105 protein-coding genes, 1 tRNA gene, 1 rRNA gene and 1 riboswitch (1 of these 108 running past the window's edge) are annotated in these 115,343 nt (G+C 64.6%); of the genes, 46 read left to right on the top strand and 61 right to left on the bottom strand.

Annotated features, from left to right (window positions below; all coding sequences use genetic code 11):
- The 5 genes from CH249_RS21485 to CH249_RS21465 form a co-directional block, all read left to right on the top strand.
- Window positions 1–2,211, top strand: the 3' portion of a protein-coding gene (locus tag CH249_RS21485) for an excinuclease ABC subunit UvrA (RefSeq protein WP_094682761.1). Its footprint begins 174 nt before the window's first position; the window shows 2,211 of its 2,385 coding nt (coding positions 175–2,385); its start codon lies beyond the left edge, outside the window; its stop codon occupies window positions 2,209–2,211.
- A 4-nt stretch (window positions 2,212–2,215) separates the two neighbouring features.
- The gene (locus CH249_RS21480; RefSeq protein ID WP_094682760.1) at window positions 2,216–2,782 is read left to right on the top strand and encodes an isochorismatase family protein; all 567 of its coding nucleotides are present in this window, start codon (window positions 2,216–2,218) and stop codon (window positions 2,780–2,782) included.
- Between the two features lie 7 nt (window positions 2,783–2,789).
- The gene (locus CH249_RS21475) at window positions 2,790–3,467 is read left to right on the top strand and encodes a GAP family protein (protein ID WP_094682759.1); all 678 of its coding nucleotides are present in this window, start codon (window positions 2,790–2,792) and stop codon (window positions 3,465–3,467) included.
- A 23-nt stretch (window positions 3,468–3,490) separates the two neighbouring features.
- Window positions 3,491–4,291: a HugZ family protein gene (locus CH249_RS21470; protein ID WP_094682758.1), complete on the top strand. Its 801-nt coding sequence runs from the start codon at window positions 3,491–3,493 to the stop codon at window positions 4,289–4,291.
- Between the two features lie 97 nt (window positions 4,292–4,388).
- Entirely contained in the window at window positions 4,389–5,792 is a 1,404-nt protein-coding gene (locus tag CH249_RS21465) for an NAD(P)/FAD-dependent oxidoreductase (protein WP_094647886.1), read from the top strand.
- Window positions 5,793–5,894: 102 nt separating this feature from the next.
- Here CH249_RS21465 and CH249_RS21460 read toward each other — a convergent pair whose 3' ends face one another.
- From CH249_RS21460 to CH249_RS21425, 8 genes are all read right to left on the bottom strand, one after another.
- Complete coding sequence (locus CH249_RS21460) at window positions 5,895–6,563, bottom strand: urease accessory protein UreD (RefSeq protein ID WP_094682757.1); 669 nt, start codon at window positions 6,561–6,563, stop codon at window positions 5,895–5,897.
- A 6-nt stretch (window positions 6,564–6,569) separates the two neighbouring features.
- Window positions 6,570–7,274 (bottom strand): urease accessory protein UreG, encoded by a 705-nt coding sequence (gene ureG / locus CH249_RS21455; RefSeq protein WP_032398114.1) that lies wholly within the window; start codon window positions 7,272–7,274, stop codon window positions 6,570–6,572.
- A 39-nt stretch (window positions 7,275–7,313) separates the two neighbouring features.
- A complete protein-coding gene (locus CH249_RS21450; RefSeq protein ID WP_094629446.1) occupies window positions 7,314–7,970 on the bottom strand; it encodes an urease accessory protein UreF in 657 nt (218 codons plus the stop codon).
- Entirely contained in the window at window positions 7,970–9,691 is a 1,722-nt protein-coding gene (locus CH249_RS21445; RefSeq protein WP_045195133.1) for an urease subunit alpha, read from the bottom strand. The genes CH249_RS21450 and CH249_RS21445 overlap by 1 nt, the downstream gene beginning before the upstream one ends.
- Window positions 9,691–10,323: an urease subunit gamma gene (locus CH249_RS21440; protein ID WP_045195131.1), complete on the bottom strand. Its 633-nt coding sequence runs from the start codon at window positions 10,321–10,323 to the stop codon at window positions 9,691–9,693. The genes CH249_RS21445 and CH249_RS21440 overlap by 1 nt, the downstream gene beginning before the upstream one ends.
- 85 nt (window positions 10,324–10,408) lie before the next feature.
- Window positions 10,409–11,689 (bottom strand): aldolase/citrate lyase family protein, encoded by a 1,281-nt coding sequence (locus tag CH249_RS21435; RefSeq protein WP_143544572.1) that lies wholly within the window; start codon window positions 11,687–11,689, stop codon window positions 10,409–10,411.
- 5 nt (window positions 11,690–11,694) lie between these two features.
- On the bottom strand, window positions 11,695–12,111 hold the full coding sequence (locus CH249_RS21430) for a PaaI family thioesterase (protein WP_037189975.1): 417 nt from the start codon (window positions 12,109–12,111) through the stop codon (window positions 11,695–11,697).
- Window positions 12,112–12,379: 268 nt separating this feature from the next.
- Window positions 12,380–13,117 (bottom strand): hypothetical protein, encoded by a 738-nt coding sequence (locus tag CH249_RS21425; protein ID WP_373453530.1) that lies wholly within the window; start codon window positions 13,115–13,117, stop codon window positions 12,380–12,382.
- A 207-nt stretch (window positions 13,118–13,324) separates the two neighbouring features.
- Between CH249_RS21425 and CH249_RS21420 the strand changes: the two genes are divergently transcribed.
- The 3 genes from CH249_RS21420 to CH249_RS21410 all read left to right on the top strand — a co-directional run bounded on the left by CH249_RS21420 (window position 13,325) and on the right by CH249_RS21410 (window position 16,760).
- Window positions 13,325–14,800, top strand: a complete 1,476-nt coding sequence (locus CH249_RS21420) for an iron ABC transporter permease (protein ID WP_082323575.1) — start codon at window positions 13,325–13,327, stop codon at window positions 14,798–14,800.
- Between the two features lie 83 nt (window positions 14,801–14,883).
- On the top strand, window positions 14,884–15,894 hold the full coding sequence (locus CH249_RS21415) for an iron chelate uptake ABC transporter family permease subunit (RefSeq protein WP_256988460.1): 1,011 nt from the start codon (window positions 14,884–14,886) through the stop codon (window positions 15,892–15,894).
- Window positions 15,891–16,760, top strand: coding sequence for an ABC transporter ATP-binding protein (locus CH249_RS21410; RefSeq protein WP_037189260.1), 870 nt, complete (start codon window positions 15,891–15,893; stop codon window positions 16,758–16,760). Before CH249_RS21415 ends, CH249_RS21410 begins: the two co-directional genes overlap by 4 nt.
- A 9-nt stretch (window positions 16,761–16,769) precedes the next feature.
- Here CH249_RS21410 and CH249_RS21405 read toward each other — a convergent pair whose 3' ends face one another.
- Together CH249_RS21405 and CH249_RS21400 are read right to left on the bottom strand one after the other, a co-directional pair.
- Window positions 16,770–19,337, bottom strand: a complete 2,568-nt coding sequence (locus CH249_RS21405; protein WP_094682915.1) for a bifunctional lysylphosphatidylglycerol flippase/synthetase MprF — start codon at window positions 19,335–19,337, stop codon at window positions 16,770–16,772.
- Between the two features lie 92 nt (window positions 19,338–19,429).
- The gene (locus CH249_RS21400; protein ID WP_094629464.1) at window positions 19,430–20,731 is read right to left on the bottom strand and encodes an esterase family protein; all 1,302 of its coding nucleotides are present in this window, start codon (window positions 20,729–20,731) and stop codon (window positions 19,430–19,432) included.
- Window positions 20,732–20,931: 200 nt separating this feature from the next.
- On the opposite strand from CH249_RS21400, the gene CH249_RS21395 reads away from it, so the two are divergent.
- From CH249_RS21395 to gndA, 4 genes are all read left to right on the top strand, one after another.
- Entirely contained in the window at window positions 20,932–21,348 is a 417-nt protein-coding gene (locus tag CH249_RS21395; RefSeq protein ID WP_032398122.1) for a BlaI/MecI/CopY family transcriptional regulator, read from the top strand.
- 23 nt (window positions 21,349–21,371) lie between these two features.
- Complete coding sequence (locus tag CH249_RS21390; protein ID WP_045195121.1) at window positions 21,372–22,328, top strand: M56 family metallopeptidase; 957 nt, start codon at window positions 21,372–21,374, stop codon at window positions 22,326–22,328.
- A 278-nt stretch (window positions 22,329–22,606) separates the two neighbouring features.
- Window positions 22,607–24,295: a DEAD/DEAH box helicase gene (locus tag CH249_RS21385; protein WP_094682755.1), complete on the top strand. Its 1,689-nt coding sequence runs from the start codon at window positions 22,607–22,609 to the stop codon at window positions 24,293–24,295.
- Between the two features lie 159 nt (window positions 24,296–24,454).
- On the top strand, window positions 24,455–25,906 hold the full coding sequence (gene gndA, locus CH249_RS21380) for an NADP-dependent phosphogluconate dehydrogenase (RefSeq protein ID WP_094629442.1): 1,452 nt from the start codon (window positions 24,455–24,457) through the stop codon (window positions 25,904–25,906).
- A 66-nt stretch (window positions 25,907–25,972) separates the two neighbouring features.
- Here the strand turns inward: gndA and CH249_RS21375 are convergent, their stop codons facing one another.
- Window positions 25,973–26,443, bottom strand: coding sequence for a DUF4262 domain-containing protein (locus tag CH249_RS21375; protein WP_094682754.1), 471 nt, complete (start codon window positions 26,441–26,443; stop codon window positions 25,973–25,975).
- A 145-nt stretch (window positions 26,444–26,588) separates the two neighbouring features.
- Here CH249_RS21375 and CH249_RS21370 point away from each other — a divergent pair, with 145 nt between their 5' ends.
- The 9 genes from CH249_RS21370 to CH249_RS21325 all read left to right on the top strand — a co-directional run bounded on the left by CH249_RS21370 (window position 26,589) and on the right by CH249_RS21325 (window position 39,112).
- Entirely contained in the window at window positions 26,589–27,893 is a 1,305-nt protein-coding gene (locus CH249_RS21370) for a DEAD/DEAH box helicase (RefSeq protein WP_256988403.1), read from the top strand.
- On the top strand, window positions 27,890–28,786 hold the full coding sequence (locus CH249_RS21365; protein WP_094682753.1) for a DMT family transporter: 897 nt from the start codon (window positions 27,890–27,892) through the stop codon (window positions 28,784–28,786). Before CH249_RS21370 ends, CH249_RS21365 begins: the two co-directional genes overlap by 4 nt.
- An 11-nt stretch (window positions 28,787–28,797) precedes the next feature.
- Complete coding sequence (locus tag CH249_RS21360; RefSeq protein ID WP_094682752.1) at window positions 28,798–30,234, top strand: GuaB1 family IMP dehydrogenase-related protein; 1,437 nt, start codon at window positions 28,798–28,800, stop codon at window positions 30,232–30,234.
- 345 nt (window positions 30,235–30,579) lie between these two features.
- Window positions 30,580–31,959, top strand: a complete 1,380-nt coding sequence (locus CH249_RS21350) for a hemolysin family protein (protein WP_032398130.1) — start codon at window positions 30,580–30,582, stop codon at window positions 31,957–31,959.
- Complete coding sequence (locus CH249_RS21345) at window positions 31,952–33,088, top strand: hemolysin family protein (protein WP_094682751.1); 1,137 nt, start codon at window positions 31,952–31,954, stop codon at window positions 33,086–33,088. Before CH249_RS21350 ends, CH249_RS21345 begins: the two co-directional genes overlap by 8 nt.
- Window positions 33,089–34,000 (top strand): 3-methyladenine DNA glycosylase, encoded by a 912-nt coding sequence (locus CH249_RS21340; RefSeq protein WP_094682750.1) that lies wholly within the window; start codon window positions 33,089–33,091, stop codon window positions 33,998–34,000.
- Between the two features lie 65 nt (window positions 34,001–34,065).
- Window positions 34,066–36,240: a malate synthase G gene (locus CH249_RS21335; protein ID WP_094647995.1), complete on the top strand. Its 2,175-nt coding sequence runs from the start codon at window positions 34,066–34,068 to the stop codon at window positions 36,238–36,240.
- A gap of 67 nt (window positions 36,241–36,307) precedes the next feature.
- Complete coding sequence (locus tag CH249_RS21330; protein WP_256988401.1) at window positions 36,308–37,969, top strand: substrate-binding and VWA domain-containing protein; 1,662 nt, start codon at window positions 36,308–36,310, stop codon at window positions 37,967–37,969.
- A gap of 3 nt (window positions 37,970–37,972) precedes the next feature.
- The gene (locus tag CH249_RS21325; protein WP_094682749.1) at window positions 37,973–39,112 is read left to right on the top strand and encodes a metallophosphoesterase; all 1,140 of its coding nucleotides are present in this window, start codon (window positions 37,973–37,975) and stop codon (window positions 39,110–39,112) included.
- 60 nt (window positions 39,113–39,172) lie between these two features.
- On the opposite strand, the gene gcvP is transcribed toward CH249_RS21325, so the two are convergent.
- The 12 genes from gcvP to idi all read right to left on the bottom strand — a co-directional run bounded on the left by gcvP (window position 39,173) and on the right by idi (window position 49,730).
- Window positions 39,173–42,025: an aminomethyl-transferring glycine dehydrogenase gene (gene gcvP, locus CH249_RS21320; protein ID WP_094647876.1), complete on the bottom strand. Its 2,853-nt coding sequence runs from the start codon at window positions 42,023–42,025 to the stop codon at window positions 39,173–39,175.
- Between the two features lie 193 nt (window positions 42,026–42,218).
- A riboswitch (glycine riboswitch) is annotated at window positions 42,219–42,316 on the bottom strand.
- A gap of 11 nt (window positions 42,317–42,327) precedes the next feature.
- Window positions 42,328–42,885 carry a MerR family transcriptional regulator gene (locus tag CH249_RS21315; protein ID WP_052050517.1) on the bottom strand — a complete coding sequence of 186 codons (558 nt, stop codon included), beginning with the start codon at window positions 42,883–42,885 and terminating at the stop codon, window positions 42,328–42,330.
- 397 nt (window positions 42,886–43,282) lie between these two features.
- Entirely contained in the window at window positions 43,283–43,756 is a 474-nt protein-coding gene (locus CH249_RS21310) for a bifunctional nuclease family protein (RefSeq protein WP_045195099.1), read from the bottom strand.
- An 89-nt stretch (window positions 43,757–43,845) separates the two neighbouring features.
- Window positions 43,846–44,583, bottom strand: coding sequence for a MerR family transcriptional regulator (locus tag CH249_RS21305; protein WP_032398137.1), 738 nt, complete (start codon window positions 44,581–44,583; stop codon window positions 43,846–43,848).
- The gene (locus CH249_RS21300) at window positions 44,580–45,077 is read right to left on the bottom strand and encodes an FHA domain-containing protein (protein ID WP_032398138.1); all 498 of its coding nucleotides are present in this window, start codon (window positions 45,075–45,077) and stop codon (window positions 44,580–44,582) included. The genes CH249_RS21305 and CH249_RS21300 overlap by 4 nt, the downstream gene beginning before the upstream one ends.
- A 213-nt stretch (window positions 45,078–45,290) precedes the next feature.
- Complete coding sequence (gene gcvH, locus CH249_RS21295) at window positions 45,291–45,695, bottom strand: glycine cleavage system protein GcvH (RefSeq protein WP_045195096.1); 405 nt, start codon at window positions 45,693–45,695, stop codon at window positions 45,291–45,293.
- A 41-nt stretch (window positions 45,696–45,736) separates the two neighbouring features.
- Window positions 45,737–46,486, bottom strand: a complete 750-nt coding sequence (locus tag CH249_RS21290) for a DUF881 domain-containing protein (protein WP_094682748.1) — start codon at window positions 46,484–46,486, stop codon at window positions 45,737–45,739.
- Window positions 46,487–46,489: 3 nt separating this feature from the next.
- Window positions 46,490–46,918 carry a small basic family protein gene (locus CH249_RS21285; RefSeq protein WP_094629434.1) on the bottom strand — a complete coding sequence of 143 codons (429 nt, stop codon included), beginning with the start codon at window positions 46,916–46,918 and terminating at the stop codon, window positions 46,490–46,492.
- Window positions 46,915–47,730 (bottom strand): DUF881 domain-containing protein, encoded by an 816-nt coding sequence (locus tag CH249_RS21280; RefSeq protein WP_256981226.1) that lies wholly within the window; start codon window positions 47,728–47,730, stop codon window positions 46,915–46,917. Before CH249_RS21280 ends, CH249_RS21285 begins: the two co-directional genes overlap by 4 nt.
- A gap of 65 nt (window positions 47,731–47,795) precedes the next feature.
- Window positions 47,796–48,398 (bottom strand): CDP-alcohol phosphatidyltransferase family protein, encoded by a 603-nt coding sequence (locus tag CH249_RS21275; protein WP_094629433.1) that lies wholly within the window; start codon window positions 48,396–48,398, stop codon window positions 47,796–47,798.
- Between the two features lie 60 nt (window positions 48,399–48,458).
- Entirely contained in the window at window positions 48,459–49,094 is a 636-nt protein-coding gene (locus CH249_RS21270) for a CoA pyrophosphatase (protein ID WP_094682747.1), read from the bottom strand.
- Between the two features lie 27 nt (window positions 49,095–49,121).
- Window positions 49,122–49,730, bottom strand: a complete 609-nt coding sequence (gene idi, locus CH249_RS21265) for an isopentenyl-diphosphate Delta-isomerase (protein WP_032398143.1) — start codon at window positions 49,728–49,730, stop codon at window positions 49,122–49,124.
- 44 nt (window positions 49,731–49,774) lie between these two features.
- Between idi and CH249_RS28065 the strand changes: the two genes are divergently transcribed.
- The 3 genes from CH249_RS28065 (at window position 49,775) to CH249_RS21255 (ending at window position 51,553) form a co-directional block, all read left to right on the top strand.
- Entirely contained in the window at window positions 49,775–49,933 is a 159-nt protein-coding gene (locus CH249_RS28065; RefSeq protein ID WP_176459400.1) for a hypothetical protein, read from the top strand.
- A 103-nt stretch (window positions 49,934–50,036) separates the two neighbouring features.
- A complete protein-coding gene (locus CH249_RS21260; RefSeq protein WP_032398144.1) occupies window positions 50,037–50,294 on the top strand; it encodes a hypothetical protein in 258 nt (85 codons plus the stop codon).
- Window positions 50,291–51,553, top strand: a complete 1,263-nt coding sequence (locus CH249_RS21255) for a cupin domain-containing protein (RefSeq protein WP_094682746.1) — start codon at window positions 50,291–50,293, stop codon at window positions 51,551–51,553. The genes CH249_RS21260 and CH249_RS21255 overlap by 4 nt, the downstream gene beginning before the upstream one ends.
- A 6-nt stretch (window positions 51,554–51,559) precedes the next feature.
- Here CH249_RS21255 and CH249_RS21250 read toward each other — a convergent pair whose 3' ends face one another.
- Window positions 51,560–52,321, bottom strand: coding sequence for an SDR family NAD(P)-dependent oxidoreductase (locus tag CH249_RS21250; protein WP_032398146.1), 762 nt, complete (start codon window positions 52,319–52,321; stop codon window positions 51,560–51,562).
- Window positions 52,322–52,348: 27 nt separating this feature from the next.
- A complete protein-coding gene (locus CH249_RS21245) occupies window positions 52,349–54,145 on the bottom strand; it encodes an acyl-CoA dehydrogenase (protein ID WP_094682745.1) in 1,797 nt (598 codons plus the stop codon).
- Between the two features lie 341 nt (window positions 54,146–54,486).
- Between CH249_RS21245 and car the strand changes: the two genes are divergently transcribed.
- Window positions 54,487–58,014: a carboxylic acid reductase gene (car, locus tag CH249_RS21240; RefSeq protein ID WP_094682912.1), complete on the top strand. Its 3,528-nt coding sequence runs from the start codon at window positions 54,487–54,489 to the stop codon at window positions 58,012–58,014.
- A 42-nt stretch (window positions 58,015–58,056) separates the two neighbouring features.
- Here the strand turns inward: car and CH249_RS21235 are convergent, their stop codons facing one another.
- Genes CH249_RS21235 through CH249_RS21220 form a run of 4 tightly spaced genes read right to left on the bottom strand, consistent with a single transcriptional unit; the run spans window position 58,057 to window position 62,923 of the window.
- On the bottom strand, window positions 58,057–59,637 hold the full coding sequence (locus tag CH249_RS21235; RefSeq protein ID WP_094699022.1) for a regulator: 1,581 nt from the start codon (window positions 59,635–59,637) through the stop codon (window positions 58,057–58,059).
- A gap of 8 nt (window positions 59,638–59,645) precedes the next feature.
- Window positions 59,646–60,359: a cysteine hydrolase family protein gene (locus CH249_RS21230; protein ID WP_094682743.1), complete on the bottom strand. Its 714-nt coding sequence runs from the start codon at window positions 60,357–60,359 to the stop codon at window positions 59,646–59,648.
- A complete protein-coding gene (gene atzF, locus CH249_RS21225; protein WP_094647868.1) occupies window positions 60,356–62,191 on the bottom strand; it encodes an allophanate hydrolase in 1,836 nt (611 codons plus the stop codon). The genes CH249_RS21230 and atzF overlap by 4 nt, the downstream gene beginning before the upstream one ends.
- 57 nt (window positions 62,192–62,248) lie before the next feature.
- Complete coding sequence (locus CH249_RS21220) at window positions 62,249–62,923, bottom strand: GntR family transcriptional regulator (protein WP_045195076.1); 675 nt, start codon at window positions 62,921–62,923, stop codon at window positions 62,249–62,251.
- 102 nt (window positions 62,924–63,025) lie between these two features.
- Here CH249_RS21220 and CH249_RS21215 point away from each other — a divergent pair, with 102 nt between their 5' ends.
- Window positions 63,026–63,322 carry a DUF503 domain-containing protein gene (locus CH249_RS21215; protein WP_032398151.1) on the top strand — a complete coding sequence of 99 codons (297 nt, stop codon included), beginning with the start codon at window positions 63,026–63,028 and terminating at the stop codon, window positions 63,320–63,322.
- A gap of 17 nt (window positions 63,323–63,339) precedes the next feature.
- Here CH249_RS21215 and CH249_RS21210 read toward each other — a convergent pair whose 3' ends face one another.
- Window positions 63,340–63,903, bottom strand: a complete 564-nt coding sequence (locus tag CH249_RS21210) for a dihydrofolate reductase family protein (RefSeq protein WP_032398152.1) — start codon at window positions 63,901–63,903, stop codon at window positions 63,340–63,342.
- Window positions 63,904–63,982: 79 nt separating this feature from the next.
- Between CH249_RS21210 and CH249_RS21205 the strand changes: the two genes are divergently transcribed.
- The 5 genes from CH249_RS21205 (at window position 63,983) to CH249_RS21185 (ending at window position 66,723) form a co-directional block, all read left to right on the top strand.
- Complete coding sequence (locus CH249_RS21205; protein ID WP_094647865.1) at window positions 63,983–65,134, top strand: FAD-binding oxidoreductase; 1,152 nt, start codon at window positions 63,983–63,985, stop codon at window positions 65,132–65,134.
- Between the two features lie 19 nt (window positions 65,135–65,153).
- Complete coding sequence (locus CH249_RS21200) at window positions 65,154–65,444, top strand: hypothetical protein (protein ID WP_032398153.1); 291 nt, start codon at window positions 65,154–65,156, stop codon at window positions 65,442–65,444.
- Window positions 65,445–65,494: 50 nt separating this feature from the next.
- Window positions 65,495–65,914, top strand: a complete 420-nt coding sequence (locus CH249_RS21195; protein ID WP_094629423.1) for a hypothetical protein — start codon at window positions 65,495–65,497, stop codon at window positions 65,912–65,914.
- Window positions 65,911–66,204 (top strand): transcriptional regulator, encoded by a 294-nt coding sequence (locus CH249_RS21190; RefSeq protein WP_094629422.1) that lies wholly within the window; start codon window positions 65,911–65,913, stop codon window positions 66,202–66,204. Before CH249_RS21195 ends, CH249_RS21190 begins: the two co-directional genes overlap by 4 nt.
- 96 nt (window positions 66,205–66,300) lie before the next feature.
- A complete protein-coding gene (locus CH249_RS21185; protein WP_032398156.1) occupies window positions 66,301–66,723 on the top strand; it encodes a VOC family protein in 423 nt (140 codons plus the stop codon).
- 15 nt (window positions 66,724–66,738) lie between these two features.
- Here the strand turns inward: CH249_RS21185 and CH249_RS21180 are convergent, their stop codons facing one another.
- From CH249_RS21180 to CH249_RS21165, 4 genes are all read right to left on the bottom strand, one after another.
- A complete protein-coding gene (locus CH249_RS21180; protein ID WP_094682911.1) occupies window positions 66,739–68,010 on the bottom strand; it encodes an MFS transporter in 1,272 nt (423 codons plus the stop codon).
- A 13-nt stretch (window positions 68,011–68,023) separates the two neighbouring features.
- A complete protein-coding gene (locus tag CH249_RS21175) occupies window positions 68,024–68,659 on the bottom strand; it encodes a GyrI-like domain-containing protein (RefSeq protein ID WP_094682742.1) in 636 nt (211 codons plus the stop codon).
- Between the two features lie 120 nt (window positions 68,660–68,779).
- On the bottom strand, window positions 68,780–70,324 hold the full coding sequence (locus tag CH249_RS21170) for a sodium:alanine symporter family protein (RefSeq protein ID WP_094647862.1): 1,545 nt from the start codon (window positions 70,322–70,324) through the stop codon (window positions 68,780–68,782).
- A 92-nt stretch (window positions 70,325–70,416) separates the two neighbouring features.
- Entirely contained in the window at window positions 70,417–71,634 is a 1,218-nt protein-coding gene (locus CH249_RS21165) for an EAL domain-containing protein (protein ID WP_256988399.1), read from the bottom strand.
- 186 nt (window positions 71,635–71,820) lie between these two features.
- Here CH249_RS21165 and CH249_RS21160 point away from each other — a divergent pair, with 186 nt between their 5' ends.
- The 9 genes from CH249_RS21160 (at window position 71,821) to CH249_RS21120 (ending at window position 83,670) form a co-directional block, all read left to right on the top strand.
- On the top strand, window positions 71,821–73,185 hold the full coding sequence (locus tag CH249_RS21160) for a serine/threonine-protein kinase (protein ID WP_094682740.1): 1,365 nt from the start codon (window positions 71,821–71,823) through the stop codon (window positions 73,183–73,185).
- 30 nt (window positions 73,186–73,215) lie between these two features.
- Window positions 73,216–74,550, top strand: coding sequence for an NAD(P)/FAD-dependent oxidoreductase (locus CH249_RS21155; protein WP_094682910.1), 1,335 nt, complete (start codon window positions 73,216–73,218; stop codon window positions 74,548–74,550).
- 232 nt (window positions 74,551–74,782) lie between these two features.
- Window positions 74,783–75,136: an alanine:cation symporter family protein gene (locus CH249_RS28640; protein ID WP_306436632.1), complete on the top strand. Its 354-nt coding sequence runs from the start codon at window positions 74,783–74,785 to the stop codon at window positions 75,134–75,136.
- Between the two features lie 84 nt (window positions 75,137–75,220).
- The gene (locus CH249_RS21145) at window positions 75,221–76,825 is read left to right on the top strand and encodes a DASS family sodium-coupled anion symporter (RefSeq protein ID WP_094682739.1); all 1,605 of its coding nucleotides are present in this window, start codon (window positions 75,221–75,223) and stop codon (window positions 76,823–76,825) included.
- 186 nt (window positions 76,826–77,011) lie between these two features.
- On the top strand, window positions 77,012–79,075 hold the full coding sequence (locus tag CH249_RS21140) for an AMP-binding protein (protein WP_032398500.1): 2,064 nt from the start codon (window positions 77,012–77,014) through the stop codon (window positions 79,073–79,075).
- A 709-nt stretch (window positions 79,076–79,784) separates the two neighbouring features.
- Window positions 79,785–80,234 carry a carboxymuconolactone decarboxylase family protein gene (locus tag CH249_RS21135; protein WP_094682738.1) on the top strand — a complete coding sequence of 150 codons (450 nt, stop codon included), beginning with the start codon at window positions 79,785–79,787 and terminating at the stop codon, window positions 80,232–80,234.
- A 43-nt stretch (window positions 80,235–80,277) separates the two neighbouring features.
- Window positions 80,278–81,096, top strand: coding sequence for an Fpg/Nei family DNA glycosylase (locus tag CH249_RS21130; protein ID WP_094682737.1), 819 nt, complete (start codon window positions 80,278–80,280; stop codon window positions 81,094–81,096).
- Between the two features lie 310 nt (window positions 81,097–81,406).
- On the top strand, window positions 81,407–83,098 hold the full coding sequence (locus CH249_RS21125; protein WP_218828398.1) for a DEAD/DEAH box helicase: 1,692 nt from the start codon (window positions 81,407–81,409) through the stop codon (window positions 83,096–83,098).
- Window positions 83,098–83,670, top strand: coding sequence for a hypothetical protein (locus CH249_RS21120; protein ID WP_094682735.1), 573 nt, complete (start codon window positions 83,098–83,100; stop codon window positions 83,668–83,670). The genes CH249_RS21125 and CH249_RS21120 overlap by 1 nt, the downstream gene beginning before the upstream one ends.
- A gap of 21 nt (window positions 83,671–83,691) precedes the next feature.
- On the opposite strand, the gene CH249_RS21115 is transcribed toward CH249_RS21120, so the two are convergent.
- Together CH249_RS21115 and CH249_RS21110 are read right to left on the bottom strand one after the other, a co-directional pair.
- Window positions 83,692–84,156 (bottom strand): SRPBCC family protein, encoded by a 465-nt coding sequence (locus CH249_RS21115; protein WP_032398164.1) that lies wholly within the window; start codon window positions 84,154–84,156, stop codon window positions 83,692–83,694.
- A gap of 92 nt (window positions 84,157–84,248) precedes the next feature.
- Window positions 84,249–84,617: a helix-turn-helix domain-containing protein gene (locus CH249_RS21110; RefSeq protein ID WP_094629413.1), complete on the bottom strand. Its 369-nt coding sequence runs from the start codon at window positions 84,615–84,617 to the stop codon at window positions 84,249–84,251.
- Between the two features lie 79 nt (window positions 84,618–84,696).
- Here CH249_RS21110 and CH249_RS21105 point away from each other — a divergent pair, with 79 nt between their 5' ends.
- Window positions 84,697–85,107, top strand: a complete 411-nt coding sequence (locus CH249_RS21105) for a RidA family protein (RefSeq protein ID WP_094682734.1) — start codon at window positions 84,697–84,699, stop codon at window positions 85,105–85,107.
- Between the two features lie 57 nt (window positions 85,108–85,164).
- Here the strand turns inward: CH249_RS21105 and CH249_RS21100 are convergent, their stop codons facing one another.
- The 5 genes from CH249_RS21100 to CH249_RS21080 form a co-directional block, all read right to left on the bottom strand.
- Window positions 85,165–87,156, bottom strand: coding sequence for a TerD family protein (locus tag CH249_RS21100; protein WP_094682733.1), 1,992 nt, complete (start codon window positions 87,154–87,156; stop codon window positions 85,165–85,167).
- Between the two features lie 132 nt (window positions 87,157–87,288).
- Window positions 87,289–88,038, bottom strand: a complete 750-nt coding sequence (locus CH249_RS21095; RefSeq protein ID WP_143544570.1) for an amino acid ABC transporter ATP-binding protein — start codon at window positions 88,036–88,038, stop codon at window positions 87,289–87,291.
- A gap of 35 nt (window positions 88,039–88,073) precedes the next feature.
- On the bottom strand, window positions 88,074–88,814 hold the full coding sequence (locus tag CH249_RS21090; RefSeq protein ID WP_094629410.1) for an amino acid ABC transporter permease: 741 nt from the start codon (window positions 88,812–88,814) through the stop codon (window positions 88,074–88,076).
- A 30-nt stretch (window positions 88,815–88,844) separates the two neighbouring features.
- Window positions 88,845–89,705, bottom strand: coding sequence for an ABC transporter substrate-binding protein (locus tag CH249_RS21085; RefSeq protein ID WP_032398169.1), 861 nt, complete (start codon window positions 89,703–89,705; stop codon window positions 88,845–88,847).
- Between the two features lie 206 nt (window positions 89,706–89,911).
- Complete coding sequence (locus tag CH249_RS21080) at window positions 89,912–90,916, bottom strand: LacI family DNA-binding transcriptional regulator (RefSeq protein ID WP_094629456.1); 1,005 nt, start codon at window positions 90,914–90,916, stop codon at window positions 89,912–89,914.
- 172 nt (window positions 90,917–91,088) lie between these two features.
- Here CH249_RS21080 and CH249_RS21075 point away from each other — a divergent pair, with 172 nt between their 5' ends.
- The 4 genes from CH249_RS21075 to hydA are packed head-to-tail and all read left to right on the top strand — an operon-like array spanning window position 91,089 to window position 94,974.
- Window positions 91,089–92,051: a dihydrodipicolinate synthase family protein gene (locus CH249_RS21075; protein WP_094682731.1), complete on the top strand. Its 963-nt coding sequence runs from the start codon at window positions 91,089–91,091 to the stop codon at window positions 92,049–92,051.
- Entirely contained in the window at window positions 92,041–93,189 is a 1,149-nt protein-coding gene (locus tag CH249_RS21070) for an FAD-binding oxidoreductase (RefSeq protein ID WP_094682730.1), read from the top strand. The genes CH249_RS21075 and CH249_RS21070 overlap by 11 nt, the downstream gene beginning before the upstream one ends.
- Before the next feature lie 13 nt (window positions 93,190–93,202).
- Entirely contained in the window at window positions 93,203–93,589 is a 387-nt protein-coding gene (locus tag CH249_RS21065) for a gamma-glutamylcyclotransferase (protein ID WP_094647854.1), read from the top strand.
- Window positions 93,586–94,974, top strand: coding sequence for a dihydropyrimidinase (hydA, locus tag CH249_RS21060; protein ID WP_094647990.1), 1,389 nt, complete (start codon window positions 93,586–93,588; stop codon window positions 94,972–94,974). The genes CH249_RS21065 and hydA overlap by 4 nt, the downstream gene beginning before the upstream one ends.
- 50 nt (window positions 94,975–95,024) lie before the next feature.
- On the opposite strand, the gene CH249_RS21055 is transcribed toward hydA, so the two are convergent.
- Window positions 95,025–95,447: a phosphate acetyltransferase gene (locus CH249_RS21055; RefSeq protein WP_094682729.1), complete on the bottom strand. Its 423-nt coding sequence runs from the start codon at window positions 95,445–95,447 to the stop codon at window positions 95,025–95,027.
- A gap of 642 nt (window positions 95,448–96,089) precedes the next feature.
- Here CH249_RS21055 and CH249_RS21050 point away from each other — a divergent pair.
- On the top strand, window positions 96,090–97,364 hold the full coding sequence (locus CH249_RS21050; protein ID WP_094682728.1) for a diguanylate cyclase: 1,275 nt from the start codon (window positions 96,090–96,092) through the stop codon (window positions 97,362–97,364).
- A gap of 340 nt (window positions 97,365–97,704) precedes the next feature.
- On the opposite strand, the gene CH249_RS21045 is transcribed toward CH249_RS21050, so the two are convergent.
- The 19 genes from CH249_RS21045 to rrf all read right to left on the bottom strand — a co-directional run.
- Window positions 97,705–97,778, bottom strand: a tRNA-Pro gene (locus CH249_RS21045).
- Window positions 97,779–97,863: 85 nt separating this feature from the next.
- The gene (gene der / locus CH249_RS21040; RefSeq protein ID WP_032398188.1) at window positions 97,864–99,312 is read right to left on the bottom strand and encodes a ribosome biogenesis GTPase Der; all 1,449 of its coding nucleotides are present in this window, start codon (window positions 99,310–99,312) and stop codon (window positions 97,864–97,866) included.
- The gene (cmk, locus tag CH249_RS21035) at window positions 99,309–99,992 is read right to left on the bottom strand and encodes a (d)CMP kinase (protein ID WP_094682727.1); all 684 of its coding nucleotides are present in this window, start codon (window positions 99,990–99,992) and stop codon (window positions 99,309–99,311) included. The genes der and cmk overlap by 4 nt, the downstream gene beginning before the upstream one ends.
- Entirely contained in the window at window positions 99,992–101,185 is a 1,194-nt protein-coding gene (locus tag CH249_RS21030) for a pseudouridine synthase (protein ID WP_082073686.1), read from the bottom strand. The genes cmk and CH249_RS21030 overlap by 1 nt, the downstream gene beginning before the upstream one ends.
- 12 nt (window positions 101,186–101,197) lie before the next feature.
- Window positions 101,198–101,881 carry an SMC-Scp complex subunit ScpB gene (gene scpB, locus CH249_RS21025; RefSeq protein ID WP_094682726.1) on the bottom strand — a complete coding sequence of 228 codons (684 nt, stop codon included), beginning with the start codon at window positions 101,879–101,881 and terminating at the stop codon, window positions 101,198–101,200.
- Window positions 101,878–102,714 carry a ScpA family protein gene (locus CH249_RS21020; protein WP_032398191.1) on the bottom strand — a complete coding sequence of 279 codons (837 nt, stop codon included), beginning with the start codon at window positions 102,712–102,714 and terminating at the stop codon, window positions 101,878–101,880. Before CH249_RS21020 ends, scpB begins: the two co-directional genes overlap by 4 nt.
- Window positions 102,711–103,637, bottom strand: coding sequence for a ParA family protein (locus CH249_RS21015; protein ID WP_371828399.1), 927 nt, complete (start codon window positions 103,635–103,637; stop codon window positions 102,711–102,713). Before CH249_RS21015 ends, CH249_RS21020 begins: the two co-directional genes overlap by 4 nt.
- A gap of 146 nt (window positions 103,638–103,783) precedes the next feature.
- On the bottom strand, window positions 103,784–104,698 hold the full coding sequence (xerD, locus tag CH249_RS21010; protein ID WP_094682725.1) for a site-specific tyrosine recombinase XerD: 915 nt from the start codon (window positions 104,696–104,698) through the stop codon (window positions 103,784–103,786).
- A 5-nt stretch (window positions 104,699–104,703) separates the two neighbouring features.
- A complete protein-coding gene (locus CH249_RS21005; protein WP_045195022.1) occupies window positions 104,704–105,336 on the bottom strand; it encodes an NUDIX hydrolase in 633 nt (210 codons plus the stop codon).
- Window positions 105,333–107,066 (bottom strand): CTP synthase, encoded by a 1,734-nt coding sequence (locus CH249_RS21000; RefSeq protein ID WP_032398195.1) that lies wholly within the window; start codon window positions 107,064–107,066, stop codon window positions 105,333–105,335. Before CH249_RS21000 ends, CH249_RS21005 begins: the two co-directional genes overlap by 4 nt.
- A gap of 150 nt (window positions 107,067–107,216) precedes the next feature.
- Window positions 107,217–108,164, bottom strand: coding sequence for a copper transporter (locus tag CH249_RS20995; protein ID WP_032398509.1), 948 nt, complete (start codon window positions 108,162–108,164; stop codon window positions 107,217–107,219).
- Window positions 108,161–109,345 (bottom strand): putative cytokinetic ring protein SteA, encoded by a 1,185-nt coding sequence (gene steA / locus CH249_RS20990; protein WP_094682909.1) that lies wholly within the window; start codon window positions 109,343–109,345, stop codon window positions 108,161–108,163. Before steA ends, CH249_RS20995 begins: the two co-directional genes overlap by 4 nt.
- Before the next feature lie 84 nt (window positions 109,346–109,429).
- Window positions 109,430–111,199, bottom strand: coding sequence for a DNA repair protein RecN (gene recN, locus CH249_RS20985; RefSeq protein ID WP_179274310.1), 1,770 nt, complete (start codon window positions 111,197–111,199; stop codon window positions 109,430–109,432).
- Between the two features lie 2 nt (window positions 111,200–111,201).
- Window positions 111,202–112,167 carry an NAD kinase gene (locus CH249_RS20980; protein ID WP_032398196.1) on the bottom strand — a complete coding sequence of 322 codons (966 nt, stop codon included), beginning with the start codon at window positions 112,165–112,167 and terminating at the stop codon, window positions 111,202–111,204.
- On the bottom strand, window positions 112,164–112,985 hold the full coding sequence (locus CH249_RS20975; RefSeq protein ID WP_032398197.1) for a TlyA family RNA methyltransferase: 822 nt from the start codon (window positions 112,983–112,985) through the stop codon (window positions 112,164–112,166). Before CH249_RS20975 ends, CH249_RS20980 begins: the two co-directional genes overlap by 4 nt.
- Before the next feature lies 1 nt (window position 112,986).
- Window positions 112,987–113,229 carry a hypothetical protein gene (locus tag CH249_RS20970; RefSeq protein ID WP_032398198.1) on the bottom strand — a complete coding sequence of 81 codons (243 nt, stop codon included), beginning with the start codon at window positions 113,227–113,229 and terminating at the stop codon, window positions 112,987–112,989.
- Between the two features lie 77 nt (window positions 113,230–113,306).
- Window positions 113,307–114,296: an HAD-IIA family hydrolase gene (locus CH249_RS28240; RefSeq protein WP_094682724.1), complete on the bottom strand. Its 990-nt coding sequence runs from the start codon at window positions 114,294–114,296 to the stop codon at window positions 113,307–113,309.
- Complete coding sequence (locus tag CH249_RS28235; RefSeq protein ID WP_082322671.1) at window positions 114,293–115,174, bottom strand: hypothetical protein; 882 nt, start codon at window positions 115,172–115,174, stop codon at window positions 114,293–114,295. The genes CH249_RS28240 and CH249_RS28235 overlap by 4 nt, the downstream gene beginning before the upstream one ends.
- A gap of 72 nt (window positions 115,175–115,246) precedes the next feature.
- Window positions 115,247–115,343: ribosomal RNA gene (gene rrf / locus CH249_RS20955) — 5S ribosomal RNA — on the bottom strand; the annotation flags it as partial.

Below are 115,343 nucleotides of genomic sequence, written 5' to 3'. Positions count from 1 at the left end.
TTCAGTACGATTGCGGCCGAATCACAGCGCATGATCAACGAGACCTACAGTGCCTTCGTTCAAGGATTCATGCCCACGCTGGGCCGACCGGATGTCGACGTCATGGACGGACTCACCACGGCCATCATCGTCGATCAACAGCGCATGGGCGCCAATCCCCATTCCACCGTCGGCACTGCGACCGACGCCAACGCCATGCTCCGGATCCTGTTCAGCCGAATCGGAAAGCCGTACATCGGCTCCGCACAGGCTTTTTCGTTCAACGTCGCATCGGTGTCCGGTGCAGGCGCGTACAAAGTGGACAAGGGCGGCAGACAGACCACCGAGAAGAAGTCCTTTTCCGTGACCGGTGGCATGTGCCCGCGCTGCGAGGGCAGAGGCGCCGTCAGCGACTTCGACCTCACCGCGCTCTACGACGCGAACAAGTCATTGAACGAGAGTGCGATCACGATCCCCGGTTACAGCATGGAAGGCTGGTACGGGCGCATTTTCCGCGGCTGTGGGTATTTCGACCCGGACAAGCCCATCTCGAAATACACGAAGAAGGAACTCGACGATCTGCTCTATCGCGAGCCGACGAAGATCAAGGTCGAGGGCATCAATCTGACCTACTCGGGTCTCGTGCCTCAGATCCAGAAATCGTTCCTGTCCAAGGACGTCGACGCAATGCAGCCGCATATCCGCGCATTCGTCGAACGCGCGATCACCTTCACGACATGTCCCGACTGCAACGGCACCCGACTCAACGAGGGCGCTCGGTCGTCGAAGATCGAGGGCATCAACATCGCCGACGCATGTTCCATGCAGATCAGCGACCTGGCGAAGTGGGTCGGCGGCCTGAAGGAGCCGTCGGTGGCACCACTGCTGACCACACTCGGTGAGACCCTCGACTCGTTCGTCGAGATCGGGCTCGGTTACCTGAGCCTCGATCGTCCCTCGGGAACACTGTCCGGTGGAGAGGCTCAGCGCACCAAGATGATTCGTCACCTGGGATCGTCGTTGACCGACGTGACGTACGTGTTCGACGAGCCCACCACCGGCCTGCATCCCCACGACATCGAGCGAATGAACAATCTGCTGCTTCAGCTGCGGGACAAGGGAAACACCGTGCTGGTAGTGGAGCACAAGCCCGAGACGATCTCCATCGCAGACCACGTCGTCGATCTGGGTCCCGGTGCGGGAAGCGCAGGCGGGCACGTCTGTTTCGAGGGCACCGTCGACGGTTTACGGCGGAGCGACACCGTCACCGGTCGGCATTTCGACGATCGGGCAGCGCTGAAGAAATCCGTACGCGAATTCTCCGAGGTGCTCGAAATTCGCGGCGCGGACTCCCACAATCTCCGCGAAGTGGACGTCGACGTTCCACTCGGTGTGCTGGTCGTCGTCACCGGCGTCGCAGGCTCGGGCAAGAGTTCGCTCATTCACGGATCGCTCTCGGGGACAGACGATGTGGTCTCGGTCGATCAGGGGGCGATACGTGGATCGCGGCGAAGCAACCCCGCGACGTACACGGGCTTGCTCGAACCGATCCGCAAGGCGTTCGCCAAGGAGAACGCCGTCAAACCCGCGCTGTTCAGCTCGAACTCCGAAGGCGCGTGCCCGACGTGCAACGGCGCGGGCGTCATTTACAGCGACCTCGCGATGATGGCCGGCGTCGCCACGGTGTGCGAGGAGTGCGAGGGCAAGCGATTCCAAGCATCGGTACTCGAGTACCACTTCGGCGGACGCAACATCGACGAGGTGCTGTCGATGTCGGTCGCCGAGGCCGAGGAGTTCTTCGCCGACGGCGCGGCCAAACTGCTCCCGGCGCACAAGATTCTGCAGCGCTTGAACGACGTCGGGCTCGGATACCTCAAGATCGGCCAGCCGTTGACCACACTGTCGGGTGGCGAACGCCAACGCCTCAAGCTGGCGACGCACATGGCCGACAAGGGCGGGATCTACGTGCTCGACGAGCCCACCACCGGGCTGCATCTCGCCGATGTCGACAAGCTGCTCGGGTTGCTCGACCGGCTGGTCGACTCCGGCAAGTCGGTGATCGTGATCGAGCATCATCAGGCCGTCATGGCCCACGCCGACTGGATCATCGATCTCGGACCGGGTGCCGGCCACGACGGAGGCCTCGTCGTGTTCGAGGGAACACCGTCCGAGCTGGTGGCAGACGGTTCGACCCTGACCGGCCGGCACCTGGCCGCATACGTAGGGAGCTGAGTTCTTGACCACCCTGGCCCACCGGAACGCCACCGCACTTGTGATCGTCGACGTGCAGAACGACGTGATGGTCGCCGTCCACGACCGGCAGCCCGTCGTCGACAACATCGTGACCCTGGTATCGCGAGCCCGAGAGACGAGCACCCCGGTGATCTGGGTGCAGCACTCCTCCGAGAAGGAGCTGGCCTACGGAACGGAGGGGTGGAAACTCCTCGACGAGTTGCCTGTCGATCCAGGCGATCCGATCGTCCACAAGAAGCACGGCGATGCCTTCGAGGACACCGGTCTCGAAGCCGACCTCGCCTCGTTCGGCGTGGGGCACGTCGTCATCGCCGGCGCGCACACGGATTTTTGCATCAGGTCCACGCTGCACGGAGCCTTGGTCCGCGGATACGACGTGACGCTGGTGAGCGATGCCCACACCGCCGAGGATCTGACCGAGTGGGGCGCACCGCCACCGGCGCAGGTCATCGCGCACACGAACTTGTACTGGGACAACCAGACCGCTCCCGGCCGGACCGCCGAGGCCGTCGTCACCGAGAAGGTCGATTTCACCCGACCGATACCCTGAACCCTCCATGGTGACCTTGCTGCTCGCGCTCGTCGGATTCGCGATACTCGATTCGCTCGACGTGTTGCTGATCGGCGTGACCGCAGCCATCGCAGTGCACGCGAGAACCACCCGCCGGTCCCCGTTCCGAGCCGGGCTGGCCTTCGTCGGCGGCGTGTTCACGGCGACGACCACATTCGGCATCCTCACCGTTCTCGGCATCGACTTCTTCACCGATCTGTTCGACATCACCATCACTCCTACGGTCCGGTATCGCACAGAACTCGCGGTCGGGCTGGTACTGATCACACTCGGTGCTCTGCGCACCACCGAGCGCCGCCCACCGGAGTGGGCGGCTCGAGCCGGCTCCAGCATCCCCGTCGTCGCCTTGACCGGACTGACGATCGGTCTGGTGCAGGGCCCGACGGCAGTGCCGTACCTCGCGGGGCTGACGATGCTCTCGACCTACGATCCGCGTCCGCCGTGGTGGCCGGCCATCGTGGTCGTCTACTGCCTGATCGGGCTCCTGCCACCCGTCCTCGTGCTGATTCTGGCGTCGAGGAAGAGTCGACGCTCGAGGCGCGCGTTCATTGCGACCGTCCGAGCCCTGATGCGGTACGGCCCTCCGACGGTGCGCGTCGTCTTCGTCGTGCTCGGCGTCTCACTCGTCGCCGACGCCCTGATTCATGCCGGAGACCTCCTGTAGGTCGCCGTCGTAAGCTTCTGCGCATGGCACTCGATCACGGCGATCCCGGTGACGCCCCGTCCGTTCCCCCTCCCCTGGCCCCGGTCGTCGACGACCGTCGTCCCTCCGCGGCCGAAGAAGCGCGCACGATCGCTGCGTCCACCAACACCGCAACTCTCGCGAGCCTGACCGCGGACGGTGATCCCTGGGCCTCGTTCGTCACCTACGGATTGCTCGACGGCGCGCCGGTTCTGTGTGTCTCGCGCATGGCCGAGCACGGACGCAACCTCGCAGGCGATCAACGAATGAGCCTGTCGATCGTGGCACCGCAATCGCAGACCGATCCGCTGGCATCGGGCCGAATCACGCTGGCAGGCGTGGTCGAGCGGCCCGAGGGGGACGAACTGGCCGCGGCCCGCGCAGCGCACCTCGACGGCGTACCGGCGGCGAAGTACTACCTGGACTACAGCGACTTCACGCTGTGGATCATGCGCGTGCATCGTGTCCGGTGGGTCGGCGGATACGGCCGAATGGATTCGGCAACTGCCGAGGCGTATTCCCAGGCTGCGCCCGATCCGGTGTCGCCGACCTCGGGGTACGCGATAGAGCACCTCAACGCCGACCACTCGTCGTCCTTGACTGCGATGGCCCGCGAACTGGGCGGCCTTCCCGATGCCACGTCCGCCGAGTGCACGGCCGCGGACCGCTACGGACTGGATCTGAAGGTGTTCACTCCGCGCGGAATCGCGTACACACGGGTCGGTTATGCGACTCCGATCGACTCGGCCACCGAACTGCGGGCCGCGACCGTGGAACTTGCGAAGCGCGCAGCAGCCGCCCGATAGGTGTGCACTGCCATCACGGACACGACGACCTTGTCGAGACGTCGCGATGGATGGCGACTACCGTTGACCTCACACCGCAATCGTTAGGGAGCAGGTAATGAGCATCCAACCGCTCGAATCGAAGCGTCACCGCGTCGTCGTCATCGGTTCCGGGTTCGGAGGTCTGTTCGGCGTCAAGGCCCTCAAGAAAGCCGACGTCGACATCACCCTCGTCGCCAAGACGACACACCACCTTTTCCAACCTCTCCTCTATCAGGTCGCGACAGGCATCCTGTCCGTCGGCGAGATCGCTCCCACCACCCGCGTCATTCTGCGCAAGCAGAAGAACGCAGAGGTGCTGCTCGGAGACGTGCTGAACATCGATCTCGAGGCCAAGACGGTGACGTCCAAGCTTCTCGAACGCATCACCGTCACCCCGTTCGACAGCCTGATCGTCGCAGCAGGCGCGCAGCAGTCCTACTTCGGCAACGATCACTTCGCCGAGTTCGCACCCGGCATGAAGACCATCGACGATGCACTCGAGCTGCGTGGACGCATCCTCGGTGCGTTCGAGCAGGCCGAACTCTCCGACGATCAGGAGGAGAAGGACCGTCTCATGACCTTCGTGGTCGTCGGCGCGGGCCCCACCGGCGTCGAGCTCGCCGGGCAGATCGCCGAGCTCGCCGATCGCACCCTCGACGGTGCCTTCCGCAACATCGATCCCCGCGACGCCCGCGTCATCCTGCTCGACGCCGCCCCCGCCGTACTGCCGCCGATGGGCGAGAAGCTCGGCCGCAAGGCCGCCGAACGGCTCGAGAAGCTCGGCGTCGAGATCCAGCTCAACGCGATGGTCACCGACGTCGACAACGACGGCCTGACGGTCAAGGAGAAGGACGGCACCACGCGTCGCATCGAGGCGCAGTGCAAGGTCTGGTCCGCAGGCGTGCAGGGCAGCCCGCTCGGCAAGCAGCTCGCCGACCAGTCGGGATCGGAGACCGACCGCGCCGGACGTGTGCTGGTGGAACCGGACCTCACCGTCAAGGGCCACCCGAACGTGTTCGTGATCGGCGACCTGATGTCGGTCAAGGACGTTCCGGGCATGGCGCAGGGTGCCATTCAGGGCGCGACCTACGCTGCCAAGCTGATCAAGGCATCGGTCAAGGGCCAGGACGATCCCGCCCAGCGGGCCCCGTTCAAGTACTTCGACAAGGGTTCGATGGCAACGGTGTCGCGATTCAACGCGGTCGCCAAGGTCGGCAAACTCGAATTCGGCGGATTCATCGCCTGGCTCATGTGGCTCGCTCTGCACCTGTACTACCTCGTGGGCTACCGCAGCCGCATCACGACCGTCATCTCGTGGTTCGTGACGTTCCTCGGCAAGGGCCGCGCGCAGATGGCGTCGACCGAGCAGCAGGTGTTCGCGCGACTGGCCATCGAGCAACTCAATTCCCTCGAGCGTGCGGGGGCCGTCGAGGCAGCCGCGGACGAGTCGGAGCAGGAACGCGAGAAGGCGGCAGGCTGATCGACCCCGAACCGGGAATCGACCGAAACAAGCTCTGACACAACGCATCGGCCGACGGGATACCGTCGACCGATGCGTTGCTCGTTGTCCGAGCGGCCGGTCTCACATCCCCGGTTCGACGGGCAGCAGACGACGCCCCACCGAGGTACTCAGCGAGCCGCCGCCGGCCAACGCCAGCCGGACGGTGCCGTCGGCCAGATCGACCTCGGACGCCCGGGTATCGGGATAGCGCAGAGTACTGGACATCGACAGCGGGGCCGACAACGCGTCGTGCGCAACCGATCCCGCGCCCAGTTCCACTCGATGGCGTATCAGCGGGCTACCCCCGACATCGCATCGAATCGCACTGCTCCAGTGCCCCGACGCTTCCTCGAAGCGGCCGATCTGGGTACGCTCACGCAGCCGTAAGGTCGAATCCTTCTCCAGCACAACGGTGTTGATCACCGAATGCGAGGCGTCGGAGACGACGACCATCGGTTCGGGATCGAAGATCAGCGATGCGCCTGCACCGACCTCGAAGTGCCACTGCGCGGACGAGTGACGGTGCAGCCCACCCGGCATCGCCAACGAGGCTGCGACACTGCGCACCTCCAGATGCGCCCCGGCCGCCACCGAGATTCTCACCACGATGGTGTCACCGCCGAGAGGAGTTGCCGCCGTACCGATCAGGTGAACTGTGTCCGGTCCCGTCTGGCGGCCTGCGAGTCCGCCCACCGAGGTGATCCGAGGGCTCCGGCTGCGGCTCGCGTCGATGCAGAGCTCTGTGTGCATCGACGCTCAGTGCGTGTGGGCATGCGCGTCGGCGTCGGCGATCACCTTCAGCTGCTCTCGCACCCACTCGAGCACGGTGGTCGCCGCGGGATCGTCGGTGAGGGAGATGAGCGCAGTCGGCCGCCCCTCGCGCACCTGGGCCGCGTCCCGTTCCATGACACCGAGATCGGCTCCGACGTACGGGGCGAGGTCGGTCTTGTTGACGACCAGCAGGTCGGAGAACGTCACACCGGGACCGCCCTTGCGCGGCACCTTGTCTCCCCCGGCCACGTCGACGACGAATATCTGAACGTCGATCAGACCGGACGAGAACGTCGCCGTCAGATTGTCGCCACCGGATTCCACGAGAATCAGATCGAGGGGCGGGTTGTTCTCGATCAGATCGTCGATGGCGTCGAGGTTGGCCGTGATGTCGTCACGAATTGCCGTGTGCGGGCAGCCACCGGTCTGTACTGCGGTGATCCGCTCGTCGGGCAACACCGCGTGCCGACGCAGGAAGTCCGCATCCTCGGTGGTGTAGATGTCGTTGGTGAGCACGCCGAGTGAGAGCTCGTCGCGCAGCTGGCGGCACAACGCGGCCACCAACGCCGTCTTGCCGGAGCCGACGGGCCCACCGATTCCGACTCGCAGCGCGTCGCCTGCCGCCCGTGCGCGCTTGGGGCGATCCAAACCGTGGTCGTGGGGCTCACCGTCGATCAGGTGCGGGGGCATGTCGAACTCCTTGTCACTAGAGGAAAAACGGATCCGTGTTCAGGATACGAACAACGGCCGATCGCGGATGGCGTGGGCTTCGGCGAACATGTCCAGCAAGGGATCCGACAACTCCATCAGCTCGGGCAGGCAGTCGCACACCGCGGCGGTCACGTCGTCGCAGAAGTCACCCAACCGGATGGTGGTCGCCGCTACCTCGGCCGGGTCGAGGGCGAGCAGACGCTGCGCGGCGATCGCCGACCCGGTCATGGTGATGTAGACCTGCACCGCGGCCGTGTCCGCCACCGACAGACCCGCCGCGAGTCCGACATGCCCTGCAGCAACAGCGAGGTGCGGCTTTCGTCCGATCGACGACCAATCATGGTGCGGCCAGGCGGACTTGGCCAGCCGGAGCAGTCCGCGACCCTGAGCGCGGGAGGCAGATCTGGCGGCCGGGGACGGGGTTCGTGCGTCGGATTCGGCATCGGCCCGGTCCGTGCTCGACGACCCGTGCACCAGCGATGCGGCAATGGACGCCGTAGTCGCTCCGGAGGTTCGGATACGGCGTCGCAGAAACGCTTCGAGCGTCGTGATGTCTCGAACGAACCCCGAGGCGATCGCTTCCTCGACGCCGCCCGAGTGCACGTGGCCACCGGTGGGGAGGCGTGAATCGGCAAGCGAGAGAAGCGTCGTCACCTGGAGGCGGGCATCGGGCATCAGAACAGGAAGTATCGCTGCGCCATCGGCAGTTCGGTTGCCGGCTGCTCGGTCCACACGTCACCGTCGATGCGGACGGTGAAGGTGTCGGGATCCACTCGGATATCGGGTAGAGCGTCGTTCAGTGCCATGTCCGACTTCCTGACACCGCGCACGTTCTTGACCGGAACGAGCCGGCGATCGCAGTTCAGACGCCCGGCCAGTCCGTCCTCGATCGCCTGCGGGGCAACGAAATGCAACGATGTCGCGGCCGCAGCCTTGGGTGACGCCCCGAACATCGGACGAGGTAGTTCCGGTTGCGGGGTCGGGATGGACGCGTTCGCATCGCCCATGGCTGCCCACGCGATCATGCCGCCCTTGACGACCATGTGTGGACGGACGCCGAAGAAGGCCGGATCCCACAGCACCAGGTCGGCGAGTTTGCCCGGTTCGATCGAACCGATCTCGTCGTCGAGGCCGTGTGCGACGGCTGGGCAGATGGTGTATTTCGCGACGTAGCGCATGACGCGGTTGTTGTCGGCTCCGTTGTCGCCGGCCAGGAATCCGCGACGAGATTTCATCACGTGCGCCGTCTGCCAAGTACGCAGGACGACCTCACCTATCCGGCCCATGGCCTGAGCATCGCTGCCGATCATCGAGATCGCACCCATGTCGTGCAGCAGATCCTCGGCTGCGATCGTCGACGGACGAATTCGACTCTCGGCGAAAGCCAGGTCCTCCGGAATCGATGGACTGAGGTGATGGCACACCATGAGCATGTCGAGATGTTCGTCGAGGGTGTTGACGGTGTGGGGCCGGGTCGGGTTGGTCGAGCTGGGGAGCACGTGCGGCTGCGCCGCCACGGTGATGATGTCGGGTGCGTGCCCGCCGCCAGCACCCTCGGTGTGATACGCGTGGATTCCGCGTCCCTTGATCGCATCGAGAGTGGTCTCGACGAATCCGGCCTCGTTCAGGGTGTCCGAGTGCAGAGCAGCTTGAACACCTGCGTCCTCGCACACGCGCAAGCACGCGTCGATCGCGGCGGGAGTCGACCCCCAGTCCTCGTGCAGCTTGAATCCCGATGCGCCTGCGCGCAATTGCTCCCACATCGAGTCGGGATTGACCGTGTTGCCCTTCCCGAGCAGCACGATGTTCATCGGCCAATCGTCCAGCGACTCGAGCATCCGGGACAGGTGCCATGCACCCGGGGTGACGGTGGTGGCCTTGCTGCCCTCGGCGGGTCCGGTACCGCCTGCGATCACGGTGGTGATGCCGCCACCGAGAGCCTCCTCCTTGATCTGCGGGCAGATCAGGTGGACGTGACAGTCGATGCCGCCGGCCGTGACGATCTTCCCGTTGCCCGCGATGATTTCGGTGGACGGGCCGATGACGAGATCGGGATGCACCCCGGTCATGGTGTCGGGATTGCCCGCCTTGCCCAGTGCCACGATCCGTCCGTCGCGAATACCGAGATCGGCCTTGATGATTCCCCAGTAGTCGACGACGACCACTCCCGTGATCACCGTGTCGGGAGCGCCGTCCGCGCGGGTGGCTCGGGACTGCCCCATCGATTCACGGATGACTTTGCCGCCGCCGAACACGGCTTCCTCACCGGCTGTGCCTGGTCCACCACTGCGGTCCTCGGTCACCTCGATCAGAAGATCGGTGTCTGCCAAGCGGATTCGATCGCCCGTAGTCGGGCCGAACAACTGGGCGTATCGACTGCGGCTCATGCGCGCCATCAGCTGTCCAACTTTCCGGGAGGTGTCATGCTCAATCCGTGGACCTCGCGCGTGCCACCGAGTGGCACGAGCCGAATCGTCTGTTCGATTCCTGGCTCGAAACGCACTGCCGTGCCCGCGGGTATGTCGAGGCGGCAACCGTGCGCCCTCTCGCGGTCGAACTGCAGCGCAGCGTTGGACTGCGGGAAATGTACGTGACTACCCACCTGCACCGGGCGATCTCCCGCGTTGACGACGGCCATGGATATCACCTCGGCACCTTCGTTGATCTCGATGTCGCCTGCGACGGTGATGATCTCGCCCGGAATCAGGTGACCGTCACCCCGCTTGGGGGAGATCGGCTCGTGCACGGTGATCAGCTTCGTACCATCGGGGAAAGTCGCTTCCACCATCACCTCGGGGAGCAACTCGGGCACACCGTCGAGCACGTCGTCGGCACCGAGAATCTCGCGTCCCGAGGACATCAGGTCGGCGACGGATCGTCCGTCGCGGGCACCCTCGAGGAGGTGATCGGTGATGACCGCGATCGCCTCGGGGTGATTGAGTTTGAGGCCGCGTGCCTGGCGACGCCGAGCGAGTTCGGCCGCGTAGCTGACGAGCAGTCGGTCCTGCTCGTGCGGAGACAACCGCATTGGAGTTCTCCGTCCCGATCGGTGATGGTGCTCGGCAATTCTGACACGCTTGCGACCCGTCGGCAGCGGAGCGCGCCGACGTCTCTCATCCGAGCGGCACGGTCACCGATCGATCGAGCAGTCCCCGCAGCACGTCTCGGTCGATGCCGGCAGCGACGTTCTGCAGCTCGGTGATGCCGAACGCGCCCGAATCCAGGCCTCGGACCACAACGCCTGCCAACGCCTGCGCCGTCGCCGGTTCGTCCATCACCTCACCACCCTGGCGATCGAGGTAGCTGCCCAGCCGAGCAGCAGCGACCGGCATGGCCTGACGGAAGAAGCCGAAGGTGGCAAGCCATCGCGTCACCAGGTGGCCGGGATGCATGTCCCAACCCTGATAGAAGCCGCGCTCGAGGGATCTGGTGACCAGCTCGAAGTGTCGACGAGCGGATGCCGCCACCTGCGTCGGATCGCCCGTCGGCACCACCTGGGTCGAACCGTCGCACACCCATACCCCGGTCTGTGCCGCTGCCACCAACATCACGTTCTTCGCATGGTCTGCCACCGGATGGGCGAGTGATTGCTGCGCAGAGGTGATTCCGCAGGCGGCGCTGTAATCGTAGGTCCCGTAGTGCAGGGAGGTGCAGCGGCCGTCCGCCCTGGTGATCGCCCGCGCGAGGGTCGCCGTGCCGTCGGCCCCGATCACCGCCTGTGGGCTCTCGATCTGCAGCTCGAATCGAAGGGCTCGATCGGGCAGACCGTGCGCACGTTCGAGTTCCTCGCACAAGGCGACCACAGCGGCTACCTGCTCGACGGCACGGAGCTTGGGTACGGTGAACACGAAGCCGTCCGGCACTCCCCCGGCTCCGTCCAGGACCAGCTCGAGGGTGCGGATTCCACGCCGACGCTCATGTGCGGCAGGCCCTTTGGCGCGAATTCCGAGCCACGTCGGACCAGCCGGATCGTCGGCAAGAGTGGCCAGGGCAGCCCCGACCGTGGTCGCGTGACGGTCCTCGACGACATCGGATCGCCACCCGTAACCGTCCTCGAAATCGAATCTGAGGTCCTGGATGGGCGCACTGCCGAGCCGGTCGCGCACGAGAGGCATAGCGTTCTGGGTGTCGAGTCCGGCGAACGCCTCGGGGTGGGCGTCCAGGATTGCCAGGGCGGCGGCACCCCATTCGGCCGGCACAGCCGCCGACGCATCAGCGGCCGACACATAGACGGTGTGAGAGGGCTGGCCACCGACTCGGTCACCTGGATAATGCTGCGCGAGTTCGTCGTCGATGGGACCGAAGAGTGATTCGAGGCGATCGAACGCGTCGGCAGTCAGTCCCGTTGCGCCCGACCGGAAGGAAGAGTCGGCGCTGTCGCTGTGTCCCGTCATGGGCATCACTGTCCCAGATGCGCGGTGTTTTCGATATTCGCCAGCCGGACCTTGCCCTGAGCAACCAGGCGTCCACTCTCGTCCGTCATGTCGACCTGCCAGAGCTGCTGGGTGCGGCCCCGATGAATCGGATGTCCGTGCGCGGTCAGGGTTCCCGATCGAGACGCGCGCAGGAAGTCGGTGTTGTTGTTGGTGCCGACCACGTGTCCCCGGGAGCCGAACCAGGCCGATCCGCCGATACTCGCCACCGACTCGACCACCGAGCACAGCACGCCCCCGTGCATGATTCCCGCCGGTTGATGAAGCTGCGGGGTGACGGTCCATTCGGCGCGTACCTTGTCGCCGGAGACCTCGAGGTATCGGAGGCCGACGGCCCCGTCGAACCCTCCTGCACACAATTCGGTGAGCTGTTCCGGCGTCATCGTGTCGAAGGAGGTCTCCCCCGTGGTGCCGTTCGAGTCCGTCATTGCTGTGCCTTCCGGTTGCGTCGAGAGTGTGGCCGACTCGGCTGTCGACTCCCGTTCAGAGATACACGACGATCGACCCACAAAAATCGGTGGGCCTCTCGTTCGTCGAAGAACGAGAGACCCACCGTGGCAAGGACCGGGAGTCACTGCAGCCCTCAGGACTCCGGCGCGGTCCGTTGGTACGAAGTCAGCATAGGCAAACCTTAGTTGTGGCGCAAGGCCTTCACGATGCCCGCAGTCTCGCTCGCCCCGGAACCCCGACGCGTGATCGCACGGGAGCACCGGCGGCGACCATGGCGTCGAGCAGCATCTGACCCCGGCGCGCACCTGCCGATGCGCTCGCCCCCGCCAGAATCGGCACATACGTCGAGGCCCCGAGGATGGCGTCACCCACCAGAGCCCAGAAGACACGCGCATCCAGCGGTGCGCGGTCGGCGATCGCCCGGAACACCGCGCCGAGCGACGTCGTGCATCGATGCGCAGTCCAGACCAACAGAGCCTGTTCACATGGCAGTGTGACCGTGCCGGGCTCACCCGCAGCGGAATCCCCGGGCAGCACTCGCAGGATCGGCGATGCCACTCCAGCCCAATCGATCCCGCCGTCACTGTCCATGTGGATCCACAGATTGTCGATGCCCGGATCCCAGGCGCGTGCCTCCAGAACCAGCAACGCGGCCACTCGTCCGACGACGGCGTGAATGAGGGCCGTTGCGACCTGCACTGCCGCAGCCTCGGGAACATCGAGATCCTCGAGCGATCGTCGATACATCTGCTCGACGCGACCGTCGTCGAGACCCACCGCCAACTGCCACCAACGGCGTTTGCCCTCGTTCGCCATGGCTGCCACCGCGTACATCCGCGGGTAATCGGGGTTGAGTGCACGCAGGGTCGCGCACGAGTCGGCCAACAGCGCCGCCCCGCCGGATCGACTCGAGAATCGATGCACATCGGCCCAGCCCATGTATGACGCTGTTGCAACTGACACCTGATCGCTCCTTAGGTTCTCGGCGGGTGCACGCGTCGCACCCCTACCCATTGAATGTAGGTTAGCCTAACCAGATCGTAAAGCGGGTCAGGCACCGCTACCCTTACCTCACCTCACATGTCGAGGAAGGGTTCCGTAACCTAAACCGAGTCCCTTCGAAAACAGCGAGGAGTCACGAGCACTGTGACAACAGCTCCGCTACTCGGCCCCCACGGCGCACGCCGGTCTTCCGACGAGCCGTACGGGACCGAAGACGTGCCCACCGGGCCGCCGCCGCGTAGCTCCCGCATCGCTGCAGCCGCGATCGACGCACTGATCGTGCTGGTCCCTCTGTTCGTCGGCTGGTCGATCGTCGATGCTCTTCGCGACGACAACGGCGGCGGCCAGGCGGACCGAATCGTGTTCGGCACCATCGCGGTGGGCGTCGCCGTAGCCCTGTTCGTCTGGAATCGCGGCTACCGCGACGGCAACGAAGGCCAGAGCACCGGCCGCCGCTGGATGGGTCTGACACTGCGTGACAGCGCCACGCACGGTCCCATCGGTGTTCGCCGTGCCCTCCGGCGCCAGTTCGGGATCGACGCTTCGTCGTCCGAGATCGTTCGAGAGAAGACCGCGGCAGCGGAGGGATTCGAGCCGATTCCCAAGGACGGTTCGGTCGCCGCGATTCGGCGCCGAAGATTGCTCGGCTTGGCCGTCCTGGTCGCAGCTCTCGTCGCCGGAATACTCGCCAGCATCGCCATCGGCGCGCGACCACTGACCTTCGCCGAAATCGCCCACGCCCTGCTGAATTCGACGGGCACCGACACCGACATCATCGTGCGCACGCTGCGAGTTCCCCGCACGGTGCTCGCGTTGGTCGTGGGAATTGCGCTCGGCATCGCAGGCGCTCTCATCCAGGGGCACACCCGCAATCCGTTGGCCGACGCCAGCCTGCTCGGCCTCAATTCCGGGGCGGCGTTCTTCGTCGTCATGGCCATCTACCTGTTCCGGTTCACCTCACCGAGTCAGTACCTGTGGTTCGCGTTCGCCGGTTCGGCGGTGGCGAGCATCGTGGTGTTCGGCCTGTCGTCGATCGGGTCCGGCAGATCGAGTCCGGTCAATCTCGCGCTGGCCGGAGCCGGCGTCGCATTCTTTCTCTCGGCCATGACCAACGCCGTCGTACTGCTCGATCAGACCAGCTTGGACGGCTACCGCTTCTGGGTGGTCGGATCCGTTGCAGGACGCGGTCTCGACGTACTGTGGCAGGTTCTGCCGTTCCTGGTGATCGGCGTCCTCATCGCGTTGGCGAGCACACCCGGCCTCAACGTCATGAGCCTCGGCGAGGACGTCGCACGATCGCTCGGGACCAACATCGCGGTCACCCGCACCGTCGGCATCCTCGCCATCACCCTGCTCACCGGCGCAGCGACCGCAGCATGCGGGCCCATTGCGTTCGTCGGCCTCGTCGTTCCGCACATCGCCCGCGCGGTGACCGGTCCCGACTACCGCTGGCTCGTGCCCTATGCGGGTCTCATGGGCGGCGTGATGCTCATGATCGCCGACGTCATCGGGCGAGTCGTGGTGCGCCCGGGCGAGCTTCAGGTCGGCATCGTTCTGGCACTGATCGGAGCGCCGTTCTTCATCGCTCTCGTCCGACGCCGGAAGTTGGTCGGCCTGTGACCGCCGACCTGAAGTCCCCTACACCGACGCCCGGCCGGGGTGGCGTTCGCACCCGGCCGGCGTTCCGCTTCGGTCCGATCTCGATGGTCCGACGGCCACTGATGGTCCTGACGACCGTCCTCCTGGCGGCGGCGCTGGTGCTGGTCATGTGCGTGAACATCGGCCGAGGCGACTTCCCGCTGTCGATCGCGCAGGTCCTGGACGTACTGCTCGGCGGCGGTTCGAGGATCGAACGATTCATCGTGATGGACCTGCGACTGCCCCGTTCACTGACCGGGCTGTTGGTCGGGGCCGCCCTCGGTATCTCCGGCGCGATCACACAATCGATCTCTCGCAATGCCCTTGCCAGCCCCGACATCCTGGGAATCACCGCCGGTTCCAGTGCCGCGGCCGTCGCGCTGATCGTGCTCGGCGGAGGCAGCTTCAGCGGGCTGCTGGCCACCCTCGGTCTTCCTCTCGCTGCACTGTTCGGCGGGCTGCTCACCGCGATCGCCATCTACGCCCTCGCCTGGCGAAAGGGCGTCGACGGGTTCCGCCTCATTCTGGTCGGCATCGCCGTCAACGCCATGCTCACCGCCGTGGTCGGCTGGCTGCTGATCAGCGCCGACATCAACGACGTCTCCCGCGCTCAGGTCTGGCTCAACGGGTCGCTCAACGGAGCGGACTGGGCCGCGGTCTGGCCGGTTGCCATTGCCGTCGTCCTGGTCGGTGGCGGCACCGTCGTCGCGACGTTCACGCTCGGTGCCCTGCGACTCGGCGACGACAACGCACGATCTCTCGGAATTCGTCTGCAACACAGTCAGGCGATGATGCTGCTCGCTGCCGTCGCACTCGCCGCGATCGCAACCGCCGCCGCGGGACCCATCGGGTTCGTGGCGCTCGCCGCTCCCCAGATAGCGCTGAGGGTGCTGCGAACGCCCGGCCCCCCGATCATCGCGTCGGCACTGCTCGGCGGATTGCTCGTCGTGGGAAGCGATCTGATCGCTCGCACGATTCTGCCCGTCGAGCTCCCGGTCGGCATCGTCACGTCGGCCCTCGGCGGACCGTTCCTGCTCTACCTACTCGTTCGCAGTAATCGAAAGGCCTCCGTATGACAACCAGCCACACCTCGCGTCTGATCGCGAACGATCTGAGCCTCGGTTACGGCGACCGCGTCATCGTCGAGCACCTCGATCTCGAGATCCACACCGGGGTCATCACCACGGTCATCGGACCCAACGGCTGTGGGAAGTCGACGCTGCTGCGTTCACTCGGCCGTCTGCTCAAGCCCAAGGCCGGCAGCGTGATGCTCGACGGTCGGGCCATCTCTTCGATGAAGACCAAAGAAGTGGCACGCACCCTCGGGATGCTGCCTCAGGCACCGACCGCTCCCGAAGGACTGACCGTCGCAGATCTCGTGTCACGAGGTCGTCACCCGCACCAGTCGTGGATCAGGCAGTGGAGCTCGGACGACGAGGCCGAGGTGGCGAACGCACTCGAACTGACCGGGGTCGGTGACCTCGCCGACCGACCCGTCGACGAACTGTCCGGTGGCCAACGGCAACGCGCGTGGATCTCGATGGCGCTGGCCCAGGGCACCGACATCCTTCTGCTCGACGAGCCGACCACCTACCTCGATCTGGCGCACTCCATCGAGGTCCTCGATCTCGTCGACCGCCTGCACGACGAACTGGGCCGCACCATCGTCATGGTCCTGCACGATCTGAATCTGGCGATTCGCTACAGCGACCGGTTGATCGTGATGAAGCAGGGCCGGATCGTCACGTCCGGCAGGCCACAGGACGTCATCTCCGAGGAACTGCTCCTCGACGTGTTCGGCCTCGAAGCCGCCGTGATCGACGATCCGATGTCCGATCGTCCCCTCATCGTTCCGATCGGCACCCGGCACGTGTACGGGTCGGTCGGTGGACCCGTACGGTCCGAGAGCCACACCACCGCAGGTGCTTCCACCGAGCGGTAGCGCGCAGTCTCACCGCTCGATCATCGTGCGCACCAGCTTGACACCCTGACCGATCGACACGTCCGGCAGATATGCCCGGCCGATCGCATTGCCGATGCTGGGCAGTGCGGCCGGATCCGCGAAGGTCATGTGCATCGGCTCGTAGCGAGGCTGGAACTTCGACTTGAACGCCAGTAGGGAACGGAATCCGTAGACGGGTTCGAGCGTGCGTCCGAGAACGTCCAGCAGCCGCTCGAGCAGCCCCGACAGCGTCGACTGCTCGACACTGGAGACGTGTTCGGGTTGCTTCTCGTCGACCTTGGCCAGGGGTGCGCCCGAGAGACTGAGGAATCGGGCCCCCTCCTGCTCGAGCAGCAGAGCGGCCGATGCGATGAGGAACTCCATCGTGGGCCGGAAGCCCTCGGATCTGCGTCTCATGAAGTCGAGCGTCCATCCGACGATGACGCCGTCCTCGTACACCGGCATCCACGAGGTCACGCCGTGCACGGTCCGGTGCTCGTCGACGGCGATCAGGCACCGCACGTTCTCGTCGTCGACCTCCTCGAGACCGCCGAGGGTGAAGCCCATCTCGGGCATGCCCTTGTCCGCGACCCATTCCTCCGAGATCGCAGTGATCTGGTCCGTGATCGCCAGCGGAGCAGAAGGAAAACGAATCCACTCGGCGACGACGCCGGCCTTCTTCGCTCTGTTCAGTGCAGTCCGCACGTCCTGGAATCGCTTGCCGGTGAACGCAATTCCGTCCAGGTCGAGAACCGTTTCCTCACCGACCTGGATTCCACCCCAACCGAGGGAGTCGGTGATGCGGCGGACCTCGGGAGTGACCGAGTAGAAGCACGGGATCCAGCCGTTCTCGGACGCGAACTCGGCGAAGTCGACGACGTTGTCCCGCAAGGACTCCCGCGGACCGACCGGATCGCCGGTGGTCAGCGCCACGCCGGAGATGACCCGGTAGGCGACGTAGCTGCGACCGTCCGGACCGAACCAGTACTTGTTGCCGCGCCAGGTCGTCATCCACGACAGAGCAGACCCACTGCTCGACATGAGCAATCCGCGAGCGCGTTCGGTGGCGTCGGTCTCGGTGCCGTACACCGGGGTGAGGAACGTGCTGGCGGCGAGCACACAGACCACCACCCAGAACACCACGCCGGTCCACTCGAAGAGCAGGGTCGTCGGCGTGCTCTGCGGTAGCAGGGCGGGTTCGAGCCACTGCAGGTAGACCGGGGGAACCAGTCGTTGTGGGAAGTCCACCAGCAATCCGCCGAAGGACGGTGAATCGGCGAAGCCATCACGGGCCAGATATCCACCGATCGAGTAGATCAGGGCGAGTCCGACCGCCACTCCGACCACCGAGCCCGCCCATCGACGGTAGGTACCCGAAGGTGCCGAGACGTCGAAGAACTTGCGCGTGACGATCAGGACCAGCAACACGATCAGTGGCAGCAGGAACGGCACCGCAGTGCGGTACGCCGTCGGCGATTCCAATCCGTAGAACAGGGACTGGTCGTCACCGGACTCGAGGAACCGGATTGCGAAGTTGGCCACCGACAGTGCGAGCAGAATTCCCTGCGAGACCACCGCCATCGCCCACGCGAAACGCCTGCCTCGACGCAGGCCGTCACTGACCACGAGCAGGAACAGGGACGGCATGATGCTCAGGATCGTCGGACCGACTCCCCCGAGCCTGAGATCGAGCAGACCACGACGACATTCGACCGGATCGGTGGTCGCGTCGGCGCAGATTTCGCGCACCTCGGCCGCCGTGTACGGAACCCCCCGCACCACATCACGAAGTACAGCGAACGGCCCGACAGCGTTGGGGCTCAGTGCCGCCAGCACCGGGCCGAGGGCACTCGCGGCGACGATCAACGCAACCAGGACCCGACCCTCGCGTTGGGTACCGGCCAATCGCGGGCCACGCGCCGACCGACCGACGATCCACGGGCCCACGATCAGACCGATCACCGCCGCGGCGAGCCGAACGACGTCCTGCAGGTGCCCACCGAACAGAGCCAACGTCACCAACAGGGCCAGCACACCGACACGAATACGCCTGCGCCACAACGTATCCATCCGCGAGGTCGCGACCAGGACGACGCCGAAGATCCAGGTCGTCGGACCCACAGCGGTTCCGACGTGCAACCGGAACCCCCAATCCGCGTCGAAGGTCTTGGCCAGGACCGCAAGACCGAGGCCGAACAGCGAACCGGCCACCTGGGTCACCAAGGCCGCGACGGCGAAGCGACGGGATCCGATCCGGCGCTCGATCGGAGCGGCGGCGACCAACACCCCGATAGTGGCCACCACGCATCCCGCGATGTTGGGTGCCGCCAGACCCGAGGTGAGCGGGGTCCACAGGTGCCAGTGCTCGAAGGGCATGATGCCCACAGCGAAGTACCTGTCCATCTCGCCCCGGTCGTCCACGACAGCGGCGACGATGCCCATCACCCAGACGACGGCGAGCAACGCGAAACTGACCGGTGCTCCCACGGCACCGAACACGATGAGCGACCACAGCCGGCGAAGCTGGCGCATCACCGCAGACGCACCCGACCTCAGAGACTCGGTGCGCGTGCGCATCCAGGACGGTTCGCCGGGATCGTGCGCGCCTGCCACACCCGAAGTCGGTGCCTCGGCGTCGGCCGCGGACGGTCGTTCCGGATCGGTCACGTTCACGAAATCAACCCTGTCCTCGTCGCCAACCATGGGAGCTCACGTCGGAGGCCTTCCGACCACACAGCGAAGCTGTGTCCGCCCGGTACCTCCACGTACTGCACATCCATTCCGGCGGCCTTCGCCGCGTCGTACATTTCCTGTTGGCCCGGTTTGTAGTCGTTGTCGTCCGACCCCACGACGAAAATACCGGCCGAGTCGGGGTACCGACGTGATTTCAGCAGGTCGAGCGGATTGACGGCAGTGAACGCCGCGGAGTTTCCTCCGAAGGCCTGCTGCACCGTTCGGTCTCGATCGCCGAGAGTCGGCTCACGCTGACCGGACAGGTCGAGAAACGTGGGATAGACATCGGGATGATTGGTCGCCATCTGTATCGAACACGTACCGCCGTAGGACAATCCACCGATCGCCCAGTGCGCGCGATTCGGATCGACCTGCAGCGCAGTGTCGATCCAGTCGGGAACGTCGCGGGAGAGATACGTGTCAACGTTGCCCAGGGGTGAGTCGACACAGAGCGGGTTGGCCATCGACGACCCGGTTCCGTCCGCGACGACGACGACCGGCGCGAGGCCCGCGTGATCGCGAGCGAAGTTGTCCATGGTCTCGGCGAGCTTCCCACCGTTGAGCCAATCCTCGGGTGCTCCCGGCTGACCGGCGAGCAGCACGAGGACCGGAAGGAGCGGACGAGGATCGGCGAAGTAGGCGGGCGGCAGGTAGATCTGCGCATCTCGTGCGGAGAAGTTCGACGCAGTGGCTGGAATGGAGGCGGAGGTGATTCTCCCGGCGGACGCCAGGTCGGCGGGCGCGGTCCAGACCGAGTCGAGCGGCGTGCCGGTGACGGTCTGTGCCACCGCAGCGGGCACATCCGAGAACTGAATGCGCGCCGCGGACTCGGCCCCGAGAGCGTTGCCCACGGTGGGGTATGCGTCGAACTCCAGGTTGACGTGCAGGGCCGACGCCGCCACCACGAACACCGTCGCCAGCACGGACGCCGAGGTGCCCAGCACCCCTCGAGCGGCCAAAGACCTGGGAACCATCGTGAACAACGCAGCGAGACCGACGCCGATCCACACGTAGATCGCGGTCTCTATCGGGTCCGGGAACGGTCGCCACACCTTCTCGACCACCACGTAGCCGATCGTCGTGGCAACGATCGATGCCGTCGCGGCGATCGGCAGCGCACGCGTAGCGTATCGCCGCGATCTCGACAAGAGCAGCCACAGACCACCGAGGGCACCGAGAACGGACACGATCACCGGTACCGGGCCGTCGATCAACGACAGGGAATCGAACCAGTCCACGCCTTCGTCTCCGCTCACTTCTCGAAAGTCGGGCCGAGGGGCGGCACGATCACAGCACAGAATATTCGCCGCGGGATTCCCGCGGTCGAGACCCGCCGATTCGTCGCGACACCGCCTATGACCGATCCCACACCTGCCGACAGGTCGGTACTACCACGAGTAGTACGCATCCGCGTCGGAGTAGCCGTAGACTCGGACGAATGGCTGGTCTTGGTGAACTAGAGCGTGCAGTGATGGACCATCTGTGGGAGTCGTCGGATCCCCAGACCGTTCGACAGGTGCACGAGGCGCTGGCGACGCATCGCGAACTCGCGTACACGACAGTGATGACGGTGCTGCAGCGGCTGGCGAAGAAGAAGTTGGTCGTGCAGCAACGCGACGACAGAGCGCATCGCTATGCCCCGTTGCACGGCCGCGACGAGCTGGTCGCGAGCCTGATGGTCGACGCGCTGTCGCAGGCACCGGCATCGGGTGGACGCGCAGCGGCACTCGTCCACTTCGTCGGACAGGTCGGGGCCGACGAAGCCGCCGCCCTCCGTGAGGCGCTCGCCGCTCTGGAAGTGGCACAATCGACATCGAAGTCCCCTTCGGCTGGAGATGGCCGTCCGACGGACTGACGCTCGCGGCAGTAAGTGAGGACATGAACTCGACGACTGCGCTGGTATTCGCAGTACTCGCGCTGATCCTGGCTGGGCCGGTTCCGGCAGTGCTCGCCCGCGCGAGCTGGCCGTACCGGTCACCACGCGCGGCTCTGGTGCTCTGGCAGGCAATTGCCCTCGCTGCTGTGCTCTCGGCCTTCAGCTCGGGCCTCGCGATCGGCGGACTGCTGCTGGTCCCCGGTCCGGACGGTCGGCCCACGACGGCACCGACCGACGAGATCGACGCTCTCGGCCTGCCCCTGTGGATCCTCTACGTCGTCGTCCTCGCCATCACGCTCGGCATCGGTGCCAAGCTCATGTTCTCCGTCGTTCAGGTAGCGGTCAGAACCCGTCGTCGACGTTCCAGGCATCGCGTGCTCGTCGATCTGCTGGATCGAAGCGATCGGGGCGAGAACCCTTTCCGTGGTCTCCGCGATGCAGACATCCGCGTGCTCGACGCCGCGGAACCGATCGCGTACTGCCTACCGGGTCTGCGTCAGCGGGTGGTGCTCAGCCGTGGAACGTTGGCCAGTCTTTCCGAGGCGGAGGTCACTGCCATCCTCAGTCACGAGCGGTCACACCTGCGCGCCCGCCACGACCTGGTACTCGAAGCATTCACCGCCGTCAACGAAGCGTTCCCTCGGATCGTCCGCAGCAAGTCGGCGCTCGGCAGCGTGCAGCTGCTGGTCGAGCTGCTCGCCGACGACTCGGCGGTCAAGGTCACCGGACCCACACCGTTGGCCAGGGCACTGGTCACCTGCGCCGGGTCGACTGCACCGCGTGGTGCGATGGCGGCCGGAGGGCCGCACACCCTCATCCGTGTCCAGCGCTTGAGCGGCCCGGGTGCCGATGTGCGCATCGCTGCGGCTGCCTACGCTGCGGCCGTGGTGATCCTCGTTCTTCCCACGATCTACGTCGCCATGCCGTGGCTGGAGGAATTGAGCAAGCTCGTCGGGTGAGTCCCTCGGGCGATCGGGGTCGCACAGGTCACATCGACTCGAGTCGAACAATCGGCGGTACGTCCCGTACAGTAGAGACCGGTCGCCATCGCGGCCTAGCAATCGAAATGGCACAAACAGCCCCACTTTATGCAGTTCTCGTCTGCATTCTGATGGCCAGGTGACAGTGCCCTGGCTCGTATCAATGTGTTCTGGCTGTTTTTCGTGTTTCCCGGTTCTTCGGGTGCTCTCAGCTTCGGGCTTATTGGCGTGCCCGCAATCCGGAGAGGCTTTACTGCGTGACCCACGCTGTTTCCAACACACCCGTTTCCACCGCTTCCGACACCACGGCAGTCCCGACGCCCGCAGCGGCACCGGCATTCACGTTCGCCGATCTCGGACTGCCCGAGGCAGTCGTCGCCGCATTGGCGCGCAACTCGATCACCGTGCCCTCCCCCATCCAGGAGAAGGCACTCCCCGACGCCATCGCCGGTAAGAACGTCCTCGGCCGTGCGCAGACCGGCTCGGGCAAGACCCTCGCCTTCGGCCTGCCGATTCTGCAGCGCCTGTCGTTGCACACCGACCGCCCGGCGGCCAAGCGCCCGCGTTCGCTCGTATTGGTCCCCACCCGCGAACTCGCTTTCCAGGTTGTCGAATCCCTCGCTCCCTACGCCAATGCGCAGGGCCTGCGCGTCATGCCCGCCGTCGGCGGCACCCCGTTCAACAAGCAGGTCGAGCAGCTCCGGCGCGGAGTCGACGTCCTCGTCGCCACCCCGGGTCGCCTCGCCGACCATCTGCGTCAGGGCACCTGCATCCTGGACTCCATCGAGATCACCGCGCTCGACGAGGCCGATCAGATGGCCGACATGGGCTTCCTGCCCGAGGTTCGTGCCGTCCTCGCCGACACTCCGGCAGACGGACAGCGCATGCTGTTCTCGGCCACCCTCGACCGTGAGGTTCAGTCGCTGGTACGCCAGTTCCTGCCCGATCACGTCGAGCACTCCACCCAGGACGGCAAAGCCAGCGTCCGCACCATGGATCACTACGTGCTCATGGTCGACCGGGGTCAGAAGGATCTCGTTCTGTCCGAGATCGGTGCCCGCGAAGGCGGTCGCACCATCATGTTCGCGCGTACCAAGCTGGGCTGCGACGGAATCACCGACCGCCTGCGTGCGCTCGGTATCGCCGCGGAGTCACTGCACGGTGGCAAGGCTCAGAATCAGCGCACCCGTGTTCTCGAGCGCTTCAAGAACGGCCGTACACCCGTCCTCGTCGCCACCGACGTTGCTGCTCGTGGAATCCACGTCGACGGTATCGACCTGGTCGTCCACGTCGATCCGCCCGCAGACCACAAGGACTACCTGCACCGCGCGGGACGTACGGCACGCGCGGGAGAGAAGGGCACCGTTGTCGCGATCGTGCTGCCCAACCAGCGTCGTCAGGTTCTGCGTCTGACCGGGATGGCCGGCGTCAAGGCCACCGCCGTCAACGTCTCGCCCGGTTCGGCCGAGCTGAACAGCATCACCGGAGCGAAGAAGCCGACCGGTGAGCCCCTGCGCGCCGAGTCCGCTCCCCGCGACCGGAACAGCCGTCCCGGCTACCAGGGCTCCAACCCCCGCAGCGGTGGCGGATACCAGGGCTCCAACCCGCGCAGCGGTGGCGGATACCAGGGATCCAACCCCCGCAGCAGCGAGGGCTACCAGGGCGACCGTCCCCGCACCGGCTACCAGGGCTCCAACCCGCGCAGCGGCGGCGGATACCAGGGATCCAACCCCCGCAGCAGCGAGGGCTACCAGGGCGATCGTCCGCGTCGCTCCGATTCGGGCTCGTACCGCGGCTCCGAGGGTCGTGGATACGAAGGCCGTGGCTCCGACAATCGCCGTCCGGCATCCGGTCCCCGCCAGGACGAGCACCGGTCCGGCGGCTTCCGCAGCCGCACGGAACGGCGTTCGTACGACGGTTTCGACGGTCCGGCTCGCAGCCACTGATCGGTTCGTCACCGTGAGGTCGTGATCCGACCCGAAATGCACGAACGGGTGCCGCATTCTTCGCGAATGCGGCACCCTTCGTCGTTGGCGGTGGCCGGCTTCGACACCGGCCGGGGGGGTTGGCTCGCGCGAAATCTCGCGGCAAGGAAAGCTGTCTGTATGACCTCAGCAGCAGAACCGACAGAACTGGCTCAGATCGGAGTCACCGGACTCGCCGTCATGGGCTCCAACATCGCCCGCAACTTCGCCCATCACGGTCACACCGTCGCATTGCACAACCGCAGCGTGGCCAAGACCGATGCCCTGATCGCCGAGCACGGCACCGAGGGCAACTTCATCCGCACCGAGACCATCGAGGAGTTCGTCGCCGCCCTCGCGAAGCCGCGCCGAGTGCTCATCATGGTCAAGGCAGGCGACCCGACCGACGCCGTGATCGAGGAACTTGCAGGCGCGATGGAGGAGGGCGACATCATCATCGACGGTGGCAATGCCCTCTACACCGACACCATCCGGCGCGAGGCCGCCATGAAAGAGCGTGGACTGCTCTTCGTCGGTGCCGGTATCTCCGGCGGCGAAGAAGGCGCGCTCAACGGACCGTCGATCATGCCGGGCGGACCCGCGGAGTCCTACAAGGCCCTCGGACCGCTGTTGGAATCGATCGCGGCGCAGGTCGACGGCACGCCGTGCTGCACCCACATCGGGCCCGACGGCTCCGGCCACTTCGTCAAGATGGTCCACAACGGCATCGAATACGCCGATATGCAACTCATCGGTGAGGCCTACAACCTGTTCCGTGACGCGCTCGGATACACGCCCGCTCAGGTAGCGGACGTGTTCACCGAGTGGAACAACGGAGACCTCGAGAGCTACCTCGTCGAGATCACCGCCGAGGTTCTCCGCCAGGTCGACGCCAAGACCGGTCAGCCTCTCGTCGACGTGATCGTCGACGCTGCGGAGCAGAAGGGCACCGGTCGCTGGACCGTCAAGGCGGCTTTGGACCTCGGCGTTCCCGTCACCGGTATCGCCGAGGCCGTGTTCGCTCGGGCTCTGTCGGGGTCACGCGCTCAGCGCAAGGCAGCCGTCGGACTCGCCTCCGGAACACTCGCCGACAAGCCGACCGACGCAGAGCAGTTCACGCACGACATCAGTCGGGCTCTCTACGCGTCCAAGATCGTCGCCTACGCGCAGGGCTTCGATCAGATCGCCGCGGGCAGCACCGAATACGACTGGAATCTGCATCCCGGTGACCTCGCCACGATCTGGCGTGGTGGCTGCATCATTCGCGCTCGGTTCCTCGATCGCATCAAGGACGCGTACGACGACAACGCCGAACTGCCCAGTTTGATCCTGGCCCCGTATTTCCGTGATGCCATCGAGAACGCTATCGACAGCTGGCGTCGAGTGGTCATCACCGCGGCTTCACTGGGCATTCCGGTCCCCGCGTTCGCGTCCTCGCTCTCCTACTACGACGCGTTGCGGGCAGAGCGTCTACCTGCCGCTCTGACACAGGGTCAGCGGGACTTCTTCGGGGCGCACACCTACGAGCGAACCGACTCGGAAGGAAAGTTCCACACTCTGTGGAGCGGCGATCGTTCCGAGATCGAAGCCTGACCGAGAAGCTTCCGCCGGTGGCGCTGCGTTCACCACGCAGCGCCACCGGTACAGCACGGGAACCGGTCAGCCGGGTACCGGCCCGAGAATCGGTTGGACCACCGTCGACGGGATTCCTTCCCACGGCAGTGCACCTTCGAGGTCCTTCCACACCGCCTGCACCGCACTGAAGCACCCTTGGCCGTAGACGTCGGAGGCTGCGTACAGAATTTCCGCACAGTCCGGTACGTCGATGGTGAACAGCTCGAATCCTGCTGCAGTGCAACCGATTCCGGATTCGAGCTCGAGCATTCCCGAGGCCACCGAGGCGCCCAGCGAATTGAGAATTCGCGAGGACTCATGTGGCCCGCGTCCGGTCATGACGATCTCCGGGCTGCCGAAATTCGTCAGACCGACCGTGTAGCAGAACGCCGGATGGATACCGTCGAGATCGATTTCCGATTCCACGTACTGCAAGGCCCACCCACACCTGTCGATGGTGCGTTTCACACCTTCGATGTAGTCGTCGACGCTGTAGCCCTGACACATCTTGCACATAGCTCCCCCACACTCTGCGTGCGATCGCCCCCTCGGCGATCACGGTGCCGAACGCCGATCGAACGTGCGTTCTACTCGAAGTATTGCGCGGGGCACCGACAAGAAGATTCCGACGCGTGGTCGACGCAGCGGTAGGGTCACAGCCATGCCGGGTCAATCCGTTCGATCGTTCGCAGAACTGGGACTGCCCGTGGTTCTCGTCCACTCGCTCAGGAAAGCGGGTGTCTCGGAGCCGTTTCCGATCCAGTCCGCGGCTCTGCCCGATGCGCTCGAGGGCCGCGATGTTCTCGGCCGTGCTCCGACCGGATCGGGAAAGACTCTCGCGTTCGGGCTTCCGTTGCTCGTGCGGCTTGCCGGCCGTCGCAGTGAGCCCGGTGCTCCGCGTGGGCTCGTGCTTGCTCCCACTCGCGAACTCGCGCTCCAGATCCAGGAAGTCCTCGACATCCACGGTGCGACGTTCGGCCTACGCAGCGTCGGTGTGGTCGGCGGCGTCCCGCTCGAGCGCAATGTCCGAGAGATCCAGCGCGGAATCGACATCGTGGTTGCCACCCCCGGTCGCCTCAACGACCTGCTCGCCCGACGCTCGATCACGTTGAATCGCGTGGAGGTGACCGTGATCGACGAGGCGGATCGCATGGTGGACATGGGATTTCTGCCCCAGGTCGATTCGCTCCTCGCCGCGACACCGGCCGGCGGGCAGCGACTGCTGTTCTCGGCGACCTTGGACGAGGACGTCGACCGCCTGGTCGAGAAGTTCTTGAACGATCCGGCCGAACATTCGACGGCGGAGTCGGTCGGCGAGCCCGACATCGCGCACTACGTGTTCAGGGTCGACGCTGCCCGCAAGACCGAAGTAGCTGCCGCACTTGCCAACAGGGACGGTCGCACGCTGCTGTTCGTCCGGACCACTCACGCGGTCGACCGACTCACCGACGACTGTCGCCGTCTGGGTGTATCGGTATCGTCGTTGCACGGCAACAAGACTCAGGCTCACCGCACACGCTCGCTGGCCGCTTTCGGCGACGGCGAGTCGACCGCGCTGATCGCCACCGATGTCGCAGCACGGGGGGTTCACGTCGATGACGTCACCCTCGTGGTTCACGTCGACCCACCGTTGGACTCCAAGGACTACGTGCACCGCGCGGGCCGCACTGCGCGCGCCGGAGCCAGCGGAACCGTCGTGACGTTGGCCACCGCCGATCAGCTCGATCACGTGCGTGCGATGGCCGGCGACGCCGGTGTCTCGGCGACGGTGATCGACACCGAGACCGATCCCACCTCGTGGCGTCGGTTGACGGGGGCGCGTACCCCCATCGGCCGACCGCTCCCGGCCGAGGCGGCGGATTCACCCGCCCCTCGTAGTTCGCGGCATGGTGCCGCACCCGCCCGACACGAGCGACCCGGGCGTTCCGGAGGCAGGCGAGGCGGCACCCGAGGACGACGCGGGTGACCGCCTCCTGGTTGTCGATCCTGCTCGCGCTGGTGTCGGCATTCCTGTTCGCCTCTGCGTCGGTGGCACAGCAGAGCGCCGCCGCGTCGGTTCCGGAGGGAACATCGCTGCTCTCGGCTCTGATCCGAAGCCCGAGATGGTGGGTGGGCGTACTCGGGGACGGCGGCGGCTACGCGGTTCAGATCGCTGCACTGTGGGTCGGTTCGGTGCTGGTCGTGCAACCGTTGCTCGTCACCGCCCTGCTGTTCGCACTCCCGATGTCGGCGAAATTGACGGGCCGGGCACTCCCGGTTTCGACGTGGGCACTCGCCGTTCTCCTGGCCACCGCCCTTGCGGTGTTCATCGTGGTCGGCGATCCCAGCGAAGGCAATACCGACGCCCCGCTGGCCGATTGGATCATTCCGCTGATCATCGCCGCGGTCGTGATCGGTGGCGCCGCGGTGGGCGGGCTCGTACTGAGAGCGCCCGGCGCGCGGGCTCTGCTGCTCGGAGCCGCGGGAGGGCTGCTGTTCGGTCTGGCTGCGGCTCTGACGAAGTTCGTCACCGATCTGGTGGAGAGCGACCTGCTCGGAGCCCTGGCAGCCTGGCAGACCTACGCGCTGGTGGGATCCGGAGTTCTCGGGTTCTATCTGCAGCAGCGAGCCTTCCAGGCCGGTCCGCTGTCCGCGTCACTACCGGCGGTCACGATCGGCGAACCACTCGGCGCTGCGTTCATCGGCATCACGGTCCTGGACGAGCGAATCAGAACCGACGGGACGTCCCTCGCCGTCATCGCCGTAGCGGTGTTCGTCATGGTGGTGACGACGATTCGACTGTCTCGGACCCAGGCGTCGACCCGCATCGAAACGGAGACAGGGGACGTGGCTTCGGCCCCGAATGCGCCCGACCGGTAGTCTCGATCAACGTGCAGTTCCTCGATGGTCACCTTCCGCCCTACGATCTCACCTACGACGACGTCTTCCTCGTCCCCAACCGAACCGACGTCACGTCCAGGTTCGACGTCGACCTGAGCACGGTCGACGGTTCGGGCACCACCATCCCGATCGTCGTGTCGAACATGACCGCGGTGTCGGGACGGCGGATGGCAGAGACCGTCGCACGTCGCGGAGCGATCGCCGTGATCCCGCAGGACCTGCCCACCGAGGCCGTTGCCGAGACCGTCGCATTCGTCAAGAGCCGTGACCTGATCGCGGACACACCTGTCGTCCTCGGCCCCAATGCGTCCGTGTCCGACGCCTTGGCGCTGGTGCACAAGCGCGCACACGGGTCGGTCGTGATCGTCGAACACGGCAAACCGATCGGAGTGGTGACCGAGAGCGCCTGTGCCGACGTCGACCGATTCGCTCGACTCAGTTCCGTGGCGTCGGCCGATTTCGTGCGCGCTCCTCGCCATGCGTCGCCCCAGGAAGTCTTCGAGCTGATGGAAGCGGCACATGCCCATCTCGCCGTTGTCGTCGAGAACGACGGCTCCCTGGCCGGTGTCGTGACCAGGACCGGTGCCGTTCGGACCGGTATCTACGCGCCCGCGGTCGACGCGGCGGGACGCCTGCGCATCGCTGCCGCCGTCGGCATCAACGGCAATGTGGCCGAGAAGGCGACCGCACTGGTCGAGGCCGGTGCCGATGTGCTCGTCATGGACACCGCGCACGGCCATCAGCAGAAGATGCTCGAAGCCCTCGCTGCTGTGCGCTCTCTCGATCTCGGCGTTCCCCTGGCGGCCGGCAACGTGGTGTCCGCCCAGGGGACGCGCGATCTGGTGCAGGCCGGCGCGGACATCGTCAAGGTCGGCGTAGGACCGGGCGCGATGTGCACGACGCGAATGATGACCGGCGTCGGACGCCCCCAGTTCTCGGCTGTGGCCGATTGTTCGGCTGCGGCAGCCGAACTCGGAGCTTCGGTGTGGGCCGACGGCGGTGTGCGCCATCCCCGTGACGTTGCTCTCGCGCTGGCCGCCGGTGCTGCGAACGTCATGATCGGCTCGTGGTTCGCCGGCACCTACGAGTCGCCCGGCGACCTGCGAGTCGACGCATCCGGCAATCGGTACAAGGAGAGCTTCGGCATGGCGTCCAAGCGAGCCGTTGCCGCCCGCACCGCCACCGACGGCGCGTTCGACCGGGCCCGGAAAGCCTTGTTCGAGGAGGGCATTTCCAGTTCGCGGATGCGCCTCGATCCCGATCGGCCGGGTGTCGAGGATCTGATCGATCACATCTGCGCCGGAGTTCGCAGTACCTGTACGTACGCGGGAGCCCGTTCGCTGCCGGAGTTGGCCGAACGAGCCGTTCTGGGAGTCCAGTCCGCCGCCGGATTCGCCGAGGGGCGGCCCCTGCCCTCCGGGTGGTGACGATCGCACACGGTTAGACTCTCGCCTACAGCAGACACAGTTGTTCGCGCTCGTCACTCGTCGACAATTCGAGCAATCGATTCTCGGCGTGTGGCCTGACGTCGGCTCCCCATGAAGGGACCGCAACGCGAACCGACAGAAGGGAATCAGGTGCCCGAGGCACCCACTATCTCGGTTGCCGTCACGGCAACCGCAGAACAACACGACGACGGTTCCACTTCGGAGGGATCCTCTATCGAGCCGGGAGAGAAACCCGGCGAACACGATTTCGGCAGCCACGTGCACTCCGGCGGCGCAATGCTCCTGTCCCAGCTTCGACGGCCTCGGCTCAGGCGGAGTTGACGCGTGGAACTTCTCATCACCATCGCCAGCCTGCTCGGTTTCGTGGCCCTGACGGCCGGCACCGCGCTGTTCGTCGCGGCCGAGTTCTCCCTCACTGCCCTCGAACGCAGTGCGGTCGAGTCACAGGCCGACAACGGTGACCTCCGCTCACGCCAAGTTCTGCACGCCCACAAGACACTGTCGTTTCAGCTGTCCGGTGCCCAACTCGGCATCACCATCACCACGCTGATCACCGGTTATCTCGCCGAACCGGTGCTGGCCGGTTTCATTCGGCCGGTGGCCGACGCACTGGGCGCATCCGAGACCCTCGCCGCCGGCATCTCGCTCGCAGTGGCGCTGATCCTGGCGACCTCGTTCTCGATGATCTTCGGTGAGCTGGTTCCCAAGAACATCGCCATCGCGAAACCGATGTCGACCGCTCGCGTCACCGCCGGTGCGATGGCCGGGTTCTCACTGGTCTTCAAGTGGGCCATCAACGGACTCAACGGCTCGGCGAACTGGCTGGTGCGCCGGCTCGGAATCGAACCGGCGGAGGAACTGAGATCCGCTCGGTCGCCGCAGGAGCTGGGTTCGCTGGTCCGCACGTCGGCGCGGCAGGGGTCGATCGACGAGAACACCGCCCGACTGGTGGACCGGTCGTTGCAGTTCGGCGATCGCACGGCCGAGGAACTGATGACGCCGCGAGTGAAGATCGAAACACTCGCCACCGACGCGACCGTGGCCGATCTGATCGAAACGGCTGCGCGGACCGGCTTCTCACGTTTTCCGGTGGTCGACGGCGACCTGGACGACACCGTCGGCGTCGTTCACATCAAGCACGCGTTCACCGTCGCCGGGGCGCACCGACGGTCGACGACGGTCGAATCCCTGGCCCGCGACGTTCCCGTCGTACCGTCCAGTCTCGACGGCGACGCAGTGATGGAGCGGGTACGCGCCGACGGTATGCAGGTCGCGCTCGTCGTCGACGAGTACGGCGGCACCGCGGGCATGGTCACCATGGAGGATCTCATCGAGGAGATCGTCGGTGACGTGCGCGACGAACACGACGAGCCGGAACTCGATGTCTCCAGATCGGGCGACGGATGGGACTGTGCAGGGCTGCTGCGTATCGACGAGGTCGCGTCGGCCACGGGGTATTCGGCACCCGAGGGCGAGTACGAAACCATCGGCGGTCTCGTGCTGACGGAGTTGGGTCGTATTCCGACCGAGGGGGATGCAGTTCTGTTGCCCTCCCCGGCGAACGAGGATCCACTCGAACGAGACGGCGGCTGGGTGGCCCGGGTGCTTCGGATGGACGGCCGCCGCATCGACCGGGTGGTTCTTCTGCCCGTCGACGCAGCTGCGGTGGCTCGGATGAGGTCGGAGGGTGAGATCGATGGGTGATTTCCTCGGCGTCGGTCTAGCCGTCCTGTTGCTCGCCGGCAACGCATTCTTCGTCGGGGCCGAGTTCGCTCTGATCTCGGCCCGGCGGGACCGCCTCGAAGCCTTACTCGCGCAAGGCAAGAAGCGTGCGCAGAGCGTCATCGAGGCCGGTCAGAACCTGTCGCAGATGCTTGCGGCGGCCCAGCTCGGCATCACGATCTGCTCGATTCTTCTCGGACGCGTGGCGGAGCCTGCGGTGGCACACCTGATCGAGGTTCCGCTCGAGGCAGTCGGTATTCCCGAGTCCTTCCTGCACCCGATCGCCTTCGCCATCGCGTTGACGCTCGTGGTCGTTCTGCACATTCTCATCGGCGAGATGGTGCCCAAGAACATCGCCATCGCGGGTCCGGAGAGCACTGCCATGGTTCTGGTGCCCATCCATCTGCTGTTCATCAAGGTGGCACTGCCGCTGATCTCGTTCTACAACATGTGCGCCAACCTGACCCTTCGGCTGCTGCGGATCGAACCCAAGGACGAGCTGAGTTCCTCGGTGTCTGCGGTCGAGTTGTCGCAGATGATCGGCGAATCACGATCCGAGGGGCTGATCGATGCCGAGGAGCATCGACGACTGCGGCAAGCCCTCGAGACGTCCGGACGGACCGTGGCCGAGGTCCTGATTCCCTCTCACCAGGTTCGCAGCATCGAGTTGTCCGGACCCGAGCACACCCTCGGACCCACACTGGGCTCCGTCGAACGCGCCGTCATCGAAACGGGATTCTCTCGTTATCCGGTCCGCGACGCCTCGGGGGCACTCGTGGGCTACCTGCATCTGAAGGACGTACTCGAAGCCATGGCCGACGAATCGGCAGGACCGGACACGGTCATTCCGCGCAGCGACGTGCGAGCACTACCGGTGGTCTCCATCGACACCGTGCTCGACGACGCACTGACCAAGTTGCGTCGGGCCAGCAGCCATCTCGGTGCCGTGCACGACGCGACGGGTGCCACGGTCGGCATCGTCGCGCTCGAGGACCTGGTCGAGGAGTTCGTCGGTACGGTTCGGGACGGCACGCACCGGGTGGCCGGTCCGCGTCCGGGACAATCGTCGTCCAGCTTCAAGTCTGCGGCCGCTCCCCCACGGAACGTGTGAATGCCCGACTCGACGTTGAGCGAAGGACAGTGGACCTCCCGCCGTGCCGCGCACGCGGCACGGGTGGAGGACCTCGTCGGTGACTATCTGACGGACCGGGGCCACGGCGGCGTGCATCCGGTACTCGACTTCCTGTTCACCTACTACAGCCACCGCCCGGGTCAGCTGCGTCGATGGAATCCAGGTCACGGCGTCGTCCTCACCGGTGATCGCGCGCAGGATTTCGCGGCGTTCGCGTCCTACGAGCAGGTCGACACCGACGACGGACCGGGCTTTCGGGTGCGGTCGGATCTGGTGGAGCGTCGACGTTCGAGCATCGAATTCATTCTCGGCCTGCTCGCCGCAACCCGAGACAGGCAACCGGTGCTCGGCTGTTTCGGACTGCACGAGTGGGCGATGGTCTACCGCGGGGGCACCTCGGCACAGCGGCACGAGCAGGTGCCACTGCGCCTGGGGCACGAGGGAACCGACGCCGTGGTCGATTCGATGACGTTGCGCTGCACACACTACGACGCCTTCCGGTTCTTCACCCCCGATGCAGCGCCGCGCAACGCTCTCCCGCTGTCATCGCAGTCGCGTCTGACATCCGAGCAACCCGGTTGTATTCATGCCTCGATGGATCTCTACAAGTGGTGCTACAAGCTGGGGCCACTGATCGATTCCGAGTTTCTCACCGACTGCTTCGAGCTGGCCCTGCACGCGCGAACGATCGACATGCGCGCGAGTCCGTACGACCTGAGCGGCTTCGATCTCGAACCCATTCGGATCGAGACACCGGCCGGACGAGCCGAATACGTGCGCGCGCAGGGAGAACTGTCGAGCGAAGCGGCACCTCTGCGCTCGGCGTTGATCGCTCGATGCCAGAATTTACTGGTCGGCGGCGAGTTCGGCGTCGGACCTACCGCCGAGTAACATCGACAGCGTTGTCGTGGGGACACCGGTCACCGGTGTCCGTGACCGGAAAGAGTGAGGAATTCATGACCGATCGTGTGCAGGCTGGTGGACTTCAGGTCGCCAAGGTCCTATTCGATTTCGTCGAGAAGGAGGCGCTGCCGGGTACCGACGTAGAGTCCGATGCCTTCTGGGCCGGTGCCGCGTCGGTGATCGCCGATCTCGCTCCCAAGAACAAGGCACTGCTGGCGGTCCGCGACGAGATCCAGGGCAAGGTCGACGCCTGGCACGGCGAACACGCGGGCCCGAACTACGATCGCGCCGCCTACAAGGCATTCCTGAAGGAGATCGGCTACCTGCTCGACGAGCCGGCAGACTTCCAGATCAGCACGTCCGGTGTGGACACCGAGATCACCACCACGGCAGGCCCGCAGCTGGTGGTGCCGGTCCTCAATGCCAGGTTCGCGATCAACGCGTCCAATGCACGGTGGGGCTCGCTGTACGACGCTCTCTACGGAACCGACGCCATCCCCGAGACCGACGGTGCCGAAAAGGGCACCAGCTACAACAGGGTCCGCGGCGACAAGGTCATCGCCTTCGCGCGGAACTTCCTGGACGAGGCGCTGCCCCTGAGCTCCGGCTCGCACGTCGGTACCACCGGATACGTCGTCGATGCCGCCTCGCTCACGGTGACCCTCGCCGACGGCAGCACGGTCGGGCTGAAAGATCCGGCACAGCTGCTCGGCTACCAGGGCACCCCGGACGCACCGTCGGCAATCCTGTTCGTGCACAACGGCTTGCACTTCGAGATCCAGATCGATCCCGAGAGCCCGATCGGCGAGACCGACGGGGCAGGCGTCAAGGACGTCCTGCTCGAGTCCGCTGTCACCACCATCATGGACTTCGAGGACTCCGTCGCGGCCGTCGACGCAGACGACAAGGTTCTGGGGTATCGCAACTGGCTCGGTCTGATGAAGGGCGATCTGACCGAGGAAGTCTCCAAGGGAGGCAAGACCTTCACCCGTGCGATGAACAAGGACCGCACGTACACCTCGGTCGACGGTTCGGAACTGACGCTGCACGGTCGCTCGCTGCTGTTCGTCCGCAACGTCGGTCACCTGATGACCTCGGATGCGATCCTCGATGCCGACGGCAACGAGGTGCCCGAGGGAATTCTCGATGCTCTGTTCACCTCGCTCGCCGGCATGCACTCGCTGACCTCGGACAATGTGCTGTCGAACTCACGCACCGGTTCGCTGTACATCGTCAAGCCCAAGATGCACGGACCGGACGAGGTCGCGTTCACCGCGGAGCTGTTCGGCCGTGTCGAGCAGGTTCTCTCCCTGCCGGCCAACACACTCAAGGTCGGCATCATGGACGAGGAACGCCGCACGACGGTCAACCTCAAGGCGTGCATCCAGGCTGCGTCCGAACGCGTCGTGTTCATCAACACCGGCTTCCTCGACCGCACCGGCGACGAGATCCACACCTCGATGGAGGCAGGTCCCGTCGTACGCAAGGGAGCGATGAAGGGCGAGAAGTGGATCGCCGCCTACGAGGACTTCAACGTCGACACCGGTCTCGCTGCCGGCCTCGAAGGCAAGGCACAGATCGGTAAGGGCATGTGGGCCATGCCCGATCTGATGCACGACATGCTCGAGCAGAAGATCGGCCACCCCAAGGCCGGTGCCAACACTGCGTGGGTTCCTTCCCCCACCGCTGCGACCTTGCACGCCCTGCACTACCACAAGGTCGATGTCTTCGCCCGTCAGCACGAAATCGCACAGGCCAAGCGCGCCACCGTCGACGACATTCTCGAAATTCCTCTCGCACCGTCCACGGACTGGACCGACGAGGAGAAGCAGAACGAACTCGACAACAACTCGCAGTCGATCCTGGGCTACGTCGTGCGGTGGATCGACCACGGCGTCGGCTGCTCGAAGGTTCCCGACATCAACGACATCGCACTCATGGAAGACCGTGCGACGCTGCGTATTTCGAGTCAGTTCATCGCGAACTGGCTGCGCCACGGCATCGTCACCGAAGATCAGGTGCGCGAGTCGCTGAAGCGGATGGCCCCGGTGGTGGACCGTCAGAACGAATCCGATCCGACGTACAAGCCGTTGGCTCCCGACTTCGACACCAACATCGCTTTCCAGGCTGCCAGCGACCTGATCTTCCAGGGCACCAGCCAGCCCAACGGCTACACCGAGCCGATCCTGCATCGTCGCCGACGGGAGTACAAGGCCGTCAACGCCTGACGGACTTGTCGATCACGTGGGTGAACATCGGAACACAGGGCGCGGGCGTTCGATAGCCGCCGGACCCGTGATCGTCGTGATCACGATCGCGGTGCTCGCTGCGGCCGTGTTCGGATGGTTTCAACTGCGGGATCGAATCCTCGATCAAGGGGTCGAAGCTGCCGACACCTGTGTGGAGGGATCGGCGGTGCTCACTGTCGCCGCCGATCCCGACATCTCCGGGCCGGTCGAACAATTGGCTGCTCGTTTCAACGACACCGCACCGGTGGTCCGTGATCACTGTGTGACGGTGCAGGTTCGAGCCACGGCCTCCGATGCCGTCCGGATGGCCTTGAACGCCGGTATCGACAACTGGGACGTCGGAGCACTCGGCGCTCGGCCGGGCCTGTGGATACCTCAATCGTCGGGCGACGTCGCGGCCGTGACCGACCGAGGAGCCCTCGACGGCACCCCGCGGCCACTCGCGGCGAGTCCGGTGGCACTCGCGGTGCCGTCCGCCGTGGCCGACTCTCTCACGTCGGTGAGTTGGGCCGACCTGGTCCGCCTGCAACGCGACCCACAGGCACTCGGCCTCGGCGAGTGGGGCGCACTCCGTCTCGCACTGCCGACCGGATCCGATGCCGGCGCAACCACACTCGCGCTCGCCGCCATCGCTGCCGGGGTACGCGGCGATCCGGCCACTGCACTGACCCTCGACCAGGTCTCGTCGAGAGAACTGGTTTCGGCTGTGTCGGAGCTTGCTGTCACCGACACCGGAGCCTCCGCAACGTCTGCATCCACAACCTACGACTCACTCGCCGCCCTGGAGAGCTCGCCCGGCCCCGACGCCCCCGTCCACGCTGTTCCGGTCACCGAACAGCAACTGGCGTCGACCGATTCGTCGACGTTGACCGCCGTTCGACCTCAGGGCTTAACTCCCGTTGCCGATCATCCCGCGGCCGTACTCTCCGGCGACGAGACCTCGACCAGGGCGGCCGCCGCATTCGTCGATTTCGTCCGCCAGCCGGACGGCGCGCAGCTGCTCACGGATGCGGGCTTCGGCGTCGGCGAAACACAGAACTCCGACACCATCGCTGCTCCCTCCGGACCGGTTGCCGACGCGCTGCTGGACGTGCTGCGAAATCCGGTCCTGCCGCGTCGAGCCACCGTACTGCTCGACGTGTCCGAGTCGATGGGCACGAGCGAGGGCAGTGCGACTCGGCTGCAGAACACGGTTCGCGCCCTCGGCGAGCAGTTCCAGCGAGTACCCGATTCCACCGAGCTGGGCCTGTGGAGCTTCAGCGAGGATCTGGACGACTCGCTCCCCTATCGCGTCGACGTTCCGACCGGCCCGATGGCGGCTCAGGTCGCAGCGGCTTCCAGGCGCGACGCGCTGAATTCCGGTGCAGCGGCGTTGACACCGGAATCCGCGTCGTATTCCGCCCGGTCGTTGCTGGCCGCCTATCGCGATGCCGTGGCCGGGTTCGTCCCCGGGCGCGTCAATTCCGTGGTGCTGATCACCGACGGTCCCAACGACGACCCATCGCTGTCCACCCAAGACCTGCTCACCGACCTGAACTCGGCATCCGATGCCGAACGTCCGGTCGCAGTGAACGTGGTGATGATCGGCGACAACACCGACGCGACCGCGTTCACCGACATCTCGGCCCGGACGGGCGGCACCGCGACGACCGTGCCGACGTCGGATTCTCAGGATTTCTTCGATCTACTCGGAAAGTTGTTGTACTAGAACATGTCTCGCGTAATTTTCGTCGGTGTCTTCTTGCTCCTCGTCACCCTGTTCCTACACTGGCGATTCCTTTCCGTCACCGGAATGCCGACACGTCCCAAGAGGGCTGTCGATGCTGTGCTGGCGCTGTTGTGGCTGTGTGCGGTGATCGGCTTCGGCAGCGGCGTCGCATTCGATCCGTCCTGGGCACGGGGCCCCGCGTTCGTCGGGCTCACGTGGCTCGCCGTGGTGCTGTACCTGTTCCTGGGAACCGTACTGGTGGCCGTGATCTGCACCGTCGTGAGAGTGGTTTTCGCGGCGCGGCATCGCGATTCGTCCGCGGCTCGACTGCGTGTGTCGAGGATCGGCTCAGCGGCGGTGTCACTCGTCAGCGTGGTCGCAGTGGGGTACGGACTCGTCGAGGCGGCAACTCCGCGGGTGACGAACACCGCCGTTGCGCTCGACAGGCTACCGGCCGAATTCGACGGCGTCCGAGTGGCATTGGTATCGGACCTGCACGCCGGCCCCTCCCGCGGTGCGGGGTTCGTACGGAAGGTCGTCGATTCGATCAACGCTCGAAATCCTGATGTCGTGCTGCTCGACGGCGATCTCATCGACGGCACGGTTGCTCTGGTGGGAGAAGACCTGGAGCCGCTCCGCGACCTCGACGCCCCGCTCGGTGTGTTCGCCGTCAGCGGCAACCACGAGTTCTATGCGGGTGACGGCGGCGAATGGCTCGACTTCTGGTCCACGCTCGGAATCGACGTTCTACGCAACGAGCGCACGACGATCACTCGTGGTGACGCCGCGATCGATATCGCCGGCATCAACGACGCCACCGCACCGGCACCGTACGAACCCGATCTCGCCGCGGCATTGGACGGGATCGACCCGGATCGATTCGTATTGTTGATGGCGCATCAGCCGTTGCAGGCGGTGGAGGCGTCCGACTTCGGAGTCGACATGCAGGTGTCCGGGCACACGCATGGGGGTCAGATCTGGCCGATTCGGTACCTGGTGCCGCTCCAGCAGCCGAGTGTCGAAGGGCTGGACACGATCGGCAACACCACGCTGTACACCACCAGGGGTGCGGGCGCGTGGGGTCCACCAGTTCGCGTCGCCGCTCCGCCCGAGATCGCGATGCTCGAACTCACCCGGGGCTGAAGCCTGCGACACGGGTAGAACAGAGCCCGCCACGTAGACGTGGCGGGCTCTGTTCCAGGCTCAGGCGAACGCCTCGATCGGTGGGCACGAGCACACCAGGTTGCGATCACCGTGTGCACCGTCGATGCGTCGCACCGCGGGCCATACCTTCGGACGGTCGTAGCCCGCGGGGTAAGCAGCGAGTTCCCGTGAATACGGGTGATCCCATTCGGCGGCCAGGCTCCGAGCGGTGTGCGGTGCGCCTCGAAGTGGGTTGTCCTCGACGGTCCATTCGCCCGATCCGACGCGATCGATCTCTCCCCTGATGGCGATCAGGGCATCGCAGAACGCGTCGATCTCCTCGAGGTTCTCGCTCTCGGTCGGCTCGACCATCAGAGTTCCGGGCACCGGGAAGCTCATCGTGGGCGCGTGGAAACCGTAGTCCGCCAATCTTTTCGCAACGTCGTCGACAGTGACTCCGGTGTCCTTGGTCAACCCTCGCAGATCGAGAATGCACTCGTGGGCGACCATGCCGTTGTCGCCGGTGTACAGAACCGGGAAGTACTCGTCGAGGCGGCGGGCGATGTAGTTGGCCGACGCGATGGCAGTCAACGTCGCCTGCCGAAGTCCCGTCGCACCCATCATCGCGATGTAGGCCCAGGTGATCGTCAGGATCGAGGCACTGCCGTAGGGGGCACCGGACACCGTCGGTCCCGAACCGAGCTGTGGGGCCAGTGGATGCCCCGGCAGGTACGGCTGCAGATGCGACCGCACACCGATCGGTCCCACACCGGGCCCGCCGCCTCCGTGCGGGATGCAGAATGTCTTGTGCAGGTTCAGGTGGCTGACGTCGCCGCCGAATCGGCCGGGGCGCGCCAGACCGACGAGGGCGTTGAGGTTGGCACCGTCGACGTACACCTGACCGCCTGCGTCGTGGACCGCTGCACAGATCTCGGAGATCTCGTGCTCGTACACGCCGTGGGTGGAGGGATAGGTGATCATGATCGCGGCGAGGGTGTCGGTGTGCTCGGCGATCTTGGCGCGCAGGTCGTCGACGTCGACGTCACCGTTGGGACGGCAGGCCACGACGACGACGCGCATACCCACCATCACCGCCGAGGCTGCGTTGGTGCCGTGGGCACTCGACGGGATCAGGCAGACGGTGCGTTCGGCATCGCCGTTGCCGAGGTGGTAGCGACGTATGGCGAGCAGTCCCGCATATTCGCCTTGGCTGCCTGCATTCGGCTGCAGGCTGACCGCGTCGTAGCCGGTGATGTCCACGAGCCACCGTTCCAGGTCGGCGATCACCCTCAGCAGACCGGGCACGTCCGAGGACGGAGCGAAGGGGTGCTGACGGGCGAACTGCGGCCAGGTGATGGACTCCATCTCCGCGGTTGCGTTCAGCTTCATCGTGCACGAACCGAGCGGAATCATGCTGCGATCGAGAGCGATGTCCTTGTCGGACAACGCGCGCAGGTAGCGCAGCATGGCCGTCTCGGTCCGGTACCGGGTGAATGCCGGGTGCGTGAGGTATTCCGAGGTGCGCGTCATGTTCGCCGGCAACGACTCGGCTCCGGCACCGGCGGTTTCTGCACCGAACGCTGCGAGTGCGTTCGCGATGTGCTCGGGTGTCGTCGCCTCGTCGCACGCTACGGCGACGTGGTCGGCGTCGACCAACCGCAGATTGATGCCGCGTTGCTTGGCATCGTCGACGACGGCCTCGGCCCTGCCCGGGATCGACGCGAGGACGGTGTCGAAGAATTCCGAGTGCACCACGTCGATGCCTGCCTCTCGCAGACCTGCGGCCACGTTTCGAGCATGCACATTCACCCGAGTCGCTATGGCCCGCAATCCGTCTGCGCCGTGGTAGCTGGCGTACATCGCGGCGACGATGGCCAGCAGGACCTGAGCGGTACAGATGTTGGAGGTCGCCTTCTCGCGGCGGATGTGCTGCTCGCGGGTCTGCAGCGCCAGACGGTAGGCGCGGTGACCGTCCGCGTCGAGCGAGACCCCGACCAGTCGGCCGGGTAGCTGACGGGAATGACCTGACCGCACTGCGAGGTAGCCGGCGTGCGGTCCGCCGTAGCCCATCGGGACACCGAACCGCTGGGTGGTTCCGAAACAGACGTCCGCGCCGATCTCACCGGGCGGAGTCACCACGGTGGCGGCCAGCAGGTCCACTCCCACGGCAACCAACGCGCCACGTTCGTGCGCGGCCTCGATGGTCGCCGTGTGATCGACCAGACGGCCCGATGCTCCCGGCAGCTGCGCCAGCACACCAAAAAATTCCCCGTCGGGCAGGCCGTCGGCCAGATCGGCGTAGACCAGTTCGATCCCCAACGGCTCGGCGCGAGTGGCCAATACGGCCTCGGTCTGCGGAAAGATGTCGGAATCGACCAGTAGCCGAGGGGACTTGGAAGCTCTGTTCGCGCGCCGCATCAAGGTCATGGATTCGGCGGCGGCCGTCGACTCGTCGAGCATCGACGCATTCGCCACGTCCATGCCGGTGAGGTCGGCGACCATGGTCTGGAAGTTCAGCAGTGCTTCCAGCCGCCCCTGGCTGATTTCGGGCTGATACGGCGTGTACGCGGTGTACCAGGCCGGATTCTCCAGAATTCCCCGGGTCAGCACCGGCGGGGTCAACGTGTCGTAGTACCCGAGGCCGATCATCGACGTCGCCACGGTGTTCTGCCCGGCGAGCTCGGCCAGTGCGGCGAGTACCTCGTGCTCGCTCAGGGCAGGCGGCAGTGTTGCCATGCCCTCGGGAACGCCGTCGACCACGGTGTCGAGGATGGACGACGGAACGGCCTTGCGGGCCAGCTCGTCGAGACTGTCGACGCCGATCGTGTCGAGGATGCGGACCAACTCGGTGGCGTCGGGGCCGATGTGGCGGTCGACGAAAGTGTGTGCGGACGAGGCGGTTCGGTCGGTCACGATGTGCTCCCAGGTGCCGGAAAGACGAGGCGTCGGACGACCGAGGCATGCGCTCCGGCCGCTCCTCCCCCTCTGTCGTGTGCCCGCTGACGCGCGCGCCTGAGAGATTCGGTCGGACACGGCGCGCCAGACAAGCGCGCCGGCACCTTTCCCCTTGGGCGGGTGGGTGCTCCCACCACTTTCCAGAGTTGTCGAAGCCCACACGGTCCGTGTGCCTGAGAGATTGACGGGGAGGTGTTGCTCCTTCGGCGTCCGAGACTGGGTGCCTCGGAACTCTCCCGCGCGGGCGCGACGAGGAAAGTCTAGCCGGTCTTGCGGCTCGCGCGATTCTTGCGGCGCGACGCCAGCTCGTCCTCGGGGCTCGACTGGCTTTCACCGCCGTCGGCTCGTTCGGCCGGGAAGTCGGCGATGGTGCCGGTGAGCTCGCGCATCGCGCCGTTCACGGCGATACCGAACACGCCCTGCCCGCCTTGGAGGAGGTCGACCACTTCTTCTGCCGACGTGCACTCGTACACGGTGGTGCCGTCCGAGAACAGCGTGATGTTGGCGAGGTCGCCCACACCGCGCTGGCGAAGGTGGTCGACGGCGACGCGGATGTTCTGCAGCGAGATCCCGGTATCGAGCAGGCGCTTGACGATCTTGAGGACGAGCATGTCCTTGAACGAATACAGCCGCTGGCTTCCCGACCCCGCTGCGCCGCGGATGGATGGCACGACCAGCCCGGTGCGGGCCCAGTAATCGAGCTGGCGGTACGTGATGCCGGCGATCTGGCAGGCACTCGGCACGCGGTAGCCCACGAGTTCGTCGGGCACGGAGTCGTCGGGGAACAATCCCGGTTGAATGTCCTGGGGCGCTTCGATTCGGGCGTTCGACGCCTGGTCGGAGGTGTCGACCCGAGCATCGGCACCGACGGGCGTGTCCTCGGTCCGGCCTGCGGCTGCGGACTCTCGACTGCCGTGATGCTGCTGCGGCTGATCTCCCACTGACTGCTCCCTCTCGGATGTCTCACTGCGTTCGGATCGAGTCAGTACTGCGATCCGTCCGAGACACTGGAGATGTCTCGGTGTACTCGCGTGAAGTCATACCGTGTACCAGGCCAGAGTACGCCTCGGCAGCTGTCGAAGAGGCGTGAACTGCACCGGATCGGACCAGCAGCGGCGATGAACTTCACTGGCACGAACGTTATGGGGACGATCGTGCAGATTCAACGCAACGCGCCGTAAACCTGAACCTAAAGTTGAGGTTGAGACTCTTCTGTTACCCGTCGGTGGCTTTGAAGTCGTCGGGAGACACGGATTCGAGGAACTCCTTGAACTTCTCGACCTCGTCCTCGCGCTCGTCGGGCATGATCAACCCGGCTTCGGCCAACACGGGCTCCTCGGCGAAGATCGGCACCCCGGCCCGAAGTGCGATGGCAACCGAATCCGACGGCCGAGCGGAGACTCTGATGTCCTTGTCGAACACGAGATCGGCGTAGAAGGTGCCCTCCTGCAGATCGACGATGCGCACCTCCTTGAGCTGGTGCCCCAGTGCCGAGATCAAGTCCTTGACAAGATCGTGGGTGAGGGGCCGAGCAGGTTGGACGCCCTGCTGCTCCAAAGCGATTGCAGCAGCCTCTGTTTGACCGATCCAGATCGGGAGGTACCGGTCGCCGTCGGCCTCACGCAACAGCAACACGGGCTGGTTCTGCGGTTGTTCGACACGAATACCGACCACACGCATCTCACTCATCGTGTCTGCCTCTCAACTCGAGAAATCCGGACTGCGCTGAAGACCGGCTCAGCCCAGTCTATTGGAATTCGAACCGACACGAGAGCGCGTCACCGGTCGAGCGCACCGCGCACCGCCGCTTTGACGAGACAGGTGTGCAAGGTCAAGGACAGTGCGGCCAACTCACGGATCATTTCCTCCGCGCGATCGCGCGCACCGGCGTCTCGGCCCTTCGCAACGGGTCCGGCGATCTGCGCCACCAACCCGGCTTCGCGGTCCGCCGCGAGCTTGAACGCTCGAAGGTGGCGCACTTCCAGACCGAACTGCAACATCGCGTGTGCGGTTCGGGCGAGCGTCACCGCTCCGTCGTCGTAGAAACCGGCCTGCCCGGGAGTGATCAGACCGGCTCGCAGCAGCTCGGTCAGAAACGCATCGTCGATCCCCGCCTGAGCGAGTAGATCTGCCTTGGCGATACGAACCTCTCGATCGGGCAGGAACTCCTCGGGCGACACCTCACCGGCAGCGACCGTGAGCGACCGCGGACGCTTGACCGTCGCGTCGGCCCGTTCCACGGTGGCGACCCCGTGGTCGATGGCTTCGAGCTGTTCCTTGATGACCTTGAGCGGCAGGTACTGATCGCGCTGCGCGGTCAGTACGAAGCGCAGACGCTCGCAGTCCGCGATGGAGAACCGTCGGTACCCCGAGGGTGTGCGCTCCGGCGAAATCAGACCCTCGGCTTCGAGGAATCTGATCTTCGAGATGGTGACATCAGGAAAGTCGGGCCGAAGTCGATCGAGGACGGAGCCAATCGACATCCCCCCGTTGGACTGCTGCCCGACGGCGGTCACTGGCTTCCTGCACCCGCAGACGTGTCGCCGACCTGAGATCCGTTGCCACCGCGCGGTCCGGTGAGGAACACCAGCCGGAACTTGCCGATCTGGACCTCGTCACCGTTTGCCAGCACGGCCGAGTCGACCGGCTCCCGGTTGACGTACGTGCCGTTGAGGCTGCCGACGTCCACGACCTGGAAGTCGTCCTCGTCCTGCCGGAACTCGGCGTGCCGACGGCTGACGGTGACATCGTCGAGGAAGATGTCACTGTCGGGGTGCCGACCGGCCGAAGTGGTCGGCTGGTCGAGCAGGAACCGTGACCCGGCGTTGGGTCCCCGCTTGACGACGAGCAGCGCGGCACCGACAGGCAACCCCTCGACACCCGATACCGGAGCTTCGGTGCTCTGGGTGGCCGCGGAGTTGTCCAGCTCCTGCAGGAAATCTGCGCGGAAGACCGAGGTGGTCTCTGCCGGTGACTCCCCGTAGTTGCTGTCGTTGTCGTTCTGGCTCACCGTTACTCCTTCTCAGTCCGTTCACCCGAGGCAGCGATCGCCGCGGGTAACGCAGTACATGGTCTTCACATCGGGTGTTGCTTGGCGTTCGGTGGTGCGTAGCGTCGTACAGCTTGCTGGACCTTCGCCCCGACAGGGTATTCGCTCGGTGTCGACCGTACCCTGCGCGGCGGGGGCCGTGTGGCCTGTTGGCCGGTGTCGACAGCCGGCCGATCACTCGGCCGTGATGAGAGCATATCCGGCGGCATCGAGCATCTGCGCCAGTGCCGCGTCCAACTCCTCCGGTGTCGAAACCTCGAGGTCGATCAGCCAGCCTCCGGTGTAGGGGCCCGAATTCACCTTCTCCGGTTCGCCGTCCAGATCCTGGTTCACGGCAACCACTTTCGCGGTCAGAGGGCTGAACACGTCGGAGACACTCTTGGTGGATTCGACCTCGCCGAGAGACTCGCCCGCGGTGACGGTGTCACCGATGGAGGGAAGCTGAACGAACACCACGTCGCCCAACTGCGACTGCGCGAAATCGGTGATACCGATCCGCACCGTTGCAGGCCCCGTGCGCTGCACCCACTCGTGCTCGGGGGTGTAGTACAGATCAGCTGGTGTGTCGATGTCGCTCAACGCGGCATTCCCTTCGATCGTGGCCCGGGGCAATCAGGCGGTCAGTTTCCGGGCTGAGCGTATTGACGCGGGCGCGGGTCCCGCAAGGCGGACACCGTGACCTGGTCCGACTGCGCGATGTTCGTCGTTGCACCGTTGCGAGTCACCGTGTCCACGACCCCGCCGGGAATGTTCAGTGCCGATGCGAGAGTCGGCGGGTCTCCGATGGCAGTGAAGGTGTACGGGGCACGCAGTTCTCGCCCGTCGACCACCACCCGACCCGCAGAACCGGCGATCCACGAGTCGACACCGATGCGCACGGCATTGCCGCCGCCCTCGAGCTGGAGTGCTTCGGCACCGGCCGCGCGCAACTCCTGCATCGCGTCGAGCAGCACGTCCGATCCCACGCCCGAATTGGGGTCCTCGATCACCACTGTCACCCCCGGCCCCTGGGCCGCGACGGTGCCGACTTGAATCGACAACGCGGACAGTCGCTCCTGCGCTTCCGCCACTGCTGCCTCCGATCCCGAACCGGACTGACGCAGTGTCGACAAGGTGGCCTGCAGAGTGCCGATCTCGTCCCGGATGGACGCCTCGCGTCGGGTCAGAGTGTCCAGAACGACCAGAAGGTCCTCGGGCCGGGAGTTCTCCAGGCCATCGGTCGTGCTCGTCTCTCGTACCTGCGTTGCCAGGCCGATTCCCAGGACGCACAGCAGCGCGAGCGCCAGTAAACCGAATACCGCTCCGCGCCTTCGCCCTTCTGCCTCGGGACGCCGCGCACGCCATCCGTGTCGACCGCCGCCTGCCGTCATGGTTCAGGCACCGAACAGACGTCGGCGTAGGGCGGCAGCATTGCCGAAGATACGAATTCCGAGGACGACGACGATTGCCGTGGACAGCTGAGTTCCCACTCCGAGCTGGTCACCGAGCCACACGATCAAGGCCGCGACCAGGACGTTGAACACGAACGAAATCACGAACACCTTGGCGTCGAAGATTCCGTCGAGGAAAGCCCGTACACCACCGAACACTGCGTCGATGGCCGCGACGACGGCGATCGGCAGATACGGCGCAACCACAGCGGGAACCTGAGGACCCGCGACCGTCCCGATGACGACGCCGACCACCAGTGCGGCGATCGCTGCGAGGGCATAGACACCGTGGGTCGGAGTGATCGGCGCATCGGACGGCACCTGCACCTCGGACTCGGCCGGTACGGCATTCGGTGGATCGTGCTCCGTCATCGTGGGCCTGCCTCCTCTGCCTCGAACGACTCTCTCACAGCAGCGGGACCGAGTTCGAGATCGGTTGCCGGGCGCACCGTGAATCCGACGCCGTACAACTGCGCCACCGTACTCATCCGCAGATAGGCGTCGCTGACGACGAACTGGACCTGAATACGCTGCGGCGGCCCGATCGCGTCGATCTCGTACGGTGAGTCGATCGGGCGGTTGTCCAGCAGCATCGCCCCACCCGCCTGCCGGATGGTGACGTTCGGTCCGACTCGAACACCGTCCACCGATATCGCCTCCGCCCCGCTCGCCCACAACGAATTGACGATCGCAGCGATGTCCCGATCGAGCACGGCTGCGCCCGAACCCCGGCGAACCGACCGATCCGACGTGTCGTCCTCGACAACCGGTTCGGTGACGACGACCGAGAGCCCAGGTCCGGACACCCGATCGATGCCAGCAGCGGACTCGACAGCACTCAACCGTTCCAGCAGCGCACTGCCCGAGACATCGGACCGAAGGGCTCTCTCACGCTCCGAGGACACTTCTTCGGCCAGGGCCTGCTGCGTCACTTCCAAATCGGCGCTGCGATCCTGCGCGGCTCGAACAGCAGCCGACGCATCGGCACCCGCACGGTCGACATCGGCTGCACCGGACGCCAGTTGCGAGAACGCGATGCCGAAGATCACCCCGACGACGACGGCACCCCCCAACAACCAGAACGCCGCAGGAACTCGCGGCTTGCGGGTGTGCTGCGCAGTACGTTCGGCGGCCGCTGCGTCGTATCCCGGGTCCAGATGGTCGGTCAGCAACGACGTCAACAACGACGGGACCGGATTCCTCCTGACCTGTGAACTCGACCGCCCTGGTCGTTCCGCGGGCTCCACCGTCAGGTGCCGGCAACAGTCGGATCGATTGCCCTGGCGACGGCGATCGCTTTGCCGAGATACAGCAGACCGGTCCAGGTGTACAGCGCCGTGCCCCAGATCAGCAACGCGTATCCGAGCGGTCCCGCGGCGTCCGCCACCGAATTGCTGCCGGCCGATACCAGCAGGACCGGCAGCGCGATCATCACCACGAACGTGGCGGCCTTACCGAGATAGATGACGTCCGGAGGCGGAAGAGACCTGCGGCGGTAGACGAACATCGTCAATCCGAGCACGGCGTCGCGCCCGATGAGTATGGCCGCAACCCACCAGGGAATGATGCCGCGCAGAACGAACGCCACCAGAGTGCTGACGACGTAGAGCCGGTCGACCAGCGGATCGAGAATGGCACCGAGCTTCGATGCCTGGCCGAGCATGCGAGCCAATTTGCCGTCGAGCCAATCGGTTCCACCGCTGACGAGCAGTATCACCAACGCCCACCCATCGGCCTCGGGGCCCAGCATCAGATAGAGGAACAGCGGAACGCCCAACAGACGGATTGCGCTGAGCAGGTTGGGAATGGTCGCGATGCGATCCGATACCTCGAGCTCACGGTCGTTCGTCATCGGCGATCACCTCCTTGTCGTCCTGCTCGCCGCGGTGTGCGCACCGGGCCTGCGGCCACGTTAGCGCCACGCGAACACCGGCTGCTCGAAGTCCGCGACTCGGGTGTGTCGACCGTGCAGCGCCACCTCACGAAACTGGTGGACGATCGCACCGGTCGGAGCGTGGATGGCCCCGGTTCGGTACGGCCAGCGAATGACCGGACGTGTCGATTCCGGAATCGACACGAACTGGGCGTCGACGTCGAGTTCGTCGACCGTCACCTCGAACACCTCGGCCACCTCGTCCTCACTGGGCAACAACGTGGACGAGTAGTCGCCGACCCACACCACGAACGGAGTGATGACATACCCGGATCGAGTGACGTAGTCGTCCAACCTTCCGAGAACGTCGGTCTCCTCGGCTCGAATCCCCAACTCCTCGGCCAGTTCCCGCAAACAGGCCTGCATCGTGGATTCGCCCGGGTCCACACCGCCGCCGGGCAACGCGTACTGGCCCGGATGCGCGCGCAACCGATCCGGCCGCCTCGTCAAGAGCATGCGCCTGTCCCCCGGCGGTCCACCGACCGCAACGGCGACGGCAGCGGCGCGCTGTCCGCCGGATTCGGTGGTGCGATGGGAGAAACGGCCGAGTTCGCGCGCGATGGACGCTCGATCGAGCAGGTCCTCGTTCGGCCTACCCGAATCGTCGTCAGTCACAGTACGAACCCTAGAGGCCCGACGAGATCAGCGGGTGTCGGCGGGTCGGGCGGCGGGTGGTAGCAGGTCGTCCGGCGACGCAGGCCAGCCGAGTGGCTCGTCGGCCAGAGCGGCCAACTGCTCCACCTGCGTTCGGCACCAAGGTGATACATCGATCGTGCCGCCGAGCACCCCTGCGGAGAACTCACGCCACGACACCCATCGAGTCTCGTCCACCTCGGCCGGATCCGGATCGAGTGTCGCGTGCTCGTCGACTTGCACTCGGTACACCGGACATATCTCGTTCTCGACTATTCCGTTGTCCATGACGGCCCGGTACCGGAAGTGCGGCAGTACCAACTCGGCGGATTCCGCACGAAGGCCGAGTTCTTCACCGATCCGGCGCAGTACGGCATCGTCGAGCTTCTCTCCCGGAGCCGGGTGGCCACAACACGTGTTGGTCAGCACCCCGGGCCACGTCGTCTTGCTCGACGCCCTACGCGTGAGAAGAACAGCGCCGTCCGCTCTCACCACGTAGCTGGAAAATGCCAGGTGAAGTGGCGTGTCCAGCGTGTGAACGGTGGTCTTGTCGTGTGTGCCGACGGCACGGCCTTCGTCGTCGAGCAGCACCACGTGCTGCGCTCGGGATCGATCCATCGTTCCATGGTCCCACGGCCTTGGCGGCGGTCTACTGTCGAACCATGGGACGCGACGAGAACACCGACAACGAGAACCCGACCGAGTCCGAGAAGACCTCGGATACGCCGAAGGGCGGCCGACCAGGGCCCGTCGACGGCGGCGGCGGAGGCGGGATGGCGACGCGGGAGAACGCGCCCGAGATCGCCGACGACTCTGCCTGAGATTCACGGTGCGACCGCTGTTTGAGAAGCAGAGTTTGCGTCAATACCCCCGGTGTTCTCGCGCTGCGCGGGTACACGAACCGTTACGACCGGAAGGACTTCGATGAGCATCAACGACGACGACATCACCACCACGGGCGGAGCCGCAGGCGAGGGACCCGCAGACGGCGGATCGAACCCCGGTGGTCATGACGGCGGAGCAGACGGCCCCGCCGGAGCCGGTGAAGGGCCGGCCGACGGTGGATCCAATCCTGACGGACACGACGGCGGAGCAGACGGCCCCGCCGGTGCGGGCGAGGGCCCGGCCGACGGCGGATCCAACCCCAATGGGCACGACGGCGGTGCGGACGGCACCGCTTGAGCACTGAGCCGAGCGGCGAGCGCGGATCGGGAAACCGGTCCGCGCTCGGTCGTCTCACCGGTACCGATTTCGGGGAGTTCGCAGACCGGTTCTGGGGAGTCGCACCCAAACTCACCCGATCCGCCGAACTGCCGGGGTCGTTCGACGATCTGATGACACTCGACGCAGTGGACGAGCTGATAGCCGAACGCGGTGTGCGTACCCCGTTCGTGCGGATGGCCAAGGACGGCCGTTTGCTGGACAAAACGCAGTTCACGGCCTCCGGCGGGTTCGGAGCAGAGGTGACCGATCAGGTGGATTCGGGTGCGGTGCTGGCTGCGTTCGCTGCCGGGAACACGCTGGTTCTGCAGGGCCTCCACCGGCTGTGGCCACCGCTGATTCATTTCGTCGGCGATCTCGTTCGCGAGCTGGGTCATCCGGTGCAGGTGAACTCGTACGTCACACCGGCTGCGTCCCAGGGCTTCTCACCGCACTACGACGTGCACGATGTGTTCGTCGTCCAGATCGCGGGGACCAAGCGGTGGAGCATTCACTCGCCGGTGCACGTGCATCCGCTCAACAATCAACCGTGGTCGGATCGACGGTCGGCCGTCGAAGACCATGCATCGAACACTCCCGAACTGGACGTCGTCCTCGAGCCCGGCGACGTGCTCTATCTGCCGCGCGGGTGGATCCATTCTGCGCAAGCGCTCGGCGACACCTCCGTGCACTTGACCATCGGCGTCGCGTCGTACAACGACTACGACCTCGCCCACCACGTGCTGAAGGCGCTCGGCGACGTCGAGAGTCTGCGTGCTCCCCTCCCTGCCGGCCTCGACCACTCCGACCCGGAGTCCATCGTCCCGCATGTACACCGAGTTGTGGACGCCATGCGCGCCGCGCTCGACGAGATCGACCGAGACCCCGACGCGGTACGTCGTCTCGCCGAACGCGTCGCAGATCGTCACGACGACCTCGTCAGACCGGAACCGGTCCGTCCACTGGCGAGCGTCGCAGCGATGGGTGCGCTGCGGGGCGACAACTCGATTCGATTGCGGCCCGGCATCTTCGCGCGGATCTCGCACACGAACGACGGCGTATCGATGGTGCTCAGGAACAAAACGATCACGCTGCCGTCTCAGTGCGCCGACGCGATCGAGAGCCTGATGAAGGGCGCTCCGTGCCGCCTCGATTCGATGCCGGGCCTCGACACCGAGGACGCATGCGTGGTTGCGCGCAGACTGATCCGCGAAGGGATCGCGGTGACGGCAACGTCGTAGCGGCGGTCAGGTGATCGTGATCCCGCCGTCGACCGCGATGGTCTGACCCGTCACGTATCCCCCGGCGTCCGAGGCGAGCCAGATCGCGGTTGCGGCCAGCTCCTCTGGATCACCCTTGCGTCCGAGGATCATTCGCGGAGCCATCGAGTCGAGGTATCCAGGCCGGTACGAGTCCGTCATCTCGCTCTGGAAGAATCCTGGCGCAATCGCGTTGACCCTGATGCCTTTACGTGCGCCCCACTGCTGTGCGAGATCGCGGGTGAGGCCGACGATGGCCGCTTTGCTGGCGCTGTAGGCCGCCTGCGGTAGGCCCGCCGTCGTCAGCCCCAGAATGCTCGAGATGTTCACGATCGAACTGCCGGGTGCCATCACCCGTCCACAGGCCTGAGCTGCCCAGTACGAACCGTTCAGGTTGATGTCGATCACCGAGCGGAACTGCTCGGGCGTCTCACGAGTTGCCGGATAGGCCGTGCCGACTCCGGCGTTGTTGATCAGCACGTCCACCTTCCCGAACTCCGCCATCGCGGACTCGACCATCGCGGTGCACTGATCCGGGTCGACCACGTCGGTGGCGACCGTGATCGAGCGCCCTCCGACGCTGTCGATCAACTCGGCGGTCTGCGCCAACTTGTCCACTCTCCGTGCGGCGAGCACCACATCCGCTCCCGCCTCGGCGGCTGCTTTGGCGAAGGCCACGCCCAGTCCGGAGGATGCACCGGTGACGATGACGACGCGACCGTCCAGGCGGAATTTGTCCAAGATCGACATATGTGTGAATCTCCTTGTGACTGTTGATCAGAACCAAGCGGGCGACATATCGAGGGTGGTGCGGTCCAGCTTCGCCAACAGGTCGAGTTGGACGTCCACCTTCGGCAGTTCGTAGACGTAGAAGTATTTTGCTGCGGAACGCTTTCCGTCGTAGAAGTCTCCGGTCTTCGTGCCGACGGCCAGCAACTGCTCGAGCCACATCCAGGCGATGACCGTGTGCCCCATCGCCTCCAGGTACGCCGTGGAGTTCGCCAGTGCCACAGCGGCATCGCCGGTGCCCCACACCACAGCGGTGACCTCGACGATTCTGCCGACGCGTGCGTGCAGTTCGTCCGCGTAACGAGCAGCGTCACCGCCTTCCGAGTGCGCCCGGTCGACTGTCTGTCCGATGTGTTCGGCCAGCAGAGCCAATCCAGCGCCGCCCTGCATGACCACCTTCCGCCCGAGCAGATCCAGACCTTGAATACCGTGTGTGCCTTCGTGAATCGGGTTGAGTCGATTGTCGCGGTAGTGCTGTTCGACGTCGTAGTCGCGCGTGTATCCGTAGCCGCCGTGCACCTGAATGGCCAGACTGTTGGCTTCGAGGCACCACTGCGACGGCCAGCTCTTGGCGATCGGCGTCAGTACGTCGAGCAGCAACGTCGATCGTGCTGCTTCGGCGTCGTCGGACGCAGAGTCCTGATGATCGACCAGGCGCGAACAGTAGAGTCCGAGCGCCAGCGCCCCTTCGACGTAGGACTTCTGCGCCAACAACATTCGCCGAACGTCGGCGTGTTCGATCAGCGCGACCGCAGGTGCAGCCGGATCCTTGGCGCCGAGTGGTCGGCCCTGCGTACGGGTCTTCGCATACTCCACCGACTTCAGGTAGCCGACGTAGCCGAGGGCTATCGCAAGGAATCCGACGCCGATCCGCGCTTCGTTCATCATGTGGAACATGTACGACAGTCCGCGGTTCTCCTCGGCGACGAGGAAGCCGACCGCTCCGGGTTGCCCACCGGGAGAGTGGGTTCCGTCGCCGAACGCCAGCAGCGTGTTCGTGGTGCCGCGGTTGCCCATCTTGTGATTGAGTCCGGTGAGCACGATGTCGTTGCGCTCGCCCGTACCCCCGTTGCCATCGGGAAGGAATTTGGGAACGATGAACAGGGAGATTCCCTTGACCCCCGGCGGTCCGCCCGGCGTCTTGGCGAGCACCAGGTGAACGATGTTCTCGGTCAGTTCGTGATCTCCACCCGAAATCCACATCTTGGTGCCGGTGATTCGGAAGCTACCGTCGTCCTGCGGTACTGCTTTGGTCGTGATGTCGGCCAGTGACGAGCCGGCCTGCGGTTCCGACAAACACATGGTGCCGAACCAGCGCCCGTCCAGCATCGGACGGACGTAATCTCGCACCTGATCCGGCGTGCCGTACGTCGCGATCAGGTTGGCGTTGGCCATGGTGAGAAACGGGTACGAGGAGGTCCCGGCGTTGGCGGCCTGGAAGAACGCCATCGCTGCCCGGGAGACAGTCGCTGGCAGTTGCATGCCGCCGATCGACTCGTCGAACTGCCCGGCGATCAAACCCGCCGACGCATAGACATCGAGCGCTGCCTTCACTTCCGGTATCAGCTCCACCGAACCGTCCGCGTTCATCGTCGGCTCCTGCGCGTCCGCCTTCTTGTTGTGCGGCGCGAAGTGCTTGCGGGCGATATCCGCGCTGAGATCGAGGACCGCGTCGAAGGTCTCCTTCGAGTGCTCTGCGAACCGAGGTCGAGCAGTCAGTGCCGCCACGTCCAACCATTCGTACAGCAGAAAATCCAGGTCGCGTCGCGAGAGGACGTCCGACATTCACTTCTCCGATCGAGAGGGGGCACCGCCACCGCATGGGTCGTTCCGAAGGTTCCACTCCTGCGTGAGCGCTGTGACGCACGTGACTACTTTCCTCACCATACAAGTCGCGTTGCGACGGCCACGCCGAGCGTCGCGACAAACGGTCCTGGCTGCGGGCGGTCGACCGGGGCAATGTCGAAAGCCGCAGCCGGGCAGACATTTACGGCGAATCGGACTATGAGCAGCATCACGATTCAAAAAAGCCACATCGGCATATGCTTACCTTTGATAACGATATTTGATCGAGCAATCGACAGCGCCCGGCTGTTCCGGTGCGCATCGTCGGAGGGGAGTCGAGCATGACGCACACACTGGCCGTCGACAGCGAACGTGAGCGAGAGATCAGAGGGCGCGATCGCTTCACCGAGCTCCACCGGATCGATGACGAGTTCCGAGCCGCCGAACCGGACAGCGCAGTGGCCGACGCCGCCCAGGAGTTGTCGCCCAACCTGGCCCGCGTGGTTGCCGAGATCATGACGCGCTACTCCGATCGGCCGGCACTCGGCCGCCGGGCCCGGGAGATCGCACGAGTCGACGACACGACCACTCTCCGCCTGCTCCCGCGCTTCGAAACCGTCACCTACGGCCGAGCCTGGAACGACGCAGGTGCACTGGCATCGGCATTGACGCACGACGCATTCGGTATCGCTTCGGGAGACTTCTTCGCAACCCTGGGATTCGCGAGTGCCGACTACGTCGTCGCGGAATTGGCCACGATTCGGCTCGGCGCAATCACCGTTCCGCTGCAGGCCGGTGCCACCGCGGGCCAACTCTCGGCCATCGCCGCGGAAGTCGAGCCCGTCGTCCTGGCAGCCGATGTCGACAATCTGTCCGTCGCGGTCCAGGTTGCCACGCATTGTCGATCCATCCGACGAATCGTCGTCCTCGATTACGACGGTGCGATCGACGCGCACACACAGATCATGGAGACCGCGCGCAGCGATGCCGAACAGGCGGGAGTCTTCGTTCGTCCGCTCACCGAGTTGGTTCGCGACGGGGCGCAACTACCGTCGGTTCCCCTACCCGATGCCGAGGATCCCGACCGACTCGCGACACTGATCTACACCTCCGGCAGCACCGGAACCCCCAAGGGAGCGATGCACACCGAGCGAATCGTGTGCGGAGCCTGGACCGGCGCCTGGCACCACACCGGAGCATCCTCCGAGTCCACGGACGGGCCTGCCTTCCCGGTCATCACTCTCGACTATCTTCCGATGAGTCACCTGGCCGGCCGTGGCCTCGTCTTCTCGACTCTTGCAGCAGGCGGCACCGTCCACTTCGCCGGGGCGAGCGACCTGTCCACCCTTTTCGAGGATTTCGCGCTCGCTCGGCCCACGATGGCACTGTTGATCCCGCGGGTCTGCGAGATGATTCGGCACAACGTTCTCGCCGAGATCGACCGGGAAACCGAACGCACTGCCGGTGGCGACGCCGACAGGACGCGACGAGAAGTGCTGGAGCGCACCAGGATCGAACAGTTCGGCGGTCGCGTCCTCGCAGCGATGGTCGGTACCGCGCCGATTGCCGACGAAGTGAAGGACTTCGTCTCCGAGCTGCTCGATATTCGGGTGCGCGACAACTACGGCTCCACAGAAGCCGGAATGGTGTTGCACGACGGCGTTGTCCAGCGGCCGCCGGTGATCGAATACAAGCTCGCCGACGTACCCGAACTCGGCTACTTCTCCACCGACACACCGCATCCGCGCGGTGAGCTCCTGCTCAAGACGACCTCCATCATTCCCGGTTACTACAAGCGCCCGGACGTCACGGCCGACGTCTTCGACTCCGAGGGCTTCTATCGCACCGGGGACGTCGTCGCCGAGATCGAGCCGGACCGACTCGCCTACGTCGACCGACGCAAGAACGTTCTGAAACTGGCTCAGGGCGAGTTCGTCGCGCTGGCGCGCCTGGAAGCCCTGTTCGGTACCAGCGAGCTGGTGAATCAGATATTCGTGTACGGCAACAGCCAGCGGGCATACCTTCTGGCAGTTGTCGTACCGGCCGACCCGGACACGACTGCGGGTTCGGTCATCGAATCGTTGCAGCAGATCGCACGCACGGAAGCGCTGAATTCGTACGAGATTCCACGTGAAGTAGTCATCGAACACGACCCGTTCACGCAGGAGAACGGACTCTTGTCCGGGGCAGGCAAGCAACTGCGACCCAAACTCGTCGAGCGCTACGGAGAAGAACTCGAACGTCGCTACGCGGAACTCGAGACCGGTCAGAACGATCGCCTACGCGAACTCAGGCGCACCGGTGCCGATGCCCCCGTTCTGACCACCGTCGGCGACGCGGCCCAGGCCCTGTTGGGATGCGCCGGGTCCGATATCCGACCCGACGCGCACTTCAACGACCTGGGCGGAGATTCGTTGTCGGCGTTGACGTTCTCCACGCTTCTCCGTGAGATCTACGATGTCGATGTTCCGGTCGGGGTGATCACCGGGCCCGCCATGGACCTGGCAGCGCTGGCCGAGTACATCTCCTCGGCCCGGGACAACGATTCCGACACAGCGACGTTCGCCTCGGTGCACGGCCGCGGTGCCGCTGTGGCACGAGCCTCCGACCTGCGTCTGTCAGCTTTTCTCGACGACGCCCTTCTCGACGCCGCACACCGAATTGCCGGCCCGCGAGAACAGACCGGCACGGTCTTGCTCACCGGCGCCAACGGATACCTCGGTCGTTTCCTCTGCCTGGAATGGTTGGGGCGCATGGCCGAGACCGGCGGAAAGGTGATCTGTCTGGTGCGCGGGCGCTCCGATTCCGACGCGCGAGCTCGACTCGATGCAGCGTTCGACAGCGGAGACGCACGACTGTCGGAGCGCTATCGAACCTTGGCCGACGCCGCACTCGAGGTCGTGGCGGGCGATCTCGGGACACCTCATTTCGGCCTGGACCGCGACAGTTTCGAGGCACTGGCCGAACGGGTGGATCGCATCGTCCACCCGGCCGCGCTAGTCAACCATGCCCTGCCGTACGAGCACCTCTTCGGACCCAACGTCGTCGGCACGGCCGAGATCATCCGGCTGGCGCTGACCGACCATGTCAAGCCCGTGACCTATCTGTCGACGGTGGCCGTCGCAGCGGGAGTCGAAGAATTCCGAGAGAACGGCGACATCCGCGTCGACAGCCCATCGCGGGCGGTGGACGATTCGTACGCCAACGGCTACGGCAACTCCAAGTGGGCCGGTGAAGTGCTGTTGCGCAATGCGTTCGACGAATTCGGACTGCCCGTCTCGGTCTTCCGCTCGGACATGATTCTGGCGCACAGCACATGGACGGGCCAGCTCAACGTGCCGGACGTGTTCACGCGTCTGATCCTGTCGGTCGTTGCAACCGGTCTGGCTCCACACACGTTCTACGCCACCGACACCGGCGCGCCCACCGACGAGAAGGGGCGCCCGCTGGCCCACTACGACGGGCTGCCGGCCGATTTCAGTGCGTCGGCCATCACGTCGATCGCAGGTGGTGATACCTCGGGCTACCGAACCTTCGACATCCTCAACCCACACGACGACGACATCTCACTCGATACGTTCGTCGACTGGATCCGGGATGCAGGTCGCGACATCGAGATCGTCGAGAACTACGACGAATGGTTCGAGCGTTTCAACGCTGCAGTCGAGGCTCTGCCGGAGAAGCAGCGTTCGCACTCGCTGCTCCCGTTGATCGACTCGTACGCACGTCCGCAACACCCGTCGTCCGGAGCGATCCTGCCTGCCGACGAGTTCGCCTCCGCCGTCGGGGACATTCCGCACCTCGGACGCGAACTGATCGAGAAATATCTCTCCGATCTGGTGGCGCTCGAGCTCGTGAGCACACGCTAGAGCAGTTCCCGGTGCGGGCCGTACGGCCCGCACCGGGAAGCACTACTCGCCGACCGGTTGCGGCTCGCCCGTCGGCTTCGAAGCCGGAGTCAGCCGCGAGTACGCCAGACACACCAGTCCGAAGAACAGATAGCCCAGGGCGACTTGGGGATTGGCTGCCCACCCCACCTCGTGTGAATGAATCAGACCGACCCACGACAGTGCCGCGGCCACCCCACCTGCTGCGGCGGCAGCGAGAAACCGTTTGTCGAGAACGAACGTGACGATGGTGCCCAGCATCAGTCCGGCGAGTACCGCGCCGGATCCGAACGTCTTCAGCCCGTCGTACACGACACCCGCCTGACCCAGTGCCTCGCTCCCCACTTCCGTCGCCGATGTACCTGCGGCGCTGAGCGCGTTGTCGATCAGGCCTACCGCCCACTCCGCGAGGTTGGGTAGCAGTGCCACCACCACCGCGATGGCGTGCAGCTTCGGCACCGACTGAAATGCCTGGGCACCGATCAGCAGGCCGATGTACAGCAGAATCGGGACGATCGCGGGTATCGGAAGCAGCGTGGCCAGTAGACCGAAGAGCCCGAGAAAACACATCAGGCCGATCGCGATGCCCGACGCGAGCGAGTAGCCGGTCCGTCCGCCTGCGTCTTTCCAGCCCGGATGGCCGATGTAGACAGCGGGCGGGAACGGCCATCCGAAGGCAGATCCGACGACCGCTCCGAATCCGTCTGCGAGCAGCACACTGCGGAGGTTGTAGTTGTCTCCCGCAGCGGACGCGCTCTCGACGTTGCTCATCGCCTCGGTGAAGTTGTAGACACCCAGAGGAATTGCGGTCGCGAGCAGCGGAGCCAGGTTACCGAGACCGTCGAGAAGCAGATCGAGGCGCAGATCGGGAAGCCCGAGTGCGATATTGCCGGCAGCCTCGGTCACGTCCGGCACCGACATGAATCCGCCGATCCAGCCGATAGCCGTGCCTACCAGAAGCGCGGCGAGACCGACCGGAATGTTGCCGGGCAGTTTCACGTCCGTGAAGAAGCCGATGAGAATGATTGCGAGAACGGGCAACCCGATCCAGGCGGCCTCCCACATCTGCGCGGCCGGGCGCATCGCGATGAACGTGATCGAGATGCCGGCGAGTGTGCCGAGCATCGCCGCGCGGGGGGTGATCCTGCGAATGTAGGGTCCGACGAACGCTCCGATCATGACGATGATGCCGATCATGAAGGCCCAGGCGAGCCCCGCCGCCCAGGCCTGCACCGCGTCACCCGTCGCCAGGTAGACCGGGAGCATGACCACGAACACGACGATGAACATGTGCGGAACGCTCGGACCGTACGGAAGCGCCGTCACATCGGTTCGGTTCTCGCGCTTGGCGAGCCGACGAGCGAGAACCATGTAGTAGAGGTTCCCCAGGATCAGGGCGATCCCGAGGGCAGGCAGCAGGGTCCCGAGGACGTCGGTTCCTGGAATTCCGACCACCGCGATGCTCAGGGTGGTCAGGGTGAGCACGTTGACGAGAATGTTGAAGCCGAGTCCGAAGAATGCGTTGGTGTCGCCCTTCGTCCACCACGGGAGGGTGAACGAGGACGAAGAGCCTGCAGCGGGTGAGTCTTTCACGTCCATGGTCATGTTCGGTCCTATCGACTTGCCGAGGTGGGGACGAGTGCAACCAACGCGGCCTCGACGTCCTCCGACGGCGCGGTCCAACCGAAAATGCCGCCTTGAGCCGAGATCATCTCGAGGCCCACGCGCTGAAACTCCGGGAAGTACGAACCGACACAGTCCGTCACGACGAGGCATTCGTATCCTCGATCGTTGGCCTCGCGAACCGTGGTGTGCACGCACACCTCGGTCGTCACACCGGTGACGAGCAGGGTGGTGATTCCGGCGCTCGTGAGGATCTCGGAGAGCTCGGTGGCGTAGAACGCCCCTTTGCCGGGCTTGTCGATGACGGTCTCACCTTCGAGTGGCGCCAGTTCGTCGACTATGTCGTGACCGTACTCACCGCGAACGAGGATGCGACCGAACGCTCCCGGATCGCCGATGCGCTGCGATGGTGTGCCGCGGCCTAATTTCGCCGGCGGGCAGTCCGAAAGGTCCGGTAGGTGCCCCTCCCTGGTGTGGATCACGGGTATCCCCGCTTCCCTGGCCACTGCGATGAGACCTGCGAGTGGTTCGATCACGGATCGGAGCAGGCCGACATCGTTGCCGAGGCTCTCCCCGAACCCTCCGGGGAGCAGAAAATCCCTCTGCATGTCGATCACGAGCAGTGCCGTCGTCGTGGGATCGATGGTGAACTCCGACGGAGACGCCGACGGTATCGACGTTTCCGGTGTCTGTGCTGAGGTCATGAGATCTCCTGTGCTGCAATGGAAGTATCGTGAGCAGAATTGATCGCCCGGGAATATGCCCGCCAGCCACCGAACTCGCTGATGTCGTCGACGGTGTGCCGATGCGCGCCGGTCTGGACAGTCGCGTCGCAGACGTAGCCGAGAACGTCGGAACCGTCGGCCAGCAGTACTCGTCCCAGAGCGAGCACCGCTGGCATTCTGCCCGCGAGTACCGCAAGAGAAGCGGCGGGCAGACGCCACCTCTCCACGTCGATTGCGCTGCCGCCGAGAGGAACTCGCAACAGTCCGGGTGTCGGGTCGGTGGTTCCGATCCGAAGCAGTGTGTACGTCGGCGCGGTGGACGTCGCCTCGACCAGGGCCCCACCGAGCTCGAGCAGCTGCGGGTTGGCGCGCTCCCCCGACAGGTGGTGCCCGGCAACGACGATATCGATGGTCTCGAGGGTCGACCCTTCGGCTGCTGCGGGATGCGGTGGAACGGCACGCCGTTCTCCGAGCAACCGGGCCGCGACCGCGAGGATCATATCGTCGGCCAGCGCAGGCCCGATCACCATGAGGCTGACCGGTCGACCGTCCTGGGTGAGCCCGACGGGAACCGCTACGGCCGTCAGATCGAGAAGGTTTCCGAAGTGGGTGTAGTGACCGAGCTTCGTATTGCACGCGACGGGGTCTGCGAGTACCTCCGGCACGGTGAAGGTGGTGCCGATGGTCGGCACGATCATCACGTCCATCGACGTCCAGAGCCGAGAGACACGAGCGCGAAGGTCTTGCAATCTCTGCAGAGCACGGAAGGCATCGACAGCGGTGTAGTTCCGCCCTCCCAGAAAGATCTCGCGGACGACCGGGACGATGGAATCGGGCTTCTCGCTCAGGAATTCGTCGAATTCGACCAGTCGCTCGGCGACCCACGGTCCTTGATACAGCAGCGAGCCGGCGTCGAGGAAGGGTGTGAGATCGACTGTGGTGGTCCGTAACCCATGATCGGGAAGCGACAGGCGCGCCACCGAATGCGCATCGAACATGGCCGCGTCGCCGAAGAAGTCCAGCTGCTGCAGGTCCGGTAGCCCGACGGTGATGTCACGCCCGTCGTACTCTTCTCCGCGCGGACGTGACCAACCGTCCGCTGGATCCTCGGCGCACATGATGTCGAAGACGAGTTCGAGGTCCTCGACGGTGGACGCCATCAGGGTGATGCAGTCCAGCGACTTGCACGCGGGGACGAGGCCGACGGTGCTGATCAGGCCGCGCGACGGCTTGTAGCCGACGATCCCGTTGAGCGCGGCAGGCACACGACCCGATCCTGCGGTGTCGGTGGCCACACAGAACGGCACCTGCCCGAGGGCGACGGCCAGTGCCGATCCGGAACTGGAGCCACCGGAGATCATGTCGTTGCCGTAGACGCTCCGCGGAATCGCATGGGGCGTGCGAGTTCCGTTCAGCCCGGTCGCGAACTGGTCGAGGCTGGTCTTGCCGACGAAAATGGCGCCCGCGTCGACCAGTGCCTGCACTGCCGGGGCCGTCGAATCCGACGTGTAGGCGTAGTCGGGACAGGCGAGCGTGGTCGGGTATCCCGCCACATCGATGCTGTCCTTGACTCCGAAGGGAATTCCGTACAGGGGTAGCGACACTGCGTCGGGTCGCGCTTCGAGTGCAGCGGCGGCCGCGAGCAATTCCGAACGGCCGACAACGGTGATCCATGTTCCGTCGTCGCCGCGTGCAGCCACGGCGGTCGAGAACGCCTCCACCGTTGCAGTGGGAGTCGATGTGCCGTTTCTGTACGACGCGAGCATCTCGGTGACGGTCGGGCCGAGTGCCGGTCCCAGGTCTGAAGTCATACCGTCGATTGTCGACAGTTTTCTGTTAATGCAGGTTGTTGCCGTGTTTCGAGTCTGTTAGGAAATACTCTCGAGATGCAGGTAGGTCAGCTCGCCATGCTCCTTCAACGCAGCGAGCGCGACCGAGAGGTCGTTCGATTCGATGGCGTCGAGCAACCACTCGTGACGCCTGATCCCATCGATCGGATTGGCGACTCGGGCTTCTTCCCTGAGGTTGCGGGCCATCGGTAGCTGTAACTTCAACAGGATCGGCGCATAGGCCACATCGAGCTGGCGGCTTCCGGCCAACGCCACGATTGCCTCGTGGAAACGCCGGTGAGCGTCGTCCTTCTCGAGAGTGTCCCCCCGCGCATCGGCGTCGCGCATCTCGTCGAGCGCCGCTCTCACCGGCGCGAAAGCACTGTCGGGAGGCGACGCGAGTGGGAGCGCACGCTCGAGCGCATGTCGTTCGAGAACCTGACGCAGCTCGAAAAGTTCGAGAATGTCCTCCGCCGACCACACCGTCACTCGAAACCCGCGACGTGGGAGATGCTCGACCAGACCCTGCTGAGCCAACAGGCGCAACGCCTCACGCACCGGTGCTCGGCTGATCCCGAGTCGCGCGCACAGTGTTTCCTCGACCACGCGCGATCCGGGCTCGAGCGCACCGCTGAGCACCTCGGATCGGACCTGGCGAGTCGCCATTTCGACAAGGCTCGGCGGCAAGGAACCGTGTCCCGCCGGTGCAGCCATGACGCCAGTGTACGAACATGCGCGCCGAATGGCGTGCATCCACGGTATTGCCGGGCCGAGTCGGGGGCCGCTCGCCCACTCCGGCGTTAGACTGGCACGCCTATGTGGATTGGATGGATAGAATTCGACTTCCTTCTCGGAGATGTTCACTCACTCAAAGAGAAGCGCTCCGTGATCCGGCCGGTGATCTCCGAAATGCAACGCAAGTTCGCGGTATCGGCGGCGGAAACCGATCATCGCGAGTTGCACAGGCGAGCAGGTATAGGCGCGTCCGTCGTAGCAGGCGATCGCGACCACGTCACCGATGTTCTCGACCGAATCGAGCGCGTCGCGGCCTCGCGGCCCGAGCTGCAACTCGTCTCCGTTCGGCGGCGCACCATCCGAAGCGACGACATCTGAACACTCGCCCCGCCGGGTCATCGACGTACGTCGAACACCTGCTTCTGAATTCCGTTGCCGTAGACCTCGTGTTCGATCAGTTCGAGATGCGTGGTGTCCTTGTCGGCCGCGCTGAACAGTCGCTTTCCCGCACCGAGCAGGAGTGGAAAGACGAGCAGGTGGTACCGATCGACCAGCCCGGCGTCGGCGAGACTTCGGCCGAGGGTGGCGCTGCCGTGTATCGAGATCGGCCCACCCTCGGAGTTCCTGAGCTCGGCAACGTCGTCGATACTGCGCAGAACGGTTGCAGGCCATCGTGAGTCGTCCTGCTCGAGCGTCGTCGACACCACATACCTCGGCATGGCGTTGTACCCCGCGAAATCGTCCATGGTGGGCCAGATCGGCGCAAATGCTTCGTAGGAGGTGCGGCCCAACAGCAGCGCAGTGGCTTCTTCCTGCTCACGTCCTTTGATCTCGTACGCTGCCGGATCGAAGTCGATGCCCTGAAACGTCCACCCGGAGTTGCGATAGCCCACCTCGCCGCCCGGCCCCTCCATCACGCCGTCGAGCGACACGAACGCGGTCACGATCACAGTGCGCATGGACGGTCCTTACCGGTGCTGGGGTGGGTGCCGGAATCGTAAACCATCCTCGCGCCGAATCCGTCGATACCATCGACCGATGATCGCCAGCGACATGTCCCGCCCGGCGTGGGACGACGATCCGATCGTGTCCGGCTGGTCGGGACTGCCCGCACTCGACCATGACCGCACCGCCGACGTCTGCGTCGTCGGCCTGGGAGGCTCGGGTCTGGCCGCCGTCGCAGACCTCCTCGACCGCGGTGTCGATGTGGTCGGAATCGACGCAGGGCGAGTCGCAGCCGGCGCTGCGGGCCGGAACGGCGGCTTCCTGCTCGGTGGTCCTGCGACCTTTCTGCACACAGCACTCGCGACATGGGGTCCGTGCGCGGTGGATCTGTATCGAGCGACTCTGGCGGAGATCGACAATCTGGAAGGGCTTCTCGGACCCGACGTCGTCCGACGCACCGGATCGATCAGGCTCGCGGGAGTCCCCGGTTCTCCGAGCGAGCTCGCCGATGCGGAGGACTGCGACGCGCTGGCACAGTGCTTGCGCGAGAACGACGTTGCCGTCGAGCACTATTCCGGCGCGTTGGGAAACGGCATCTTCCTACCGGACGATGCGGTGATGAATCCTGCGCGTCGCGCGCTCGGGCTGGCATCGATTCTCGCGGGACGCGCTCGACTGTACGAATACACGCCCGCAATCGCCATCGAGCCGGGCGCGGTCACGACGCCGAATGGAGTGGTTCGATGCGGCCTGGTTCTCGTAGCCGTCGACGGTCGACTCGAACAGGTACTCCCCCAGCTCGACGGACGGGTTCGGACCGCCCGTCTGCAGATGCTCGCGACCTCGCCCGTCACCCCGGGGCGACTGCCGTGCCCCGTGTACGGACGATGGGGGTACGACTACGCGCAACAGGACGCGTCTGGACGGCTGTATGTCGGGGGCGGTCGTGACCTCTTTGCCGAGCACGAATGGACACCGTCCGGCGAACCGACCGCTCAGGTTCAGCACTACATCGAGTCGGTCGCGGCATCGTTTGCAGGAGAACCTGTCTCGGTCGATGCACGGTGGGCCGCGTCCGTCGGATTCACCACCGACGGTCGGCCGCTGTGCACATGGGTCGACGACACCGTGATCGCATTCGGTGGCTACAACGGCACAGGCAATCTGGTCGGACCGGTCACCGCTCGCGCCGCCGTGGCGCTCGGGCTCGACGCAAGTCCAGTACCGCAGTATCTGAGCAGCTGACGCATGGCAGTCTGGACCCATGGCCGAAGAACCGGAACACACCGAGGACGGTCACTACATCGTGATCAAGGGTCGCCGTTGGCGCGCAACGGATCCTGATATCCCGGAGGATCGCAATGCCGAATTGCGGTCGATTCTGATGGCGTGGCGCAGGGAGGTCAAACGCACGTCGGGTGCACCGGAATCTCGCGCAGGCGTGCAGGCCACCAAAGTCGCCCTCGGCGAGCGAGGAACCCCGTGGTGGGAGCAGTCGGACGACGAGCGACGGGCCCGATGGGAATCGGAAGTGGCGAGGCCGTCCGACACCTGACATCCGCCTGATGGTTGCCATAGTGGAAACTATCCAATACAGTTTCCACTATGGAAAGCATCGGAGAGCCCACACCTGCCGAAGCCCGAACGGCTCTCGACGACATCGATCGAGTTCAGCGCGCAGTACGAGACACTCCGTGGCCGGTATGGCTGTATCCGGTCAACGCCGCGCTGCTCGCGATGTTCGCACTGACCGCCCTTCTCGACAGCCGGGTCGCGTTCCTGGGTGTCGCCGCGGTGATCATCGCGGTCAACGTCGTCACCGGATATCGGATGGGGACGCCGTGGGCCCTACCCACCGACCGCGGCTTCCTCACCTGTGTCGCGCTGTCGGGTTTCTCCGTCGCGCTGGCGCAGGCTGTCGGTGATCCCAGCGGACCGGCCTGGCCGGTTTTTCTGCTGGCGGCAGCAGCCGCGTCGATCTACTCGATCGGATCGATTCTGCACTACCGCAGTACGCGTCGATGAGCGATCTCGATCCGATCATTCACCCGGCCCACCGGCTCCGAATCTGTGCCCTTCTGGCCGCTGCGACAACGGTGGAACTGGCGATCGTCAAGGAACACAGCGGGTTGAGCGCATCGGCGCTGAGCAAACAGGTCGCTGCTCTGGTCGATGCGGGATACGTCGAGCAGCAGCGATCACGGACGGACTCGCGGCGACTGTGGTTGTCGTTGACCAAGGACGGTAGAACGGCCTATCGACGTCACGTGGCCGCACTGCGCGCCATTGTTGCCGACACCGACGCATCCATCTGATCTTCTGCGGTGACTTTCCCCCGCGGTGCGGGTCTACTGATTCGACGGATCCCGTCGTAGTTCAGCCCGCTCGTTCATCGGAAGAAGGAGACTTCGATCATGTCCATTCTCAACCCCTATCTGTCGTTCCGAGACAACGCGCGCGAGGCGATGGAGTTCTATCGGTCGGTCTTCGGTGGCGAGCTGACCGTCACCACGCTCGGCGAGGCCAACGCCAGCGAGGATCCCGCTGACCGGGACAAGATCATGCACGGCCAGTTGACCACCCCGAACGGGTTCACTCTGATGGGAGCCGACACGCCGTCGTCGATGGAGCACACGCCCGGGAACACCATGAGCGTCTCGCTCAGCGGCGACGAGGAGGACGAACTGACGAGCTACTGGAACGCGTTGGCCGTCGACGCGCAGTTCACGATGGGTCTCGACAAGGCCCCGTGGGGCGACACCTTCGGTATGTTGACCGACAAGTTCGGTGTGCAGTGGATGGTCAACATCGCCGGATCCCCCAGCGAGAGCTGAGTACGGCTTCCGCCGCTAGCGGACGAGGTTCTTCGGCGGGACCACCTGTCGGAGACCGTCGGGCCCCCAGCCTCGATCGAGTGCCGTCAACAACAATGCACAGCCGATACCGGACAGGACGAGCGCGGAGCCGAACATCGCCGTGTAGCCGAACAGGTCGCCGACCACACCGGCTGCGATCCCGGCTGCGCCCTGCGCGAAGACGATTGCGCACGCCATCAGCGTGTAATCGCTTCCCGCGAAACGCTTCTCGGACGCGTCCATCATCAGGGCGAACACCGCCACCGTGGCCGCACCACCGAGGACGTGTTCGGTGATGTTGGCGGTGACCAGAAGTGGGAAGCCGCCGACTCCCAGGGAGGCGACGACATACAGGGCAAGGCTGAGCGTTTGACTCACCCCGCCGACCAGCAGCGCCCGACGCCGTCCGTGTCGAAATGACAACCATGCCCCCAGTGCGGCTCCCCCGAGCGCAGCCACCGACGACAGACCGCCCTCGACCAGCGCTATCTGGGGCAATGACAGTCCACTGTCCGACAGGAACGGACCCACGAGGGCCGAGCCCATCGAGTTACCGAACTTGAAGCCGATGATAAGCAGGATGAACGCAACCATGCCGGGCCTACGCAGTCGGGACCACCAGGCAACCGCCAGCCGCACCGGCGTTTCCGGCTCGGCCGCTCGGTCGGATTCGGCGTCTGCAGCGTCCAGTTGCGTCCGCATCCACCACACCGGAACAGTCGTCAGCACGATGAGCAGTGCCATCGCGACGAACAGCACCCGCCATCCGGCAAAGGTGAACAGCCACAACAGCAGTCCGCCGCCGCACACCATCCCGATGCGGTAGGCACCGACCTGCAGACCGTTGCCCAACCCGCGCTGCGCCGCGCTGAGCGTACGCACCGCGATACCGTCGGTCGCGATGTCCTGCGTCGCCGAGAGAGCATTCATGACGAAGATTCCGACGAACAGCCAACGCAGTGTCGAGGACAGATCGAGGAACGACAACGCCAGTGCCACCGCCGCGGCCGAACACTGCAGCGACAACAGCCACCGTCGCCTCGATCCGTACCGATCGACGTACGGAGCCCAGAGAAATTTCAGCGCCCACGGGAGAAACAGCACACCGGTCGCGCTGATCTTCACCAAGGAGAAGCCCGACTCCCGGAGGACGACAGGTAGGGCCTGGGTGAAGAATCCGAACGGCAGTCCCTGTGCGAAGTAGAGCGCACCCAGGAGAGTCAGAGTCCCGGCGGTGAACGATGCCGGACGCACCGCATTGGTCATGCCGGTCATCGTGTCAGAGCGACGCCGACTCCGCCGAACGCGCCACCGGCTGGCGGAGGATGGTGCGCAGCTTCGTCGGCTCCACCCTGCGCGGATCGCTGAGATAGATCTCGTGATGTTTGCCGGTCATCGTCATTCCAGAACTGGGAATGTATCGGTGATGGAGTTCGTCGAGTACCGGCGTCTCGTCGTCGTAGGACCCGACATGCAGCGTCTGCACGCACAGCCCCTCGTCGAGAGTCTCCAGTCGAATTCTGCTCGACGCATCCGAGGTGCTCTTCGCTTCCGCGGACGCCTTCGCCACGTCGAACATCCGACGGTCGATCCAGTCGGGCACCATGATCATGGCCGTCCAATTCCACTCGGCCTTGTTGCGGGCGGTCGTGAACGAGGCCATGTTCTCGGCCCACCACAGAGCCTCGAGCGGCGGAACGACATAGTCGCGGTCGAGGGTGTTCTTGCTGGCGAACTTCAGTGCATAGGCCACGGGGTAGAGCGCCCCGATTGCTTCGGTGTACTGCGGAGCGGTGTTCGGATCGCCGTGTCCGTCGATCATCAGGTAGGTCAGCGGCGGAACGACAAGGGTACGAAAGATGTTGTGCTGCGCAGAGTATGCGTCGAACGTTTTCTTGAAATCGACTTTCGTCATTCGGCCCCCGGTTACCACCACTGTCGAATACTGCGAAACATCGGTCCAAGAGATACCCGACAACCGACATCGACGAGACCGATACCGCCCGGTCTCGTCGATGTCGGTTCGTCCGATCTGTCACACCCCGGCGTCGACCTTGTCCGGCTCGCCTCGGCGCATCGCCAGGTAATCGGAGAGTTCGCGCTTGACCACCGGCAAGAGCAGGTACAGGCCCGTGATGTTGACCAGCGCCAGCAGGAACAGCGTCGCATCGGCGAAATCGAGCACGGAACCGAGGGACAACACGGTTCCGATGACGGTGAACATGCAGAACATCACGTTGAAGAAGGTGCGCGAGAAGCGGCTCCGTCCGAACAACGACGTCCATGCCTGCAGTCCGTAGTAGGCCCAGGTGATTGCGGTGGACAGAGCGAACAGTGCCACCGCGACAGTCAGCACGTACGGGAACCACGGCAGCACCGTCTCGAAAGCGTCGGAGGTGAGGGTGACGCCTCCGGCGGGAAGCTCACCTGTCTCGGCGACGATCGCCCGCTGGTCCTGCCAGGTGACGGTGTTGGCGATCACGATGGTCAATGCCGTCGCGGTACAGATGACGACCGTGTCGATGAAGGGCTCGAGCATGGCCACGAAGCCCTCGGTGACCGGATGCCTGGTCTTGACGGCCGAGTGCGCGATGGCCGCCGAACCCAGTCCGGCCTCGTTCGAGAACGCGGCGCGCTGGAATCCGATGATCATGACGCCGAGTACGCCGCCGGCCACACCCTCGGGTGAGAACGCACCTTCGAAGATCGCGGTGAATGCCGTGGGGACCGAACGGAAGTTGACGGCGATGACGACGCCGCACGCCACGATGTAGATCAGCGCCATGGTCGGTACGAGCTTGGCGGTCACCGCCGAGATCGATTTCATGCCGCCGATGATGACCAGTCCGATGATCAGTGCGACGACGATACCGAATACGGCTTTTGCTCCGTCGGAGCCGAGGAATCCGTCCTCACCACCGGTGACCGAGCGGACCTGCGCGTAGGTCTGATTGGCCTGGAACATGTTGCCGCCGCTGATCGCGAAGAACGTGATGACGATGGCGTAGAAGACGGCCATGACCTTGCCGACCTTGGCGAGTCCCCGCTCCGCGAGACCCTTGGTCAGGTATTTCATCGGCCCACCGGAGACGGTGCCGTCCTCGTTGATGTCTCGGTACTTCACACCGAGCGTGCACTCGACGAACTTCGATGCCATACCCAGCAAGCCGGCGAGGATCATCCACAGGGTCGCGCCGGGGCCACCGAGCGTCACTGCGACGGCGACACCGGCGATGTTGCCGAGCCCGACGGTTCCGGACACCGCGGCGGTGAGGGCTCTGAAGTGACTGACTTCTCCTGGCGCGTCTGCCTCGTCCTCCTTGCCGCTGACCAGAATCAACGCTCTCTTGATTCCGCGGACCTGGATGAACTTGAACGCCACCGTGAAGATGACGGCTCCGACGATGAGCCACAGGACGATCAATGGAACAGCGGCTCCACCGATATTCACGGTGAAGAAGACGACATTCGACACGGCAGCGGAGATCGGATCGAAGGCATTGTTGATCGCCGTCTCGATGGAGCTGATCGTGCCTCCGTCCGCGGCCAATAAATCGGTTGCGAGGGGGTGAGAGCTCATGGCTTCGAGTGAACAGCACGGGGACGGCCGAAGACGTGATTTACCGAATTTCGGGCAACAATTTACTTGATCTTGACGAGGAGCCCGCGGACTCACATCGCAGATCTGGCCGGTATCCGTCTCAGAAGCACCGTTGCAGCATCCAGTACGACATGACGGTCGTAGGTGAGGCGGTAGTCGTACATCGGGGTGCCGTCCTCGGCCGCTCCTCGCTCGACCGCGATGAGCGCCACGCTCGACATCGGAGCCACGATCACGATCGAACGTTCCAGTGCCAACGGTTCGTCCGCGTCCACGAACACTTTCCGGAAACCTGATTCCGGCGACGCGGCACTCGAGTCGAAGACGGCCATCAGCGCAGTACGTGCGGCGAGGTCCTCGAAGATCGCCTCGCGCGCAGGCGTCAGGCCGGTGGACGCACTGACGGTCGCCAGTACGACGGTCGAGGAACCGGTGCCGTACGCACTGTGCAACAGGCTGTTCTCGATGGCGTCGAGCAGTGTCGAATCCGCGTGCCTGCGGGCGCCGAGAGCATGGGTGAGCCCGTAGGGCGTGACCGCAACGGGGGCACGCACGGTCAGCGTTCCAGTCGGATCGAGCGATCGGACCGGCCCCTGCACCTCGCCGAAATCCGGAAGAGCCTCCGGTGCCCCGTAGAGATATCCCTGCCCCAGCACGGCACCCATGGCGAGCGCACAACTCTCGTGATGCTCGGTCTCGATCCCTTCGGCCAGAACCAGGGCACCGGTGCGCTCGGCCTCGGCGGCGACAGCGGCAACGATGGCGGCGGTCTCGTTGCTCGAGCGCCCCTGTACGAGTTCCATGTCCAGCTTGATCACGTCGGGACGCAGCAGTGGGATCAGGGCGAGGCTGGAAGAATCCGCCCCCACATCGTCGATGGCGACTCGCCACCCCAGGTTTCGAGCGTGTTCGGCCGCCCTCAGCAGACCGGCCGGATCACCCATCAGGTCTCGCTCGGTGATTTCGACGATGATGGACAGCCGCGACGCGTCCTCGAGAATCGGTAGATAGTCCCGTGGAGGCGGTGCATCGAGGGCGATGGGTTCGGCATTGACGAACAGTGCGAGCTGGTCGGGATAGCCGGACTCGAAGGCACCGCGCAACGCGCTGATTCGGCAGCGCCAATCGAAATCGGCAGTGACGCCCTGTGCCCGCGCCACGCCCAACAGTTCCGGCGGCGAAATCGGCGCAACACCTCCGCAGGTCCGCACCAAGGCTTCGTACCCCACGACGGCGCGTCCGTCCAGCGTCACGATCGGCTGGTAGACCGACGTGATCCGGACCGACATCGGCGAAATCTCCGCACTCGCCGAGGATCGATGCATGGGTGGACCCTCCCTCGATACTGATCGATCGGTCCCCACCCGGGGCATCATCATGCCCGACCGCACCCTGATGTCGACACCCGACTGCGGTCTGCGCGTCTGTTCGTTGGTTATATGGTGCTCCGAGGACTCGAGGAACGGCGGTGACCGATGGTGGGAGCGGACTCACGTCCTCATACCCCTCACGACCGCCTCTTCGCGGGTCGATACCGACTGGGCACGATCCTGGGGCGCGGCGGAATGGCCGACGTCGTGCACGCCGACGACCACGTTCTCGGCCGATCCGTAGCGGTGAAGATATTCCGCCACGGCGAGCCCCCCGACACCGCCCAACGCATCGATGCAGAAATACGGACTCTCGCGTCGCTGTCGCACCCGGGTCTGGTGACGCTGTACGACGCGGGCACTGCGCTCGATCCGAGCGGGGTGCCCGTGCCGTACCTGGTGATGGAGCTGGTCGACGGTCCGACTCTGAGCGCGTATCGCCGGAGCCGAACGATGGACACCGCCCACGTCGCTCGGATCGGATACGAGCTGGCGGAGGCTCTCGCCTACATCCACGGTCAGGGTGTGGTGCATCGCGACATCAAACCGGCCAACATCCTCCTTGCGCATGCTCCGGACGTATCGATGGGACAGTGCGCCAAACTTGCCGACTTCGGCATCGCTCGTATCGTCGACGCCGAACGACTCACCGAGCACGGCACCACAGTCGGTACTGCGCACTACCTCAGCCCGGAGCAGGCGACAGGTACCTCTGCAGGTCCCCCGACGGACATCTACACGCTCGGGCTGGTTCTCATCGAATGCCTGACCGGCACAATGGCATTCGAGGGAAGCGCGGTGGCTGCGGCGGTGGCGCGTCTACACCGCGATCCCGCCGTTCCCGAGGGGCTCGGATCGGACTGGCACGCGTTGTTGACGGAGATGACATCGAGACGGCCGGAGGATCGACCGGCCGCAGCTGCGGTCGCCCACCGGTTGCGTGGGCTCTCGCGAAGCACGACATCTATTCCCCGCACCGCCGCGATTCCAATGGAAACTGTGAACACGGTTGCGCCCCCAGCAGTTTCAGCGTCGACCGAAGCGGAACCTCCACGCCGTCGATGGATCGTTCCGGGAGCAGCGGCTCTGTTCGTCTCGCTGGGCGCAGCGATCCTCTGGGTCGCAGTCGGCACGGGCGAGGAGCCGGAGCCCCTGTCACCGTCGACGCCGACGCTTGTGCAGTCGCCCGCGGCGGTGCCCACAACGCCCGCGCCCGCACCTGCGAGCCCGATTCCAGTGCTCTCGAACCCACCTGAGCCTGCTCCCGGACCCACGACGAATTCGCTTCCGACCGAGCCCGCTGCGCCGGCCCCGCTACCGCCGGGTGACGACAAAGGAAGCTCGGGGAACGGCAGCGGGAACTCGGAGAAGGGCAACAAGAGCCCCGGCAATTCGGGAAACGGCAACGCGAACAGGAACAGCAACGGAAACAGTGGCAACGGCAACGGCAATTCCGGCCGAGGAAACTGACCCCGCGGCCGTCGACAGACAGGAGTGACGGTGACACACGTCGATACCCTCGTGGTGGGAGCAGGTATTTCCGGCTTGGTGGTTGCGACACTCCTGCATCGCGCCGGTCAGCGCGTCGTCGTTCTCGAGGCCAGAGATCGCGTAGGCGGTCGCGTCCGGACACTGCGCACCGACGAAGGCACCCTCGACGTCGGAGCGTCCTGGATTCACGGAACAGACGACAACCCCCTCGCCGATGCAGTACACGCTTTCGGAATGCGGACCGTCGAATTCACTGTCGGTAGCTACCAGCCGGACGGCAGGCCCATCGCGTACTACTCCCCTACCGGGACCAGGTTGAGCGATGCGGCCGCCGCCCAGTTCGGTGCCGACGTTCACCACTTCGACGAACTGTTCGCGACGACCATCGCGAATTCGCCCCCCGGAACGTCGTTCGGTGACGCGGTGGAAGCAACTCTGACGCAACTGGATTGGGACGACGATCGACTCGAACGAGTTCGTGAGTTCCTGGGACATCGAGCCGAGGAACAGTTGGGGGTAGGAAAGGATCTCCTCGACGCGCACGGTTTGGACGACGACGCCATCGAGGGCGACGAAGTCGTGTTCCCGGATGGTTACGACGAATTGGCCGTTCGGCTGGCCGAGGGGCTCGATGTTCGACTCGAGCATGTTGTGACGCAGGTCCGGTGGGGTCGAGACGGAGTTCTGGTCGATACCGGGTCCGGGAGGTTCTCGGCCGAGCGCGCTGTGGTGACGGTGCCGATCGGCGTACTGAAGTCCCCGGCGCTCACGGTGGAACCTCCTCTGCCGGAACCCGTTTCGGGTGCCCTGGAACGATTGGAGATGAATGCCTTCGAGAAGGTGTTCATCCGGTTCCCCACCAAGTTCTGGGACGAGAACGTCTACGCCGTGCGGCAGCAGGGCGAAGCCGGGCGCTGGTGGCACTCCTGGTACGACGTCACCATGCCGCCGGGGCGTCCGACGCTTCTGACGTTCGCAGCGGGCGCGTGCGCTCAGCAGATCCGGCACTGGTCGGACGAGCGCATCGCGGACTCGGTTCTCGAGGCACTACGTGGCCTGTACGGTGACCGTGTCGCTACGCCGGACAGCGTGTATGTCACTCGCTGGCAGGACGATCCGTTCTCCCACGGTTCGTACTCGTACATGACGGTGGGTTCACGTACGCGCGATCACGACGAACTGGCCACTCCGATCGGCGATGTACTTCACCTCGCCGGTGAAGCAACGTGGACCGATGATCCGGCAACGGTCACCGCGGCGTTGAAGTCGGGACATCGTGCAGCAGAACGGATTCTGGGGCGTCCGATTCCCTACCGAGATATCTGGGGTGCTACCGAGGAGTGACGGATGGCACCGTGGATACCGTCAGTTCAGTTGTGGATTTCTCGGCAGACCATCTCTACAGCGTTTTTCACATCTATCTGTCGATCGGCGTCGGGCTGTACTTCACCGTCCGCACCACGTTCGTCCAGGTCCGGTTGCTGCCTTCGATGTTCGAGTCGATCGGCGGATCTCGATCGAAGCCGAGGGCGGAATCTCCGCGTTCCAGGCATTCTGCGTCGGTCTGGCATCTCGGGTGGGTACGGGAAACATCGCCGGCGTAGCCATCGCCATCACTCTCGGTGGACCGGGCGCGATCTTCTGGATGTGGCTGGTTGCGGTGGTCGGCATGGCGACTGCGTTCGTCGAGGCGACTCTGGCGCAGATGTACAAGGTGCGCAATCCCTATGGCAGCTTTCGTGGTGGCCCGGCCTTGGGTAAATGGGCCTTCGGTGCGCTGGCGGACTTCGAGGCCATGCGGCGCGAGGGTCGCGAAGACAAATTCGTCGGACGCGGCAACAGTCATCTGCCGGGCGACCTCCCCGGCGACGTGTGGGATCCGGTGCTCGACAACGACCCGACGATGAACAAGCCCGACGTCGCGCGGTAAGCGTCGACACCGGCCCCAGCCAAGTCGGACCTTTCGGACATTTCACGCGTTAGGGTGATGAAACGTCCACACCGAGGAGGATCCATGACGCAGGTCGGCGACGAGGAGAAGGCCGGGCGCTCATCCGAAGGCCACGACTTCGACGAGGTGGATCAGAGATCGGCCGGAGAACGAGAAGCCGAAGTGCAGCCCGGTCGCCGCAAGCGTCAATGGGTCGGCCTCGGCGCAGGCATCCTGTTGGCCATCCTCGTGTACCTGATTCTCCCCGATGACGTAGCGCATCCAGCGCGGCTGACCGCAGGCACCGCCGTCTTGATGGGTATCTGGTGGATGACGGAGGCGGTGCCCATCCCGGCAACCGCACTGCTTCCCCTGGTCATCTTTCCGGTCTTCGATTCCGATGTCGCCGTCAACGATGTCGGAGCTTCCTACGGCAACAACATCATCTTCCTGTTCATGGGCGGATTCCTCCTGGCGCTGGCCATGCAACGGTGGAATCTGCACCGACGTATAGCCCTGTTGACCGTCGACGCGATGGGCACCAAACCGACGATGGTGATCGCCGGGTTCATGATCGCGACAGGCTTTCTGTCGATGTGGGTGTCCAACACGGCCACCGCCGTCATGATGATTCCGATCGGTGTCTCGGTGCTGGTTCTGGTTCTCGACATCGGCAAGAAGGCCGGAGCGGTGCCCGGCACCGGTGCTGACTCCGCCCCCGACGACGACACCATCACCCAGGCCGTCATCAAGAGCAACTTCGGGACCGCTCTGATGCTCGGCATCGCCTATGCCGCGTCGATAGGCTCGCTCGGAACCATCATCGGCACTCCACCCAACACTCTGCTGGTGGGCTACCTGGAGGGGCAGGGAATCACGATCGGGTTCCTCCAGTGGATGATCGCCGGTGTTCCGCTCGCCGTGATCCTGCTCGTGATCGCCTGGTTCCTGTTGACCCACGTGATGTTCAAGCCGGAGATCGACGACATACCCGGTGGCAAGCAGCTGATCAGAGGTGAGCTCGACGCCCTGGGCAGGATGTCGCAGGGTGAGATCCGGGTCGCGATCGTCTTCTCCCTGGCGGCAGTGTCGTGGGTGGCCGTTCCGCTGATCTTCGACGATGCCCCGATCTCCGACACCGGGATCGCCATGACAGCAGCACTGCTGCTGTTCCTGCTACCCAGCGGAAGCAAGAAGGGCGTCCGCCTGATCGACTGGGAGACCGCTGTCAAGCTGCCCTGGGGCGTGTTGCTGCTGTTCGGCGGCGGGCTCGCCCTGTCGGCCCAGTTCGAGTCGAGCGGCCTGACGGACTGGATCGGCAGCGTCGCAGGTGGCCTCGACACCATTCCGGTGGTCATGTTGGTCGTCGTCGCCACGGCCGCGATCATCTTCCTGACCGAGATCACCAGCAACACCGCGACGGCCGCGACGTTCCTTCCGGTGGCAGGTGGCGTCGCGATGGGCATGAACATCGATATTCTGGTTCTGACCGTTCCGGTAGCGCTCGCGGCCACCTGCGCGTTCATGTTGCCCGTGGCGACTCCGCCGAACGCGGTGTCCTACGCCAGTGGCTACATCACGATCGGCCAGATGATGCGAGGCGGTTTCTGGCTCAATCTGATCGCCATCTCACTGATCACCATCGCCGCGTACACGGTGTTCGCGTGGTCGCTCGGCATTCAGTTCTGACGCTCTGTACAGAAGAAGTCGAACGATTCGAGATCGACTTCGGCCGATTTCGCCCGCACAACCGTGCACCGGGTTTACGATGACGACTTCATCCAGGCGGATGACCCGTTCCAGGTGCGCGCCGCCATCCCCTGGTCGGTGCTGCGTCGGCGTTGCCGTCGACTCGGCAAGGCACGGGGGTGGAACATGGTCTCGGACGTCATCGACTGCAACATGGTCTTCGAGCACGACATCGAGCAGGTATGCGGTGTCTTGAGCGCGGTCGAGTTGTTTCCACGCTACTTCCCCGGGCTCGACCACTGCACACTCCGTGAGTCCACGGCCGGCTACCTGTGCGGAGTCAACGGTGTCGAGCACGCCCTCGACCTGGTGGTGGACAGACGCAACCGGCCGATCATCACCATCGAGCATGTCGAGTCCGGCGGATTCGTCAGATTCACCCTGACTGCGCGCGCGGCCGGTGAGACCAAGATCGATGTCACCGTCTTCAGGGCGGGGCTCGGCGGGTCCTACTCACCCCAGCCCGAGAACAACCGCGCAGTGGTCGATTGGGTGATGGGTGGTCTGCGCCGTCTCGAGAACTCCCTTTCCGGAACCTCGACGTCGATCGTGACCAACACCGGCGATTCGCGGTCGCTGCCGCTGGCGATCATGAAGACGATGGTGGGAACCGGTGTCATTCGTGCTGCACGTCCCGACCGCGCGTACCGACAGCTGAACTCGCTGGCCAAATGGGGTTTCACCCTCGGCGGCGGTTTCGCGGCCGCAGCAGCGAAGTCGCCGAACGAGATCGCCCTGATAGACGACCGAGGAACCCGTACTTTCGCGGAGATCCACCACCGTTCGCACCGCATCGCAGCGGGTCTCGACGCGTCCGGAATCAGCCCCGGAAGCACCGTCGGGATTCTGGCTCGAAACCACTCGGCGATGATCGAGTGCACCGTCGCGTGCGGCATGCTCGGCGTCGAGGTGGTGCTTCTCAACACCGGTCTCGCTGCCCGACAGATCGAGACGATCGCCGCCCGCCACCAGCTCCGAATGCTGTTCGTCGACGACGAGTTCGATTCGATGGTGCGCTATCTGCCCGACCACGTGACTCGGGTGAGTCTGTCTTCCCATACCGCCGTTCCGCGTCGACGCACCCTCGAGCATTTCGTCGCAGCCCCGTCCGCCACGTTCACCAGGCCGGACCGCCCCGGGTCGGTTGTCGTGTTGACCTCCGGTACCAGCGGCTCACCGAAGGGGGCGGTTCGGCCCACGCCGAAGGGCTTCGGAACCGTGGCAGCCATGCTGTCTCGCATGCCCCTTCGGATGAACGAGAGGATGTTGATCGCGGCACCGATGTTCCACAGCTGGGGGCTGGCGGCATTGCAGATCAGTACTCCCCTGCGAGCCACTGTGGTCCTCCTGGACCGATTCGATCCGGAGGACTGCCTGCGGGCGATCGAGGCGCACAGATGTACCTCGTTGATCGCGGTTCCGATCATGCTGCAGCGGATACTCGACCTGCCCGACGAGGTGCGCTCACGTTACGACACCTCGAGCCTCCGGGTCGTCGCGTGCAGTGGATCGGCATTGACAGGGTCGACCGTCAGCCGCTTCATGGACGTCTTCGGTGACGTCCTCTACAACTTCTACGGGTCCACCGAGGTCTCGTGGGCCACGATCGCGACTCCCGAAGACCTTCGCGCTGCGCCGGCGACCGCCGGACGCCCTCCCCTTGGTACGACTGTGGCGGTGCTCGACGCGGACGGTACTGCTGTTCCAATGGGGACCCTCGGCCGAATATTCGTCGGCAACGACATGCTGTTCGACGGGTACACCAACGCCGCGCCGCCGTCGACGGCGTCCGCCCGCGGAGCTGCCCTGATGGACACCGGCGATCTCGGGTACATCGACTGCAACGGACGGTTGTTCGTCTGCGGCAGGGACGACGAGATGATCATCTCCGGAGGCGAGAACGTCTTTCCGGGCCCCGTCGAGGATGCCATCGCCAATCTTCCGCAGGTCGGCGAGGTCGCGGTCGTCGGTGTGCCCGACCCCGAATACGGGCAGCGTTTGGCCGCATTCGTCGTCGGCCGTGGGTCGGCCGGCCTCGATGCGGACATGGTGCGCGCCTACATTCGAAATCGTTTGAGCCGCTTCTGCGTTCCCCGCGACATCACGTTCCTCGACGAACTGCCCCGAACCGCGACCGGCAAGGTGATCAAGAGAATGCTGATCGAGCCGCCCACCGCCGCTGGGATGTGACGTTCCGTTCGAAGGCACGGCCGGCGATGCACGCTCGGTCACTCTCGATGCCGACAGCCGCGAGCTGGATCGCGTTCGGACCTGCGTCACAACCGACGCCGTGACCGAAATTCGGGCTGTGTCGGCGACGCGTGTCGACAACAAGGTTCTCATCGCGCCTACCGACAGACAGTCGATCGCCAGCACACTGACGAGGCGGAAACCGACGGTTCCGGATAACCGGCGCCCAGACCCGGTGTGTCTGTCACGCCGAACCGAACAGCCCCGCTGCCGATGCGGTGCAGCTTCCGGGCATCCTCGCCACTGATCCACACCGTTGTGAGTTGCTCGATCGCAACTTTTTCCTCGATCGTTCACTTCGTGCCGCGCGTTGTACTCACTGTCTCAGTTGCTTGACTATTCAGAATCTGAGATTGTTGTTCGCTGACACGGGAGGAACGCGAATCGCTATGTCGAAGGCATCGAAAGACCCCCGAGAGGGAAGAACGGCGCAGGAACGTGGCGCGCATTCTTCGTTTCTCGAGCTGTTTCTCGAAGCGACTCGCGCAGAGCGTGTCTCCGACGACACACAGCCTTCGCGCGACGACCGTAGCGGTGGGCCGGCCTCTCTGCGCTGACAGACCGTGGCCGAGTTCGCCTCCGCCGGCAATTCCCCCACCAGCCCCCTGCCATGATCTGTCGACACCGCGCACGAGGGAGAGGAAACACCATGATCGACGACGAAGCCACGAATCGGAGCAGGGGCCCGCGATTCGAGGACGGACTCGAGGTCCGCCGAAATGTAATGGGAAACGAGTACGTCGCGAAGGCGTTTGCCCATGCCGCGAACACCGACTCCGCTGCACTGCAAGACTTCGTCACCGACACCGTGTGGGGCGGGGTGTGGACGCGGCCCGGCCTCGATCACCGCAGCCGAAGCCTGCTCAACCTCGGAATCCTCATCGCGCTGCGTGCCCATGAGGAACTCGCAGGCCACGTACGAGGGGCGCTGCGCAACGGCCTCACCCGAACGGAAATCACCGAGACGGTGATTCATACAGCGGGCTACTGCGGAGCACCGGCCGCGCTGGCGGCGATGCGCGTCGTGCAGAAGGTCCTCGACGCCGAACTGGGACCGCTGGTGCCCGAAGGGGACACGAACGAGTCGAAAGACCGATGACGGCACCCGCGCATAGCGCCCGCGAATCGGGTACACCGGATCCATGCCGGAACTACCCGAAGTGGAAAACGCCCGACAGGTCGTCGAGAAAGCCCTCGACCGTGTCATCGTCGACATCGACGACACCGACACGTTCGAGTGCCGACCGCACATGCCAGGCGATATCGCCCGGGCACTGAAGGGCGGGAAACTCACCGAGGCGCGTCGACGAGGCAAGGCCATGTGGTGCGAAACCGTCACGGCCGACGGCTCGGGCGGTCCGACCCTGGGCATCCACCTGGGGATGGGTGGACGCGTCATCGTCACCGCTCCCGACGGTGAACGCACGTCGCAGTACGGGGGTGGCGACCCTCATGTCGGTGAGCGCCCGACCGACAAGCCCGAGTGGACGCGCTTCTCCATGACGTTCGACGACGGTGGACAGCTTCGACTCTTCGACAAACGCCGCCTCGGCCGGGTTCGACTCGAACCCGATATCGACGCTCTCGGCCCGGATGCCGCGGAGATCACCCGCGACGACTTCCGTCACCGAATCGGTTCCAGTGGTGCACCTCTCAAAGCCCGACTACTCGATCAGTCCGCCATTGCAGGCGTCGGCAATCTACTGGCCGACGAGGTGCTGTGGCGGAGCGAGCAATCCCCGTCCAGGCGCGCCAAGACACTCACGACGGAGGAACTCGACGAGCTCCGCGTTGTTCTGCGCCGCGCGATCAGATCAGCGATAAAGAAGGGTGGCGTACACACCGGGGAGATCATTCCGTTCCGAAAAACGGATGCGGCGTGCCCTCGATGTGGTGCGCCGATGGCCCGCGGAACGGTGGGCGGCCGCACGACGTGGTGGTGTTCTCGCGAGCAATCCTGATCCGATCCATCGCGGGGTCTTATCCGATGGCGCTGTAGGACAGTAATTTTGGGAAAAGTCAAGCCATTTCCGGATGCGACACGATGTCACCGGACGGCGTACGGTGTTGGCAGCTTCGGACCCAGCCGAGGCAGCGAACTTCGCCGGAGGGTGCATGCTTTAAACCGCCGACACAGACCCAGCTCCGCACGTCACCTATCTGCCGCAGCGTCACTGTTTCGCCGTCTGGCACAACACACCGGGGGCGACGCCTGGAGGTGAGTCCACTCCCGTCGAGCTTGCGATTCCCGGCGCAGACGGAACCGTCTTTGTGCGCACCGTGGACGCGCACCTCGTGGCGGCGAACGGTCGCGAGCTCCGAACCGCAGCCGGCTCTGCGGAAGGCATGTCGGCACGCGGATGGTTGGCGATCCTGAACTACGTCGAGCACAATCCCGACGTGAGCGGGGTTCCACGAGAGCTCGTCGATGCACTTCCGCCTGCTGCGCACGCTGTTCCCAATGCCGGCGGCTCCAGCGTGCTGACTGCACATGGTGCCGTTGACGCGCTCCGCGCCAGCCTGCGCATGCAAGACGATCTGACCGAGAGTGCGTCGACCTTCACTCCGAGGCCCTATCAACTGCACGGTGCGTCCTGGGTGCCGACGGTTCAGGAGATCGGCGGCGGCGGAATCCTCGCCGACGAGATGGGGCTGGGCAAGACGCTCCAGGCCATTTCGCACATGATCGTCGGAGCGCGGCGAGGCGAGGGCAGCTACCTGGTCGTCTGCCCGACGTCGCTGATCAGCAACTGGCGCCGTGAGATCGAGAACTTCTCCGACGGCGAATTGGTCGTCAACGTGTACCGCGGACCGTCTCGCACCCTCGAGCACCGCGCCGAGCCAGGCTCGGTGACCGTCACCGGGTACCCCACCCTGCGCACCGACACAGATCGATTGAGCGAAATATCCTGGAGCACTGTGTTCTTCGATGAGGCGCACGTGATGAAGAACTCACGGACCAAGATTGCTCGCGCAGCACGTCGACTGAAGTCCACCACGCGGATAGCCCTGACCGGCACTCCCGTCGAAAACCGAATGGACGAACTCTGGGCACTGATCGATCTCACCAATCCCGGACTGCTCGGAACCCGGGCTCGGTTCACCCGACGATTCTCGGCACCCATCGAGCAAGGAGGTTCGGCGACCGCACTCGCACAACTGTCGAGCGCGATCGCGCCGGTCGTCCTCCGCCGGACCAAGGCCGAGGTTGCAACGGATCTGCCGCCGAAGCACCACATCGACGTTCTGTGTCCGATCTCGAATGAGCAGGCGCTGCTGTACAACTCGGCCGTCGAGGAAGCATTCGACACCGGTTTCGGCACCGACCGTGGACGGGGAACGGCAGTACTGGCGCTGCTCACCCAGCTCAAACTGATCTGCAACCATCCTGGGCTCGTCAAGGGCGATGTGAGTCGCCTGGCCGATCGCTCCGGCAAACTCGACAGGCTCACCGACATCGTCGAGGAGCTCACCGAGTCCTCGCGAGCTGCGCTCGTGTTCACGCAGTACCGCCGAACCGGGGAAATACTGGCCGAACACCTCGAGAACCTCACCGGAGCTCCGATTCCGTTCTTCCACGGCGGACTCGACGTAGACAAGCGCGACGAGATGGTCGAGCAGTTTCAGAACGGCAACCGATCCCCCGTCATGGTTCTCAGTCTGCGCGCGGCGGGGTACGGCCTCAATCTCACCCGCGCCGACACGGTGATTCACTACGACCGATGGTGGAACCCCGCGGTCGAAGCGCAAGCCACCGACCGAGTGCACCGAATCGGACAGAAGTCGCCGGTGACGGTCATGGCACTGACGACGGAGGGAACTCTGGAGGAGCACATCGCATCACTCCATACCCGCAAGAAGGCGATAGCCGGTTTGACCGAGAGCAACAACGAGTTGGCCCTGGCGGCACTCGATGATTCGACTTTGCGCGAGACGCTGTCGCTGAGGACGGTGTCGCGCTGATGGCCACCACACCTCGGGCCGCGGTATTCGGGTCGACTCCGTGGGGGAAAGAGTGGATCCGGCGCGTCGAGCCCATCGCTGTCACCCGGCCGAACCCGATGCTCCCGCGGGCACGAAGCCTGGTGCGCAACGATGCAGTGTCCCTGGACCACAACAACATCGGCGAGTTTCGCTGCGTCGTGTCCGCGGGCACGAAGAGTGAGACGGCTGTGCTCTCACTGCCCCGATACACGGCGACGGAACGAAAGTCGGTGATGCGCATTCTCGCCCGCCACACGCGCGGAGGTGCGAGCAGCGGTGACCTCCCCGATGAGGTTCACGCCGAACTTGTAGCGGAAAAGTTGTCGCCGGTCCCCGACGCCACCGGAGCGTTCTGTACCTGCTCCGGAAGAATCGATCCGTGCCTCCACGTAACGGCCGCTACGTACGCCATCAGTCTGATCGTCGATCAGATGCCGACATCCGCATTGGCCGTCCGTGGAGTCGATCTTTCGGCAGCGACTACGGCGAAGGATGTTCCTCGACGTTGGATGCCGATCGAAAATCTCGACAGCACAGCGTTCTTCGGCTGACCTGAGACCTGCGGCTCGAGATCAGGACGTCGCTTCGACTGCCAGTCGAGCGAGTGTGTCGTTCAACTGATCTTCGGTCACCAGCGGAAACTTGATCTGCTGGAGCAACTTCTTGTCCGTGACCTTGGACCAGTCGTAGGTGTGGCGGACCAGCGTCTCGTTGGGGCCCTGAGATTCGAGCTCCCACAGCCATTCCCAGCCGGGAGGCTCGTTGCCGGCGGGCGCCGTCTTCCACGCGAGCAGCTTGTCTTTGATGTAGCCGCTCACCACATTGTCGGTCTGGTACTCGCCGCCCATGTGATCGCCCTGCATGTTCATCGTGAACTTCTCGCCGACCTTCTGAATGCGGTCGGCGTGGTCCACGCTCCGGACGAACCCGGATCCATCGAGAGCTTGATGCCGCTCGGGATTGGACAGCACATCGAATACCGCGTCGACGGGTGCTTCGATGGTGCGTTCGACTGTGACCTTGGAATTCTCTGTCATGACTACCGCTTGCCCAGAATTCGCCAGCTTCAATCTTCGGCCATCTCGAGTTCGAGTGACACTGCATCTCGAGTTGCCGACTCGGACCGTCGTCACAGGAGGTCGAAGTCCGCGCGAGCTCGTTCGATCTCCGGCATGTGGTCGGTAGCCCATTGCAAGATGGCGTCGATCGGCATCCGAAGGGTCTTCCCCAGTCGCGTGATTCGGTACTCGACGGCGACGGGACGCGAACTGAGCAGGACCCTTTCGACGACCCCGTTTCGTTCGAGTTTGCGCAATGTCGCGGTGAGCGATTTCTGTGTCACGTTCGGGATGGCGCGACGCAGTTCGTTGAAGCGGGAGGGTTGTTCGCAGAGTACGTCGAGCACCGCCAGCGACCATTTGTCGAGTACCTGATCGAGCAACTCGCGATGGGGCGCGCTGATGGTGAGTTCGCCCTGCACGGCCGGGGTATCGGTCATGAAACCACGTCTCCTTGAAGTTACTTTCGTGCACCAGGTATCAATAATATACCTAGCCGCAACCATCGAGGAGAAGCCGATGTCCGTCATCTATTCCAGCCCGGAAGGCATGACTCAGCACGTGCCGTACCACCATGTAGCCGTAGGTACCGGAACGCGCCACGTACACGTCAGTGGCCAGATCGCACGCCGCGTCGACGGTGCCCCGGTGGCCCCTGGCGACCTTGCGGGTCAGGTTGCACACGCGCTGAGAAATACTGCCATCGGATTGGCAGGTGCGGGTGCGACATTCAGCGACGTGGTGCGATTGACCTTCTATGTCACCCATTGGGCACCGGAGAAGATCGGCGAGTTCATGACAGGTGTCGAACAGGTCGCAGTCGACATAGGACTTCCGACTCCCCTGCCGCCCGCCTCGCTCATCGGAGTCGACTACCTCTTCGAACCGGACGTACTCGTGGAGGTCGAGGCGACGGCGATACTCGACTGAATTTCACTGCGGGCCCGGATCAGTGACGACGTCGGGGCAACTCGTACAGTCGCGCAATCAGTCGACCGCAGTGTCGGTGGACGACGATTCCGGGGCCGACGGGACCCATGGCTTCAGCGGTTGCACGACGTCGCGGTAGAAGGAATCGAGGCCGTCGGTCACACTTCCGATGAAGCTGGCCGCAGAGCCCGAGCGCTTGCTACCCATCTTGGTCGGTGACGTCAGCGTGAAGTACTGCAGTTCGCTGATCCGGCCTGCGGTCAACGATTTGGTGTCCGAGCGCACTGTCGCCAAGTTCTCGCAGGATATTTCGCCTGGGTCTGCGAACACGGCTTCGACCAGGATGTCGGCAGGAGCGTTCTTCAATTGCTTGAGCAGCCATGATGCTCGTCGGAGCGCGGTCCCGTCGGTCGGCGCGTCGATAGCGGTGCTGCACTGAATCTTGTTGGTACGCAGGTCCGCTTCGACAGTGACATCTCCGGCGGCATCAGGAATGCGCAATGTTGCCGAGAGACACCCGGAGGCAACGAGTTGCTCGACGATGTACTCGTTGCGCGCCTGGGGATCTCCGCTGAACTTCCTCGGGAGGTGATGCTTCACCGGAACGCCGAGATCGGCAGTCATCCGCAAGGCCAGGTGCCTGGACAGCGACGCCCATGTATTCGCCACCGACAAGGCCTTCACATCGCCGGAGCGAAGCGTTCCTGCGGTGACCGAGTCGCGAACTGCAACCCAGTGGCGACCCATGTCGACGAACTCCGTCGCGCCTGACTTCGGGTGCGTCAGATACCGGACGAATTCGCTCAGAATCCATGCTTGCAGTGGCTCCGCAAGGTCGCCGTGCGACAACAACATTCGAGCCTCGTGAATGACCTCGGACCAGGAGATATGCCGCAGGGAGACCTTGTTCAGCTTGGTCTTGTTCACCTGGACCGGGAGCTCACCGGCGGAGGCCGGAATGTCGTTGGACAAACTCAGAACGGTCTCGTATTTATGTCGTTTTGCGACATCGAGGTAATTCTCGAGCTGCTCTTTCTGTAGCTTGCCGGTGCCGGTTTTCACTTCCAGCAACGCTGTCCACACTTGGCCCGCGCGCGATACTCGAAACACACCGTCGGGGATGACCTTGCCCTCGCCCTTGACGAACTGCACTTCGAGGTAGCCCTCGAAGGGACCGGACGGCGCTCCGGCATGTGCGCAGATTGCGCGAGCGAACGGACGAACCGCCTGCATCGTCGCGATCAGCGCCGAGGTGGCCCTCTTCTCCTGCTCCTCACCGGATCCGACACCGGACACGGAGAACAGGCGAGCCGTCTGCCACCCCTCTCCCCCGGCCAGGGTGAACTGAGGCGGCGCGACCTTCTTGGCAACGGGCTTCTTGGTGCGAACGCCGCGTTTCGGCGGTTCGATTTCGACAACCGAGACGTCGACGATCTCACCGGTCGTATCGACGGCCAGCACGTGCGAGTCGGCGACCTCGACCACGACGACGTCATTCGCCGAAGCTTCGGGCTCGCCGTCGTCGACGTCGACGCCGAAGTCCTGGGCCAAACCACCCAATCCGGATTCCCAGCCCTGACCGACCGCGCGTAGTTTCCACACGCCGTTCCGTCGGTACACCTCCCCGAACACCAATGCTCGTTCCGACGACGCATCGGCAGTGAGGAACTCCCCGAGCACCGAACCTGCTTGATCCCGCACCTGCATCGACAGTTTCCCGAATTCACCCAATGGAACATCGTCGGAGCTACCCGCGATGACCACCTTCTCGACTTCGGCTGCGAGAGAATCGAGATGGATCGACACTCGTTCCTGTTTGCCTTCGTCGGTGCTACTGCTCCCGCGGTAGCGTACGGTCGCGTCCGCGGACTCCGGCTGGTTGTAGAAGACGAAGTCTGCATCGGACCGAACGTGCCCGCTCGAATTCACCAGCAACGCAGACGCATCGAGATCTCGCTCCGGGTCTACCCAGGACACGATGACATCCAGTTCGGTCACGTCGTCCGGCAGAGAAATGTTCTGACCCTTGACGAGAATGGGTGAACTCACGCTGACACGCTCCTGTCGGACAAATCGGACTCCGACTGCTCACCCTATTCACAGCGTGACGGTGTGAGTCGAAGACGCCCGACATTCATTCATTCGGCCTACGGCACGCATGGTTGGCCCCGCTTAGGCCGGTCAGAGGATACGACTCAAGAACTGTTGTGTACGAGCATTTTTTGGATTGTCGAAGAACTCGCGCGGAGGTGCTTCCTCCACGATCTTCCCGTCGCTCATGAAAACGACTCGGTCTGCGGCCGCTTTCGCGAAGCCCATTTCGTGGCTCACCACCACCATCGTCATACCCTCGTCGCGGAGTCGAAGCATGACGTCGAGCACCTCGTTGACCATCTCGGGATCGAGGGCAGAGGTGGGCTCGTCGAACAACATCACTTCGGGCTTCATTGCCAACGCTCGTGCGATCGCCACGCGTTGCTGCTGACCACCGGACAGTTGTGACGGATAGTTCTCTCCCTTGTCTGCAAGGCCGACGAGGTCGAGTAGTTCCTGAGCTTGCCTGCGCGCCTTGTCCTTCTGCGTGCCGAGGACATGACGTGGGCCCGATGCGACGTTGTCCAGCGCCGTCATCATGGGAAACAGGTTGAAGCTCTGGAACACCATTCCTGTGTGGTGCCGCTGCTTGGCGATCTGCGCCTCCGACAGCGGCGTTCGCTTGACCCCTTCCGAGAAGCCCATCATCTCGCCGCACACTCGGACGGTCCCGGATTCAATGGTCTCGAGACAGTTGAGCGTGCGCAGCAAGGTGCTCTTTCCACTTCCCGACGGCCCGAGCAGCAGGACCACTTCCCCTTTGTCCACCGTGAAATCGATGTCGTTGAGGACGACGAGATCGTTGTAGGCCTTGGTCATGTTCCTGACCTCGACCATCGTCGTGGCCTTCCTGGTAGTAGACGTCGCACTGGTCATCGGTTCACGGCCTCGGCTTTCATTGCGCTGTCGTCGAGCTTCGGACTCGACGGACCGCCCTTACGACGGTAATTGCGGTCGTATCCACGCCCTACTCGTACTTCGATCATCTTCTGAATCAACCCCCACAGAGTCGTCAGCACCAGGAAGTACAACGCTGCGGCGCAGAGCCCTTCCAGCACTCGGAAATTCACCTGCACCAGGAACTGGGTCCGTCTCAGCAATTCCTGTACGGAGATGACCGACACCAGAGTTGTGGTCTTGAGCAACCCGTTGAAGCTGTTGCCGAGTGGAGGAATCATCACCCGCAGCGCCTGTGGGAGAACCACCACGCGGAAGACCTTCGTGGGCGACATGCCGAGGGCTCGTGCCGCTTCGGTCTGTCCGGTCGGAACCGAGAGCAATCCGGAACGGACTATTTCCGACAGGTATGCGGCTTCGTTGAGAACCAGGCCCACGAGTGCCGCCTCGATCACGCCCAATTTGATGCCGACCTGAGGAAGTCCGGTATAGATGATCACCAACTGCACCAGTAGAGGCGTGCCGCGCATCAGCCACACGTAGAACCCGGCGACTATCCGCAGGGGTGCGAGCTTGGATGATCGCGCGGAGGCGACCACCACTGCGAGAGCGAGTCCGAGGATCATGCTGACTACGGTGAGCCAGATCGTGACCCACGCGCCCTCGAGCAGCTGGGTGCTCGTCAGGATGGAGAAGAATGCGTCCCAGGACCACATGTGGGTGCCTTTCGACTTACGTTGGTCGGATCAGCTGTCGAGAGGACCGGTGCTCACGGCAATATCGCCGTCGTATCCGGTGACGTCGTACTGCTCGAACAGTTCGGGCAGATATCCGTCGCTCCTCATCTCCGACAGCACACGCGCCACCTCTGCAGAGGATTTGCTGTCCTTGGCGAATCCCATGGCCAGAGGTGCCTCGTTGATTCCACCGACGGCTGTCTCGAATCGTCCGTCTTCCTGGTAGAACGACGTGACCGACTCGACGATGGACGTGCCGTCGAGCTGGCCTGCCGAAAGCGCTTGATAGGCATCGGCATTGGTTTTGAATGTCTGCACTGTCAGCGCCGGCTTTCCTTCGGCCGCAAACTGCTCGGCCATGGCGGTCAGCGTGTCGAATTCGTATCCGGGCGCTTCGACCCCGATGGTCTTGCCCGCCAGGTCGTCCACGCTGGAGATCGATTCGGGGTTGCCCGACGGCACCGAGATCGAGACTGCCTGCACCTCGTACGGAACGAGATCGATGGTCTCGGCACGTGCAGGCGTGTAGAACATTCCGGTGTCGATCATGTCCCAACGGCCGGCCTGCACACCGGGAATCTGTGCCTCGAACTCGATGTTGACGAACTTCGGCGTCAAACACAGGCGCTTGGCGATCTCCTTACCGAGGTCGACACGCATGCCGATCACGTCCCCGTTCGGATCGACGTACTGCATCGGCGGAAGAGTCGCGTTGGTGGCCATCGTCAGTACGCCTTCTTCGGCGAGGTCCGAAGCACCGAGCGTGGGTGTGCAGTCCGTCGGCGCGGCTACGGAATCGTCCGAGGAACTACAGGCAGTGAGGCCGGCCACCACGACAGCGATAGCGGCGATTCCTGTTAACTTACGCATTGAGCGAGCCTTTCCATATCGACTGCAGCACTACACGTTCGAGGACGGGGCGGCAGCGACGATGAGGGAGTTGTTCGAGAAGAATCGATCTTTTGGGATCGATTGCATCAAGCGTCGCAGACGAATTCGGAGGCGTCAACGCGGTTAACACTGCCGACACGCGGTACATCAACTGTTAACCGTTCGCAGGTGATCGCGCTCACCGATCACAGTGCGGCACACGACGACCGCTCCACCAGACGAGCACCGATTCGATACGTGCGCCCATCGGGTTCGAGTGAATCCTTGATCTGCTGGAACAGCAGGTCCATTGCCACATTCGCCAACTGAGCGGCACCGTTGTCGACGACTGTGATTGCCGGCTGCCACATCGCGAGCCACGGCATGTCCTCGTGGCAGATCAGCGACAACTCGTCCGGCACCGACACTCCTCTGCCGACGAGCGTGGGCAGGATGCCGAAGACAGCCTCGTGGTTGGCCGCATAGAGAGCAGTCATCGCCTGGGGTGCATCCAGTAACGAATTGATCGCTTCGGCGCCGAACTCCGTGGTGAACGGGCCTTTCCGGACGATCGTCTCGTCGACCGGAATACCTGCGTCGGCCAGCGCCAGTCGATAGCCCTCGTAGCGCTCACGTCCGGACGTCGCGTCCTCGTTTCCACCGACATACCCGATACGACTGTGCCCGAGCTCGATCAGGTGCGCTGTCGCGTCGCGAGCACCCGTTACGTCATCTGCCAGCACCGTCGACGCAGAGCTCCCCTTCACCGAACGGATCAGGTTGACCACCGCTCGGCCCTGCTCCAGAAGCGCATTCGACGCCGCAGCACTTCGACCGCTGCCGATCACGATGGTTCCGTCGACGCCGTGCTCGCCCAGCATGGCCAGTACGTCGTCCTCGCGCGCCGGATCGGCATCGGTGATGCAGAGCAGTACCTGAAATCCACTGGCTGCTGCCCTCTTTTGGACGACCTCGGCGACAGTGTGAAAGGTCGCGTTGAGCAGGTTGTTCATGACCAGACCGATCAAATGCGACCGGTTGGAGCGCAGCGCGCTCGCGGCCCTGTTCGGCCGATACCCGAGAACCCGGGCCGCATCCTCCACCGCTGCCCGTGTCTCCGCCGAGATCAGCGACGATCCACTCAACGCGCGTGATGCCGTGCTGCGCGAAACCCCAGCAGCGCTCGCAACGTCGATCAAGGTGACCGCCATCGGTTCTCCGTTCTCTTGCTTCACGCCTAGGACAGACATATTCGACCGTGGTCGCGTTACAAGTACGTTTCCGGCTTGACGACTCGACCACCCCGAAGGCAGTCTATGCAATCGATCCCATAAATGCGGGTACGACGAGTCGTCGATCGTCCCGAGCCCGAAAGGCACTCCCATGAATCGCGATGATGTCGCGTGGTCCGGCTACTGGCCCGCTGCCCCCACACCGTTCACGCAGTCGGGTGCCGTCGATACCGAGGCAATTTTCGACTTGATGAATCTCTACGCGCAGACGGGAGTTCACGGTGTACTCGTGAACGGCAGCACAGGCGAGTGGTTCAGCCAGAGCGACCACGAACGAAAGACCGTAACGGAAGCATCGATCGATGCAGTCGCAGGCCGCTTCCCTGTCGTGATCGGTGTCAGCGCGTACACAGCTGCGCAGTCCTCCGCGCTCGCGAAGCACGCTGCTTCCGTCGGCGCGGACGGCATACTGGCGACGCCTCCGCCCTACGTACACACCTCGGCGGAAGAGACATTCCAGTACTACCGAAGCGTCAGCACCGCAACATCACTGCCGTTCATGGCCTACAACTGGCCACGGGGCGTTGCGGTCGACATGGGAACCTCACCCGACTTGTTCTCTCGACTGGCCGACCTGGACAACGTCGTCGCGATCAAAGACAGCACCGGTGATTGGCTCGCCATGCTCGACACCGTCGAGGCCGTGTCCGACCGCGTTCGTGTATTCGGGAGTTTTCTGCATCGACGCGGCCTTGCCACGCTGCTCGAGCTGGGCGGGGACGGCAACATCGACGGAGGTGGGGTGGGCGCGCCCTTCGCGGTGCCGTTCTACGAGGCCGTTGCTGCACGGGACGCCGACACCGCGCGCATGTGGGTCGATCGTTACCGCGCGTTTTCGGGCCGGCTCATCGCCTCGGACTACAGCGGCGTCTACGCCTCCCCCATCCCTCAGTTGAAGGCCGTGATGAACCTTCTCGGTCAACCAGGAGGCACTGTGCGAGAACCACTGCTTCCGGTCACCGACGCCGACACGCTTGCCTCGCTGCAATCGGTCATCGTCGAATCGAGTATCGACGATGCCTACGCGACCTTAGGAGCTATGCATGCGAACTGAAGTCGACGTCGTTGTCATCGGAGCCGGAATCGTCGGCGCAGCAACGGCTCTCGCCCTCACCCGCGCGGGATCCCGCGTCGCTGTACTCGATCGCACCCTGCCCAACACCGCCGGCTCGGGTACGACCGCGGGCAACCTGCACATCCAGACGATTCACACCCGCAGGCCTGGGCAGGGCCGAGCCGTCGACGTCGAACAGCTACTTCCGTTGCAGAAGTCGACGAGCACATTGTGGAACACGCTGGACGAGACCGTGCCTGGTCTCGGGCTGAACCGGTGCGGCGGCTTCATGGTGGCCGAGACCGAAGAGCAGGTCCACGCCCTCATCACGAAGCACCGATGGGAACGCGATGCGGGGATTCCGACGGAGGTACTGAGCGGTGACGAAGCGCGGCAGGCGCTACCTCTGCTCGGCCCGAGCATTCAGGCCGCAACCTGGTGCCCGTGGGACGGATTCGCCGAACCCGACCTCGCAGGCCCTGCCCTGTTGCGACAGGTCGCGGCCGAGGGAGCGTCTGTACACCCGTCGACACCGGTGATCGGACTGACCCACGACGGTGACGTCTGGACCGTCGACACCAGTGGTGGGACGTGGATTGCACCTGTGGTGATAGACGTTGCAGGTCCGTGGATGGCACCGATCGCCGCGATGGCGGGGATATCGCTCGAACTCGTCCCGACGTCGTTGCAAATGCACGCGCTGAAAGCCGCGCCCCGGACGCTCGAAGTGCTCGTACAGCACGTCGGGGAAGGAATGTCGATCAAGCAGAATCGATCGGGACGCCTCGTCCTCGGCGGCGGCTGGCCTGCAGGTGCGTTCCACGACAGCGAGCCTGCCCCGAGCAGATCCGACAGCACCACGGGAAACCTGGAGCAGGTTCGACGGCTTCTGCCTGCGCTGAGCCACAATGCGCTCCTCGATACATGGACCGGGCCCGTGGTCACCACGCCCGACGAAATGCCGGTCATCGGCGAACTCGCCGGCGCCCCGGGACTATTCGTGGCAGGCGGCACCTACTCCTTCACCTTCGCACCGCTCTGGGGACACATCCTCACCGAGCTGGTGCACGGTAGGAAACCAGAACTCGACGTAACAGCGTTCTCTCCGAACCGACTCGTCCGAATCCACGCTCACTGAAAGAAGGCTTTGAATGGCACTGGTCACGATGTTCGTCAACGGACAGGCGATGTCCGGCGGCACCCTGAACGACGCGTTGCACAAGGCGCGATTCGTGGGGAAAATCGATACCGCACCGAAATACCGATTCTTCTCCGTGCGTGACGAATTTCCCGGTTTGCACCCGGTGACAACCGATGGATACGTGGTACCGGGCGAGCTCTACGAGGTCGAGTACGACGTATTGCGCGACGAGCTCCTTCCCCGGGAACCGAAGGAACTCGAACTCGGGGTCATCGAGTTGGCGGATGGCTCGGGCTCCCTGTCGATGCGAATGCGCGAGAGCCATCTGACGGCCGCCGGTGTCACCGACATCAGTGACCGCGGCGGATGGCTGGCCTACCTCGCGAGCACACGATGAAGGTCGTGCGCGGTGGGATGGTCGTCGAATCCCACTGGGCCGCTCCGGCAGACCTGCTCATCGACGACGGCAGAGTCGTTGCGGTGCTCACCCCAGGGAGCAAGGTCGACGCGGCAGCAGAGGTCATCGATGCAACCGGGAAGCTGGTGATGCCGGGTGGAGTCGATCCACACTGCCACGTCGGGTTCACCTCCGGCGAATTCACCTCGCTCGATTCGTATTTGGAGTGCACGACGGCGGCCGTGTTCGGCGGCACCACCACGATCATCGACTTCGCTATCCCCCGTCCAGGTCAACAGCCGCTGGACGCCGCCGAGGTACAGCGCGCGAAAGCGTCGAGCGGACTGTGCGATTCGGCTCTGCACGCCTGCGTCGTCGAGTGGACCGACACTACGGCCGACCAACTGAAGACGCTGGCCGACGCCGGCATCCGAACTGTCAAGATGTTCACCACCTATGCCGGTGAGACGATGGCCAACGAACACACCATCCTCAACACGATGCAGACCACTCGCGACCTCGGCGGAATGGTCATCATCCACTGCGAATCCGACGCGATCGTCACCGATGCGCAGAACCTCGCGGCGGCATCGGACGGTGTCGATGCCGCACACATGTCGCAAACACGGCCGGAGCTCGCCGAGACCGCCTCGGTCGCAGCCATTCTCGCGATCGCCGAATCACAGAGTGCACCGGTCTACTTCGTGCATCAGTCCACTCCGGCTGCCGTCGAACTGGTCGCGGACGCTCGCAAACGAGGACTTGTTGCCTTCACCGAATCGGTCGCCCACCATCTGATCCTCGACGACTCGGCCTACGAGGGTGAGCAACCGGAAGGATTCGTCTGCTGCCCACCGCTGCGCTCGGCCGAGGTGGTCGAGGAACTCGGGCGTCACCTGTTCACCGGGCACGTCACTACCATCGGTTCCGACCATTGCTGCTACGACACCGCACAGAAGCAGGTGCACAGCCACGACGTGCGGCATATGCCCAACGGACTCCCCGGAGTCGAGACGCGTCTCCCGGTGATCTACTCGCACTACGTGGACGGATTGGGTCTGACGGCCAGCAGATTCGTGGAGTTGACCTCGGCGAATCCAGCGCGCACCAATGGCCTCTATCCACGCAAGGGCTCACTGATGCCGGGGTCCGACGCCGACATCGCGATCTGGGATCCTGAACTGGAATGGACGGTGACCACCGAATCACTCCACATGGCGACCGACTACACCCCGTACGAGGGACACCGACTTCGAGGAAAGCCGGTCACCGTGATCGTGCGCGGCGAGATTGTTGTCCACGACGGCGAACTCATCGACGCCACTCCCCGCGGTCGACACCTCGAGGCCTCACCCCTCGACTTCAGCGGGGCATTCAGTATGTGATCCTCGTACACGAGCGATCTCGCTCTTCGTCCACGGACGATCCGATAGGTCTACTTGTCGGCAAGTCCCGTTGCCTCTGCCAAATATTCGCGTGAGTCTCGAAATGTTTGCGCAACACCGCGTCCGGCGATGGCTTGGTACCGACTGAGCCGGTCGTCATCGAGAGCTTCTAGGACGGTACTGGAATCCGCGTGCATCCAACCACCGTCTCGAACCAGTTCGTGGGCGCGTTTGCTGGGTAGCGCCGAAATACCCTCGACCCTGATCCCATTCGGATCGGTCGACGCCGCGATGTAATAGGCCTTCTTGCCGGGGTACCCGGCCTTGACCTTCTCGCGCAACCGGAAGACGGCATCGGCCGCGTCGTCGATGGCCGATGCCTGTTCGTCGGAGCCCGATTCGGCGGCAGAGATTCGCGCGATCTCTCCATCGAGCGCGGAAAGCAAAGTGGCGAGGTACTCGAGATCGCTCATGGACCCATGATGCCCTAGATCAGTGATCCCTCGGACCAACACCCGACCGCAGGATGTCGGCGCCTGTACAGCTCGGGCTCAACCTGAGCAAGCGCACAGTCCAGATGCCTACCGGCGATGTCATGGACCGCTAATGAGGCGGAGATCCCCGAACGGTTGCCCGCACCACCTGCAACTTCCACCGATGTAGTCGTGCCCGTCTTCGACCTGCAATGTGTCGGGCTGACAAGATTTGAACCTGCGACCACTTGACCCCCAGCTGGATCGACCGTTACATCGATGGACCCACCCGGACGCAACACACAGCTGCTGACCAGGCGCTCTCGCCCGGATCGGTCCAGGTCAATCCGCCCTCGGTCGAACCGAGTAGGGACACGCTCGAACATCGATTGCTCCATGCGAATCCACCGAAGGCCCCACGCACCACACCGATACACCGCTGCGAAAGGTGTCCGAACCACCGACCCGACACGGCCTCGTACCCAGACAGCGAGGACACCCCGCTGAAGGGACGACGCTACAACCTACGCGTCCAGCCTCCGAGCTCTGGTTGAGGCCGATCGCTCGAAAGCTCGGGCGCGATCGGGAAGAACGGAGCAGACTCCCTATCGGATCAGTTGCAGCTGGAACGGACGTGCTGTCGTGGGCGATCGACATCGTGAGGACAACCTGGGGCCCGATCACGTTTCGGGGATCGAGACGCCGAACGCATCGATAGGCATCACCCGATACTTCATCGACACCGGGCGGCTCGAATGGGATGCCCGTGCCGCCGACATCTTCGAGGCGGGCCTCGATCCCCGGCCTGCAATCGAGATCTGGCACGAACGTGTGCACCCGGACGACGCGCACCTGCTGGTCCAACTCTACGAGGACGCAAGCGCCGACGTCGGTGCGGAGTGTATTTACCGGGTTGTTCTCTCCGACGGCACCGTTCGCCACATTCTCACTCGAAGTGTCGCCGTGGAAACCGCGCCCGATGGCCATCCGACGGTTCTGACCGGAGTGGTTTCACAGGTCCGACCGCTCATCGATACGAGCGAACGCCTCGGTACAGTTCTGGACTCCGTCTCGCTGAGCTTCGCGATTCTCGACCGCGACATGATCATCCGTTACGTCAACACGCAGACCGAACGGCACCTCGGCATCGCCCGGGATCAGCTCATCGGACGACATCTGCACGACGCGCTCCCCGATACCCAGGGCTCCTACTTCGACAACCTTCACCGCGACGCGTTGCTCACCTGCGGCGAGGTCAGCATCGAAGCACCCGCACTCTTTCGCCCCGACACGATCATGGAGGTGACCGCCAACTACGTCGAGGACGTTGTCGCAGTCAGTTTCCGCAACATCACCGATGCAGTTCACAGAGCCACACGATTACTCGACGCATACCGAGAACTTCTCGCCAAATCCCGACTCGACGACCTCACAGGAGTGCTGAACCGATCTGCTCTGTTCGAACGAATCGAGAGGGTCAGCGCCGAAATATCGCTCCCCACAGCAATATTGTTCATCGACGTCGACAACTTCAAGACCATCAACGACACCCACGGCCATCTCGTCGGCGATCACGTTCTACGCATCACCGCCGCCCGACTCGCCGACCTGTGCAATTCCAACACTGTCCTCGGCCGGATCGGGGGCGACGAATTCGTCATAGCGATGTTCGACGATGACGAACCTCTGACGACGAACGAGCCCGAACAACTCCGCCGACGACTACGCCGTGCAGCCCGCGCACCCATCGACTTGAACGACTCCACCCTCTCGATCGAATTGAGCGTCGGAATCGCACACAACACAGGCGAGTCGACTCTCGAGGACATGCTCACCCGAGCCGACCTCGCTCTGTACGAACACAAAACCAACATTTCCCGCATCGACGTCCCTCGCCGGACAAAGCATCAGCACTGACCGCTGACGGAACCGGATCGAACCCCTGCGGCAGCGCTACAGCGGATCTGGACGAAACAAGAACCGGAGCCACCGATTCGTCCGAGCTGCAGCTCGACACGGACCCCTATGGACCCAGTAGCTCCACGAGGAGCAACCAGCTGAACAAAGTGGCTCCGTCCGCTCAGGTCCATTCGCTCAACACACGCAGATTATTGGACGCCAGTGGATCCAGCAGAACACCGCCTCAGCGCCGAGTTCGACTGTGAGATTAACGAGCAGTGACACTTCCGCGGTACTCAGAACAGAAAAGGCGGCTCCGGATTTCTCCGAAACCGCCTGTGACCTGCATCCATCTGTGTCGGGCTGACAGGATTTGAACCTGCGACCACTTGACCCCCAGTCAAGTGCGCTACCAAGCTGCGCCACAGCCCGCCGCGCCTCGAAAGGCGCTTGCTGAGATTACCCCAGCCCCACCCCTGAGAGGAAATCGCCTGCTCAGGGGCGGTACCGGACTACGTCAGCGGTTGTTGCCCTTGCCCGGCCGTTCCCGCTTCTCGCGGATACGCACCGACACTCGCACGGGGCTGCCGTCGAAGTTGAACTCCTCACGCAGACGCCGCTCGATGAATCGGCGATAGCCGGCCTCGAGGAAGCCCGTGGTGAACAGCACGAACGTCGGCGGCCGCGTGCTGGCCTGCGTTGCGAACATGATGCGCGGCAGACGTCCGCCACGCATCGGCGGCGGTGTGGCCGCCACGACTTCCTTGAGCCACGTGTTGAGGCGTCCGGTGGGCACTCGCTTGTCCCACGACTCCAGAGCCGTCTCGAGTGCAGGTACGAGCTTCTGTACCGCACGGCCCGTCTGTGCCGAGATGTTCACACGCTGCGCCCACGGCACCCGAGCGAGATCACGATCGATCTCCTTCTCGAGCTGCTGACGACGATCGTCGTCCACCAGATCCCACTTGTTGAACGCCAACACCAACGCGCGGCCGGCATCGGAGACCATACTCAGCACACGCATGTCCTGCTCCGAGATCACCTGTGAGGCATCGAGAAGCAGAATCGCGACCTCGGCGGCCTCGATGGCGGATTTGGTGCGCAGCGACGCGTAGAACTCGGCACCGCTGGCATGACTGACGCGCTTACGCAGTCCTGCGGTATCGACGAATCGCCAAGTCTTGCCGCCCAATTCGACCAACGAGTCGACAGGATCGACGGTGGTGCCGGCAACATCGTGCACCACCGAGCGCTCATCGCCCGACAGCTTGTTGATCAACGAGGACTTGCCAACGTTCGGCTTACCGACCAGAGCGACACGCCTGGGTCCCCCACCGGGAATTCCCTCACGCGGCGTCTCGGGCAAGGCCTCGAGCACGCGATCGAGCAGATCACCGGTACCGCGCCCGTGGGTGGCCGAGACCGACAGCGGCTCCCCCAGACCCAGTGACCACAGCGCGGCAACCTCGGACTCGGTGCGGCCGTCGTCGACTTTGTTGGCCACCAACAGAACCGGAGTCTTCGAGCGACGCAGTACTCGCGCCACTGCCTCGTCCGTCGTCGTCGAACCGACTCGCGCGTCGACGACCAACAGGATCGCGTCGGCGGTGTTCATCGCCAACTCGGCCTGGCGCGCAACGGATTGCTGCAGACCCTTCGCGTCGGGTTCCCAACCGCCGGTGTCCTGCACCAGGAAGCGTCGACCACTCCAGTTCGCCTCGTACGACACCCGGTCGCGGGTGACGCCTGGGACGTCCTCGACCACTGCTTCGCGTCGTCCGATGATGCGGTTGACGAGCGTCGACTTACCGACGTTCGGTCGGCCCACCACGGCGAGAGTCGGTACCGCTACGGCATCTTCGCCGTCTTCACCTTCGTTGAGGTCGACGTACTCCCACTCGCCCTCGTCACTCCATGTTCCGTCGCCCGCGGTTTCCGCTGCGCCGGAGAAGAATTCTTCACTCACTGGACTGCTCCACTTCTGTCGTTCACCACGAGCAGCAAACGCTCGATCACGCCGTCGAGATCCAGCTCGCTGGTATCGACGATCACCGAATCCTCGGCGGGACGAAGCGGTGACACTGCTCTCGTCGAATCTGCGTGATCGCGGCGTTGCACGTCCGCGAGCACGGATTCGTAGTCGTCGTCGCGACCATGTTCGATGTTCTGTTTGTTGCGACGCTGTGCCCGCGCTTCCGGTGAGGCAGTCAGGAACACCTTCACGTCGGCGTCGGGAAGAACGACGGTGCCGATGTCGCGTCCCTCCACCACGATTCGCGTCGACGAACTCGCAAGGTCGCGCTGCATCTGCACCAAGAGCTCGCGCACCGCAGGCACTGCGGACACGGCCGAGACGGCCTTGGTGACCGCATCGCCGCGGATTTCGCCGCTGACGTCCTCACCGTCGAGCAGAACGGTCTCGGACAGCGGGTCCTTGCCGATCTCGAGGGGAAGTGCTGCAACAGCTTTCGCGACAGCGTCTGCATCGGTGGGCTCGACGCCCGAGCGCAGCACCCACACCGTCGCCACGCGGTACATCGCACCGGTGTCGAGGTAGCTTGCTTCGAGTGCCGATGCGAGCCTGCGCGATACCGACGATTTGCCGGTGCCCGAAGGCCCGTCCATCGCCACGACGAGCGCGCTCATCACAGGCCCACGGATTCGTAGAGCTTGCCGATCTCGCCGCGTCCGAGGACACGCAGTGTTCCTGGACGCTGATCGCCGAGCACGATGTTGCCGACATCGGTACGCACGAGACGTCCGACGGGGAAGCCGACCTTGTCGAACAACCGACGCACGATGTGCTTGCGGCCCTCGTGGAGCGTCACCTTGACGAGAGACTTGCCGTCCGAGATGTCGAGCAGCTGGAAGCCGTCGACCTTCACCGGGCCGTCGTCGAGGGTCACGCCTTCACGCAGCTGCTTGCCCAGAGTGCGGGGAATGGTGCCGAACAGCGTCGCGAGGTAGGTCTTGGAGACCTCGAACGACGGGTGCATCAGACGGTGAGCAAGATCACCGTCGTTCGTGAAGAGCAACAGCCCCTCGGTGTCGGCATCGAGGCGTCCGACGTGGAACAGTCGCTGCCCCGCCTGCACGCGCTCGGAGACGATGTCGCCGACGCACGGGCGTCCCAGATCGTCGGACATGGTGCACTGCCATCCACGCGGCTTGTTCATCGCGAGGTGAACGAGCTCTTCCTTCACGACCACGCGAGTGCCGTCGACGCGGACCACAGCGATGTTGGGATCGATGCGGATGCCCTGTTCGGTGACGATGCGTCCGTCGACCTCGACGCGGCCGTCGGCGATCAGTTCCTCGGCGGCACGACGCGATGCGACGCCTGCCTGCGCGAGCACCTTCTGCAACCGAACGCCTTCACCGGCGGGCACGTGCTTGCGCGGTGAGGAATCGGTGTGCTGATGCTTCGCCGGCTTGGCGTTGCTGATCGTGGTCGACGGAACCTGCTTCTTCTGCGGCTTCGGCGGCTTGGGACGCGAGGGCTTCTTGCGAGGAACGGCGTCGTTGCTGCGGTCGTTGATGCCGGTCTCGACAGGCTTGTAATCGAAGGATTCCTGCTCGACGCCCTTGCGCGGGGCCGGCCGGGCTCCTGCACGAGGAGCTCCGGTGCGGGGTGCACCAGCACGGGGTCCCCCGGTACGAGGGGCACCAGCGCGAGGGGCTCCGGTACGGGGAGCGCCGTCACGGGGCGCCGCGTCGCGGGTGCGATCTCCGCGGCGCGCGTCACGCGGAGTGTCCGACCTACCTGCGGTCGGCTTCCTGCGTGGGTCTTGTCTCTTGTTACGGTCCGGTGTGCCATCACGGCGAGCGGGCTTGTTCACTTGTCTTACCTATCAGTCGTCCGAGTCGAGCTCGGCTGCCGGATCGGGTTTCGATCCGCGGTTCTTGGTGGAGCGGGTCGTTCTCGGGTCGGTGTCCATGCTGTCACTGATCTCGTCGATCAGGTCCACACCCGGCAACAGCGGTGCCAGTTCGGGTAGGTCACCGAGCGATGCGAGCCCGAGCCGTTCGAGGAACAACTCGGTGGTGCAGTACATCGTGCCGTTCGTCTCCGGGTCCGTTCCTGCTTCGGAGATCAGTCCACGGGCGAGCAACGTACGCATCACTCCATCGACGTTGACTCCACGTACGGCGCTGACTCGTGCGCGGGTCAACGGTTGACGATATGCGATCACGGCCAGGGTTTCCAATGCCGCGCGTGTGAGCTTGGACCGAGCCCCGTCCAGAAGCAGCCGTTCGACGTACGGCGCATAGGCGGTTCGGGTGTAGAAGCGCCATCCGTCACCGGCGTAGCGAAGGTCTATTCCGCTGGTTCGTTCGGTCAGTGCGGCAGCCATCTCGTTCAGGGTTGCGCGCACGCGCGCTATCGACGCACCCACCGCCGAGGCGAGTTGCTCGTCCGAGGCAGGGGTATCGACGATCAGCAACACAGCTTCCAGAGCCGAGGCGAGGGTGGCGTCGTCGAGCTCCTCGGAATTCTCGCCGTCCTCGAGCTCGAGCTCCGGGTCGACACTCATGCGTAGTCCTCTTCCGTGACCACGATGGGTCCTTCGTCCTTACCGGTCCAACTCACTCGGAGATCGCCGAGCGGCTCGGGCTGCTCGAACGCGATCACCTGTTGGCGGAACAGCTCCAGCAACGCCAGGAATCGCGCGATTATTTCGACCTGCACCTCGCAGTCCTGCACCAACTCCGAGAACGATGCCCACTCGTTGAGGCCTCGGCCCTGCAGATTGTCGAGCAGCCACGCCGCCTGCTCCGGGATCGAGACCGCGTGCTGATGGATGTGATCGAGCCCCACCTGCGGAATCGGTTTGGGTCGAAATGCCGCAGCGGCGATGTCGGCGAATGTGGCCGGGTCGACGCCGAGCAGCACCTCGGGAATCAGATCGGCGTACCTGTCCTCCACCGACACCGATCGCGGATAACGTCGCAGCGCAGCAGCTTCCAGTTCACCGAACAGCAGAGCGACCTGCTTGTAGGCCCGGTATTGAAGTAGCCGGGCGAACAGTAGATCTCGAACTTCGAGCAGCGCAAGATCCTCGGCGTCCTCCACGTCGCCCGAGGGCAGCAACCGTGCTGCCTTGAGGTCGAGCAGCGTCGCGGCAACGACGAGGAATTCCGTCGTCTGGTCGAGGCCGACATCGGCACCGAGCGACTTGGTGAACGAGATGAAATCGTCGGTGACGGTGTGCAACGCCACTTCGGTGACGTCCATTCGATGCTGACTGATCAACGACAGCAGCAGATCGAACGGACCCTCGAAGTTGAGCAACCGCACCCGGAATTTCGACGGATCCGCGTCGGCCGGAACCTCGATCGGGGCCTCGTCGGCAGCGTCGACGGTCACGGACCCGACCGGTAGATCACCTCGCGCGCGAGGGCGCGGTACGCCTGTGCGCCGCCGGATTTCGGAGCCCACGTGGTGATCGGCTCACCGGCCACACTGGTTTCCGGGAATCGGACGGTACGGGTGATCACCGTGTCGTAGACGACGTCGCCGAACACCTCGACCACTCGCGTCATCACCTCACGCGAGTGCAATGTGCGGGCGTCGAACATCGTCACCACGATGCCGGCCAACGTGAGCCTCGGGTTGAGCCGATCGCGCACCTTCTCGACGGTGTCGTTCAACAACGCCAGTCCGCGCAGACTGAAGTACTCGCACTCCATGGGGATCAGCACTTCGTCGGCACACGTGAGCGCGTTGACCGTCAACAGACCGAGCGACGGCTGGCAATCGATGAGGACGTAGTCGTAGCGATCGAGAATCGGATGCAGCACCCGCCCGAGTGTCTGCTCCCGGCCGACCTCGGTGACCAACTGAATCTCGGCTGCGGAGAGATCGATGTTGCTGGGCATCAGATCGAGGTTCTCGACGCGAGTGCGCATGATGATGTCGTCGGCGGAGACCTTCGCTTCGACGAGGAGATTGTAAACCGTCAGATCGAGCTCGTGATGTGCGACGCCCAATCCCGCGGACAGTGCGCCCTGCGGGTCGAGATCCACGAGCAGCACGCGGCGGCCGTAGCCGGCCAACGAGGCACCGAGATTGATGGTCGACGTCGTCTTGCCGACGCCACCCTTCTGGTTGCACATCGCGATGATCTTGGCCGGGCCGTGACTGGCCAGCGGTTGCGGATCGGGGACGGCCCTGGTCTTGCGACCGGTGGGCCCGAGCTCGTTCGGCGCGGGAATGATGTCGTGTGTCTCCCGACTGGATTCCGGTTGACGCGTCTGGAACAGGGCACCGTCGAGATGCGGATGATTCAAGCCTGACTCCGCCGCTGGCGGCTGCGGTGTCGACACGTTCCAGCGCTCCCCTGTCCCGTTCGTCTTCGAGTAGTTCACGCAAACGCTACCGCTTGACGCTCGCGCATCGTCACCGGACACGCTGACGCACGACAGCCGGCCTCGTGCTACCGGGCCCGTGGATGCGCTCCTGCCCACACTTCGCGCAGAGTGTTGACGGTGACGAGAGTGTAGATCTGCGTCGTCGTCACCGACGCATGACCCAACAGCTCCTGCACGACGCGGACGTCGGCGCCGCCGTCCAGCAGGTGAGTGGCGAAAGAATGCCGAAGGACGTGCGGTGATACCCCCGCGGTGATCCCGGCCCGCACGGCCGAATCCTGCAACACCTGCCACGCACTCTGTCGAGACAACCTGCCGCCCCGAACGTTGAGGAACAGGGCAGGATTCGAGCGGGAGACCAGCCCCGGCCGGCCGCGCACCAGGTAGGCGTCGACGGCCTCGACAGCGGGTCGCCCGACCGGCACGATGCGATGCTTGCCGCCTTTGCCGCGCAGCAGCACCGAGCGAGCCTCGGTGTCGATGTCGTCGACGTCGAGCCCGACTGCCTCGGATATACGAGCCCCGGTGGAATAGAGCAGTTCCAGCAGAGCCCGATCCCGCAGTCCGCGTGGGGCATCGGGACCGGCGATCGACGCCGATTCGAGCAGTGCAACCACTTGATCGACGGGCAGCGACTTCGGCAACCGCTTGGCCGGCTGCGGCGGCTTGACCTCGCTCGCGACGTTGCGCTCGACCATCCCCTCCGCGAGCGCAAACCTGTGCAGACCGCGCACCGCGATCAACGTCCGGGCCGCCGAACTCGCTGCGAGTGCCGGGAATTCGTCGTCACCGCGCCGTAGATAGAGCACGAACTCGGTGATGTCGTTCTCGGCGACCTTCGCCAGATCGGTGAGGCCGTAGCCGCTGAGGAACCGCTCGTACCGCACCAGATCGCGACGGTAGGACGACACCGTGTTCGGTGCCGACCCGCGCTCGACCACCAGATGGTCGAGGTACGTCTGAATCTGCTGGCCGATCACGGTGGCTACTTTCGCGAACTCTTTCGCTTCTCGAAGGCAGTCGGCAGATCCGCCCACGGCGCATCGGCCGAACGCAGTTCGGTACCGGTAGCGCGCGCCGCGGCGAACGCGAGAACGCCCGCGACGGCGGATGCGTTGACGATCTCGCCCGACAGCGCACGACGGACGGCCTCGTCCACCGGAACGTAGGACAGCTCGATGTCGGCTTCCTCGTCGTGTGCCTCGGGCCGATCGACCTCGGTCAGGCCCTGCGCGAGGAAGATCCGCACGGCCTCGTCGGTGAACCCGGGCGAGGCAAGCACATCGACCAGTACCGACCACGTCTGCGCGGCGAGCCCGGTCTCCTCGGCGAGCTCACGCTGAGCCGCAATCACCGGCTGCTCCCCCGGCTCGTCCAGCAGACCGGCGGGCAACTCCCACAATCGACGACCTACGGGATGCCGGTACTGCTCGATCATCACCACACGATCCCGGTCGTCGACGGCCAGGATCCCGACCGCGCCGTGATGCTCGATCACCTCGCGCTCGGCCTGACGACCGTTCGGCATCGCCACCTGGTCGAGCCGGAGCGCGAGAATTGCGCCGGAGTACGGCACCGACGAATCGAGGGTGGTGAACTCGTGCCGAGGCTCGCTCATCCGACGGTCTCGGCGGCGACGTCCGATTCCTCCGTCTGACCCGTATCTCCGTGCACGTCGACCGGCAGACGCTCCGCGGCCTTGTACTTCAGCGCGGCATTGATCAACGACGCGAACAGTGGATGCGGACGGGTGGGCCGGCTCTTGAGCTCCGGATGCGCCTGAGTGGCCACGAAGAACGGGTGCACGGAGGCAGGCAGCTCGACGAACTCGACCAGGTGGCCGTCCGGAGAAGTACCGCTGAACACCAAGCCGCTCTTGGCAATTCGATCCCGGTAGTCGTTGTTGACCTCGTAGCGATGACGGTGACGCTCGGAAACGCTTTCGGTGCCGTACGACGCCGCGACGACCGAACCCTTCTGCAGGGTTGCCGGGTAGGCACCGAGACGCATCGTGCCGCCCAGATCGGCGTCACCGGCGACGGCATCTTCCTGATCGGCCATCGTGGAGATCACCGGATCCTTGGTGTCCGGGTCGAACTCGGCGGAGTTGGCGTCCGTCAGACCGACCGAACGAGCCGCCTCGATGACGACACACTGCAACCCGAGGCACAACCCCAGCAACGGAATCTTGCGCGTACGTGCGAACTCGATGGCCCCGAGCTTGCCCTCGATACCGCGGATACCGAAGCCACCGGGAATGAGCACGGCATCGACATCGCCCAACGCGGCCTGCGCGCCGGCGGGCGTCGAGCACTCGTCGGATGGGACCCACTTGATCTCGACCTTCGCGCGATGAGCGAATCCGCCTGCACGCAGCGCCTCGGTGACCGACAGGTACGCGTCGGGCAGGTCCACGTACTTGCCGACCAGACCGACGCGCACGGTCTCACGCGGCTGGTGAACACGCTCGAGCAATCCACCCCAGATGGTCCAGTCCACATCACGGAACGGCAGACCGAGCTGACGAACGACGTACGCGTCGAGGCCTTCCTTGTGCAGCACCTTGGGAATGTCGTAGATCGACGGCGCGTCGGGCGTGGAGATGCAGCCGTCGACGTCGACGTCGCACATCAGCGCGATCTTGTTCTTCAATCCTGGCGGTACGTCGCGATCGCAGCGCAGGATCAATGCGTCGGGCTGAATACCGATGCTGCGCAGCGCCGCGACGGAGTGCTGGGTGGGTTTGGTCTTGAGTTCACCGGACGGAGCCAGGAACGGAACCAGCGACACGTGCAGAAAGAACACATTGTTTCGGCCGACGTCGTGGCGCACCTGACGCGCGGCTTCGAGGAACGGCTGCGACTCGATATCGCCGACGGTGCCGCCGATTTCGGTGATCACGACGTCCGGCTGATGACCCTGTAGGTCGGGGCCGTTCATCGCGAGAATGCGGCGCTTGATCTCGTCGGTGATGTGCGGGATGACCTGAACGGTGTCGCCCAGATACTCACCGCGGCGTTCCTTGGCGATGACCGTCGAGTAGACCTGGCCGGTGGTGACATTGGCGAAACCGGACAGATCACGGTCGAGGAACCGCTCGTAGTGTCCGACGTCGAGGTCCGTCTCGGAGCCGTCTTCGGTGACGAAGACCTCACCGTGCTGGAACGGGTTCATCGTGCCGGGATCGACGTTGAGGTAAGGATCGAGCTTCTGCATGGTCACGCGCAGTCCGCGTGCGGTCAGTAGCTGGCCGAGGCTCGATGCCGTCAGGCCTTTTCCGAGCGAGGAGGCGACGCCCCCGCTGACGAAAATGTGCTTGGTGTCGGAACGCGACTGAAGGCGTGACAATGAGGCTCCCGTGACGAGTCTGCAGGGCTTGCTCCTATCAGGGGGCTGATAAGAGAGGTGAAGCGTGGAAATTGGGCCTGCTACCCACGGGACTTCACGGTAACACCAGTACCTACCTCACCGCCAACGACACGCGCGTTCGTACGACGATCAGCTCGCCGGCGCTCCGACGGTCACGGCGTTGGCATTGGCTCCGGTGCCGTAACGGCCGGACGCGCCGTCCAGCTGCTCCGCCAAGGCGAGAACGGTGGTGATCCGTCCTGCTTCACGGTCGACGTTGTCGACCGTGCTGAGAGCGGACGACAGCGCCGAATCTGCTCGCACGACAGCGATGGAACCGTTGCCCTCGGCCGCACCGGAGCGACCGGCCAGTACCGCGCCTGCACCACGTGAATCGAGGGCTCCCGCGAAGCGGGCGACGATGGCCCCGCGATTGCCGTCCTCCACGTCCGAGGTACCGGAACCGGTGACGACCACAGCCAACTGTGCGGGTGCGACGGCACCGTTGTCGTACGCGATGAACCCGCCGCTGCGCAGCGTCTCCAGTGCCAGCGAGAGCTCCTCGGGAGTCGACTGCGGCTGGGCGGTCTCGGCGTTCAGCAGCAACACCGAACCCAGCAGGTCCCCCGCAAGACTGCCCTGGTCCACCGCGCCGGTGCGCAACTGCACGCCGGCCGGAATGACGTTGGTCAAACGCGTCCGAAGATCGTCGCCGTTCGCAGCGGAGACGAACGAATCGGTCAGCGACACCCGACCGGTGACGGTGGCGCCCGAGGCTCCGATCGACCGCGTGACTCCGTCCACGTCCCCGGGGTCGGCGTCCGGGGTGGTGATCACCACGACGCTGCGATCGACCAACGTATCCCGCAACACTCGGCCCGAAACCGCGGCGTCGAAGCCGTCGGCCGAGTTGAGCTGCTCACCCAGGCGATTGTTGGTCGCCTCCAGATCGTCCACCTGAGTTTCGAGGCCGGTCTTGTCGTCTCGAAGGCCCGACACCAGACCGCTCGAGAGCAGACCCGAACCGAGCACGATGCCGATGGCCAGGGCCACGAAGACCGCTGCCAGCGAAATGGCATGTTGGCGAAGCGAAATCACGAAAGCAACCCCTGGAACCACAGAGCGAACCGGTTCCACAGATCGATTGCCCAATCCAACGCTTCACCGCCGATGTTGGACACGGCCAACGCCACGATCACGGCAACGAGCGCCGCCAGAATCAACAGCGCGATCGCACCGCCGGACACACGGCTGCGGTACAGCGTCGCAACAGCTTTGGCGTCGACCAACTTGGCACCGACCTTCAGACGCGTCATGAATGCGGCCGGATTGGTGTTGCGTCGACCACGATCGAAGAACTCGTCCAGGCTGGCCGGGCTACCCACCGACACGATGAGCGAGGCCCCGTGATGATCGGCCAACAACAGCGCGAGGTCGCCAGCGGCACCGGTGGCCGGGAACGTCATGGCACCGATACCGAGATCCTGAATGCGCTCGAGACCCTGCGCGTGTCCGTCCGAATCCGCCGGAAGCACAACCTCTGCACCGCATTTGAGCGTCTGCGCAGTGACGTCCTCGGGATCGCCGACGATGAGGTCGGGGCGATGGCCCGCCTTCATCGCGGTGTCGGCACCCGCACCGACGCCGATGATGACGGGCGAGTACTCCTTGATGAACGGCTTGAGATTCTTCAGATCCTCGGCGTGACCGGGTCCGTCTGCGACGATGACCACGTGACGGCCCTCGAGGTCGATGTCGATGTCCGGCACGCCGACTCCGTCGATGAGCAACGGACTCTCGGTTCGGATGAACTCGATCGTGTTGCCCGAGAACGCTTCGAGATGGTCGACCAGGCCCGTCTTGGCCTCGATCATCTTGTCGGAGATCTCGGCTTCGCTCTGCTCCTCGCCCTTGGCGAGACGACGATCGCCGGTGTAGACGCCGCCGTCGTTGAGGCGGATCTTGGTGCCGTCCTTGATCTTCTTGAAGACTTCGGTGCCGGCCGAGTCGATCAAGGTGATTCCGTTGGCGACGATGACCTCGGGACCGAGGTTGGGATAGCGCCCGGAGATCGACGGCGACGCGTTGACCACCGCCAGCACCCCCGCCTCGACGAGCGCATCTGCGGTCAGGCGATCGAGGTCGAGCTCGTCGAGCACGACGATGTCGCCCGGGCCGACCCGTTTGAGGAGCTTGGCCGTGTTGCGATCGACTCGCGCGATACCGGTGATTCCGGGCAGCGAATCCTGACTACGTGACAGCAGAGCCGACATCTTCATGAGGACCATGATGACCCGATCGACACGCCCGGCGACGGAGGCGCGCCGAAACAACTACCACACTGATCACATCAGCACCAAAAGTTACAACGCGGCTCGATCGGCGTTTGCCGTGGCCAGCAGCTCCTCGGCATGCGCACGTCCGGTCTCCGTGTCGTCCAGCCCCGCGAGCATTCTCGCGAGCTCGACGACCCGCTCCGACGACGACAACGTTCTGACGCCGCTGTTCGCCGCGCCCTTCTTGGCGTCGGTCTTGTCGACCACCAGGTGGGTATCGGCGAACGCAGCGACCTGCGGCAAGTGGGTGACCACGATGACCTGGTGTGTGCGAGCCAACCGGCCGAGTCGACGCCCGACCTCGACGGCCGCGCGACCACCGACTCCGGCGTCGACCTCGTCGAAGACCATCGTCGCACCCTTGTCCGAGCCCGCCAGCACCACTTCCAGTGCCAACATCACCCGCGAGAGCTCACCGCCCGATGCACTCTTGCTGATCGGAAGCGCCTGGGCACCGTCGTGCGCGGACAGACGAAACTCGACCTCGTCGACGCCGTTGCTGCCCGCATGCAATTCGGTGCCGTCGACGACGATCGGGGCAGTGTCGGACGGTCCGGCGGGAAGTGCGCGAACATCGATCTGCAGCTTGGCTTTTCCCATCGCCAGGCCCGCCAGCTCGACGCTGACCGCCTTCGAGAGCTTTACGGCGGCCTTCGCTCGAGCCGCACTGAGCGTCGACGCAGCCGCGGCGACGTCGATCGCAGCCGCGTCGACCTTGGCGCTCAACTCGGCGAGCGCATCGGCCGAGGTGTCGATGTGCGAGAGTCGCTCACGGGCGTCCTCCGCCCACGCGATGACACCGTCTACATCGGCGGCGTACTTACGCGTCAACGACTTCAGCTCGGCCTGCCGGTTCAGGATCGTGTCGAGGGCACCCGGATCGGACGGCAGATCCGTCAAGTACGAGGTGAGGTCTGCCCCGATGTCGCCCACGATCGCCATCGCGTCGTTCAGTCGCGGCAACAGCTCGGTCAGTGCTGCGTCCTCGGCATGTTCGAGGCGAGAGCGAGCCTCGCCCAGCAGGTACAGCGCGGACGCCGTGTCCGACGCCTCCTCGGTACTCCCGACGAGTGCTGCCGAGGCACCTTCCGCGGTCTCACGCAGCGAATCGAGGTCCCCCAGCCGACGCACATCCTCGGCCACGGAGCGATCCTCACCCGGCTCCGGTGCCAGAGAGTCGATCTCCTGCAGGCCGAACTGCAGCCGATCGGCTTCCTGCGCCAGCTCGCGGCTGCGTTCGGTGCGGTCGATCAGCTCGTTGCGCGCGTCGAGCCACGTCTTGCGCGCGGTGCGGTACTTCGACACCAGGGACGCCACCGCGTCCCCGGCGAATCTGTCCAGCGCGCCGAGTTGCTGATCGGGACGCAGCAGCCGCAGCTGGTCGTTCTGACCGTGCACGGTCAGCAGCGAGTCGGTGAAGTTCGACAGCACCGATGCGGGCACGCTGCGCCCACCGAGGTGCGCACGCGAGCGACCGTCCGAGTTGACGGTACGCACGGCGATGATCGAATTGTCCTCGTCGCGTTGACCTCCCGAGGACTCGAGCACCTTGTCGACGTCGTCGATCACCTGCTCCGACGCGGTGTCGGTACTGAATCGCCCCTCCACGACAGCACGCTGTGCGCCGAGCCGAACCCGGCCTGCGTCGGCGCGGGCACCCGACAACAGGTGCAGACTGGTGACCACCATGGTCTTACCCGCACCGGTCTCGCCGGTGAGCACGGTCAGCCCCTCGTGAAACTGTGCGCTGGCACCGGAAATGACTCCAAGGCTGTCGATCCGAATCTCTTCGAGCATTCCTACCTCGCTCTCCCCCGCCACCCGGTAACGGGCAGTTCGAATTTCTTGACCATGCGATCGGCGAACGGTGCCGAATCGAGTCGAACCCATTTGATCGGTGACGCTCCCCGCACCACCTCGACGCGAGCACCTGCCGGCAGGCTCAGTGTGCGCCTGCCATCGCAGAATACGAATCCTGCGTGTCCACCCGCATCGATCTCGACCGCGATGATCGACTCGGGGCTGGTGACGAGCGGCCGCGCGAACAAAGCGTGCGCGTTGCTCGGAATGACCAATATCGCTTCGAGTTCCGGCCAGACCACAGGCCCACCAGCCGAGAACGCGTAGGCCGTCGAGCCCGTCGGCGTCGAGATCAGAACGCCGTCGCACCCGAATGCGGACACCGGGCGCCCATCGACTTCGAGCACGACCTCGAGCACCCCGAGCCGCGACCCGTTCTCGATGCTCGCTTCGTTCAGTGCCCAGCCCCGATCGACCACCTGATCGCCCACGCGAATCGCAATGTCCAACGTCATGCGTTGTTCGATGCGGTAATCCCCGGCGATGACGCGGGCGAGGGCACCTTCGAGATGGTCGGCCTCGGCCTCGGCCAGGAACCCGACGTGCCCGAGGTTGATGCCGAGCACCGGTATCGAGGCCGCTTGCGCGAGCTCGGCTGCGCGCAGGAAGGTCCCGTCACCTCCGAGCACGAGGACCATCTCGCAGCCGGCGGCTGCGTCCGGTCCGAACTCGACGACGTTGAGCTTCATGTCCGCGACGAACACATGGTCGTGTTCCTCCGTATCGGAGGCTTCGATCTTCGATGGCTCGACCTCGTCGACGAGCACACGAAGGCAGATGCCCGCTTCGTCGAAGACCTTGCCCACCCGACGCGCGGTTTCGGCGATGTCCGGTCGACCTGGATGGGCGACGAGAAGAATCTCTCGAGTCGACTCCCGTTCCGGTACTGACTGGGACGGAGTCACTGTGGTCCTTCCTCGATCGCGAGCCGGACGAGTTCCGTGATGTCGGCGCGTGGCGAGTCCTCGCCCACACCTGCCCTCAGCCACAAAAAGTACTCGACATTGCCCGACGGCCCCGGCAGTGGGCTTGCCGCCACAGCTTGCACCGTGAGATTCGAGGCGACGGCCGCCTTCGCCACGTCCTCGACGGCCTCGGCGCGCAGCGCAGGATCGCGCACCACACCTCCGGAACCCACTCGATCCTTGCCGACCTCGAACTGTGGCTTGACCATCAACACCATGTCGGTACCCGACTTCGAGCAGGCAACGAATGCGGGAAGAACGAGCTTGAGCGAGATGAACGACAGGTCTGCGACGATCACGTCCACCGGTCCACCGATCGTCTCCGCATCGATCGACCGAACGTTGGTGCGGTCGATGACATGAACGCGGTCGTCGGATTGCAGACGCCACACCAGCTGCCCGTATCCCACGTCGACGGCGACCACTTCACGCACACCTCGACTGAGAAGCACGTCGGTGAAGCCACCGGTGGATGCACCGGCGTCCAGACAACGTGCACGCTCGACGGTCAGCCCGAGCGGCTCGAATGCGTCGAGAGCGCCGAGCAATTTGTGCGCGCCGCGGGAGGCCCACGAGACCTCGTTGTCTTCTTCGGCCACCAGAAGCGGTGTGCCCGGTTCCACCGCGGTCGCGGGCTTCGAGGCCACCGTCCCGGCGATCTTCACCCGGCCCGCTTCGATCAGCTCCGAAGCGTGCTCGCGAGATCGGGCGAGTCCACGACGAACCAGCTCGGCGTCGACCCGTGCGCGACGAGCCACGTCAGGTCTTGTCGACGGTGGTCAGGGCGCGCACGAGTACCTCGTGCGCGCGGTCGAGCAGACTCGCGTCGCGCGCAAGGGCGTCGGAATCCACAGCCTCGGATTCCTCGTGAGAAGTCGACTCGATCGTGAGTTGATTCAGCAGCGAGGTAACTTCGGTGCGAACAGTGTCCGGATCTGCAGACGACTCATCGCCTGCACCGCTCGGCCGGTGCTGTCCTGGTAGTGGAATAGACGCGCTCATCGCCTCTCACGCTATCGGATGGGTCCGACGTACGCCCGATCGCCGCCGCTCTCGGAACACTGCTGTCGAACGCGGTATCAGCACCCGAGCAGCGAACGCAGATCGCCGAGTCCATCCCCCTCGAAGCGAATATCCGAGAAGGCCGAGCCGGACCAGGCGACGTGCAGTGTGGCAAGCGCACCCTCGAACGCATCGGGCGTACCGTCCCCGCCGTACTGCACCGAGAGCACCTCGTCGTCGATGGCGACCGTCCAACCGGTCTTGCTGCCGACGCTCGACGCCACTTCGTCCTTGTTCAGGACTCCGAGATCGAGGCCGATGTGAGTGGGGCGCAGATGCCGAGGCGCATGCAGCAACTCTGCAGCGGTACTGACGCCGGTCAACACCAGCAGCGACGGCAGACCGATTTCGTTCGCACCAGCGATGTCGGTGTCGAGCCTGTCTCCGACGACCAGGGCCGCGCGTGCTCCGCTGCGCTCGATGGCGTCGTGCATGATCGGGGCGGCCGGCTTGCCTGCCACGATGGGCTCGATATCGGTGGCGTTGCGAACCGCCGCGACCATCGAGCCGTTCCCCAACACGAGTCCTCGCTCGGTCGGCAAGGTGGCGTCGATGTTCGTAGCCACCCACAGCGCACCCGCCCGGATGGCGAGGACAGCCTCGGCAAGCATCTTCCAGTCTGTATCGACGGAGTGCCCCTGCACCACGGCCACGGGATCGTCGTCGGCAGACCTGACCGGTTCCAGACCGACCTTGGTGATCTCGTTCGCCAATGCGTCGGTGCCGACGACGAGCACCCGTGAGCCCGAGTCCACCTTGCCCGCGAGTACCCGAGCGGCCGCCTCGGAACTGGTGACGACGAACTCTGCTGAGGTAGCGAAGCCGAGACTACCTAGATGTTCGGCGACGTCCTCGGGAGCACGACTGGCATTGTTGGTGACGAAGTACTGCTTCTCGGCCCCACCCGACAATGCTTCGACTGCACCGGGAATGGGATCCTTGCCCGCGTAGACGGTGCCGTCGAGGTCGAGCAGCAGAACGTCGTGGGCGTCGCGTAGCAACGTCACTGACTGCCTCCGGACAGCTCCTCGACCCGCTCTTCGGCGTCGGTCTCACCATCGACATCGGCCGCAGCAGCGTTGAGGAACCATTTCACACCTTCATCGACGCGACCTGCAGCAACCAGCGCATCGGCGTAGACGTAGAACAGGCGCGCGGCAGCGGTTCCGGATCGCGACGCGTCGAGGTCCGGGGTCTGCAGCGTGACGACGGCCTGGTCGTACTGGTTCAGGTCCATCCGCGCACCTGCCACGACGATCCGAAGCTCCGACGCTTCCTCACCGGTCAGCTCACGCGCCTCGTCGCTGCGACCGAGTTCGATAGCGCGCTCGGGACGTCCCAGTCCGCGCTCGCAGTCGGCCATCACAGCGATCAGACCCGGCCCGCCTGCCATGCGTCGGGCAGCGCGAAGCTCGGACAACGCTTCGGCCCACTCACCAGCGTGGTACGCCGCGATACCTGCGGTCTCACGGACTACAGCGATACGACCGGCACGCTGACGAGCAGCGCGCGCGTGCAGTAGCGCCAACTGCGGATCGTCGTCGAGCAGTCTGCTGGTCATCACGAGGTGACGGGCCACAGCAGTGGCATTGTTCTTGTCCAAGCTCAACAGATCTCGGCGCACTGCCGGCTCGAGCTGCCCGGCTTCGACCTCGTCGGGCAGATCCGGTTCATCCGGACGCGGCGGTCGACGGTCCGACGATGCGCTGTTTCCGCGCCGATCTCCGGAGAATCCACCTTCACCGCCGCGCCTGCGAGGAGGACCGTCCGAGCGACGCGGGTCTCCGCGGCGGTCCTGAGCGCGGGGGTTGCGGTCTCGGGACTCGCTCGGGCGGTTGCCGCCGTCCCCTCGGGAGGGGCGACGATCGTTGTTGTCTTCCGACACGGGCGTCCTTTCGGATTTCGGTACAAACGCAAAAAGGGGACCCACCAGGTGGGTCCCCTTCTTACAACGGGTGTTCGGCGGTGTCCTACTCTCCCACACCCTGTCGAGTGCAGTACCATCGGCGCTGGAGGGCTTAGCTTCCGGGTTCGGAATGGGACCGGGCGTTTCC

This window comes from Rhodococcus sp. 05-2255-3B1, assembly GCF_002258545.1.
Lineage (GTDB): Bacteria > Actinomycetota > Actinomycetes > Mycobacteriales > Mycobacteriaceae > Rhodococcoides.
Note: the sequence above shows the minus strand (reverse complement) of the source record. Positions and strands in the feature narration are given on the sequence as shown.

Excerpts from the sequence above, each read along its gene's own strand:
- CH249_RS21205 (WP_094647865.1), top strand. The coding sequence starts at position 63,983 with ATGATCGCCAGCGACATGTCCCGCCCGGCGTGGGACGACGATCCGATC.
- CH249_RS21395 (WP_032398122.1), top strand. The coding sequence starts at position 20,932 with ATGGCTGGTCTTGGTGAACTAGAGCGTGCAGTGATGGACCATCTGTGG.
- recN (WP_179274310.1), bottom strand. The coding sequence starts at position 111,199 with ATGCTCGAAGAGATTCGGATCGACAGCCTTGGAGTCATTTCCGGTGCC.
- idi (WP_032398143.1), bottom strand. The coding sequence starts at position 49,730 with ATGGATCGATCCCGAGCGCAGCACGTGGTGCTGCTCGACGACGAAGGC.
- CH249_RS21250 (WP_032398146.1), bottom strand. The coding sequence starts at position 52,321 with ATGTCGATCTTGGACAAATTCCGCCTGGACGGTCGCGTCGTCATCGTC.
- CH249_RS21285 (WP_094629434.1), bottom strand. The coding sequence starts at position 46,918 with ATGACGGAGCACGATCCACCGAATGCCGTACCGGCCGAGTCCGAGGTG.
- CH249_RS21055 (WP_094682729.1), bottom strand. The coding sequence starts at position 95,447 with ATGAGCGATCTCGAGTACCTCGCCACTTTGCTTTCCGCGCTCGATGGA.
- CH249_RS21460 (WP_094682757.1), bottom strand. The coding sequence starts at position 6,563 with ATGCACACAGAGCTCTGCATCGACGCGAGCCGCAGCCGGAGCCCTCGG.
- CH249_RS21465 (WP_094647886.1), top strand. The coding sequence starts at position 4,389 with ATGAGCATCCAACCGCTCGAATCGAAGCGTCACCGCGTCGTCGTCATC.
- CH249_RS21415 (WP_256988460.1), top strand. The coding sequence starts at position 14,884 with ATGGTCCGACGGCCACTGATGGTCCTGACGACCGTCCTCCTGGCGGCG.
- CH249_RS21085 (WP_032398169.1), bottom strand. The coding sequence starts at position 89,705 with ATGCGTAAGTTAACAGGAATCGCCGCTATCGCTGTCGTGGTGGCCGGC.
- CH249_RS21115 (WP_032398164.1), bottom strand. The coding sequence starts at position 84,156 with ATGACAGAGAATTCCAAGGTCACAGTCGAACGCACCATCGAAGCACCC.
- CH249_RS21230 (WP_094682743.1), bottom strand. The coding sequence starts at position 60,359 with ATGACCTCAGCACAGACACCGGAAACGTCGATACCGTCGGCGTCTCCG.
- CH249_RS21210 (WP_032398152.1), bottom strand. The coding sequence starts at position 63,903 with ATGCGCACTGTGATCGTGACCGCGTTCGTGTCGCTCGACGGCGTGATG.
- car (WP_094682912.1), top strand. The coding sequence starts at position 54,487 with ATGACGCACACACTGGCCGTCGACAGCGAACGTGAGCGAGAGATCAGA.
- CH249_RS20970 (WP_032398198.1), bottom strand. The coding sequence starts at position 113,229 with ATGAGCGCGTCTATTCCACTACCAGGACAGCACCGGCCGAGCGGTGCA.
- CH249_RS21245 (WP_094682745.1), bottom strand. The coding sequence starts at position 54,145 with ATGTCGGACGTCCTCTCGCGACGCGACCTGGATTTTCTGCTGTACGAA.
- CH249_RS21145 (WP_094682739.1), top strand. The coding sequence starts at position 75,221 with ATGACGCAGGTCGGCGACGAGGAGAAGGCCGGGCGCTCATCCGAAGGC.
- CH249_RS21370 (WP_256988403.1), top strand. The coding sequence starts at position 26,589 with ATGCCGGGTCAATCCGTTCGATCGTTCGCAGAACTGGGACTGCCCGTG.
- CH249_RS21435 (WP_143544572.1), bottom strand. The coding sequence starts at position 11,689 with ATGACGGGACACAGCGACAGCGCCGACTCTTCCTTCCGGTCGGGCGCA.
- CH249_RS21070 (WP_094682730.1), top strand. The coding sequence starts at position 92,041 with ATGCGAACTGAAGTCGACGTCGTTGTCATCGGAGCCGGAATCGTCGGC.
- CH249_RS21260 (WP_032398144.1), top strand. The coding sequence starts at position 50,037 with ATGAGCATCAACGACGACGACATCACCACCACGGGCGGAGCCGCAGGC.
- CH249_RS21390 (WP_045195121.1), top strand. The coding sequence starts at position 21,372 with ATGAACTCGACGACTGCGCTGGTATTCGCAGTACTCGCGCTGATCCTG.
- CH249_RS21470 (WP_094682758.1), top strand. The coding sequence starts at position 3,491 with ATGGCACTCGATCACGGCGATCCCGGTGACGCCCCGTCCGTTCCCCCT.
- CH249_RS21180 (WP_094682911.1), bottom strand. The coding sequence starts at position 68,010 with ATGACCAATGCGGTGCGTCCGGCATCGTTCACCGCCGGGACTCTGACT.
- CH249_RS21075 (WP_094682731.1), top strand. The coding sequence starts at position 91,089 with ATGAATCGCGATGATGTCGCGTGGTCCGGCTACTGGCCCGCTGCCCCC.
- CH249_RS21325 (WP_094682749.1), top strand. The coding sequence starts at position 37,973 with ATGTCTCGCGTAATTTTCGTCGGTGTCTTCTTGCTCCTCGTCACCCTG.
- CH249_RS21090 (WP_094629410.1), bottom strand. The coding sequence starts at position 88,814 with ATGTGGTCCTGGGACGCATTCTTCTCCATCCTGACGAGCACCCAGCTG.
- CH249_RS21375 (WP_094682754.1), bottom strand. The coding sequence starts at position 26,443 with ATGTGCAAGATGTGTCAGGGCTACAGCGTCGACGACTACATCGAAGGT.
- CH249_RS21410 (WP_037189260.1), top strand. The coding sequence starts at position 15,891 with ATGACAACCAGCCACACCTCGCGTCTGATCGCGAACGATCTGAGCCTC.
- CH249_RS21005 (WP_045195022.1), bottom strand. The coding sequence starts at position 105,336 with ATGAGCGAGCCTCGGCACGAGTTCACCACCCTCGATTCGTCGGTGCCG.
- CH249_RS21290 (WP_094682748.1), bottom strand. The coding sequence starts at position 46,486 with ATGACGGCAGGCGGCGGTCGACACGGATGGCGTGCGCGGCGTCCCGAG.
- CH249_RS21405 (WP_094682915.1), bottom strand. The coding sequence starts at position 19,337 with ATGCGCACGCGCACCGAGTCTCTGAGGTCGGGTGCGTCTGCGGTGATG.
- CH249_RS28065 (WP_176459400.1), top strand. The coding sequence starts at position 49,775 with ATGGGACGCGACGAGAACACCGACAACGAGAACCCGACCGAGTCCGAG.
- CH249_RS21160 (WP_094682740.1), top strand. The coding sequence starts at position 71,821 with ATGGTGGGAGCGGACTCACGTCCTCATACCCCTCACGACCGCCTCTTC.
- CH249_RS21425 (WP_373453530.1), bottom strand. The coding sequence starts at position 13,117 with ATGGGCTGGGCCGATGTGCATCGATTCTCGAGTCGATCCGGCGGGGCG.
- CH249_RS21195 (WP_094629423.1), top strand. The coding sequence starts at position 65,495 with ATGGAAAGCATCGGAGAGCCCACACCTGCCGAAGCCCGAACGGCTCTC.
- CH249_RS21340 (WP_094682750.1), top strand. The coding sequence starts at position 33,089 with ATGCCCGACTCGACGTTGAGCGAAGGACAGTGGACCTCCCGCCGTGCC.
- CH249_RS21095 (WP_143544570.1), bottom strand. The coding sequence starts at position 88,038 with ATGGTCGAGGTCAGGAACATGACCAAGGCCTACAACGATCTCGTCGTC.
- CH249_RS21130 (WP_094682737.1), top strand. The coding sequence starts at position 80,278 with ATGCCGGAACTACCCGAAGTGGAAAACGCCCGACAGGTCGTCGAGAAA.
- CH249_RS21440 (WP_045195131.1), bottom strand. The coding sequence starts at position 10,323 with ATGCGGTTGTCTCCGCACGAGCAGGACCGACTGCTCGTCAGCTACGCG.
- scpB (WP_094682726.1), bottom strand. The coding sequence starts at position 101,881 with ATGAGTGTCGACCCGGAGCTCGAGCTCGAGGACGGCGAGAATTCCGAG.
- CH249_RS21235 (WP_094699022.1), bottom strand. The coding sequence starts at position 59,637 with ATGACCATGGACGTGAAAGACTCACCCGCTGCAGGCTCTTCGTCCTCG.
- CH249_RS21220 (WP_045195076.1), bottom strand. The coding sequence starts at position 62,923 with ATGGCTGCACCGGCGGGACACGGTTCCTTGCCGCCGAGCCTTGTCGAA.
- CH249_RS21275 (WP_094629433.1), bottom strand. The coding sequence starts at position 48,398 with ATGACGAACGACCGTGAGCTCGAGGTATCGGATCGCATCGCGACCATT.
- CH249_RS21135 (WP_094682738.1), top strand. The coding sequence starts at position 79,785 with ATGATCGACGACGAAGCCACGAATCGGAGCAGGGGCCCGCGATTCGAG.
- CH249_RS21215 (WP_032398151.1), top strand. The coding sequence starts at position 63,026 with ATGTGGATTGGATGGATAGAATTCGACTTCCTTCTCGGAGATGTTCAC.
- CH249_RS21430 (WP_037189975.1), bottom strand. The coding sequence starts at position 12,111 with ATGACGCCGGAACAGCTCACCGAATTGTGTGCAGGAGGGTTCGACGGG.
- CH249_RS21065 (WP_094647854.1), top strand. The coding sequence starts at position 93,203 with ATGGCACTGGTCACGATGTTCGTCAACGGACAGGCGATGTCCGGCGGC.
- CH249_RS21120 (WP_094682735.1), top strand. The coding sequence starts at position 83,098 with ATGGCCACCACACCTCGGGCCGCGGTATTCGGGTCGACTCCGTGGGGG.
- CH249_RS21080 (WP_094629456.1), bottom strand. The coding sequence starts at position 90,916 with ATGGCGGTCACCTTGATCGACGTTGCGAGCGCTGCTGGGGTTTCGCGC.
- CH249_RS21110 (WP_094629413.1), bottom strand. The coding sequence starts at position 84,617 with ATGACCGATACCCCGGCCGTGCAGGGCGAACTCACCATCAGCGCGCCC.
- gndA (WP_094629442.1), top strand. The coding sequence starts at position 24,455 with ATGACCTCAGCAGCAGAACCGACAGAACTGGCTCAGATCGGAGTCACC.
- CH249_RS21175 (WP_094682742.1), bottom strand. The coding sequence starts at position 68,659 with ATGACGAAAGTCGATTTCAAGAAAACGTTCGACGCATACTCTGCGCAG.
- CH249_RS21200 (WP_032398153.1), top strand. The coding sequence starts at position 65,154 with ATGGCCGAAGAACCGGAACACACCGAGGACGGTCACTACATCGTGATC.
- CH249_RS21450 (WP_094629446.1), bottom strand. The coding sequence starts at position 7,970 with ATGCCCGATGCCCGCCTCCAGGTGACGACGCTTCTCTCGCTTGCCGAT.
- CH249_RS21140 (WP_032398500.1), top strand. The coding sequence starts at position 77,012 with ATGGTCTCGGACGTCATCGACTGCAACATGGTCTTCGAGCACGACATC.
- CH249_RS21345 (WP_094682751.1), top strand. The coding sequence starts at position 31,952 with ATGGGTGATTTCCTCGGCGTCGGTCTAGCCGTCCTGTTGCTCGCCGGC.
- CH249_RS21445 (WP_045195133.1), bottom strand. The coding sequence starts at position 9,691 with ATGGCGCGCATGAGCCGCAGTCGATACGCCCAGTTGTTCGGCCCGACT.
- hydA (WP_094647990.1), top strand. The coding sequence starts at position 93,586 with ATGAAGGTCGTGCGCGGTGGGATGGTCGTCGAATCCCACTGGGCCGCT.
- CH249_RS21165 (WP_256988399.1), bottom strand. The coding sequence starts at position 71,634 with ATGTCGGTCCGGATCACGTCGGTCTACCAGCCGATCGTGACGCTGGAC.
- CH249_RS21105 (WP_094682734.1), top strand. The coding sequence starts at position 84,697 with ATGTCCGTCATCTATTCCAGCCCGGAAGGCATGACTCAGCACGTGCCG.
- ureG (WP_032398114.1), bottom strand. The coding sequence starts at position 7,274 with ATGCCCCCGCACCTGATCGACGGTGAGCCCCACGACCACGGTTTGGAT.
- CH249_RS21310 (WP_045195099.1), bottom strand. The coding sequence starts at position 43,756 with ATGAGTGAGATGCGTGTGGTCGGTATTCGTGTCGAACAACCGCAGAAC.
- steA (WP_094682909.1), bottom strand. The coding sequence starts at position 109,345 with ATGAAGATGTCGGCTCTGCTGTCACGTAGTCAGGATTCGCTGCCCGGA.
- CH249_RS21190 (WP_094629422.1), top strand. The coding sequence starts at position 65,911 with ATGAGCGATCTCGATCCGATCATTCACCCGGCCCACCGGCTCCGAATC.
- CH249_RS21170 (WP_094647862.1), bottom strand. The coding sequence starts at position 70,324 with ATGAGCTCTCACCCCCTCGCAACCGATTTATTGGCCGCGGACGGAGGC.
- cmk (WP_094682727.1), bottom strand. The coding sequence starts at position 99,992 with ATGAGCGCGCTCGTCGTGGCGATGGACGGGCCTTCGGGCACCGGCAAA.
- CH249_RS21475 (WP_094682759.1), top strand. The coding sequence starts at position 2,790 with ATGGTGACCTTGCTGCTCGCGCTCGTCGGATTCGCGATACTCGATTCG.
- CH249_RS21335 (WP_094647995.1), top strand. The coding sequence starts at position 34,066 with ATGACCGATCGTGTGCAGGCTGGTGGACTTCAGGTCGCCAAGGTCCTA.
- atzF (WP_094647868.1), bottom strand. The coding sequence starts at position 62,191 with ATGACTTCAGACCTGGGACCGGCACTCGGCCCGACCGTCACCGAGATG.